65 protein-coding genes and 2 pseudogenes (1 of these 67 running past the window's edge) are annotated in these 88349 nt (G+C 50.5%); 13 read left to right on the forward strand and 54 right to left on the reverse strand.

Annotation, left to right across the window (positions count from 1 at the left end; genetic code table 11):
* Together JET16_RS03395 and JET16_RS03400 are read left to right on the forward strand one after the other, a co-directional pair.
* A protein-coding gene (locus JET16_RS03395) for a TrkH family potassium uptake protein (RefSeq protein ID WP_456093977.1) crosses the window boundary here: on the forward strand, positions 1–561 show its 3' end. Its footprint begins 777 nt before the window's first position; the window shows 561 of its 1338 coding nt (coding positions 778–1338); its start codon lies off the left edge, out of view; it ends in the stop codon at positions 559–561.
* Between the two features lie 227 nt (positions 562–788).
* Positions 789–1976 carry an RNA-guided endonuclease InsQ/TnpB family protein gene (locus tag JET16_RS03400; protein ID WP_199614162.1) on the forward strand — a complete coding sequence of 396 codons (1188 nt, stop codon included), beginning with the start codon at positions 789–791 and terminating at the stop codon, positions 1974–1976.
* Positions 1977–2170: 194 nt separating this feature from the next.
* Here the strand turns inward: JET16_RS03400 and JET16_RS03405 are convergent, their stop codons facing one another.
* From JET16_RS03405 to JET16_RS03420, 5 genes and pseudogenes are all read right to left on the reverse strand, one after another.
* Entirely contained in the window at positions 2171–3064 is an 894-nt protein-coding gene (locus JET16_RS03405; protein ID WP_199614163.1) for a M23 family metallopeptidase, read from the reverse strand.
* A 195-nt stretch (positions 3065–3259) separates the two neighbouring features.
* The gene (locus JET16_RS03410; RefSeq protein WP_199614164.1) at positions 3260–4615 is read right to left on the reverse strand and encodes an SMP-30/gluconolactonase/LRE family protein; all 1356 of its coding nucleotides are present in this window, start codon (positions 4613–4615) and stop codon (positions 3260–3262) included.
* Between the two features lie 153 nt (positions 4616–4768).
* Positions 4769–5848 (reverse strand): GNAT family N-acetyltransferase, encoded by a 1080-nt coding sequence (locus JET16_RS03415; RefSeq protein WP_199614165.1) that lies wholly within the window; start codon positions 5846–5848, stop codon positions 4769–4771.
* Positions 5849–5883: 35 nt separating this feature from the next.
* Positions 5884–5994, reverse strand: a pseudogene (locus JET16_RS31040) (dihydrodipicolinate synthase family protein); the annotation flags it as partial.
* A gap of 298 nt (positions 5995–6292) precedes the next feature.
* Positions 6293–7303, reverse strand: a complete 1011-nt coding sequence (locus JET16_RS03420; protein WP_199614166.1) for a metallophosphoesterase — start codon at positions 7301–7303, stop codon at positions 6293–6295.
* Between the two features lie 487 nt (positions 7304–7790).
* Here JET16_RS03420 and JET16_RS03425 point away from each other — a divergent pair, with 487 nt between their 5' ends.
* On the forward strand, positions 7791–9659 hold the full coding sequence (locus JET16_RS03425) for an alkaline phosphatase D family protein (protein WP_199614167.1): 1869 nt from the start codon (positions 7791–7793) through the stop codon (positions 9657–9659).
* A 134-nt stretch (positions 9660–9793) separates the two neighbouring features.
* On the opposite strand, the gene gucD is transcribed toward JET16_RS03425, so the two are convergent.
* From gucD to JET16_RS03510, 18 genes are all read right to left on the reverse strand, one after another.
* Positions 9794–11260 (reverse strand): alpha-ketoglutaric semialdehyde dehydrogenase GucD, encoded by a 1467-nt coding sequence (gucD, locus tag JET16_RS03430; RefSeq protein WP_199614168.1) that lies wholly within the window; start codon positions 11258–11260, stop codon positions 9794–9796.
* 13 nt (positions 11261–11273) lie between these two features.
* Positions 11274–12440 carry a UxaA family hydrolase gene (locus JET16_RS03435; RefSeq protein WP_199614293.1) on the reverse strand — a complete coding sequence of 389 codons (1167 nt, stop codon included), beginning with the start codon at positions 12438–12440 and terminating at the stop codon, positions 11274–11276.
* A complete protein-coding gene (locus JET16_RS03440; RefSeq protein WP_199614169.1) occupies positions 12433–12741 on the reverse strand; it encodes a UxaA family hydrolase in 309 nt (102 codons plus the stop codon). The genes JET16_RS03435 and JET16_RS03440 overlap by 8 nt, the downstream gene beginning before the upstream one ends.
* Positions 12738–13637: a fumarylacetoacetate hydrolase family protein gene (locus tag JET16_RS03445; RefSeq protein WP_199614170.1), complete on the reverse strand. Its 900-nt coding sequence runs from the start codon at positions 13635–13637 to the stop codon at positions 12738–12740. The genes JET16_RS03440 and JET16_RS03445 overlap by 4 nt, the downstream gene beginning before the upstream one ends.
* A gap of 80 nt (positions 13638–13717) precedes the next feature.
* Positions 13718–14491, reverse strand: a complete 774-nt coding sequence (locus JET16_RS03450; RefSeq protein WP_199614171.1) for an IclR family transcriptional regulator — start codon at positions 14489–14491, stop codon at positions 13718–13720.
* Positions 14492–14523: 32 nt separating this feature from the next.
* Positions 14524–15450, reverse strand: coding sequence for a U32 family peptidase (locus JET16_RS03455; protein WP_199614172.1), 927 nt, complete (start codon positions 15448–15450; stop codon positions 14524–14526).
* 21 nt (positions 15451–15471) lie between these two features.
* Complete coding sequence (locus tag JET16_RS03460; RefSeq protein ID WP_199614173.1) at positions 15472–17670, reverse strand: dihydroxy-acid dehydratase domain-containing protein; 2199 nt, start codon at positions 17668–17670, stop codon at positions 15472–15474.
* Positions 17671–17763: 93 nt separating this feature from the next.
* Positions 17764–18816, reverse strand: coding sequence for a TRAP transporter substrate-binding protein (locus JET16_RS03465; RefSeq protein WP_199614174.1), 1053 nt, complete (start codon positions 18814–18816; stop codon positions 17764–17766).
* A gap of 44 nt (positions 18817–18860) precedes the next feature.
* On the reverse strand, positions 18861–19886 hold the full coding sequence (locus tag JET16_RS03470) for a C-terminal binding protein (RefSeq protein WP_199614175.1): 1026 nt from the start codon (positions 19884–19886) through the stop codon (positions 18861–18863).
* Between the two features lie 13 nt (positions 19887–19899).
* Entirely contained in the window at positions 19900–21177 is a 1278-nt protein-coding gene (locus JET16_RS03475) for a TRAP transporter large permease (protein ID WP_199614176.1), read from the reverse strand.
* Positions 21178–21732 (reverse strand): TRAP transporter small permease, encoded by a 555-nt coding sequence (locus JET16_RS03480; protein ID WP_325176599.1) that lies wholly within the window; start codon positions 21730–21732, stop codon positions 21178–21180.
* Between the two features lie 32 nt (positions 21733–21764).
* The gene (locus tag JET16_RS03485) at positions 21765–22814 is read right to left on the reverse strand and encodes a TRAP transporter substrate-binding protein (RefSeq protein WP_199614177.1); all 1050 of its coding nucleotides are present in this window, start codon (positions 22812–22814) and stop codon (positions 21765–21767) included.
* 838 nt (positions 22815–23652) lie between these two features.
* Entirely contained in the window at positions 23653–25506 is a 1854-nt protein-coding gene (locus JET16_RS03490; RefSeq protein ID WP_199614178.1) for a TolB family protein, read from the reverse strand.
* A complete protein-coding gene (locus JET16_RS03495; RefSeq protein WP_199614179.1) occupies positions 25499–26008 on the reverse strand; it encodes an RNA polymerase sigma factor in 510 nt (169 codons plus the stop codon). The genes JET16_RS03490 and JET16_RS03495 overlap by 8 nt, the downstream gene beginning before the upstream one ends.
* A gap of 383 nt (positions 26009–26391) precedes the next feature.
* Complete coding sequence (locus JET16_RS30485; RefSeq protein WP_267908647.1) at positions 26392–26517, reverse strand: hypothetical protein; 126 nt, start codon at positions 26515–26517, stop codon at positions 26392–26394.
* 608 nt (positions 26518–27125) lie between these two features.
* Positions 27126–29447 carry a golvesin C-terminal-like domain-containing protein gene (locus tag JET16_RS03500; RefSeq protein ID WP_199614180.1) on the reverse strand — a complete coding sequence of 774 codons (2322 nt, stop codon included), beginning with the start codon at positions 29445–29447 and terminating at the stop codon, positions 27126–27128.
* A gap of 345 nt (positions 29448–29792) precedes the next feature.
* Positions 29793–32228 (reverse strand): golvesin C-terminal-like domain-containing protein, encoded by a 2436-nt coding sequence (locus tag JET16_RS03505; RefSeq protein WP_199614181.1) that lies wholly within the window; start codon positions 32226–32228, stop codon positions 29793–29795.
* Between the two features lie 367 nt (positions 32229–32595).
* Positions 32596–34272 carry an endonuclease/exonuclease/phosphatase family protein gene (locus JET16_RS03510; protein ID WP_199614182.1) on the reverse strand — a complete coding sequence of 559 codons (1677 nt, stop codon included), beginning with the start codon at positions 34270–34272 and terminating at the stop codon, positions 32596–32598.
* 269 nt (positions 34273–34541) lie between these two features.
* Here JET16_RS03510 and JET16_RS03515 point away from each other — a divergent pair, with 269 nt between their 5' ends.
* The gene (locus JET16_RS03515; protein WP_199614183.1) at positions 34542–36812 is read left to right on the forward strand and encodes a lamin tail domain-containing protein; all 2271 of its coding nucleotides are present in this window, start codon (positions 34542–34544) and stop codon (positions 36810–36812) included.
* A 72-nt stretch (positions 36813–36884) separates the two neighbouring features.
* Here JET16_RS03515 and JET16_RS03520 read toward each other — a convergent pair whose 3' ends face one another.
* From JET16_RS03520 to JET16_RS03530, 3 genes are all read right to left on the reverse strand, one after another.
* Positions 36885–39065: a S8 family peptidase gene (locus JET16_RS03520; protein WP_199614184.1), complete on the reverse strand. Its 2181-nt coding sequence runs from the start codon at positions 39063–39065 to the stop codon at positions 36885–36887.
* A 219-nt stretch (positions 39066–39284) separates the two neighbouring features.
* On the reverse strand, positions 39285–40568 hold the full coding sequence (locus JET16_RS03525) for an MDR family MFS transporter (protein WP_199614185.1): 1284 nt from the start codon (positions 40566–40568) through the stop codon (positions 39285–39287).
* Between the two features lie 239 nt (positions 40569–40807).
* Complete coding sequence (locus JET16_RS03530; RefSeq protein WP_199614186.1) at positions 40808–43114, reverse strand: esterase-like activity of phytase family protein; 2307 nt, start codon at positions 43112–43114, stop codon at positions 40808–40810.
* 234 nt (positions 43115–43348) lie between these two features.
* Here JET16_RS03530 and JET16_RS03535 point away from each other — a divergent pair, with 234 nt between their 5' ends.
* A complete protein-coding gene (locus JET16_RS03535) occupies positions 43349–44335 on the forward strand; it encodes a serine hydrolase domain-containing protein (protein ID WP_199614187.1) in 987 nt (328 codons plus the stop codon).
* A gap of 16 nt (positions 44336–44351) precedes the next feature.
* Here the strand turns inward: JET16_RS03535 and JET16_RS03540 are convergent, their stop codons facing one another.
* The 8 genes from JET16_RS03540 to JET16_RS03575 form a co-directional block, all read right to left on the reverse strand.
* Positions 44352–45512, reverse strand: a complete 1161-nt coding sequence (locus tag JET16_RS03540) for a DUF2264 domain-containing protein (protein WP_199614188.1) — start codon at positions 45510–45512, stop codon at positions 44352–44354.
* Between the two features lie 28 nt (positions 45513–45540).
* Positions 45541–47901 (reverse strand): glycoside hydrolase family 95 protein, encoded by a 2361-nt coding sequence (locus JET16_RS03545; protein ID WP_325176600.1) that lies wholly within the window; start codon positions 47899–47901, stop codon positions 45541–45543.
* Positions 47902–47976: 75 nt separating this feature from the next.
* A complete protein-coding gene (locus JET16_RS03550; RefSeq protein ID WP_199614189.1) occupies positions 47977–49710 on the reverse strand; it encodes an ABC transporter substrate-binding protein in 1734 nt (577 codons plus the stop codon).
* A 67-nt stretch (positions 49711–49777) separates the two neighbouring features.
* On the reverse strand, positions 49778–50689 hold the full coding sequence (locus tag JET16_RS03555) for a carbohydrate ABC transporter permease (protein ID WP_199614190.1): 912 nt from the start codon (positions 50687–50689) through the stop codon (positions 49778–49780).
* A gap of 16 nt (positions 50690–50705) precedes the next feature.
* Positions 50706–51665: an ABC transporter permease gene (locus JET16_RS03560; RefSeq protein ID WP_199614191.1), complete on the reverse strand. Its 960-nt coding sequence runs from the start codon at positions 51663–51665 to the stop codon at positions 50706–50708.
* Positions 51666–51813: 148 nt separating this feature from the next.
* Complete coding sequence (locus tag JET16_RS03565) at positions 51814–53355, reverse strand: response regulator transcription factor (RefSeq protein ID WP_199614192.1); 1542 nt, start codon at positions 53353–53355, stop codon at positions 51814–51816.
* Positions 53348–55138, reverse strand: a complete 1791-nt coding sequence (locus JET16_RS03570) for a sensor histidine kinase (RefSeq protein WP_199614193.1) — start codon at positions 55136–55138, stop codon at positions 53348–53350. Before JET16_RS03570 ends, JET16_RS03565 begins: the two co-directional genes overlap by 8 nt.
* 290 nt (positions 55139–55428) lie before the next feature.
* Entirely contained in the window at positions 55429–57453 is a 2025-nt protein-coding gene (locus JET16_RS03575; RefSeq protein ID WP_199614194.1) for a beta-galactosidase, read from the reverse strand.
* A 104-nt stretch (positions 57454–57557) separates the two neighbouring features.
* Here JET16_RS03575 and JET16_RS03580 point away from each other — a divergent pair, with 104 nt between their 5' ends.
* Both JET16_RS03580 and JET16_RS03585 read left to right on the forward strand, forming a co-directional pair.
* Positions 57558–58412, forward strand: coding sequence for an AraC family transcriptional regulator (locus JET16_RS03580; RefSeq protein ID WP_233530960.1), 855 nt, complete (start codon positions 57558–57560; stop codon positions 58410–58412).
* Positions 58413–58516: 104 nt separating this feature from the next.
* Positions 58517–61345, forward strand: coding sequence for a glycoside hydrolase family 3 protein (locus JET16_RS03585; protein ID WP_199614196.1), 2829 nt, complete (start codon positions 58517–58519; stop codon positions 61343–61345).
* Positions 61346–62082: 737 nt separating this feature from the next.
* Here JET16_RS03585 and JET16_RS03590 read toward each other — a convergent pair.
* The 3 genes from JET16_RS03590 to yicI form a co-directional block, all read right to left on the reverse strand.
* A complete protein-coding gene (locus tag JET16_RS03590; protein ID WP_199614197.1) occupies positions 62083–63168 on the reverse strand; it encodes an ABC transporter permease in 1086 nt (361 codons plus the stop codon).
* Positions 63165–64112: an ABC transporter ATP-binding protein gene (locus JET16_RS03595; RefSeq protein ID WP_199614198.1), complete on the reverse strand. Its 948-nt coding sequence runs from the start codon at positions 64110–64112 to the stop codon at positions 63165–63167. Before JET16_RS03595 ends, JET16_RS03590 begins: the two co-directional genes overlap by 4 nt.
* 287 nt (positions 64113–64399) lie before the next feature.
* The gene (gene yicI, locus JET16_RS03600) at positions 64400–66721 is read right to left on the reverse strand and encodes an alpha-xylosidase (protein ID WP_199614199.1); all 2322 of its coding nucleotides are present in this window, start codon (positions 66719–66721) and stop codon (positions 64400–64402) included.
* A 128-nt stretch (positions 66722–66849) separates the two neighbouring features.
* On the opposite strand from yicI, the gene JET16_RS03605 reads away from it, so the two are divergent.
* Together JET16_RS03605 and JET16_RS30740 are read left to right on the forward strand one after the other, a co-directional pair.
* Positions 66850–67734, forward strand: a complete 885-nt coding sequence (locus JET16_RS03605; RefSeq protein WP_199614200.1) for an AraC family transcriptional regulator — start codon at positions 66850–66852, stop codon at positions 67732–67734.
* 149 nt (positions 67735–67883) lie between these two features.
* Positions 67884–69029, forward strand: a complete 1146-nt coding sequence (locus JET16_RS30740; protein WP_325176601.1) for a two-component system sensor histidine kinase NtrB — start codon at positions 67884–67886, stop codon at positions 69027–69029.
* A 134-nt stretch (positions 69030–69163) separates the two neighbouring features.
* Here the strand turns inward: JET16_RS30740 and JET16_RS03615 are convergent, their stop codons facing one another.
* Together JET16_RS03615 and JET16_RS03620 are read right to left on the reverse strand one after the other, a co-directional pair.
* Complete coding sequence (locus tag JET16_RS03615; protein WP_199614201.1) at positions 69164–70120, reverse strand: acetylxylan esterase; 957 nt, start codon at positions 70118–70120, stop codon at positions 69164–69166.
* A 9-nt stretch (positions 70121–70129) separates the two neighbouring features.
* Positions 70130–70237, reverse strand: a pseudogene (locus tag JET16_RS03620) (SDR family oxidoreductase); the annotation flags it as partial.
* 312 nt (positions 70238–70549) lie between these two features.
* Here JET16_RS03620 and JET16_RS03625 point away from each other — a divergent pair.
* Together JET16_RS03625 and JET16_RS03630 are read left to right on the forward strand one after the other, a co-directional pair.
* Positions 70550–72436, forward strand: coding sequence for an ABC transporter ATP-binding protein (locus JET16_RS03625; RefSeq protein ID WP_233530961.1), 1887 nt, complete (start codon positions 70550–70552; stop codon positions 72434–72436).
* Between the two features lie 100 nt (positions 72437–72536).
* The gene (locus JET16_RS03630) at positions 72537–73187 is read left to right on the forward strand and encodes an SGNH/GDSL hydrolase family protein (protein WP_199614202.1); all 651 of its coding nucleotides are present in this window, start codon (positions 72537–72539) and stop codon (positions 73185–73187) included.
* A 43-nt stretch (positions 73188–73230) separates the two neighbouring features.
* On the opposite strand, the gene JET16_RS03635 is transcribed toward JET16_RS03630, so the two are convergent.
* The 6 genes from JET16_RS03635 to JET16_RS03660 form a co-directional block, all read right to left on the reverse strand.
* Positions 73231–74007 (reverse strand): thermonuclease family protein, encoded by a 777-nt coding sequence (locus JET16_RS03635; RefSeq protein WP_325176602.1) that lies wholly within the window; start codon positions 74005–74007, stop codon positions 73231–73233.
* Positions 73932–74435, reverse strand: a complete 504-nt coding sequence (locus JET16_RS03640) for a VOC family protein (RefSeq protein ID WP_325176603.1) — start codon at positions 74433–74435, stop codon at positions 73932–73934. The genes JET16_RS03635 and JET16_RS03640 overlap by 76 nt, the downstream gene beginning before the upstream one ends.
* Before the next feature lie 139 nt (positions 74436–74574).
* The gene (locus JET16_RS03645) at positions 74575–74811 is read right to left on the reverse strand and encodes a hypothetical protein (protein WP_199614204.1); all 237 of its coding nucleotides are present in this window, start codon (positions 74809–74811) and stop codon (positions 74575–74577) included.
* Between the two features lie 301 nt (positions 74812–75112).
* Positions 75113–76525 (reverse strand): sensor histidine kinase, encoded by a 1413-nt coding sequence (locus JET16_RS03650; RefSeq protein ID WP_199614205.1) that lies wholly within the window; start codon positions 76523–76525, stop codon positions 75113–75115.
* A complete protein-coding gene (locus JET16_RS03655; protein WP_199614206.1) occupies positions 76522–77220 on the reverse strand; it encodes a response regulator transcription factor in 699 nt (232 codons plus the stop codon). The genes JET16_RS03650 and JET16_RS03655 overlap by 4 nt, the downstream gene beginning before the upstream one ends.
* 94 nt (positions 77221–77314) lie before the next feature.
* Complete coding sequence (locus tag JET16_RS03660) at positions 77315–78712, reverse strand: MDR family MFS transporter (RefSeq protein WP_199614207.1); 1398 nt, start codon at positions 78710–78712, stop codon at positions 77315–77317.
* Between the two features lie 220 nt (positions 78713–78932).
* Between JET16_RS03660 and JET16_RS03665 the strand changes: the two genes are divergently transcribed.
* Positions 78933–79775 carry a cell wall hydrolase gene (locus JET16_RS03665; RefSeq protein WP_199614208.1) on the forward strand — a complete coding sequence of 281 codons (843 nt, stop codon included), beginning with the start codon at positions 78933–78935 and terminating at the stop codon, positions 79773–79775.
* Between the two features lie 155 nt (positions 79776–79930).
* Positions 79931–80914, forward strand: a complete 984-nt coding sequence (locus tag JET16_RS03670; RefSeq protein ID WP_199614209.1) for an aldo/keto reductase — start codon at positions 79931–79933, stop codon at positions 80912–80914.
* A gap of 69 nt (positions 80915–80983) precedes the next feature.
* On the opposite strand, the gene JET16_RS03675 is transcribed toward JET16_RS03670, so the two are convergent.
* The 9 genes from JET16_RS03675 to panD all read right to left on the reverse strand — a co-directional run bounded on the left by JET16_RS03675 (position 80984) and on the right by panD (position 88212).
* Positions 80984–81676 (reverse strand): YwaF family protein, encoded by a 693-nt coding sequence (locus tag JET16_RS03675; protein WP_199614210.1) that lies wholly within the window; start codon positions 81674–81676, stop codon positions 80984–80986.
* Between the two features lie 22 nt (positions 81677–81698).
* The gene (locus JET16_RS03680; RefSeq protein ID WP_407673074.1) at positions 81699–82652 is read right to left on the reverse strand and encodes a D-2-hydroxyacid dehydrogenase; all 954 of its coding nucleotides are present in this window, start codon (positions 82650–82652) and stop codon (positions 81699–81701) included.
* 263 nt (positions 82653–82915) lie between these two features.
* Positions 82916–83086, reverse strand: a complete 171-nt coding sequence (locus JET16_RS03685; RefSeq protein ID WP_233530962.1) for a hypothetical protein — start codon at positions 83084–83086, stop codon at positions 82916–82918.
* Positions 83087–83231: 145 nt separating this feature from the next.
* Positions 83232–83423 (reverse strand): hypothetical protein, encoded by a 192-nt coding sequence (locus tag JET16_RS03690; RefSeq protein ID WP_199614213.1) that lies wholly within the window; start codon positions 83421–83423, stop codon positions 83232–83234.
* A 363-nt stretch (positions 83424–83786) separates the two neighbouring features.
* Positions 83787–84500 carry a DUF421 domain-containing protein gene (locus tag JET16_RS03695; protein WP_199614214.1) on the reverse strand — a complete coding sequence of 238 codons (714 nt, stop codon included), beginning with the start codon at positions 84498–84500 and terminating at the stop codon, positions 83787–83789.
* A gap of 33 nt (positions 84501–84533) precedes the next feature.
* Complete coding sequence (sat, locus tag JET16_RS03700; protein WP_199614215.1) at positions 84534–85694, reverse strand: sulfate adenylyltransferase; 1161 nt, start codon at positions 85692–85694, stop codon at positions 84534–84536.
* Between the two features lie 14 nt (positions 85695–85708).
* On the reverse strand, positions 85709–86926 hold the full coding sequence (locus JET16_RS03705; RefSeq protein WP_199614216.1) for a threonine synthase: 1218 nt from the start codon (positions 86924–86926) through the stop codon (positions 85709–85711).
* 153 nt (positions 86927–87079) lie between these two features.
* Positions 87080–87823 carry a YheC/YheD family protein gene (locus tag JET16_RS03710; protein WP_199614217.1) on the reverse strand — a complete coding sequence of 248 codons (744 nt, stop codon included), beginning with the start codon at positions 87821–87823 and terminating at the stop codon, positions 87080–87082.
* Entirely contained in the window at positions 87823–88212 is a 390-nt protein-coding gene (gene panD, locus JET16_RS03715) for an aspartate 1-decarboxylase (RefSeq protein ID WP_199614218.1), read from the reverse strand. The genes JET16_RS03710 and panD overlap by 1 nt, the downstream gene beginning before the upstream one ends.
* Positions 88213–88349 lie beyond the last annotated feature (137 nt).

The following is an 88349-nucleotide window of genomic DNA, read 5'->3' on the forward strand; positions in this document are numbered from 1 at the left end:
TTCATAGACAAAATAATCGCGTCCTTCTTTCATGCGACAACACCGAGAACCGCCGGTTTCAATACGTTGGATGTAACGCAAATGGGCAACGGCTCCATTCTCCTTACGATGGCGTTAATGTTTATCGGAGGGTCTACCGGAGGAACAGCCGGCGGAATCAAAATAACGACTTTCTTGCTCTTGATTTTGGTTGTGTGGAGTTTTATCGCCCGGAAAGAGGACATCAACGTTTGGAAGAAAAGAATTCCGAACGATTTGGTGTTTCGGGCACTGTCCATTTTCATGATTGGTGTAATTGTAGTGTTTGGCGGCGTGTTTTTATTGGAAATGTCCGAAAAAAGCCTTCCTTTGATGATGCTGGCTTTCGAAGCGGTGTCGGCCTTCGGAACGGTCGGTTTAAGTTTGGGCGCAACTCCGGAATTAAGTCCGTTCGGAAAAATCGTCATAATTATATTAATGTTTGTGGGCCGGCTAGGTCCCCTGACGATCGCCTTCGCAATAGCGAAAAATCAACCACAGCCACATTTCCGCTATCCGGAAGAAAAAATTCTTATCGGCTGACGCAATTGCAAATACAAAAGCTTGGCAGGAGCTGTTCCCGCCAAGCTTTTGACTTTATCATAATAGCCGAGAAGACCCCTTCCTCAATGAAGTAGGGAGGGATGAATCGGCTTCGGACAATGGAGGGCAGATGTCCTCCTTTTTTGTCCGACAATCCTATTGGTATGGGATAAAGTGGTGGATATGGAACATTTGTTCGTATATAATGGTTTTATGGGGGTGGGGAAATGAATACGATCACGATTAAGTTGCCTTTGTATGAACCAACTAACATAAAAATCGAAATGTACAAGAAAATGCGGTCAAACTTCTCTAGAGCTTGCAATCAGGTGCTTGCCTACAAGAAGGAACATCCGACGGTAAAAGCATCGGAGCTTGATCGGCATATCCATTCTATCCCGTTACCTTCTACTCTTCATCAAGAAGCAAGAAAGCTGGCAGTAAGCCGATTCAATGATTGGAAGAAGAACGCAAAGACTAAGGGATTTCCGTTATTTCGCGAAAAGATTTCGATATTGTTCAATAATCAGAATTGGCGGCTCCGATTCGACAAGGGGCATTTGAATGTGGGGTTGCCTACCCTTGAAGACGGGAATCTAACCATCGAAAAGTATGTCCCGTTGCAGGTGAATGCGTATACGCTCTTTTGGGTGAACTACTTGCTTACGGGAAAGATGGACCCGCAGAGCAAATACTGCCAATCTTCCTTTGAGGGGGTATCCGTCCCTAAGAAAGGAAACGCTCAACTATTCGAGAAGAAGGGCAAATGGTATTTTTCTTTTGCCATCTCTTTTGAAACGAATGCAAGTTCCAAAACCTCTAAAGCGATTGGAGTCGATCGCGGCCTTCGGCTTATAGCGGTTGCCGGAGATGCGGAAAGCGGGAAGTATATGACGTTTAACGGCAGACAGATCGGCCATATTCGCCGAACCTACTCGCGTTTGAGAAGGACGTTCATGAAGGCTAAGAATATGAAAGCGCTGAAACGACTGGAGGATAAAGAACAACGTGTCATCCGGTATTGGAATCATGTGATATCGAAGAAGATAGTGAAGTTTGGCATCGAATGCGGGGCTTCGATCATAAATCTGGAAGATTTGAGCAATATCCGGTCAATGAAGAAATATTGGAAGCGCGCGGATCGCAATATCAATAGTTGGGCGTTCTATGACCTGGAGAAGAAGCTGACATACAAGTCACGATTAGCCGAGCTAAGAGTGGAAAAAGTCAGTCCGTTCAAGACTTCGCAGGAATGCTCCAAGTGCGGGCGAATCAACAAGTCAAACCGGAGAAAAGCGAACTACACATGCTCTTGCGGATATAAAGATCATGCGGATGTGAACGCATCATTCACGATATCCAAAAGATCATCCATCGGAAGTAATGACCAAACTGCGGCTTGCGCCGCTGTGTAGGGCTAGATACCTTACATAAGGCACCTGACTGTGCTGTACACCTGGCCGAAGACGTTCTATCCGTCACATGCGATCAGTCAGCTTGGACGGAACTGAACCGAGGTAACGGTAACCATCCTTTGGTACGAACTCGCAAATGCGGACTTGGGAGTCACTAGAGGAATCCCCCACCTCTTGCAAGGTGGGGGAGGATGTCAATGCACGATTCCGTAGCTTTGCCAATACACCAATGCGCTATAAGGGTTGACAGCATGCCATTCCGGAGTCGTCTTATACATGCCGATGTGCAGATGCGGTACGAATGCCCCGCTCGTGCCTTCCGGGCCGTAACCGGTATTGCCTACATACCCGATTAATTGCCCTTTCTTCACTTGAGCTCCTGTGCCCAAGCCTGCGGCGTACTTGCTTAAATGCGCATAATACAAAACCGTGGTTTGATCTTCGGCAGTACGGATCGTAATTCTCCAACCGCCGTATGTATTCCAGCCGTAATTGATTATGGTGCCGTCGGTTATGCTGTATACGGGAGTTCCGATCGGAGCCTCGATATCGACGCCTTCGTGCGATCTTATTACATTGTTCGTGCTGAAATCTCTCACAACGCCATAGTCGTCGTCGAACGGCTTGTACGATCCTTTCGCCAACGGAAAGACGCCTTCCACGACGCCGGCCGGCTTTTGCACGACGGACGGTACGGCAGGCTGCGAGACAGGTGCCGACGAAGGAATATTAATGATTATTCCGGTATACACGTTAAGCGGATTGACGGCCGGGTTTGCTTTGAGGAGACTGTCCAATGAAATGCCGAACTTCTTCGAGATGATCCACATCGTATCCCCGTCCTGTACCGTATACTTCCGTTCGGGAATTTGAATGACAAGACCTTTATAAAGATTAAGTGGATTTACGTCGGGGTTCGCATTTTGGAGATCGGTTACGGAAACCTTGGTTGCTTGTGAAATCTTCCAAAACGTATCCCCCTCCTGCACGGCATAAGAGGATGCCAGAGCGGTAGAGGCAAATGCGGCGAGAGACAATGCGGAAGTAACGACTGCGCCCATGACTTTCGTTTTGAAATTGTACATCATTTTCTTCCCTTCTCTAAGATGTCATTTCCATTGTGCAACATTGGTACTGAATCGTATATCCCCGGTGCAGCCCATTTTAGGGCATGGACTTTATACCTATTAATCCCGATTAGTAGGAATATATAACTATATTATTCGTGAAAAAAGAGCCCATACTTGATGAGCTCATTTGCCGGAATGCTATTATTTCTGAATCTATTTCATAGAACCGAAATCGATTGTTGCAATCGACGCTCCGATTCCAGGCTCGTTCGGTGCGTTGTCGCCGCGCGGCAGATCGAAGTTGCTGATGTACAGCATATTTCCGACAAAATAGAGGCTCGCCGGAAACTCAAGCGGTCCTTCATTATCGTTACGCGCGATTTCCTTTACTTTCCCGTCGAGAGTAACGCGCACAATCGCATTACGCTCGTTGGCCGCTACATATATTGCGCCGTCCGGCCCGAAGTTAAGGCCGTCCGCTCCATATAACAGCGGACTTTTCGCCAGCTGTTCCGGAGCGCCGAGCGAACCGTCCTCTTCCACCGTGAAGCGGTTCACTTCGCCGGAGCTGGTATTGCTCACATACAGATTACCGTCTTGTCCGAAGGCAATCCCATTGACGACGATCAGCTGTTCCTGCCTTTCCGGAGTGATTCCGCTCTCGTAGGTGCTCAGTTCTCCACCCGGAGTCACCTTATAGATATTTCCGGTAGCCCCGCCGGTGACATACAGATTGCCTTTGTCGTCGAAAGCCAGTCCGTTGGCACCTTTTACTCCGCTTATATATGTTTCTATCTTGGAAGTATCGAACGGTTCGCCTTCGAGATCCTGAGCATCGATTTTATAAATTAGACCTTCTTCTCCCCCGCTTGCGATGTACAAGTTTCCGTCTTTATCGAATGCCATGCCTGTTCCCGTACGAGGAAGCTCGGTAAGCACGTCCGTCTCCCCGCTGTCGGCAGAAATCCGGTAAAGCTTTTTCGAATCCATTTCAACGGTAAACACCCGGTTTTTCTCATCCGCAATGATGCCCTCGATTCGAAGCCCCGTTGCCTTCTCCGGGTCCAAGTCCTTCAAGATGGTAACCTGCGGTTTGTTCACGCCCTTATCTTTCTCTTTCTCTTCCGGTTTCGACATCAAGCTGACCGAGCGGGTCTGCTCGTCATATACGACCTTATATTCGAATATTTCGAAAACTGCGCGGACAGGTACCATCACAGCGCCATCTGCAATATACAGCGGTGCGGTTGATGGCTCTTCCATGTTGCCGGCCTTGTTATTATTTGCTCCCTCGGTCAGTTCAATGGTTACGCCTTCTCTGCTCAATGATAGCGACTTGGCTTCCTCGTTCCATTTCGCTTCCGCACTCAGCTGCTCAGCGACAATTTCATATGGAGCATATAGATGATGACTCACCAAACTGCTTTCCATGACAACTTCTTTCCCGTTAATCACCAGCTTCATGTCCGATTTGACCGTTTGGACCGATTCGGCCGCCCATCCCGCAGATGAGAGCGCCAGACAACCAAGCGCTGTAATAGCAGCAATCAACGGTTTCTTTCTCCTCATTAATTCTCCTCCTTGAGTTTATTTAGGCGTACTAGGCGAATGAAAGTCTAATACAAATTTATCCATTCGCCTGAAGGGTTAATATTCCTTCTTTTATAAATCGTTTACATAGAAAAAAAGACCCGCGAGGGTCATACTTCAGCTGACTTGCCGCTATATGAAGAATACCCCTCCGGTGAACGGCAGCGGGACGGGCTTCCAGTTGTTGCGTGCTTGCTCGGGCAGCTCGACGCCGCCGGATGCCCGGTCAAATATGAACGCAACGAGCTGTTCGGGCGTGAGGCTCTTTGCAATGTCGGCAACGGGTACGGTTGCGTTCTCCGCCGAGAGCCATGGCTTCAGCTGTTTCAGCAATGCATCCATGTTTACGATCTTAACCGTCCCTTCATTGTCTTCCTCTTCATATCCGACGCCGCTCATGAGCTGATGGATCGCCGTTTCATGCCAACCGACGCGCATTACAAGCGTGTCCGTTCCGCCGAGCAGCGAGTGGCATTTCCCGGCTAGACCCGCAACCAGTTCAGCTTTGCCCGCCCATTCGTATACGACGGCACGTTGATCTTTCGCTCCTACGACGGCAAAAGCTTGCACACCGCCTTCCGCCGTCTCTGCGACGAACACCTTTTGCCTTGCTTTCTCGATGCCGGCCACTGCTTCCGCCTTGATGAGTGCCGCCAAACCGTTCACGTCCGATTCGAAGCGAACATTTTGCGAGTGGGATAGTTCATGCAATGCGAAGATGTCGGATACATCAGCCTCCCTAACCGTGACGGCATCGGCGGAAGCGTGCTCCGCCGATAACGCTGCCGCGGCTTGGCCGTCGACCGTGTACTTTCTGACACGGCCGAACCGGCAGCAATCCACTCTCGTGTATAAGGAGCGCGTTCCCGATACAAACAACAGCGATGCCTCCGTACGATTCAGGTATGCAAAAATCTCCTCCAGCACCTGAGAAGCGATCCCGTGCCCCCGGTACGCGGGATCGGTGCATACCGAGCCGATGGAGAACGCCCTAAGTCGGGCTTCTCCTACGCAAACCGTCCAAGGGACCAACCCGAAGAAGGAAGCCAGCTTGCCTTGATCGAACGCTCCGAAAGACAAGTGCTTCACCCCACCGGAAAATATGTAGGGAAAAGCAACGGCCATCGACGTTTGTTCCGCGTCTCGGAACGTCCGGTCGGACAGCTTCGCCGCCTCTTCCATCTCTTTATCACTCAGCATTCGAATTTCCATGTAGGCATCATCTCCTTTTTATATATTCAAATTCTTTATCCGTTCAGCCATTCCTTCAAGTATGAGCGGACAAATTCGTCATCGTGCAAATGTAGGTAGTCGCGGTACACCCGGTCAATCTCCTCCGCTTGGCCGGGGGATAACGTTCTGATCCGGCAAATTGATGCGCGGGTTTTTCGAAATTACTTTTATTTTCGAGATTGATCCGATGTCTTCTGGCCGAATGCGCGAAAAATCGTTGCATTTGAATGAATCTCGCTCGATGGTGTCTTCGACGCCAATCCTTGGTATTTCAGCAAGTGGTATTTGCCGTACCATAGTGAAGCACGCGCAGCGTGCATCAGGTAGACCATTGAAGGTGCACCGCCCTCTTGTTGGGCGGTGCACCTATTTTCCCCAGAAACAAAAAAGAGGAACCGCCGTCAAGCGAGTTCCTCCGGTTTATCAAGCGATTGAATCTTCTTTGGCGTTCGTCTTCTTGCCGATCATTAGCACTCGATCCGGCTCCCGGCCGTAGCCTTTGATCACCAGCCCTTCGGGGTAAACCCGAACGATGGAGTACGCATTGGTATCGGCCGTTTCGACCATACCTTTGAAGTTTAAATAGTGTATCCCGTTCTTCTCCGCATAGTTTCCGGCATGATTATGACCGTTGAAATAAGCTACCACATTGCCGGCGGACTCGAACGCCTTGATCAGAGCATCATCGTTCCACGTGTTATGCATGTTTTCCGGAGCAAGCGGCATGTGTCCCATTACAATAACCTTCTCCCCCGCCAGGACGGACTTTGCGAGAACATTTTGCAGCCAAACCATCTGCTCCGAGCCGACGCCTCCGTTCCACGTCTGTGCATTGTCGACTCCGCTCCATTTCAACACCTCATAGATGTTCCGGGCTTCATTGTATTTCTCCGAACCGACGGGATACGCGTAAGTGCTGATGTCATTCGTATCCAGTACGATAAAGCGCCATCCTTGATAGCCGAAATCATAGTATAAGCCGGGCATGCCAAGCAGTCTCGCAACTTTCTCGCCTTCCATCGCAAAGTCGTGGTTACCCAGCAAATGATACTTCGGCACGTTCACTTGATTGAATACGGGGAGAATCTTCGAGAAACTGGCGGCATCCCGGTCGATAAAATCGCCAAGGTGGACGGCGAAGGCAAGATCGTTCTTATTGAATGTGTCTACGGCTTCCGCAAGCTTCTCCAGAGAAGCGCGATAATAACGGGTTCCTTTCGGATCGACATCTGCATATTGCGCGTCAGCCACAAGGCCGAACTGGAAGCTCATCTCCCCAAATTTATGGGAAGGAGCTTCAGATGCAGCCTTGGCAGCTGGAATGCCGGTTAAGGGGCTAAGCAATGACAATCCTAACGTCACTCCGGCCAACTTTGTCGTCTTCTCCAGGAAAGTGCGCCGATCCATCTCTTTGTCGAAGAAGTCTCTTTTCATTGTTATTTTCCTCCTTTTACTATGAATCTAGTAAAAAGGTAAAGGAAAAATATTAATGGAATGTTTGGGCAACGTTGATGTTTTGTAAAAATGAATTTATAAATACTTCATTTGAGTTTTACACTTCCTTGACAAACGCCGCGTATTCTTATCTAAATCTAAAAATATATATTTTCTCAGGTTAATTGGAGGTGAATTGATGTCATGACGTTCCAAAACATTGCCGGAGTTATTCAGAAACTTCGCAAGAACATTAAGCGTATTCAAAAGCGCCACCCGAGTCTTGTTGGGATTGGATGAAGATGCAGGTTTTCTATGAATCTTGTTTTTTTACCGATAGGGAGTTCGATATGATGAGAGACCGTACAATAAAATGGACTGCTCGAAATGCCGTAACTTGAACCCCAATCTTTCAACGAAACAAAAACGGTTTAAACTCTCGTTTGCTAGATTTAACTGTATAGTCAAATAAAGCAGGAGGTTGAACATGGATAAAACTCGCAGAATTTTTCTAAAGTCCCTTCTTGCCGGCTCAGCTCTTCTTGTGGCTGAAAGCTTGAGCGGAAACAGTCTCGTCAACATGGTCAAGGCAGCAGATAACGAAAAGCCGTCAAATCTGCCGATTTTTACCCCGGTTTATAGTCCGGGTGCAGGTTTTCCGCAGTCGGTTGCTTCCGGAGACCCGACTCCGTCTGGGGTGATTCTTTGGACGAGAGTGGATCCTTCTATCATCCAAGGGGTCAGCGGAAATGAGTATAATCCCGGTTTGATGGAATGGATTCAGGATTCTTCGAAATCCAAGGTCAATTCCTCTGTTGTGGAAGCGATTAATAACGGGCAATTTATTATGTTCGAGATCAGTACCGAGCCGGATTTCAGTTCAACTGTATTGCGGGGATACGCGCCAATCTATAGTGATTTTGACAATGTTGTGAAGATTGACTTGGATGGATACCTTTCTCCACGAACCACCTATTACTATCGCTTTGTAACTAAACCGGGTTATGTGAGCAAAGCAGGAAAATTTAAAACCCTGCCGGAATCTGACGCATATTTGTCCTCTGCTCGGTTTGCTTATATTTCTTGCGGTGATTATACGAACGGCTACTTTAATGTTTTACGCTTTATTGCCGAGGAGGAACTGGACTTTGTCGTACATCTCGGTGATTACGTTTATGAATCTGTCGGTGATCCCACTTATCAAAATCCGCTCCCTGACCGGCAAATCACTTTGCCAAGCAACACGTCAAAAGCATTTACGATTGATGACTACAGAACACTTTACCATACGTATCGTTCCGACCCCGATATGCAGAAAATGCATGAAAACCATGCGATAATTGCGATCTGGGACGACCATGAGTTTGCTAATGATACGTACTATCCGGCGGTGGCACCGGATGACAGCCTTGAATCATCCCCCGCCCGCAGATTGACTGCCAACCAGGTATGGTTTGAATACATGCCGGCCCGGGTGACATTCGATCCGACTCTCGGTTTCAAAGATTCTCTAAAAATCTATCGTTCGATGAAACTTGGAAATCTGGCCGAGCTGATCCTGACAGATGAAAGACTGTACCGCAGCTCTCACCCTTGCGGGGAAGGAGAAATCGGTGAGAGATATCTGGCTGACGGATGCGACAAGATTCATGACCCGAATCAATCAATGCTCGGTGTAACAACGAGCGATCAGAGAAACTGGTTTTTAAACCGGGTGAAAACCTCGACGGCCGTTTGGAAGATCTGGGGGAATGAAGTACAATTCGTACCTCTGAAGCTGCTGGGGAAGTACGTGAATCTTGATGCTTGGGATGGATTTGCAGGAGAACGCAAGTTGATTTCACAAGAATTAAAAGATGCGGGAGTTCAGAATTTTATTGTCATAACCGGGGATTTTCATACATTTGAAGCCAACGTCATGAAAGTTGACTATGAAAATGATCCGGATTCGAGTGCGATCGGTATCGAGCTGATGGTGGGTTCGGTCACTTCCTCCAATCTGAAAGAATTGATCGAACAAGCTGTTTATGGACGAATTACCAACTCGAATCCGCTTCCCCTGCCGGTGATGAAAGAAATAATAGAGCGATTTATGGGGCCAATTACCGTTATAAGTGATGCGATTGTCAGTGAGGCGATAAATAAATTAACAAGCCTCCTTCGAATCGAAAATCCATGGATTAAGCTGTTTGACAGCACAACTCATGGGTACTGCATTCTGGAACTGACAATGAATAAGGCAACTTGGACGGCCTATTCGGTGGATACGGTGAAATCCCGAAATGCAAGCAAACGATTGTTGTGGCAATGCGAAGTGCCGCAGGGAAGAACGACCCTCAACGTGATTGCCGGGTAAAAAAATACCAGTGTGCCGTGAGGAATAATGTCTCAAAGCACACTGTTATTTATTGTATCGATATCGCATCGATTAACCGTAGATTCTGCAGTAAAACCGCCCGTGGAACAAGTGCAGATAATAATATATCCTGATCATGGTTTGACAAATACTGTTTTGATTGATGTATAGAATTCAATGGCTGCTTGCCCCTGCTCGCGTGAATGAGAGCTGGATTGCTTCATGCCGCCAAACGGGGCCTGCAGTTCCACACCGGCAGATTCTGCGTTGATTCGCACGAGGCCGGCCTCGATTTCGTTTATGAATGAAAGCATGCTGCCGATGTTTTTGGTAAAGATGGACGCGCTTAACCCAAATTTGACGTCGTTGGCGATGTCAAATGCTTGTTCAAGCGTGTCCACTTTGATCAAGGCGAGAACGGGTCCAAATATCTCTTCTTGAGCGATGGTCATGTCGGATGTGACGTTTTCAAAAACGGTCGGCTCCACGTAAAAACCTTGCTCCAGTCCGTTCTCTGTCAGCCTGCGGCCGCCGTAAACGAGCGTGGCACCTTCCGCGATGCCTTTTTCAATATAAGACAGCACGGTGGTTAATTGGCTTTCACTTGCGCAGGGGCCCATCCAGGTGGTGTCATGCAGCCCGTCACCGATTTGTAACTGCTGTACCTTCGCCAGCAATTTTTCTTTAAACGCGTCATACACCTCGCTCTGAACGATTACCCGGCTGGTCGCCGTACACTTTTGCCCTGTGGAGCGAAGCCCGCCGCTGACCGTCGCCTCTACCGCGAGATCAAGATCTGCATCAGCGGCTACAATCACCGGATTTTTGCCGCCCATCTCCAGCTGGTATTTCGCGCCCCGCGCCAGCGCACCCAGCCCCACGCGTTTACCTACTTCATCGGAGCCGGTAAAGGTAATACCATTGATGCCAGGGTGATCGATGATGCCTTGGCCGATGACGGAACCGGGGCCGGTCACCAAGTTGACGACACCTGAAGGCAACCCTGCTTCAGCAAAACACTCGATCACTTTTGCAGCTGTCACAGCGGTCTCCTGGGCCGGCTTGAATACGACCGTATTTCCGTAAACGAGTGCGGGCGCGATTTTCCAGATAGGAATGGCTACGGGGAAATTCCACGGTGTAATCACACCGACTACGCCGAGCGGCACTCGCGTGGTAAACATGAAGGCTTCGCTGTCAGTCGATGGAATCACGTCCCCTACCTTGCGCATTCCTTCTCCGGCGTAATAGCGCAGAATGGCAATACCACGGGCGGTTTCACCCTTCGCTTCCGGATAGGTTTTGCCCATTTCCCTGGTCATCGTCTCGGCGATCTCATCCAGCCGCTTTTCCAGTGCGTTTGCCACCTTGTACAGGTACTCTCCACGTGCGGGCGCGGAAAGTTTGCGCCATGTTTGCTGTGCCTGTTTAGCTGCAGCTACCGCCTGATCGAGGTCATCCCGGCCGGATTTTTGTACATACCCGACAATTTCTCGTTTGTTAGCCGGATTCATACTAGGATCTACCTGGTTGGTCGAAGCGGGGATCCAACTGCCGTTCACGTAGTTCAGATACGTTTTGACTTCCGTTTTCACTATCATTTGTTCCACTCCTTTAAAAGGTAGGTCCGATCCGCCAGATGCCAAAATCGTGCTGTTTGAGGATTTCCGATTTGGTCAGCTTTCCCGATGCGACCAGCGACACTTCATCAAAGATCCGCTGTCCGACAGCTTCAATCGATTCCTGTCCGTCGATGATCGAGCCAGAATTAATGTCAATGTTGTCAGCCATTTTTTCAAAGATTGCGGTATTGGTGGCAATTTTGATCACAGGTGCGATCGGCGAACCGGTTGGCGTTCCCCTCCCGGTGGTAAACAGAACGACTTGCGCTCCACCCGCCACCATTCCAGTGAGTTGCTCAATGTCATGTCCAGGCGTATCCATCCAGACCAACCCTTTTTTGCTTGGTGTTTGCGCGTAGTCAATCAGTTCTTGTAAAGGTCGGCTGCCCGCTTTGTTAGCTGCTCCCAATGACTTTTCCTCGAGGGAGCTTAACCCGCCTTTGATGTTACCCGGGCTCGGATTACCTGTGCGGATGTCCACTCCCATCATGAAGGCGCGGTCCTCCATCGCTTTGATCACTTCATACACCCGCTTCGCCACTTTTTCATCCACTGCCCGGTTCGCCAGCAGATGCTCGGCACCGATCAATTCGGTCGTTTCCGCAAGAATTGAGGTGCCGCCGCGATCGACAATCATATCACTGACGACGCCCACCGCCGGATTCGCCGAGAGGCCCGAGCAGGCATCGGAGCCTCCGCACTCCGTCCCGACGATTATTTCGCTGAAATCGCACAAATCTCTCATTTGCGCCGATGCATCCTGAACGATCTTGGCGGCGATTTTCGCTCCATGCGCAATTGCCGTCAACGTCCCACCGTGATCCTGGATGGAAACGACCTCTACCGGCTTGCCCGTCTTGGCGATTTCCCCTGCCACGCTTCTTGCCTGGTGAGTCTCGCAGCCGAGTCCGAGAACGACAACGCCGTATACGTTGGGATTAGCTCCCATCCCTGCGTAGGTGCGAAAGGTTTGCTCGTAATCGACTCCGACTTGAGCACATCCGTGCTGATGGATGAACGATACGGTCCCCTGTACCAGTTCGGTAATCTGCTTGGCCGCCTGCGTGGCACAGGTAATGGTCGGCAGGATCAGCACATGATTGCGCACCCCCACTTTGCCATCCGGCCGCCTGTACCCCCAAAACTTCCCGTTAACCAGCGTCGACAATGCGATCACCTCTTCCCCGTTTGCCTTCCAGATTGTGAACGTGTACGTGTTCTCCCGCCCTGATATCTTTGGTTGCCACGCCAATCACTTCGCCGTACTTGAGTATGTCTTCACCCTGTTTCATCGGGACAACGGCAAATTTGTGCCCGAATTCGATCGGATCCTGCAGCGTAACCTCGAAGGTTTTATCCTGGCACGTTACAATGACCAACTCACCGGCGGCAATGGACTCCAATGCAACCGCCACTTTATCCTGCGACTTCATCATCACCGTATTGTAAATTTTCGTCATACAGAAAGACTTCTTTCCATCTGGCTTTTTACCGGATTGCTTAATACACCAATGCCTGATATCTCAATTTCGATGTGATCTCCGTCTGCCAACGTAAACTCATCCGGAGGAACGATACATGTGCCGGTCAACAGCACGGTGCCGTCAAAAATTTGGTTATCCCGCAAAAGATACGCTACCAGATCGTGCAATTTCCGCTTCAGCTGCGCTGTGCTTGCCGTGCCTTCCGCCACTTTTTCTGCGTTGCGGTAAATGCGGCATGCGATTTGGAATGCGTACGGATCTTCTATCGTTTCTGCCAAACGTATCGCCGGGCCGATCGAGCATGAGCGATTCCACATCTTTGCCTGCGGCAGATAGAGCGGGTTCTCACCTTCGATATCGCGGCAGCTCATATCATTGCCGACCGTATATCCTACGATTCTTCCATCTCTCGCAAGCACCAGGCCCAGTTCCGGCTCGGGAATCTGCCAGTTTGAATCGCTGCGCAAATACAAATCCTGATTGGGACCGACGGTGCGGGCCGCGGTCGATTTAAAGAAGATTTCCGGCCGCTCCGCTTCATACACTTTGTCGTAGAAAGTTGTGCCGTCCAGCTTCCCGCCTGTCGCCTCGTAGTTTCTCGCATTCCTGCTTCTTTCGTAGGTGACTCCGCACGCCCAGACTTCCGGCGCTTCCAACGGTGCCAACAGCTGAAGTTCTCCCACTTTTTGCGGTATTGGCTGAGAGGTTGCGATCACTTCCTTGACCAAGTCAAGCGGGGTAATCTCTCGCTGGTCAGCCTCGTTGACCAGCTCCATAAAGTCTGTTTGCGGCAGCAGATGCACCCGGGAATCATCGGTAACGGCTGCAAGCGCGGGAACTGAGTCTCCCTGCACAAATCGAATGATTCGCATATGGTTCCCTCCAAATGTTTTGTAATATAAAACGCAGTTTTAAATTTGTGACAAATGACACCCGAAGGTGCATTCCATGTTCATTGATTTCGTGAGGCAATACCATAACCCATCTGCGCTGACATCTCATCCGCTGCAGGTTTTAACATCTCAAGAAAACGCATCAACTTTTCATCGTCTACGCGTGACACCAACGTGGAGAGGCTGACAGCGGCGACAACATGCCCTTTGTGATTTCGGATCGGAACGGCAATGCAGCGAACACCCGGCTCGTTCTCTTGATTGTCGACAGCGTATCCCGCCTGACGCACTTTCTCCAGTTCCTTCCGAAAATCCTGTTCATTTGTAATGGTATTCGGCGTTCGAGGGATATAATGATAGCCGTTCAAAATTATTCGCAGTTCATCTTCGCTCTTCCATGCGATCAGTGCCTTGCCCACCCCTGTCGAATGAACGGGGGCTCTCCTGCCGATGCGAGAGTACAAAATAGTTGCCAGTGGTCCTTCCACTTTGTCAATATACACACCCTCTTTGTCATCCAGGATGACAAGATGAAGAGTTTGACCCGTTTTCTCCGACAAGTCAACGAGATACCTTTTCACAACTTTCCGAACATCTAAACCATGGATGACAAAATTTCCTCGTTCAAATAGCTTCATTCCCAGCCGATACTTCCCGTTTTCCGGGTTTTGGTCAATATAGCCATGCACAAGCAGTGTCCTTAACAGGGAATGAACGGTGCTTTTGTGCAACTGCATACGCTCGCTGATATCGGTGATTTTTAATTCGGTTTCATGTTCGTCAAAGAGATCGAGAATTTTCAGCGCACGTTCCACAGCTTGAATAATCGGCATGCTATCCATCCTTTAACCATTTGATTACGGAGTTATTTTGGAACCGCTAATCCGGCGGCCCCTTTTTGCGAGGTTTTCAAATCGGGCGCATACCGTTGAATCATGTCCAGACCGATGCGAGCGCGGCGTACCCGCTCTTTGCACAAGCTGATTGACGTTTGTTCCAAATGAGTGCCGGAAGGGTAGATGTTGGGCGAATTGCGCAGGCCGAATTTGATGTAGACTGGAGCGGCGACCCTGATGATTTCCGGTATTTCATAGTGACGGATAAACCCGCCGATATCGTCAGGCGCTTCCACGTAAATATCAATCGGGATATCCACAGCTTGGCGGATTGCCGCCAGGCGCGGCAGCGTAAGATCGGTGGGGACATTGTACGTGCCTGCGCCGATTTGTTCCATGATCCGGATCGATACGGGGTTTGCCTGGGCCATCTGAACGGAGATCTTCACGAGCAAGTCGTCAGGAAGCTCGCCTATTTTTTTGAACTCGTTGACCAGCCACAAAAGCCCCTCGTCCGCCACCAAAATACTGCGGATTCCTGCACTGCACGCTCGTTTGATGTCTTCGATCGAATATACCAGCTGGTCCATCCCCTGTACCCGCAGACCGGCTATCTTTCCCGCGCTGGCCCATGGCATCGGTGTAATATCCCACGTGCCGCGCGGTCCGACAAACAGGCTGACCTCAAGATTTTCCCGACGGCCGATAGCAGCCATTTGTTCAAGCTCCCCATCGGTCAGGAGCATGATTCCGCTCCCCTGCGATACGCGGTGAATCGTCACATCGTGCGTTTCACATGCGTCAAGCACCGCTTCAAAAGAGGCTGGGCCTTCCACACTGGGAATTTCCACGCGGTATTGGGCTCCGTCAGGAAATGTTTTGGAAGAGTTGGGCAAATCGTGACAATCGCTTGCCGGAAAACCCAATTTCTCGATAACCTCACGAGTATGTTTCAACTTTCTCCCATCCTTTCTCCCCTATTTTATTGTTATTGATGTGTAAAAAGTGACGTCTGCTCGGTAGTCAAGCATGGCTTCCTCGTACACACTGATTGGAACCACACCGTGTGCAGCGTCGGTATGGCCTGTCATCCGATTGCTGGCAGCCACCTGCCTTTGGCGCGTGCGAATGGTGGCAAGCCGGCTTTCCGCCAGCTCCGCTCTTTCCGCTTTGATGTCCTCGAAGGACCATTCCAGTCTGCCGCTGCGAAATGCCGCTTCGTCCACAAATTGGATCTGCCGTTCGCGAAGATTCAAGTACAACAAATCGCCCGTTTGCAAGTAAAGAATACCGCCGCCCTGGCCGGCCTCCGGCGTCATATGCCCAATCGCTGCACCATAAGTTACCCCTGAATAACGTCCGTCGCTGATTAGCGTGGCGAGCCGCTTCAGATTTCGATTGGCATTGATATGCTGCATCGGGGTGAACATCTCGGGCATCCCAAACGCCACCGGTCCTTGCCCGGAGATGACAACGGCGATTTTCAACACGCCATGTTCCACCATCCTCTCAAACAGCGCATCGTAGTCGAGAGCATGCAAGTCTTCATAGAGATGCAGCGCATTATGTCTGAGCACGGCCAACAGGTTTTCCCGTGTGAAACTTTGCGCTTGTTTTAGCTTCTTCAGCAAAAGCGTGTCCAACAGGCCGCGGTTGGCGTCATCTTCGTTCTCGTAGTAGAGGACAAACGCCGCTTTCTTATCAAACTCATCCAGTTGGCTCGTCGTCATTCCGCTGATTTTCACAACCGCCGATTCAAAAAAGTTGCCGGTTAGCACATCCACTCCGCTGAACGGTCGGCGCGGACGGGACAGAATAATCGGATTTTCCTTCACATACTCAGCCGATAAGCGGTCCTGTTTGGCCAGCCGTTCACGCCACGTCGTGCCCGTTACCGTAGGCGCATCCACGTCCATCGGCACGCCGTTTTGCATCAGCTCGTAGAACAGCGTTTCCATCCCTCTGCTGCTGCCGCTGCAGCACTGCATCGCGAGAGCGAAGATGTCGCGCCCCTGGGTCAAACTGTAATCAAACAGATCGGGTACGGGATGCTCGTGATGGATCCGGTCCAGATCCTGCAGGCTGAATCGGTAGCCGCCGTACAGCATGGCCGCTACCAAATGCATCATTAAGTTGGTCGAACCGCCAGACGCGCTGTGGATACGAATCGCATTTTTAATGTTGGCCGCCACCACATTGGCGGCGCCAAATACCGGATTGTTAATCATCCCTGCCAGGCTGTCGACGGCCTGGTTTACCTGTTCCTGACTGGGTGGATCCGTTAACAGCTCAACGGCGGGATGCACCAATCCCAGACCGGCGACGAGATGGCGGGAGCTGTTTCCTGTACCGTTAAAGGCACAAACGCCGCCTTTCCCGTCACACGTAGCGACTGCCAACCGCTTTTCGTAATCCTTGTGCACTGCTTTACTGATGATCCCCCTGTCAACTGCGCGTTCAAGAACGCCTTGAAACGCGGTATTGGAAGAACACTGTAAAATGAAAGCCATCGCGTCGCGCAAATCGGCGGCAATGTCAGGCGCTCCCTGCTGTTCCGCCGTCTTTGCCACCTGCTCCAGTTCCGCATACAGCTCAGCCGGGATCGTTCCCCCTTGCAGGACGTGGGCAGGAGCGAAGGTAGCAAAGAACGGCGCCTCGCCACGGTATTGGCGAATCCGGTCAAGATGGGCCATCGCACTGACTACGCCAAGCGGTTGTTTATCACAGCCCTGAATGACAAACGCGCCGTGGTAGCTGTGCGATTCTATCTGATTAACTACCATTTGGGCGACCGCGTTGCGGCTTTGCAGCGAATAGCTCATGCCTTGATTGCTTTGCGCCGTACCGTCACACATTACCGGAGTGGAAAAGTAGAACGGCACGCCGCCGTTTTGCCAGATACGGATGGCTGCGCGGGCAGACGTTTGAAAATCCATGATATGTGCCGGATGGTCTGAGGAACCGCCGATAATCGCGATGCGAGGCGCGTTTTCCTCCAAGCGGTTGTAGATTTCCTCCAGTGTCCAGTCCGGCGTTTGCCCTTGATAGGATGAACCGAGGATTTGTTTCGAGCGATCCAGCAGACCGGCTACGCAAATCGGTTCGTTTGCTTTGCCTTGAACATTTTCCCGATAAGGATTGGTTTCATTTTGGATCGGCGGAAATGGAAAAGACATAGGATTTAACTCCTCCTCACGATTTCAAGTATCGTTCTACCATTCGGCCACAAGCGAAGCAATTCTTCGATGATTCCCATGGTCACGCCGCCTTTACTTTCTTGCCTTCTCTACCTCAGCGTAAAGCTCTTTCACAAGATCCTCGCCGATTTCTTTCGAGAACTTGTCGATCACCGGCTTGATGATTTCCTGCATCTTCGCCATTTCTTCCTTGGTTACCTCATTCACCTGCATGCCTGCTGCCTTCAAATCGTCCAATGCTTTCTTGTTTTCCGCGATGTTCAATTCGCGCTGGTATGTTCCCGCCTCGACAGCCGCTTCCTGCAAAATCTTTTGTTCCTCGGGAGATAGCTTATCCCAGAACTTCTTGCTGACTAGGAAGACGAAGGGTGTATACACGTGCTTTGTTACGCTTAAATAGCCCTGTACTTCATTAAATTTGTTCGATTTGATCGTAGCCAGTGGATTTTCCTGACCGTCTACCGTCTTGCTTTCCAATGCGCTGAATACTTCAGAGAATGCCATTGGCGTGGGATTAGCGCCTAACACCTGAAATGCTTCCAGGTGAACCTGGTTCTGCATCGTGCGAATTTTCAGGCCTTTGAAGTCCTCGGCTTTCGCAACCGGATGTTTGCTGTTGGTCAGATTGCGGAATCCATTTTCCCAATAGCCCAATCCGATCAGGTTGTGGGCAGGCAGTTTCTCCAGCAGTTTTTGGCCGAGCGGACCGTCCAGCACTGCATGTGCTTCCTTCTCGTCGTTAAACACGAACGGGAAGTCAAAGATGCCGTATTCCTTGATCATGCCTACCAACGGCGATGTGGAGGGAATCGTGATTTCCTGCATACCGGCTTGCAGCGCTTCCGTCATTTTTTTGTCGTCACCCAGTTGAGCGGAATAGTAAGGCTGCACCTTTAGCTTTCCGCCGCTCTTTTGGCTGACAAGCTCGGCAAATTTCTTCAAGCCCTGCCCCTCCGGATGATCCTCATTCAATCCGATCCCCGCTTTGATCGTCCGCTCCTGAATCCCGCTGGCAGCCGGCTGTGAAGATGTCGCGGAACTGCCTCCTCCTCCGCCGCACCCTGCCAACAGCAGCAGCGCTGGAACTGTACAACTGATGACTACGTGTTTCATCCACTTTTTCATACTAGATTCCCCCCATGATTTTGATTTACAATTGCATCTACTACTCATATAAGTGCCGCATAGCGGTTCTCCGGCGTGCTCTCTTTTAACCGGACATACTCTTTCACTTGCGTGTTGACCAAATACTTCGGATACTCGCCGTGCAGCAGTACATCGGCAACGCCCATTGCCGCCTTTGCCCTCATCTCCGCGGCAGCTTCTTCTGAATACCAGGCCACATGCGGAGTGAGGATCACATTTCCCATCCGCAGTAACGGATTGTCCGGCGGAATCGGCTCTTGCTCGACTACATCGAGCGCGGCTCCGGCGATCCTTCCCGTCTGCAGCGCTTCAATCAGCTCCGATTCGTCGATCACAGGACCGCGCGACGTGTTAATCACAATCGCGCTCCGCTTCATTAAGGCCAACTGCCCTCTGCCGATCATTCCTTCCGTTGCCTTGGACAAAGGCGCATGAACGGAGAGGATGTCGGCACTGCTGCACAGCTCGTTGAGTGAAACGAGCTGCACTCCCTTTTCCTCTGCCAGCGATACCGGTGCAAACGGATCGTATGCCATGACCCGCAAACCGAGCGGCTTGACTTTCTCCGCCAATACCTGAGGGATTTTCCCGAACCCGACCAAACCAAGCACCTTGCCGCGCAGTCTGGCAATCGGCTGCGTCACTTTGAAATCCCATTCGCCGCTTTTTACAGCTTGATTGGCTATGACAACCTTGCGCGTCCAGGCGAGCAGTAAAGCAAGCGCGTGATCCGCCACTTCATCCATGCAGTAATCGGGTACGTTTGCCACACAAATTCCTTTTTCCGTTGCCGCTTGCAAATCAACCGTGTTTACGCCCACTCCGTAGCGAGCTATCACCTTGCATTTCTCCAAGCGCTCGATTACGTTTCTGCTGATCGGAGCGTACTGGTTAATCAGCGCGTCGGCATCGAAACAGGCAGCGATCACCTCTTCTTCCGTGCGGCATTGCGCCGGAACCAATTGGATGAGCTCGTGGTTCAGAACGCGTTCTTCATACCGCAAGTCAGCGTACTCCCAATCGGTAACGACGACTTTCCACTTGTGCATGCTCTCTCCCCCTTTAGGTCAACCAGTCTAACGGAACGGTAACGATTGAAGGGAATAATATCAGCAGGATGAGAATCAAAACCTCTACCAACAAGAACGGCCAGATCCCTTTCATGATGTCTTCCATACCGATCTTCCCGACTCCGCAAGCTACGTTGAGCACGGTGCCGACAGGAGGGGTGAGCAAACCGATACAGTTATTCAGGATAAACAGCACACCAAAGTAGATTGGGTCGATTCCGGCCTGTTCAATCACAGGCATCAGCACCGGTGTCAGGATCAAAATCGTCGGCGTTAAATCCATCGCTGTGCCTACCAGCAGGACGATCACATTGATCACAATCAGCAACAACAGCGGGCTTTCAATCAGAGGGCCCAACATATCGGTTAACAACGTGGGGATATTGGCCACCGTGATCAACCAGGCGGACACCATCGCGGCACCAACGAGGAACATCACGATGCTGGTGGTCTTGGCGGATGCGACCAAAATATGATAGAGTTGAGAAATTTTCAACTGCCGGTAGACGACAAATCCGACGAACAGGGCGTAAAAGGCGGCTACGACCGCAGCTTCAGTCGGTGTAAACACACCTCCGCGCAGCCCGCCGACGATAATCAGCGGCAAAAGCAGTGCCCAGATCGCTCCTTTGGTCGCGGCCAGCATTTCTTTCGACGACCTGCGCGGGTACACCTCAAACTTGCCTTTTCTGGCCATTGCCCACCAGGTGATCATAACTCCGACACCGATCAGCAGCCCCGGCACAATTCCCGCCATAAATAATTTGGTGATGGAAACGCCGCTGGTCACGCCGAAGATGATCATCGGAATGCTCGGCGGAACGACCGGAGCGATAATCCCTCCGGCGGCAATTAAACCGGTGGAACGGTTCCGGTCGTAACCCGCCTTCACCATCATCGGGATCAAAATAGCCCCCAGTGCCGCAGTGTCCGCCACAGCGGAACCGGATAACCCGGCGAATAGGATGCTTGCCAGGATCGCAACGTAGCCCAATCCGCCGCGGATGTGACCGACAAGCGCCATGGCAAAATCGACAATTCGCTTTGAGATTCCGCCGGCATTCATCAGCTCCCCGGCGAGAATGAAAAACGGAATCGCCATCAGCGGGAAGTTGTCCGCCCCGCTAATCAGGTTTTGAGCCACGATTTGACTGTCAAAAATGTCAAGGTAAAACATCAGGGCAACGCCGCTGAAGAGCAGGGCAAAAGCAATCGGCATGCCAAGAGCCATTACACCTAATAGAGAGCCAAGAAATACTCCTAACGTCATTTATCTCCCACCACCTTGCGCCACTTGTTGCTGACCCGATGCCAGTAATTCTTCTTCCGATTCCCGCGCACGGACAAATTCGTCGACGGAACGCTTGCCGAACAACACGCGATACAAATTGAACACGATGATGATCGCCATACAAATACTCATGACAATCCCGATGCCGTACACGTAAGCGAGCGGCAATCCCGTTGCCGGGGCCATACTCTCCATGTTGATTAGGGTCATTTTCCAGCTGCCGTCCAGCACTAGCCAGAGCACGTACAGCACGAGCCCATTCGTGACCACAAAAACTACTTTTTTCAATACGGGCGAAAGCTTTTTGACAAACATGTCGACCCCTAAATGCTCGTTGTCTTTCAACGCGCCGATGGCTCCCAAAAATGTCATCCAGACAAACAAGAAACGGGACATCTCTTCCGACCAGGTAATCCCCGAGTTAAACAGATACCGCAAAACGACATTGCCGAAAACGAGGATCGCCATAAATGCTAAGGAGAAGGCGATGGCAACATTCAACACGCTGTTGAGAATTTTTTGGGTCTTCCCCACAAAAACCCCTCCCTCTTTTCTTGTCTTGTTCACTACTTTGCCTCCGCTTTGATTTTTTCTACCATTTCCTTGGCCCACGGGTACTTCTGAAAGATTTCATCATAGAGTGGCTGGACTGCCGCTTCCATCGACTGTCTGAACGAATCGTCTGGCGTGGTAAATTTGATGCCTTTCTCCTGCAAAAATTTCTTGTCATCCTCATAGCTCTTTTCCAGCAACTCCCACTCGTAGTCGGCGGATACTTTCGCCGCTTCCTCGATGATTTGCTGCTGCTCGGCAGTAAGCTGATTCCAGAGCTTTGCGTTGATGATATACAGGTTAGGACTGAACATATGACGGGACTCCAAGACATCAGACTGGACTTCATACCAGCCCGATGCCTTCAGCGTTGCAATCGGGTTGTCCTGCCCGTCGACAACTTTTTGCTCAAGTGCCGTGAACACTTCCGAGATCGGCATGGGAGTAACATTGGCCCCGAGCAACTTCCCTAATGTTATGTAGTTGGGAATATTGGGCATTCTCAGACGCAGACCTTTGAATTCTTCAAGACTGGCGATGGTTTTATTTGTTGAGAACATACGGAAACCGTTTGCGCTCCATGCCAGCGGATGAACGCCATGCTTGCTTTCCAATTCTTCTGTCATCTCTTTGCCGACCGGACCATTAAAGACTTTTTTGGCATGCGCGAAATCTTTGAACAGGAATGGCCACTCTCCAACAGCCATCTTGGGAATGTCGGCCTGCATGATCAGCCCCGGAATTCCCATCTCGATCGTACCGTTGCGCACCCCGTCGTAAAACTCCTTTTCCGCACCTAGTTTGCTGTTATCGTAGATTTGTACCTGCAGCGTGCCGCCTGATTTTTCTTCCACGATCTTTTTAAACTTTTCCCGCAGAGCGACGTTCTGCGGGTGCTCAGTCGCGAAGTAGTTGGCTACTTTCAACGTGTGCTTCTTGGCAGTTGATGCAATGCCTCCCTCACCTGGCGAGCCGCTGCCCGCCGTTTGCTGGCCACCGCACCCGGAGAGGAAAATCACTGCCGAAAGAATGAGACAGGATAGGATTGACATGCTTTTTTTCATTTTTGTACCCCCTTTTATTTGTTTTATATTATAAAACTTAGTTTTATCATTTCTGTGTGAATTGGCCTCTGCTTGTCACCAGATTGGGGGGGCTTCCGCTTCCTTCGGTACCGGCGTGGCGATATACACATTCGGCTTCATTTCCAACCTCCTCATTGAGAGAAATGAATCGTTTTATATTATAGAACTGAGTTTTATATTAATGAAATACATGAGACTTTGACCCTTCCTTTTGAAAGCGATATCTTTTTTTGAAAACGCTGTCATAAAAACGGAAAAAGAGAGGTTCGCGTATATGGTCAATTTGTTATGTACTATATTATAAAACTAAGTTTTCGAAACATTCGATCTTTTCTGTTAATTAATATACTATCTTCGTCTGAAAATCATGTCAATGTATTTTAAAAAAATATCTCTGCGGTTACAGGTGCAGGCGTATTGCTGGGCAGTGTATTTGTACTCTGGGCTTCTCTTACAGGGAGAACAGGCATCCAAACCCTTACGCCAGATTATATGGCCAAAGGACTGATTCGTCTGTTAATTTAGCTAAAAAACAAAATACCGAAAGGCCACAAGTGCCTTCCGGTATTCTGCGGATACGTTATGAATTTCCTTGCTTTGCGGCCAATCCGATGATCATTACAATGAGCATGAGTAAATGAATGAGCAGCTCGACACTCATACAGTGTTCCTCCCGCCTTATTGTAATGCTCCTTCGATTTGGCTTCTCCTCTCGAGATGGGCCATTACGTCTCCCGATAACATATATATTTGCCGATCCTGATTTTATGACTAAATCAACGCGGCGTGACTATGTTCGGTACAATTAAACGTTCATTTACGGACGGTCCATCTTTTTATTTATCGCATCCCACTTGTAGTACATCGTCTCCCCGCCGCTTGTCAGCGTGAAGTGCAGGTTGCCTTCATCCCAGTAATAAGAGTGTGTGGATACTTCACCCGTTTCAGAGGACATCTGTTCCTCGATCCATACCCTCTCCTTATTCTTCAAATCAAGCACAAGCAGATGGCTTGCAAAAGTCTTGTCGTCGTCTGAAAACAGGTCCAATGCGGCATAGTCCCCGGTAGAGGAAACGATCATGTTTGCCACTCCGACGTTTTCCATTCCGTTCACCGAAGTAATGTGTTCCAGCGGTTGGAACGTTTTCGTGCCGGTATCGTAACTTACGATCATGACGGATGATTTTTGACCGAAATTCGGATCCTGAAGCGCTTGAACGGTGAAGATCAGCGTATTCCGGCTCTCGATGAACGCAAGCGATGAGAATCGGTATTCGCCTTTTGGCAAAAGCTCCTTCGGAATATCTTCTATCGTAAATAACGTTTGTTTGCCGCCGCCTTGGCCCTCCTCCTGCACCTGTATGGAGCCGTCCGGCGCTTCGGAAACGGCAAGCCAGCCGGTCTTCTTCATTTCATCGATCAAATAGCCGTTCGGCGACTCGGACAAGAAATATCTTACCCGTTGAATCGAGTAACTCGGGTTCGCCGTGTACGACCAATGTTCTTCGACGTCAACATATTCCCTCTCCCCCTCCTGGCCGGAGCCGAGAATGGAATAGCTGACTTGACGCGGATTGGTCACGGTCAAGAAGTCCGGGTCGTTTCTCAACAAGCTGCGCGCAAAATCGTCATCGCGCCGGATGACCGCCTGATTAAACGCTTTTACCGTTTCTATCGCCTCGAGAGTCTTCTCTGAAAAGTCGATCCGCATGATTCTAGTCTGCGAACCTTCCCGGTGATCCTTCTTTAACACGTACAAGCTTTCCGAGCCGGATCCCCATACCGGATTGTAGTAGCTGTAAAGCTCCGGAACGTTCTGTGTGACGGCCCGCTTCGTACGTCCGCTGACGTCCGCGATCCATACCTGATCGGCGTTATCTTTGGATTTCACATAAGCGACATAATCACCGTCACGGGACACGGAAGGAAAGCGTCCCTCGTCAATGACCGTTACGTTGCCGCTGGCCGACTCTATCTTCACCACTTGATCATCTCTTTGAAAAACGACCGCACGTTCACTCTCCGAATATGAAGGGTGTGTTCCTTCACCGATTTCGGCCGGTTTGCCGCCGTCGATGTCCATTTCGTAGATGACTTGAGATGTCTGAGGCTGCGTAACCTTTTTCACGTAAAGTATCGTATGCTCGTCCTTCCAGGAAGGCTGCTCGTAAAACTCGGTTTTCCCGTCCCCCCGCAGCAGTTCGGTGTAGGTTTTGTTTTGCAAATCGTATACTCCGATCGTCCCCTCGTTCGACAGGAGCAGCCTGCTCCCGGCAGGGTCGACGTCCACTTCACTCGCCTCTTGATCCGTTATCCTCCGGAACCCTTGCGGATCGTATACGAACACACCTTTGCCCGCTGCCGGAATGTAGACGGAGCCGTTGTATTCCGACACGCCGAGCGGATTTCCCGAACCGATGTCGACGAACGATACTTGGTTTTGAATTTTCAACGATGCGGCTTCAACCTTCTCCACCTCGCCGGGCAATTGGAAGGTGAACGCGAACAACAGAGCGACCGCCGCAACCGCGCTGATGAAAGCTCTCCTTCGGATCATGCGCCTACGCTTCCATCCCAGGATCGCCGTTCTTAAATTTTGCTTTAGTTGCTCGTTTATCTTTATCTTGTTCTTCAGACGCATCAAGTACTCTTCTACTTGTCTTTCATCCATGTTTGTTTGCTCCTTCCAAGCACTTTGTTACAAGGACGCTCAACTTTTTGAGCAATCGAAATACTTTCGTCTTTATCGCTTCCTCGGATTTTTTCAGGACTTCGCCGATCTCCCGGTTCTTTAAGTCCGCAAAATATCTCAAGTTCACGATTTCCCGGTCCTCCGGCGAAAGATTGGCAAGCGAGCTTTTCACGCATTCCAGATTGTCGTCCAATTCGAATTGCTCCTCGAACGCGCCCGGCTCCTCCAAATTGTGCAGCTGCTCGATAGACACGGTGGATTTCTTTTTCCGGTAAAAATCGACCACGGTATTATGAGCGATCGTGATGAGCCAAGCTTTGGAGTTCGAGTTTTCCCGAAGCGTGGAATGCCGTTCGAACGCTTTGCGGAACACTTCGCTGACGAGATCGTCCGCATCCCACTTGCTGCCTACCTTATAGTAAACGTACCGGTAAACGTCGTCGAAATATTGATCGTATAAATCGATAAAAGGTTCTTTCATAACAGGGGCCCCACCTTTCACAACAAATAACGCGGAAACAAGAAAAAGGTAACACACGATTTAGTAAAAAAGAAAAAGCCGCCGTACTCGGCAGCTTCACATTACATTTATAATTTAAGCAATGCCCGGCGTTCGGCAATTACTCTGCACTTGTCGCATACTCCAATGGCTTTGCCGTATTCGTTTGCATAAAATGTAAGTCGTTTGGATTTTTTCCGGCACATACCGCACTTTTGTCTATCGGCAAACTTTTTGTCGCCTCTGTTCAAGGATAGTTTTATGACGTTTCGTGCTTCTATTTTGTCCTTGATACCTTGTAAGCAATAAAAAGAAACACAATTACACAAAATAAAATTACAATATATTTCATTCCGTCCGTCTCCTTACCGAAATAGTCTCCACAATACCGAAGGCCGGAAGAACCGCTCGGAGGCATCCGCCACGGCGTCGATCACAGGTTGCTCTATTGTGTTTTTATAGATACGTTTGGAAAAATAGGCTGCCAGCATGTGGGTTGCCTCCTTTGCGGTTAAGTGTTAAAAAAGTTTGAAAAAAGCATTTCTTTGGTTCATCTTCCGTTTAGATATTCAAACGGCCGCTTTCACGTTCTCAATGATTCCATTATACGCGAACATTTGTTTGCAATCAACCTACTCGTTTCATATGGAAGCTGGATCTTGTCAGACAAAAATAGGAGGGCAGCGCCCTCCTTTGTCCGAAGCCGATTCATCCCCGACTTATTGAAGGCGGGGTCTTCTCGGCTATGTAGATAAATCGATATTTACGGCTTCCATTGAACTTTTCTCCACATTTAACCATTTAAGCATCCGGGAACCTGCCCCGCCGACGTCAACGACCAAATCTGCCGCAATCTCTTCTTCTATAAGAGAAGACCCGTCCTGTATCTTTACACACTCGATCGTTTTTTGATCAGCGGAAAAAATGAATCCGTCAACACGGGAATGATACTGAAAAGTTACATTATGAATACAACTCACTCGGTTCCGAATATGCCATCCAAGGGACGGACGAGTTTGCTGCACGCCTCGTATTCCATTGTATGTCAATGCGAAAAACCCCTAAAATGCTCGTTAAGCATTCTAGGGGATTTTCCATGTCATTTCGTAGTAACTATGACATTATCGAAAACAACTGTTTGACCGGAGGTTCTCAGGCCGATATAACCGTCGGTCAAGCTCGAATCGTCTGCGCTGATTTTTTGCACCCCGTTGACATAACCTTTAATCGAGCTGCCTTTCAGCTCCAGCCGAAGTAAATACCACGTGCCCGGACTGGCCTCGATGTGAGCTTCTCCAAGATTGGCCCAACTGCCTTTCACTTTCTTGTAAAGCTGGACCTTGTTCGCATCGTAATTGATGTGCATCGTGTACATGCTCGATAAATCGGCATTTGCACGGGCGACCAATCCGGAAGAAGCGTTAGACTTTGTGTTGTTATACGCTTTAACTGCCGCAGTAACCGCTGCATCGGAATAAATTGCCCCTGTTACCGTTTCCGCAGTGCCGTTTCCTGATTGTTTCAATACTTTGGTGCCGTCATCCTCCACGCTCCAATTGCCGCTTAATACCTTCCAATTAAGAGTGCCGCCGCTTTGGAAATGGTCCCCGAAGCTAACCGGTTCGAACATGACCGCATCAGCTCTGGTGTTGGAGCCGGAACTCGCCGTCAATCTCACATAGCCGCCCGTTCCCGCTTCGAAATATGCCGTATCGATCAGCCGCCATCGGCCTCTGCCCATTGTGGTTTGATCGACGGTAACGGTATTTGTTGTGCCATTATGGTAAATCGTGTATTGGGCGTACTCGTTCGACTTCAGATGAGAAGGATATGTGACATATACGTTATAGTATCCCGCTGTCGGAAGGTTTGGCGTCCATTTCGCCGTGCTTCCGCTGTTGCTGCTGTAGCGGGAGCTTCCGCCGTAACTGTCGGGAAGAGAACTGTCGCCCCATGTCCCCGACTCGGTATAACCGCTGCCTACGTTGTCGATGATGACGGCGCCGTTGGACGCAACCGGTCCGATCACGTTGGAATACGGGGAATACAAACCGTCCGCATTTTTTGCCCTGACCCGATAATAATAACTGTTGCCCTTCACGGCCGTCGTATCGCTGAAAATCGGTACGATTAAATTGTAATGACGCGGCGTGGTGATATCGTCGGTCACTTCGGTGCCTATGACGTCCCAAGGACCGGACGGATCGGTCGAGCGTTCGATCTCAAATGCGCCTGCTCCTGAAGCCCCCAGCCAGGAGAGAGTGTTTACTGAGTCCGCAGGAAACATGACCGGTGCATCCGGCGCCGGCCATGCCGGAACGGTTAAACCTTTGATCGAGTAGGAATAACTTCGCAATTTGCCTATGATAACCGATTCGTTCGCCCAATCTCCGGTTGCGAAGCCGGGGTAACGCAAATACACCCAATTTCCAACCGGCTGCCAGTGCCATCCTCCCATCTTGTGATGGGGCATTGTTGCCCAGAACATCGCACCCGAAGTTCCGTTGCTCTGTACGGTGCTGAGCAGCTGCTCGGTTATTTCTGGCGAGAAGTCCCCGAACTCCCCGATAATCAATGGTTTCTTCCCTTTGGTCGTGTTCCTCCATTCGTTGATTTTGGCAATCGGATCGGAGTAGTTGTGATATCTGTAAATATGCGGATCAATGAAATCAATATTGGGGTCATCCAGCGCATTTTGTCTTATTCCCTGAGCGCGTACATATCCTCCGTCCCCTACAAGATGATTGGAATCGAGACTTTTGAAATAAGCGGCCATCTCGCTGACCCAGCTATCGGTGGAATGAAGCTCATTGCCGAGCTGCCAGGCCATTATCGCTTTGTCGTCCTTATACTGCACGTTCGTATAAGTATTGGTCCGGTTAACGACATAATTAATAAAATCTTTGAAATCCTGCTTGATTCTCGGATCGCTCCAGAATTCATCGGCGCTTTTGTTGCGGAATGCCGCCCAGTCGGCAACTCCGCCGACGTAATTGTATTTGTCCACGAACGGAATAATGAGCCGCACATTGTACTGATTCGCCAATTGAAGAACTTTGTCAAACAGCTTAAAGGCGCTCTCGTTATAGTTTCCGGGACCCATCACATGGCGGTAGATGCCTTCGGGATCAGTATTCATTTTCACTTCAAAAGGATACAGGCGAATGACGTCAATTCCCGATATGCTGGCACCCCGAATCAAGTCCTCGATCTCGGTCGGATCCATCCATGCTCTTCCGAGAAACGGGACGTTCGATCCGATAAAGCGAAACTCGGTCGTACCGTCCATGAATTTATCCGCGTCTCGCGTAATAAAATTCGTGAATCCGGCCTGCGCCCGTCCCGGACTAAAGGAAAATAAGGCGGAAACAAGCAATATGAAAGCGCAGAACATGCTTGCATATCTCATCTGATGTCTCATAGCTCTACCTCCTTGTCTTGGAAACGCTTTCAACAAGACGAATCGGCGGTGAAAATAAACATGTGCATCCCCCTTCCATTCACCATAATCCGATTGCACGTGTAACTGCATTCAATAACGAGGTTAAAATAACATGATCTGCGCTTGTTTAAATAGAAACAATTTTAGGGAAGTTATAGAACTATTTTTGGAAAAATAGGACGCTTGGACTCCTGCTTATGGTAGCGCTTGTGATAAAATTCTATTCATGATGTCCAAGAACGGATAGACTAAATAAAAATAAATAGCTCTGGCCGAAAGGCCAGAGCCAAAGCAGAATTTGTGACGCTTGTTCTCACGTGTTCATTATTTCTGCGTAACTACAAAATTATCGAAAACAGCTGTTTGATCGAAGGTTCTCAGGCCGAAATATCCGTTCGTCAAGCTCGAATCGTTTGCGTTGATTTTTTGCACCCCGTTGACAAAACCTTTGATGGAGCTGCCTTTCAACTCCAGCCGCAGTAAATACCACGTGCCCGGATTGGCCTCGATGTGTGCTTCCCCAAGGTTGGTCCAGCTGCCGTTCACTTTTTTGTAAAGCTGAACTTTGTTCGAATCGTAATTGATTCGCAGCGTGTACATGCTGGAAAAATCGGCGCTTGCACGGGCGACCAGTCCGGAAGAAGCATTCGGCCTAGTCTTGTCATACGCTTTGACAGCCGCAGTGACCGTTATATCGGAATGAACCGAACCTGCTCTAGCTTCCGCAATGCCGCCGCCGGTTTGCTTGAATACCTTGCTGCCGTCATCCGCCACGGTCCAATTGCCGCTTAATACCGTCCAATTCGAAACTCTGCCGCTTTGGAAAAGATCCCCGAAGCTTACCTGTTCGAACATGACCGCATCAGCCCTGGAGTTGGAACCGGAACTCGCCGTCAACCTCACATAGCCGCCCGTTCCGGCACCGAAATAGGCCGTATCGATCAGCTGCCACCGGCCTCTACCCATTGCGGTCTGATCGATGGTAACCGTATTTGTCGTACCGTTATGGTAAATCGTGAATTGGGCGTTCTGGTTCGACTTCAGATGAGTAGGATAAGTCACATATACGTTATAGTATCCTGATGAGGCAATGGTTGGCGTCCATTTCGCAGTGCTTCCGCTAGTACTGCTGTAACGAGAGGTTCCGCCGTAGCTGTCGGGAAGAGAACTGTCACCCCATGTCCCCGACTCCGAATAACCGCTGCCGCCGTTGTCGATGATGATGGAGCCGTTCGACTTTACAGGTCCGATCACGTTGGAATAAGGGGAGTACAATCCGTCCGCATTTTTTGCCCTTATCCGATAATAATATTCGGTGCCGTTGACGGTCGACGTGTCGCTGAATATCGGTACGGTAAAATTATAGTGGCGACTGGTAGAGACCGACGGGCGCGCTACCGGTGTTGTGATATCGTCCGTCACTCCGGCGCCTACGATGTCCCAGGGTCCGGACGGATTGCTTGAGCGTTCGACGTCATATGAGCCGGCCCCCGAAACTCCCAGCCAGGAGAGGGTGTTTACGGAGTCTGCCGGAAACATGACCGGCGCGTCCGGGGCGGGCCATGGCGGGACGGTTAGTCCTTTGATCGAATAGGCGTAGTTTCGCAACTTGCCGATAATAACCGATTCGTTCGCCCAATCGCCGCTTGTAAATCCCGGATAACGCAAATATGCCCAATTTCCAACCGGAGGCCAATACCAACCTCCCATCTTATGGTGGGGCATCGTGCCCCAGAACATGGCGCCCGAAGTTCCGTTGCTCTGTACCGTATTGAGCAGCTCCTCGGTTGTTTCGGGCGAGAAATCCCCGAACTCCCCTATAATCAACGGTTTTTTTCCTTTGGTGGTGTTCCGCCATTCGTTGATCTTGGCGATCGGATCGGAATAATTGTGATATCTGTATATATGCGGATCAATAAAATCAACATTCGGGTCGGTCAGCGCATTTTGTCTTATTCCCTGAGCGCGTACATATCCTCCGTCGCCGACGAGATGATTCGCATCGACACTTTTGAAATAAGCGGCCATTTCGCTGACCCAACTGTCGGTGGATGGAAGCTCATTGCCGANGCCGACGAGATGATTCGCATCGACACTTTTGAAATAAGCGGCCATTTCGCTGACCCAACTGTCGGTGGATGGAAGCTCATTGCCGAGCTGCCAAGCCATTATCGCTTTATCGTTCTTATACTGCACGTTCGTATAGGTATTGGTGCGGTTAACGACATAATTGATAAAGTCTTTGAAATCCTGCTTGATTACCGGATCGCTCCAGAAATCGCTGGCGCTCTTGCCGCGGAAAGCCGCCCAATCGGCTATACCGCCAACGTAGTTGTACTGGTCCACGAAAGGAACGATCAACCGCACATTGTATTGATTCGCCAATTGAAGAACCTTGTCAATCAGCTTAAAGGCGCTTTCGTTGTAGTTTCCGGGTCCCATCACATGACGATAAGTGCCTTCGGGGTCGCTGCTCATCTTCACCTCGAAAGGATACAAGCGGATAACGTTAATACCCGACACGCTGGCAGCCCGAATCGCATCCTCGATCTCCGTCGGATCCATCCATGCCCTGCCAAGATAAGGAACGTTCGTACCGATAAAGCGAAACTCTGACGTACCATCCATGAATTTGTCCACATTACGCGTAATAAAATTCGTGAATCCAGCCTGCGCCTGTCCCGGACTGAAGGACAAAAAAACGGAAACGAGCATCAAGACAACGCAGAACATGCTTGCAAATCTCATCTGTTCTCTCATAGGTGTACCTCCCTATATATCGAAAACGCTTTCAAAAGACGCGTTTTCACGGTGAAAATCTTGTCCCTCCTTCCTTCACCATTTTACGACCCCCGACATGAAAGCGCATTCATTAACGATGTTAAATATAACACGATGCCCGCATTTAAAATAGAAACATTTTTAGGGAGTTTATAGAACGATTTTTGGAAAAATCGAAGGCTCGGACTCCTCCTTAATGGAAGCGCTTGCAATATTATTCTATTCAGTAAAAATAAATACAGTTCTTGATTTCCAATTTTTTTCTTACCACTTGTCCGTCACACTTTTAAATTGCAATAGGCCCCAGGATAGTATCCTGAGGCCTTCTTTGTCAAGTCCGTATAGTTTAGAAATCTGCACGAATCGGATCGTGGTCGGAAACATGAAGCGGGGTAGAGGCGTCAGTTTCCAGCGAATAAGGATGATCCGGATTGATCTTCGCCGAATCTGTCCCGGTTGCTTGAGTCTTCAACGCGCCTCCAACCAGCAGATGGTCAAGGAATTGAGCTCGGCCGGTATAGATGTAACTGAATGCCCGGTCGGACGGAATGTTCTGTACGAGATTTGTCAAGTTGGCGTTCGTTTGCAGAATGGCAAGGACGTTTTCTTCCGGGAAAGAATTCAGGTCGCCGAGAACGATGACATCGTAACCATTGGACGCTTCGGCATTCGCAACATTCGCAACATATTCAGCCTGCGCTTCCCGGCACGATTGGAACTCTTTATTTTCCGGATCGTCCCCGCCGCGGGATTTAAAGTGATTGTTGATTAATGCGATCTTCTGTCCGGCCGCGGTTTGCACGCGCAGCACAAGTGGCGGACGGCTGAATAACAGATTGGTGTTGGAGGGTCCGCAGCCTTCAAGCGTCGTTGTGGCATCCTTGCCTTTCTGTTCGACGCTGAGCACAGTCGTGCCCTCTTTTACCAAATAGGCGTTATCGATACCGCGCTCGTCACTGCCTTCAATCAGATAAGCTGTGTAATTCGGTCCTCCGTCACTTGCAATCTTCGATGCCAACGCGTTAAGCACTTCGATTTTTTCCACTTCCTGCACTGCCGCAACATCGGGTGAACCGATGGAATTGCGGATGGCCAAAGAAAGCTTCGCCGTTTTCGTATCAAACTGCTGCTGCGTCACTTTCGTGCCCGGGTCGCCGGGAGACACTTCGGAACCGACGGCAAAGTAGTTTTCCACGTTGAAGGTGGCGGTCGTAAACTGGCTGCTGCTATCGGCGGAAAGCGAGTTTTGCGTGTTTCCGGTGTCCGATACGGAAGCCGTGCCCGTATTCATCAGAAGTCCGTATGCCCCGAAGCTGTAAGTAAGCGGTCCCGCAGGATCTCCGCTGATCGTGTCGAACGTGGAAGCGTCAGTGAATACGTTGCCGAACACATCGTCGAACTTGAACAGCGGCGTCTTCGTATCGGTTCGGGCGACACGGGATGCCGTGCTGCCGGGAACGACGAACGTCTCATTGTACTTGTTGGTTCCGGCCACAACCGTTGCCGATTTGACGAATACGCGCATTCCTTCGAGGGATTCCAGATTGCTGTAAGTCATGGATGCCGTAATTTCCGCAGCCGCGGGCACTGTTCCTGTTCCAAGCTTAGTAATCTCGGCTTTTGCGTTGATTTCCGTCAGCCCGTAGTATTCTTGAACATAACCTTTCTGCCTGACGATATCTCCGATTTTTATATTTCCTACACCATTGCTTTTATAAACGAAAATACCTTCCGAAGTGGCGGGGTCGCTGTCGGGGGTGGTGTCCTGAATCCAATATCCCTTTGCCTCAACAGCGTACACCGTACCGCAAGTCGTTACCGATTTTCCGACCAGCGGCGATTCGGCGCCGCTTCCTTGAATTTGATTAATTTCATGTGTGACCTGGGAATCGTTGATACCGGAACATTTTCCCGTTGAAGCTTCAGCGTTGGGCAAATGTGCGGCAGAAAGGGCGACACCAGCCGATATTGCCAAAATAAGAGAAACATTCGCGGCTTTTTTGCTCAGCAGACGAAATCTCATACTTATAAATTACCTCCTCTATAAGAAGAAATTTTTTTGCAGATTTCCTGACAGCCAGCTTGTCAATACATTTATATCAATAATAGCGTAGTGCTTTGGTTATCCCGATGTAAAAACTGGATTGAGATTTTGTGAAAACTTCCGCTATTGCCGTCTTAAATGAAAGTATTCTTCCATAAAACTTAACTTGCATTTAACTGCCTTCTTACATTCAAACCTCATGATTAATCTTTGTGCAGCCATCATTAATATTCGAGGAGGAATCATGAATGAAGAAGTTTATAAATATCATGCTATCACTGTTCATCGCATTATCCGTCGTCATGCCGTCAAGCTACCAACCGGCAGAGGCGGCGGCGGACCACGTTCTGATTACGGAAGTGTACTACGATACGAATCTGTCCTATGAACCTGAAGAGTACATAGCCATAACGAATCCGACCGGTGCCGCAGTTGATATTTCTGGTTGGGTCATTACTAACCTCGGCGACTCCATGTCGTTCCCAAGCAGGACCTCTATTGCTGCCGGAGAGACGATGTATATCACCAAGGACGCTTGCAGATTTAAGGAACAAATCGTGGCCATTACACCGAATTTCGAATACGGCGCGGACTGTGACGCGAATGTTCCGCAAATGGCCGGAAGCGTAAGTGCCTTTTCGAATACGGGAGATGAGGTCCTTCTAAAGAACGGCAATAACGTTGTTGATTCGGTTATTTATGGAAGCTCCACGCACTCCGGCAGCGGCTGGTCCGGTTCCCCTGTTGCGGACGTATCTGAAGGTGTCATTCTTGTGAGGGACCGTACGGAATCGGCGGGCGCTTGGGAAGATACGGATTCGGCAGCGGATTTTAACGATTTAAGAGTATATCAGGCGGGCCAGTCGCGGTTCCCCGCTCCCAGCTTCACGTTCAACGGTAATGTCACCGCTTATACCTCTCCCGATTCCAGCTACTCCGAGCTCACCGATTTAATGAACAATGCTGTAACTTCCATCGATTTGAACCTGTATGAATTCCACAATACTTATTTGCTGGATACCCTATTGAATGCAATCGGTCGGGGAGTCAAAGTGCGCGCATTTTTCGAAGGGCAGCCTGTCGGCGGACTGACGGATCAATCCAAATATGTTTCGAAAAAAATCGTCGATGCCGGCGGACAAGTGCGCTATATTATCAATAACGAAACGGAAGAACGTTTTAAGCGCTATCGCTTCGACCATGCCAAGTATGCGATCGTGGATGGAATGAAAGTGTTTTTGCAAAGCGAAAACTGGAAAAGCACCGGAGTTCCCACAACGAATACGTACGGAAACCGCGGATGGGGAATTATTATCGATAACGCGGACTTCGCCAATTATGTAAAAAATGTGTTTGACGGCGATTGGAACACAGGCTTCAGAGACAGTTTCCCGTATACTCCGGGCACGGCATGGGGAGAACCGGTCAGCGGATTCGTCCCGGATGCCGCAAATCCCAGCGGTTCATATCCGGTGCCTTTCACCAATCAGACGTATACCGGCACCTTTACAATCACGCCTGTCTTTGCGCCAGATTCCGCTTTCCTGAAAGAAAAAGCGATTATCGGCATGATCCGCGGCGCACAGAGCGAACTGCTGGTGGAACAGTTATATATCCATAAACATTGGGGTTCTTCTGCGAGCGGCTCTCCGGAAACCGATCCGAACATCTATTTGGAAGAAGTGATCGACGCCGGACGGCGCGGGGTGAAAGTACGCGTTCTGCTCGATTCCGCTTTCCTTGATCCGAACGATAGCCGCGACAATCAATACACGGTCGATTATATCAATGGTATTGCTGCCAACGAAGGTCTGGATATGGAAGCAAAGCTGGCCGATCTGAGCGTGCTCAAATTGGAGAAAATCCATAACAAAGGGATGATCGCCGACAATAAAGTGCTCGTTTCCAGCATCAACTGGTCCGAAAACAGCCCTACCAACAACCGGGAAGCCGGTGTCGTCGTGGAAAATACCGATGTCGCCAATTACTATAAGCAAGTATTCTGGTGGGATTATACGGGCGGAACTTCAACACAGGACCCGCAAGGCGGCTCGGGCGAGGGAACTTCCGGCAAGCTTCTGCTTTCGGAAGTGTACTACGATACTGCAGGAGATGACAACGTTGAAGAGTATGTGGAAATCTATAACGGTACCGGCTCGACCGTCGACCTGAGCGGATATAAGTTGAGCGACAATGCGGGAACATTCACTCTTCCGTCAGGAACGTCGATTGCAGCCGGACAACGTCTGGTGGTCGCAAGAGATACGGAAGGATTCAAAGCTCTGTTCGGATTCGAACCCGATGTTAGCGGAATGACGCTTGCCCTCAGCAACAGCGGGGATCAGGTCATCTTGAAAGATTCAACCGAAACGGAACTTGATTTTGCTGCCTACGAAGGATATGTGAGCGGATGGACGCTCAGCGCCTCTACTGGCAAAGTCATTTATCGCGCGGATGTTGCGACGGACAGCGACACGGTGAATGACTGGTCGGTCGGCAACCCTAGTCCGAAGCAATAATCGACAACAAATGGGGCTATCCCTTCAGTCACCTTCCGATGACTTTCGGGACAGCCCCTTCGTTAGAACTGCTTATCGATTGTAATCAATCACGTACAAATACGGAATGCGGATATCACCGGCTTCGGAAGTTACGGTGATGTACCCCCGCACAAGCTCGGGTGTCCCGGTTTGTGCGTTTCGGTTCGCCACTGTTACGATAATGTCGGAGCTCGCGCCCGGTTCAAGCATGATGCTCTCTTCGCTTACTTGCACATTGGAGTCGCCTTGAATTTGATAAACCTGCGCCTCATCGGTCGGATTGGTCAAGGTAACTACCATTTCATACGTAAAGTTGCCCACCGGCCTGACCAATCCGAAGCTGAGCGACGAGGGGAAAGCCATCGCCGCAGGATTCGTCGCGCGTTCGAGATCGATGATGCCCGCCCCCACCTTCAAAGGATCGATTGCATCTACGCCAAGCACGCTGCCGGTTGCATCAACCGCCGTGCCCATCAGCGCCGCTTTCACTTCGTCAGGTCCCCATTCGAAATTGTGCTTCCTGCTGTTGGCAAGAAGCAGAGCTGCGGAACCTGCAACGTGAGGCGCCGCCATGGAAGTGCCTTGATACATCTCGTAACCGCCGCCTACCACGGATGAATATATATTTACCCCTGGTGCGGCAACATCGGGCTTCAGCGTATAATTCGGCGTCGGTCCCCAAGAAGTAAAGTCTGCGACCAAGTTGGGCTCAACGTTCTCTTCGCTTGGAGGATAAGTAATGGTAACCGTATGGTCTTGCGCGTCGCTCAATTCGCTTAATAATGCGCCGGCATCCTTGCCGATCATGACGGCGGGAATCGTCGCCCCGTCGCTGGACATCGGGATCGGAGCGGCATTGACGTTCTGATAAATAACGACTGCGGTTGCGCCCGCGGCCGCCGCATTATTAATCTTGGTTGTAAAAGTGCAAGATCCTCGTTGAATAAGTGCGATTTTGCCGGCAAGCGGCGTATCCGAAATCGGAGTACAAGCCAAGCTGTCACCGCCTGCGTACTTGGACCATACATCCAATTCGCCGGTTATCGGTTCCGTTACTTTGCCGCCGTCGGTTCCCGTAGTGGCTAACGTGCGGCCTCCTTCCAATGCGGCATTCTCCAGGAACATTGCAAATGTATGGCTGTTTGTCGTAGCGGCTACGGTAATGACCTTGTCCGCCGTACCGGGAGATCCGACGGTGTAGTTGCCCGGTCCTTCGTTCCCCGCCGATATGACGACAACAACGCCGGCTTCCGTCGCCGCGTTAACCGTCATATCAAGCAGATCGGCGCCTTTGTGCGGAGTACCTCCGAGGCTCAAGTTCAGCACGTCCATTCCGTCGGCCACCGCTTCTTCTACCGCTTTAGCAATAAAGAGGCTCTTGGCGCTGTCTACATCGCCGGGGAATACGTTATAATTGCCCAAATACGCCCCCGGAGCGACACCGCTTAACGGAGAGTTGCCCAGCGTCGGCATCGTTCCGGCTTTACCGGCCACCGTCCCGGCTACATGCGTGCCGTGGCTCTCGACGGCTTGCGCGGTTTGCCAAGGGTCTTGATGAAACACTTTCGCTACAATTACTTTATTCGATGTGAATCTTTCATCGCCTTTAGGGAATCCTTCCGGCATTTCCATTCCGGCATTCGGCTGAAGGAATGGGTGAGCTTGATCGATACCGCTGTCGATGACCCCCACTTTGATTCCGGCCCCGGCATCGGCTTGCCCGCCGAGAGCTTCCCACAGCGGAGGCGCGTCAATCAAGCCCGTACTTCTGCTCATTGTCTTGCGGTATGTCTTGCTGTACCCGGTTTCCACCGCGCCCGGTCCCGCTTTGATGTCGTTGAGCGAAGCTCCGTTCAGCTTCAAGCCGAGACCGTTATAAGTAACGCTATACTCGGTTACCACCTGAACTTGCGGAAGATGCTTCGCAAGCCACTTCTTGTAATTGTCCCTCTGTGCCTCCAATCGGTTCCCGTATTTCTTGGCAGCCGGAGACGTTAAGTTTATCTTTTGCCCTTTGCTCGGTTTTGTTTTCTCATAGCCGTTAACTGTTCCATCATAGGATGCGATAGGAGGATCGGAAAAACGGACATAAGCGTACTCGGCATCTTGTTGGCCGGCCGGCTGCGGTTCGTCTGTTACGTTGACCATTCCTAATGCAGGATTAACAGCCGTCAGAAGGAGCAGCATGGCAACAATAATGCCAATAATGCTCCTATACCTGCGCAGATTCATAATACATCCCTCCGTTGATCGAAAATATGATGAGAAGATTCATTCTCTCCTTTCGACCAACGGTAATTTAAATCCTGCCCGCATTGTGGCATTCGACAAAGGTTCTTATAAATCGTCTGTAATTGACAAAATTCGCAGTTTGGCTAGGTATTTTCGGTCATCCTGATAAGCCGCTCCTCATTCATTGGTCACGGTTTCCAAGACGGGAGGTTCACTTTTTTACAGCGCATTATTAACCTTTGCGGAGTTTGCCGGGGTATTTCCCTGATCGATTGCAGGCATGATTTGAAACAACCGGACATAAAGAACGGCGCTGATCACCGTACAAAGCAATATGAAGCCAAACACCAAGATCGGCGGCATCCAGGCGGAAAGAACAACGGTGACCGGGGCGATAAGCCGCCCGATGGAAAATTGAAGATTTGAAGCTGCCATGTACCGGCCTCTGGCATCCGCCGGCGCATACTTGCTGACGAAGCTTTGCATTACCGGCGAACGCATGAACTCGCCGACCGTTAAAATGATCATAAATGCAAATAGCAGCCACACGTTCGTCGTTAGTCCCACCATAAACATGCCTGATCCAAAAAGTACAGCCGATAGGATCAAAATATTTCGTTCGCTCCAATGCTCAAGCCATTTCGTAACCGGCAATACGAACAACACGAACAAGAGACCGTTTAACCCCATCATCCACCCGAACACTTCAACGCTGCTTAAATTGAACGACCACTCCTTCCATGAGAGCAGCGTTTGTGCGGGAACGTAATCACTCACATAAACGGCCAAATAGAGGTCCAACTGCATGAATGCGATCATGACGAAGATGCCGGCCGCGATATAGAGGGCAAATACTTTGTCGCGGAAAATGAGCGCGTAACTATTCCATTGATCCTTAATTGCCGGGAGTATGGCGTTTGTTTGTTCCGTTCCGTCAGCCGGTCTCGGTCTTGTTTCCCGAATAATGAAATAGATTGCGCTGGAATAGAACAACATGACGAGCGTACAGGTCCAAAGCAGTCCGGTCCGGTAATGAAAGAAAAACACCGATCCCAATGCCGGCCCCAATACCGCCCCGACATTCATTGCCGTAACGAAAGTGGCGAATACTTTCCGCCGATCCTTCTCCGGAGTAAGATCGGCGACCATCGCGGAACTCGCCGGCCCGTAAATCGATCCCGCAAGACCGATGCCGATAAACGCGAGATAGTCGAACCAATGGGAGTTAGAGAATGCGAATACCGCAAACATTCCTGTTTTCAGGAACGCTCCGAACAGCATAGCGGGGCGCCTGCCGAACCGGTCGGATACATAACCGCCAAGCATGCCGCCGATCATGCCGATGAGCGGCGGCACGCTCATCAGTATCCCGGCCGTTTCTTTGCCCATCGCATCGCTGAAGTAGAGTGCAATGAAGGGAAAATACATCCAGAACAATAAGTTGAAGAGCGTCTCTCCGATCAGCCTGATTTTTAAGTTCATATCCCAGGAAATCCACTGCAAAGAGGGTTCCCTCCTAATCGAAATACATAATTTCCCGGCCGGGTATACCCACTTTAAATGATCTTTCGAAAAAGATATAGACTTATAATGAACCATGTTTTATACTAATATCATAAGGGCTAAGAATACAGCCTCCTGCTTAAGATACGTCATTTTTCGGGAGCGGCACGATATGTGACGCTTTTTTATTGCGAAAAAAGAGAGCTGTCCCGCAATTTTTATGGGATAGCTCTCTTCTATTATTTCAGCAAATTATTTAATTCCCCGGCTTTGAAGAATACGGATTTTACTTCGCCGCCGTCGTTGTCGAGTCCCGTCCAGACCGAGCCGTCCGGCGTTACGGTCATCCCTTCGATCTTCTCGAATGGTGCGAAAGCATCGCGCAAGTCGAGCACACGCTTCTTCGTTACGACCGATTTCGAAATATCCGACGACGCGGTGACCAATCCTTCGAACGGCTCGACTCCGTCAAGCGTAAACGTATATACGGCTTTTAACGTTACCGCACCGCCGACTTGCTTGTCGCGTTCGATAACCGCATATACGTCGCCGCCCAAGTTCACTATCTCGGAAAGCCCGATCCAGTCGTCTTCCACCATTGCCGCTTCAAGCGGATATAAGAAAAATTCCCAAGTTTTGTTCGTCAAATCATACCGGACGATTCTCGTATACAGCTTGCCGCCGATCGCTTCGTCGGCTTTATACTCGCGTTGAATCGCGCCAAGAATGTAGTTGCCGTCGGAAGAAATCGCCACGCCTTCGAAACCGTTGTTCCGAATCCAGCCGCCTGATGATGAATCCACTTCCGCAGGAAGCACGATTTTCTGCAGCACGTTCCCTTTCATATCGACTTGGATGAGCTGATTTTGCATATAGTCGTGTTTGCCGAATTTCGCGTTCCCTTCGTTGGCCAGCCAGAAGCCTCCGGTCGCCGGCGCCGCGGCGGAAGTGTCGCGAACGATGCCTTCCATGTCGAGATCGGCTGTTTTGCTTCCGTCCGTTATTTTCGCCATATGCTCGAAATTTCCCACGCCGTTTTTCAAAGTAATTTTATAAATATAAGGCTCCATAGCATTATCGGGCACCGCGTAAACGACATCGTTCCTTTTCTCGTCGGATGCCAACCCGGAAATGGCCGACCAATAAACCTTGGAAGAATGCAGTACCGGTTGATCCGCAGGCGCCTCGTATTTGCCTGTGATGCCCTCGAACACCGTAATCGTTCCGGAATCTTCATCCGATGTCAGGAACAAATTGTTTTGCGGAATCGCCAACAATCCTTCCGGTTCCATGCCCGTGGAGAGCAGCTGCACGAATTTCGGATGCTTGTTGTTTGTAATGTCGTAGACGCCAACGAACGAACCTTTTTCCGATCCGACGAACGCAAACTCTTTCTTGCCGAACACCGCCGTTTCCAAGCCTTCGACTTCGATGCCGCCGGCTTCCGAGCGCCCTTCCGGGTAATGACCGTATTGCGCCGCGATCCGTTCCAATGATCCGTTATCCTTCCATATTTGTGCACCGGTGACACTCCAAGCGCTCCAGCCGCGTCCTCCGGTCAAATCCATCTCGCCCTCGTCGGCCGTATACAGAATAGTCCCGCGCGCGTTCCATGCAACCGCATCCGGCATTCGAGCGCCTATGTACGAAGCTTCCGATGCAAATTTCTCCGGATACGATTCCGTAAAGCTGATTTTGCCGTCCTCGGTCAAGTCGTGCATTTGCCGTTTCGGTTTGCCCAAAGAAAACAAGTCGAAGGAACCTGTCTTCAAATCAATAAGAGCGACGCCGTTATTTTCTTGGAGCGTGACGGCGGCTTTCCCGTTCTTGATGTCAACAAATTCAGGCTGCGGATCCGCTGGAAACAGCAGGCCCTTCGCCTCGAGACGCTCTTCAGGGAATTTGATCGTCTTCACCGGGGATGCTTTCGGATTCGAGAAATTGATGGCGACGATTTGTACATACCCGGGACCGCTGATATCGCCCTCGAGTCCCGGTTCCTCCGCGTCGGTCAAATTGCCTTTCGCATCCACGACAACCGGTTCGTTCTCGATCGCGACAACGGCGAGCGTCGTGCCGCCAAGCTTCGTCAGCGACACGGAGTCAGGGCCTTCGCCGACATTGACGCCGCCAATAATCTTGAGAGACTTCATATCGATGACTACGAGCTTGCCCGGAGTCAACACAGGCTTTTCGCCTTCTTCCTTATGCGAAGAGTTGACTGCGGCCACCGCATATTTCCCGTCTGCCGTGATCGAAACGCTGGTGGGCTCCCCAGGAACCGCGATTTCTTTCAACAGTTTTGGTTGACGCGGGTTGTTGAAATCCACTATGCCGACGTTGTCGTCTCCCGAATTCGTGTAAGCAATCGTTCTGCCGTCCGGGGTGGCCGAGATAATTTCGGCGACGCCGCCGTTCGGTACGACGAACGTGCCGATGTGGCGGAACGAATCGATCTGCTTCGGAGCCGACAGCGCGCTTCCGCCTGCCGACAGCGTTGCGGCTGCAAGGCAGCACGATAGAGCGGTCAAAAGCTGCTTCTTCATAAGGATTAACCCTCCGTTTATAGTTTTCCGCTCTATTATTTATTAATAGTATTAAGTTGATATATTCGAGATGTTAAGATTTTGTAAATTAATAAAAGCTAGATCGTTAAATCTGACATGATTTTTGTTCAAAAGTACAAGTTTCCCGGCATCTAATCTCATAGGGGAGAAGAACGAGATTTTCCCGGTTACAAGATCATGAAGATATTATATGTGAGGAAAGCAGGAGAAACTATGATCTCAAAAGAAAAACTGGAGTCAGTGTTTGGCAAACTGGAGCAGGAGCACTATTTGAGCGGGACAATTCTGGTCGCGCAAAGCGGGGAAGTGTTATTCGAGAAAGCATACGGAAAAGCAAGCATGCAGCTGAACGTATCCAACTCACTGGACACTAAGTTCCAAATCGCATCATTGACAAAAATGTTTATCGCTATGTCCGCATTGATCATTTACGAAGAAGGCCTGATCGACCTGCATGAGAAACCGGGTAAATATATGCCTGAAATGTCCCGGTTGGATGAAAACATTACGATTCATCATTTGCTGTCGCATTCATCCGGATTGCACGATGTATACGAAGTGCCGGATGTAAGGTTTGAAATGAGCAAATTGAAGAGAGAAAACGGTGATTTCCTGTCTTATCTGATCAATCAACAGCAGTTATTTATCCCAGGGCAAAAATGGAGCTATAGCTCGACAGGATACATTCTGACGGGCTATATACTAGAGAAAGTTACAGGCTTATCGTTCGCCGATATTTTGGAGCAATACATCCTCACTCCCCTTAACATGAAGAGCAGCGGTGTCGACAATCCTCGGAAAGTGAATCCCGGCCGCGCATATGGGCATACGACTGAAAACGGCGTATTTATCAATACGGATAACGACAAACTAAGCGAGATAGATGCTCCCGGCGAGCTTTATTCCACAGTACGGGATTTGAAAAAGTGGTGCGACGCGTTATTCGAATACCCGCTTATTTCTCCTGCCGCATTGAAGCTGATGTTTACGCCGCATGCGCGAGTCGGTGATAAGCTTAATTACGGGTATGGTTGGTTTCTCACAGATAATAGCAGGATGCATGGCGGGGGTACTCCCGGATTTAGATCCGAGATCAAACAGTACCCCGGCCAAGAAGCAAGCGTAATCATGCTCTTTAATTATGAGAGAGCGGATGTTTCCAAACTGCTGGGCGCCATTGAACCCGTCATTTTGGGATGAAGATTGTAATTCTTGTTCACCCGTAAAGCGCCCGGTCGGCGGGAAGATCGTGACCCGACCACACTTTTACGGACGTCCAAGGTTCGTCGGGCTCGCACCAGAACGGATCTTCCGGAGGAAGCCCGAGAGGCAAATATACGAGAGTACAGAGATATAAGCTGCCGGTGTTGATATAAAACTCACCCAAGCTCGGCTGGCTGCCATAGAGCCCGATCTTCAGCCAGCCTTGCGGGTCGAATGTGCCTTCAGCGTGAAGGCACCGCCTAATGACCGACGTTAACGCGCACCTCACTTGCGCCGGCGAAAGACGGTCCGGAAGCTCCCGGCGCAATGCCGATTGAGCCAGTAGATGAAACGCGCCCATCCGGTAGCAGATGGACCGGCCGATCGGCGGAAAAGATCCGTCTGGCGAAATCATCAGTTCCTGTACCTCGGCATACCGCAGAGCCCGCCGCTTGACAGCTTCCTCAATGTTGGATTTCATTCGCGGATCCCCATCGTAAATATGCCCGACGGTGCGCAGCAAGTCGATCAGCATCGGATGAATGACATAGCTGTTGTAGTAATCCCAATGAAAGTCCGGACCGTCGCCGTATGCGCCGTCCCCCGCGTACCATTGCATGTGCTGTTTCACCGCGTAATCGACTCTTACCACGTCAAAAGGTTCCCCCATAACGAAGAGAGCCGCTTCCACCATGGCCGAGAACAATATCCAATTGTTATCGCAAGGACGAATGTTTCTGGTTTTCTGTAATGCGTCAATCACATTCGCTTTCACGCGTTCGTCGAGCGATTGCCACAGCCGGTTCGGCGCCCGCACGATGGCGCTTGCAAGAAATGCCGCATCGACTACCGTTTGAATATACGAGCCCGACCTGTCGAAATCGGCGCGGTCCGGAGACTCGGGGTCCGTAATCGCATCGATCGCTTTGCGGGACAAATCCGCATAATACTGTCGCAGCTCCTGTTCCTCGTGCGAGCCGCCCTCCGATTCCAACCAAGGCGCTATGCCGCACAGCGACCGAGCCAACGCCTCCAAGTAGGCATATTTCACCCGGTCGTCCGATTTGGCTTCAACCGGCATGACGGCTTTGAGTCTGCGCTCCGACAAGTTCAACAGAACCGGATGCACGGTCCGCAGCATCGTGTCCAGCCAGTAAGCCCTTGTATTCTGCAATTTATCCGTCTCCTTCCTCTAATCCATCTTAGCGACCGACGAGTGCCGTTCGCACAATATAAGATTCGTCGGCTTTCGACTCGAATCCTCCGCCGGTTAATACTATGGCCTCGCCGCCGCCGGAAGGAGCGACCGTTACGGCATCGGCGTACCGGATTCGGCACATACCGCCGTGCAATGACTTCACAACCGCTTTGTCCAGCTTCCCGTCTTTCCAGTGAATATCGACGATAAACCCGCCTCTTGCCTTCAATCCGCCGACGTACCCTTCCGGCCATGCGTCGGGCAGAGCAGGCAGCAAGTCGATGCCGCCCAAGTGGCTCTGCAGCAGCATTTCCGCCATACCCGCCGTTCCTCCGAAGTTGCCGTCGATTTGGAACGGAGGATGATCGTCGAACAAGTTCGGGTACGTCGACCGGGCGAGCAGCGTCTGCACGAAATGATGCGCTTGTCCGGCATCCTTCAACCGGGCGAACAGGTTGATGAGCCATGCGCAGCTCCAGCCTGTGTGCCCGCCGCCGTTCGCAAGCCTTCGTTCCAACGACTTGCGGCTTGCTTCCAGCAGCTCCGGCGTTCCTTCATGGATCTGATCGCCCGGAAACAGCCCGTACAAGTGGGAAACATGGCGGTGACCGGGTTCATGCTCCTCGAAGTCCTCGTACCATTCTTGCAGCTGCCCGAATCGGCCGATCTTGTATTCCGGCAGCTTGGTCAGCGCATGCTCCAATTCCTCGCGAAACGATTCGTCGCCGCGGACAATCCGCCCCGCCTCCAAACAGTGCGTAATTAATTCCCGAATGATGCCGATATCCATCGTTGAAGCCATGGATACGCTGCACTTCTCGCCTTCCGCCGTTACAAACATGTTCTCCGGAGATGTGGACGGATTCGTCACGAGATCGCCGTTCGGACCCTCGATCAGCCAATCCAGGCAAAACAGCGCGGCGCCCTTCATCAGAGGATATGCGCGTTCCTTCAAGAACGATGCATCCTGACCGTACAAGTAGTGCTCCCACAGGTGGCGCGCCATCCAAGCTCCGGCCAGCGGCCAGAACGCCCAGCTTGCGCTGCCGTCCGTCGGCGTCGACATGCGCCATAGATCGACGTTGTGGTGCGCCGTCCAGCCGCGGCAGCCGTAATGGATGTAGGCGGTTCGCCGGCCGCTGACGCTCAAATCCTCGAGCATCGCGAACAACGGCTCATGGCATTCGCTTAAATTGCACACCTCCGCCGCCCAATAGTTCATCTCGGTATTGATATTAGTCGTATAATCGCTGTTCCACGGCGGCTGCACATGCGGATTCCAGATTCCTTGAAGATTGGCGGGCTGCGTTCCCGGACGCGAGCTGCACATAAGCAAATATCTGCCGAATTGGAAATACAGCGCCTCAAGCTGCGGGTCGTTTCTCCGCTCCTTGTAAGCCTCCAATCTCCGGTCTGTCGGCAGCACCGCCAACTCCTCCGATTCGGTTCCGCCAAGCCGCAGGTCGACCCGACCGAACAACGACCGGTGATCCGAGATATGGCGCTCTTTCAGCACATTGAAGCCCGCTTTCCCGGCATCATCCAGCTGCTTCATACACCGCTCGGAATGAGTCCGATCGCCGGCATCAGGAGGCGTATCGAACCCTGCGAAATTGGTCGCAGCCGCCAAGTACACCGTCAATGTTCTCGCGCCGCGCACTTCAAGCTTGCCGTCATCGCTTGCGCTCACTGCGCCGTCTGTCTCCACCCGAAGCCGCGTCTCGAATTTCAAACCGAGTGCGTCCTCATACAACACGGAGGCCGGATGGTCGTTACGGTAATTGCCCGCCACATGGCTCGGAGCTTGTCCGCGAAGCACGATATCGCGGCTGCCGATTCCGTCGGACTCCACCCGGTGCAGAAGCTTGGAATTCAGCGCCACTCTTACGCTCAAATCGCCTCCTTCGGCCGAATACCGGACAACGATCAACTGATCGGGAGCGCTGGCAAAATACTCACATCGGTAACGAGTTTGTCCGCATATGTAGCCTGTAGATGCAACGCCGTGGTTTAAGTTTAGTTCCCGCCGATAACCCGTAACGGATCCCGCTCCGTCCAACCGTTCGATCGACAGGCTGCCGAGCGGCAAATACGGCTCGCAGCTGCGGCCGATCATCTGCGCCTCGACAAGCCGCTCCGCTTCCGCATACCGTCCGGCAAATACGAGCTCTCTCGCTTTGTTTAAATGCCGGCGAACCTCGTAATTGATCGTATCGCGCGGAAACCCCGCCCATAACGTATCTTCGTTCAACTCGATGAGGTCCGTATCCGTCCCGCCGAAAATCATGCCGCCGAGCCGGCCGTTGCCGATAGGCAGCGCCTCTTCCCATCTCGAAGCCGGCTGCTCATACCATAGACGCCACACTTGATCTCCCCCTCCAATACAACAAAAGCCCGGAGAACTCCGGGCTTTTGCGGTTTATTCCTTGTGACTTAAATATTACTCGTTCCACAATTTTACGCGAGCTTTGACAAGCTCCTCGTATTGATCTTCCGCCTTCTCCACGCCGGCTTTGTCAAGTTCGGCCATGTAAGCATCCCAAATTTTATCAAAGTCTTCCGGTTTTGCCAAGATTGCTTCCGGAATTCGCTTCCACGTAATTTCTTTCAACTTTTCACTCAATACTTTAAATTCGCTATCGCCGGGAACAGGGAGGTTCCATGCCGCGCCCCACGGTCTGACCGGGAACTCGTCTTCTTGCGGGAACAGGTCCTTCCAAGTCGTTGCGCCGTAAGCTTTCAGCGTTTCTTTCGCTGCATCGCTATAGCCTGCGACAATTTGTTCCGGGAATTTGGTGGTGTAGTAATTGCCTGTCGAGTCCACTTCTCCGTCGCCGTAATGCAGGCCCATGTTTGTATAGAAATCTATGCCGCTTTCTTTCTGGAAGTTTGTCGTATCTTCGCTTTTACGCTTTTGAACGTCCGCCGGGATGACGCGCTTGCCATTTTCAACATTGTAGTGTTTCCCTTCGATTCCCCAGTTGATGAGAACTTGGCCTTCTTCGGAAGCGAGGAAGTCAAGGAATTTAATGGCGCGAACCGGATCTTCACAATCCGTCGTAATGCCTACGCCCCAACCTGCCATAAAGCCTGTCGGCCAGAAGGACGTTTCTTTGTACTCTTCAGTCAAAGTAACCGGATAATGGCCGTAAGTGTATTCGAACTTGCCTGCCGATTTCAGCGCATTTTCGGCTTCACCGTAATCCCACTGCTGGTCGATCAAGCCGAGAACGCGACCGGAAGCGACCTTCGCTTTATACTGGTCGTACTTTTGCACGAAGCTTTCCTTGTCGAGCAAACCTTCCGCGTTCATGTGGTTCAACCAACGGAAATACTCTTTCTCCGCCGGACGGCGGAAGTGGTACGTAACTTCCTGCGTATCGATATCGATGTTAAACTCGCCGTCGTCAGGCGCGCCCGTCGTGTAGAACGCAGGGTTCGTAACGGAGATGTACATGCGCCAGTCGTCCGCGTTTAGCGATACGCCGATGTTCGGGTTGCCGTTTTCATCGGTAGGGTGCTTCTCAAGGTAGGCTTTAAGTGCGTTTTCGAAGTCTTTCACCGTGCGGATTTTCGGATAGCCGAGTTCTTTGACGACGCGGTGCTGAAGCGAGAAGCCGCCGCCTGCTTCAAACGACTTTCCGCCAACCTTCGAATACGTAGGAATGACATAGATGGACTGATCTTCTTCGCTGTAACGCAGGCGCTTCATTTGATCGCCGAGCATTTTCTTAATATTCGGCGCATGCTGCTCGATCAAGTCGGTCAAATCGATCATGGCTCCGGCATCGACCAGACTGCTCAACCCGCCCTTCGGGCTGATCAAATCCGGATAATCGCCGCTCGCCGCGATGAGTGCGATCTTCTGAGAAGAGTCGCCGACCGCAAATTCGGCGTCAAGCGTTACGCCTGTTTTTTCGGTAATCGCTTTACCTACCTCGTCCTGCATCTTTTGCCAGTTCGGGTGTTCGTCGGCGCCATAGAACGTGAACGTGACCGGCGACGTGTCGTTTGCCGTATCTGTTTCTTTACCACCGGCATTTTCCGTCGGAGTGTTGCCTTCGTTCCCCCCGGCCTGTTCATTATTGCCCGGTTGTCCGCCGCAGCCCGCCAGCAAGCCGGCCAGCATAACGGCCGACAGCAATATGCCGGACCATTTTCTCTTTGCTTTCATGTTGTACCCTCCCGTGAGTTTAAATCTATATTGTATAAACAGGTTGCCCTGCAAATACCGTAATGAATCAGCTTTTTACCGCGCCTAACGTCATGCCCCTCACAAAATATCTCTGAAGGAACGGATATACGACCAGGATCGGAACCGTCACGACCATCGTGATCGCCATCTTAACGGACTCCGGCGACACTTGCGCCATGACGTCGGACATATTTTTCGTCCGATAGTCGCCGCCGCTGCTCTGGGTGGTGCTTTGCAGCACTTTCATCAATTCGTACTGAAGTGTGGTTAACGATTCGTTGGACGAATTGTACAAATACGTATCGAACCAAGAATTCCACTGTCCTACCGCAAGAAACAGCGCGATCGTCGCAAGCGCAGGCGTCGTAAGCGGAAGAATGACCCGCCAATAAATTGTAAAGTCGTTGGCGCCGTCCAGCTTGGCCGATTCTTGAAGAGCGTAAGGAAGCCCGTCGATAAAAGAACGGATGACGAATACGTTAAACGCGCTTACCAACCCGGGAAGAATATATACGGCGAACGTGTTCATCATTCCGAGGTCCCGGATCAACATAAAGGACGGAATCAATCCGCCGGATACGTACATCGTCAAGGCCAAAAACACGGAAATGAATCTGCGGCCTTGAAAGTCGGGTCTGCTAAGCGTGTAGGCAAGCATCGAAGCGCTGGCAAGACCCAGTAACGTACCAAGTACCGTCCGAAGCACCGAGTTTTTAAACCCGACTAACAGTCCTTCGTACGCGAAGATCAGCTCGTAGTTCTCAAGTGTGAATGCCCGCGGGAATATCGTAATGCCTCCGCGCACACTGTCAACGGAATCGTTGAATGAGAGCGCAAGCACGTTCAAGAACGGGTACAGCGTCGCAACGGTGACGATTATCGCAGTCGCATAGACGGCCGTATCGAATATTTTGTCCGATAAAGGTTTGTGTGTAAGACTTGTTGTCTTCGCTGACATTTTCGCCGGTTCCTCCTCACATGATGCTTTCTTTCGTTATCCGCTTGAACAAGCCGTTCGCAATGAATAACAGAATGATGCTGACGACCGAATTGAAAATATTGATCGCCGTACCGAAGGAGAAGCGTCCCATACCAAGCCCGTAGTTAAGCGCGTACAGGTCAAGCACCTGTGAGTAATCGCGAACCAAATTGTTGCCGAGCAAAAACTGCTTCTCGAAACCGATGCTTATCAAATGCCCGATGGACATAATGAGCAAAATTATGATCGTTGACCGGATACCCGGCAGCGTGATGTGCCATATTTGACGCAGCCGGCTCGCGCCGTCCACTCTTGCCGCCTCATAAAGCTCGGGGCTGATGCCCGCAATAGCGGCCAAGTAGATGATCGCGTTCCAACCGGTTTCTTTCCAAATATCCGAAACGGTCACGATTCCCCAGAACAATTCGCCTTTCGCCATGAATTGAACCGGTTCGTCAATGGCTCCGATCCATATGAGAAACTCGTTCAAAGCGCCGTTTTCCGTGGACAGCATCTTCGTAATGATTCCGGCCACGACGACCCACGACACAAAGTGCGGTAAATACGAAACCGTTTGCACGAACCGTTTAATCGCCATTTGCCGCACTTCGTTCAGAAGAACCGCGAAGATGATCGGCACCGTAAATCCGGCAATGAGTCCCATAAAACTCATCGCGAGCGTATTGCGCATGACCAGATAGAACGTGTCATCCTGAAACAGCGTCCGAAAATTGTCGAATCCTACCCACTGCTGCTCGAAGAACGATTTGCCGGGCTTGAACTTTTGAAACGCCATCGTCCAACCCCAAAGCGGCAAATAACTGAAAACGAACACCCACACGACAAAAGGCAGCGACATCATGTACAAGTATTTGTTTTGGAGAAACGTCCTCCAGAAACTCTTGCCCTTTCGGGGTTTCGCTTGTGTCTGCATGTTGTTTGTTACCGCTTCCATGGTACCCCTCCTATATCTATAGATCCATCATAAAGCAATGAAACCGCATACATCTACCCGAAGGATTTGGCACAAAATCATATAAAAATTAGTGTAAGCGCGAACAAAGAAAGAGAAGCGCACAACTGTGCGCCCCTCAAGTAACGCTTTATTTTTTCCTGTACGCGGACGGAGAAGTACCGACATATTTCCGGAATTTGCTGTGAAAATAATCGACGTTCGCATAGCCGACTTTTTCCGCCACTTGGTATACCTTGATTCCTTGTTGCAGAAATTCTTTCGCATGCTCTATCCTTACTTTGTCCAAATACGTGTTGAAGTACTCGCCCGTCGCGTTTTTAAACAGCTTTCCCAAATACGCGCTGTTGTAATTGAACACTTCCGCGAGCGTTTCCAGCTTCAAATTCTCATGGTAGTTGCGGTGAATCAAGTCGATCATCCTCTTTATCTGTTTGTCCGTTCCGTCAACTTCCAAGGTGTCCGCCAAACTTTGAAAAATGTTCACCGCATGGCGCAGCAGATCGCGGTAACGGTACTCCTTATACATCTCAAGCATGCCGCTTGAAAACCGGGGGCTGATCTCTTGGATTTCGGCATGCTGCTGCGACAGCTTGCCTAGAACTCCCGTCGCAAGCTGCACGAAAACGGTCTTGAATTCTTCCTCGGACAATCCCGTCATTCGCTTTCCCGCGTCCTCGACTAATTGCTCAATCAATTCGCGGTTGCCGACCTCGACGGCGAGAAACAGCTTTTCGGACAAGGCAGCAATGTCAACCAGCTCTTCCGCCGTGTCTTCTGCATCCGGTTCCCGGGACGAAGGATTGACTTCTCGTTTACGTACGATCTGTTCGCCGTCAAGGAAGAAGCGGTCCTTCATTAATTGTAACGCATTCGAATATGAACGTTCGATCTCCCGCCAGTTTGGAACCGGACCGCCTGACATTGCGATGAAATCGACATTGTGTTCTTTGCAAGCAGAAGAAATATCTTTGTATATTGACTTCAGGATGTGCTCGTCGTTCGATGCGTCTTTCAACAGCAATCCGAGGTACGGTTCCATCGAGAAGACGGCGCATCTCCCCGTATCTTCGATTCTTTCCGCCAGAGTACGCTTGATTTGCGCGGCGGACGCCGAGTCGATATCTCCCCGGGACAGCAGCTTGATCAATATTACTTCATAAGCGTGCCAGCCCAATCCTGCATCCTCAACCGCATCGCCTGAAACTTCATTGTTACCGCCGGTCAATTGCGCTCGGATTCGATCCTCTCTGTTATGCATGCCGCCGGAGGAGGATGAACTCCTCAATTGTTCCTCGCGCGCGATGGATGCTTTAATCTTTTCCAAATACTCGATCAATTCATCCTCATCGATAGGCTTCAGCAAATAACCGTCAATTTTGTGCGTTATCGCCTTCTTGGCATAATCGAAATCCGCATAGCCGCTCAAGATAAGCAAATGAGGGGAGTTTTCCGCTTTCCGAAGCTCCTGGATCAGCTCCAGGCCGTCCATCCCCGGCATCCGAATGTCCACAATCATCAAATCCGGTTTATGGAGATCGTATTTCAGTAACGCTTCTTTTCCATTAGCCGCCGTATCGACAACCCGGTATCCCATATCCTCCCACGTTATAAGCGTTCGGAGCCCTTCGCGAATCGTAGGCTCATCATCCACAAGCAAAACTTTATACAAGAGGTTCGCCTCCGATCGGAATCGTAAAATGAATGCGAGTGCCGACGTTTGTCTCGCTCTCTATAACAAGGCCGTATTCGCTGCCGTAAGAAAGCTGAAGCCTCAAGTGAACGTTTCGTAAGCCGATCCGGTTTTTCTCGTCGTCTTCGCTGTCTTTTAATGAATCGTACAACTCCCGGATTTTTTGCTCGCTCATGCCCACTCCGTCGTCGGTAACCAGCACGTGCACTTCGCTTCCGGACACGCCCGCTTTCACTCTAACCGTGCCGCCGTGTTCCTTGTTTTCCAAACCGTGTATGACCGCATTTTCCACCAACGGCTGAATGATCAGAGGGGGAATCGGCGTCTGCTCGGCGTTCGGATCGATATCAAGCTCGTAATGCAGCCGATCCTCATAGCGGAATTTCTGGATATCCAAATAGCACCGGACCATATCGATTTCATCTTTCAGTTTCGTCTTTCTTTGGCTGGCCTCCAAATTTTTTCTCATCATCTTCCCCAGCAGCCTCACCACGTGGGATATTTCCTTCTCCCCTTTCAAGTGCGCTTTCATTCGAATCGATTCCAGCGCGTTAAATAAGAAGTGAGGGTTGATTTGACTGGCCATCATTTTAAATTTGATTTCGTTCTGCTTCGATTCGAGCAATCTCTTCTGATCGTTCGATTTCTGCACCTCGGCCACCAGGTTGTTAATGCTGGCCACCATCGAGTTGAACTGCCGAGACAGCTGGCCGATTTCGTCCTTGCCGTCGATTTCAAGCGAGATGTCCAAGTTGCCGGTCGCCACCTTCGAGATATGCTTGCTCAACCGCAGCATTCTGTTGGACAGCACAGTCGAAAACCCGTAAATCATAAAGATGGCCAGGATGAGGCTGACGGTGATGACGGTCAGCGCCAACTGGTTGATCCGGTTTGCGTCTTTGACGATCTGATCGATCGAGAACACGGAAATAATCCGAAGCGTATTCATACTGGATACCGGAATCAGCGGCTCGATCCGGATTTGCGAAGCGGTGCCGTTCACGTCCGCTTCGAACACGCCGCTTTGCCGGTCCATCAGATCTTGATCGAAATCGATATCTTGCAGCGTCTTTCCGATCAACTCCGTCCGGTTGGCCGCAACGATATGATTCGTGGCATCGACGATTAACGTTTCGAACGTTTCCTGGCTTAAGATCTTGTTCAGCATGTTGGCATTGACGTTGATGACAAGGACTCCGCTTGAATTTGAGCTTAGGAATTTGACTTTACGCACCAAACTCAAATATTTGCGGTGATCCCGCTCGTCCTCGATGTAATACCATCCGATCAAACCGCCGCTTTCCATCGCTTCGCGGTACCAGAACGATTCCAGAATACGATCGCCCGGCTGAATGATTTGCCAGTTGTTCAAGAGCGTCGGGTTGTTCATATAGAAACGGATGTTGGAAATCTCGTCGTATAATTCAAGCAAAAGATCGATATCCTGATAATCCCTGTATGATCTTACCACATCGTAAACCGACTCGTACTGACGGTTGGCCACCCGCTCGAGCCTTTCGTCGTTCGCAAGCCTGTAGGCGCTGTCGTAGGCGACGTTGATTACTTCGGACGTCCGTTTTTTGACCCGTTCCACGTTCATCGACGTCTGCTCTGTGGCGTTGTTCAACGCCATGTCGCGCAGCTCGCCCGTCAAGAAGATGCCGACGATCAAGACGGGGACGAAGACTACGATGATGAAGGACAAAAACAGCTTGGTCCGGAGCTTAAGATCGTTAATTGTGCGAATCAACTTATGAATCACGCCCGGCTTCACCTCTATCTTGTCCTGGATTGGGGTATTGGGGTAATGGCGTACATTGCGGAATTAGCGTATTGAAATGTATTTCTTCCGTAATGTGGAAAACGCTTTCACTTCCCAACTTTCATTTTATCCGACACCACAGGCCTAGGTCAAAGTGCGCAATGAGCCCAGTATTGGGAGTTTTCCCCGTTACGGCGCACAATCGGCGGGGCAAAAACACACGCAACGAACAGCAAAAGTCCCGATACAGCGGTTTGATCGCTGTACCGGGACCGCAACGGGCTCAGCCCTTAATCGGACAAAATAACGACGCCTCTGCCCGGCACCGACGCCGAACCGGAAACCGATTTCCCTGTCAGAAGGTCGGTGTAACGGCTTCCGTCCAATTCTACCGTCACCGCCTCCGGATTGTGGTTTAGTAGAAACAGCATCGAATTCCCGTCCTTCGTACGGCGGGAAACTTCCAGGCCGGCAGGCGCGTTCAACAGCGGTTTCACGCCTTTCGACTCGCAAAGGTTGGCCAAAAATCCGCCAAGAAATTCAGCATCCGGACTCGTGGCGACATACCAGGCTTGGCCTTGCCCGAAGCGGTTCACCGTTACGGCCGGCATCCCTTTGTAGAAATCTGAGCCGTATTCGGCGACCGGTTCCGCACCCTCCAGATGGATCAAGTCGCACAGCAGACCGCATTCGTACGAACCGTTCAAGCTTCCAAGCGGCTGCTTCATGACTACTTGGTTTTTCTGATCCGGGAACAACGCGTCGATCTCTTCCGCCCAAATCCCCAGCACCTTCCGCAGCTCGCCCGGGTACCCGCCCACAGTGACAAGGTCGTTCTCGTTCACGATGCCGCTGAAGAACGTCGTTACGAACGTTCCGCCGTTGCGAACGAACTCTTCGATCTTCTGCGCGTATCCCGGCTTAACCATATACAATACTGGAGCGATGACGATATCGTATTTGCTCAAATCTTCCTCGACGCCGATCATATCGGTTTGAATGTTCATGCCGAACAACGCGTCGTAATACTTGTGCACTTCATCCACATATTTAAGCGCGATCGTCGGTCCGCTTGACAGTTCAACCGCCCACCGGTTTTCCCAGTCGAATACGATCGCGACCTTCGCTTCCACGCGCGCATCCAGCACCTTGTCGGACAGCTTCTGCAGCTCTCCGCCAAGCTCCGCGCATTCCCGGAACACCCGCGTATTCTCATGTCCGACGTGCTCGATGACGGCGCCGTGGTATTTCTCGCATGCCCCGATCGAACGGCGCAGCTGGAAAAACATGACCGTATCCGCACCCCGTGCGACCGCCTGATAGCTCCAGAGCCGCATTACGCCAGGACGTTTCAAAGAATTGTAAGGCTGCCAATTTTGTTGACTAGGCGTCTGCTCCATCAGCATGAACGGCTGGCCGCCCTTTAATCCGCGCATCAAATCGTGCACCATCGCAGTGTAGCTTACAGGTGTCGTTAAAGACGGATAATTGTCCCACGACACGACGTCCATATACTTCGCCCATTCGAAATAATCCAACACAGGATACGTTCCCATCAAGTTCGTTGTAACCGGAATGTGCGGCGTGTGCTTTTTCAATTCGTCATATTCAATTTTGTAGCATTCCAGAAGGCTGTGCGACATAAAACGGCGGTAGTCGAGCGATATTCCCTGGAAATTCGTCCGGTTGCCGCCCCACTCCTCGCTCAACTCGTTCGGAGGAACGATTTCGTCCCAATCGTAAAAAGTATGCCCCCAAAACCGCGTATTCCACGCTTTGTTCAGCTTGTCCAACGTGCCGTAACGGCCGCGCAGCCATTCGCGGAAGCCTTCCGCGCAGCGCTCGCAATAACAGTATCCGCCGTACTCGTTGGAAACGTGCCATATCAGCAAGCCGGGATGGTCCTTGTACCTCTCCGCCAGCTTGCCGGCGATCAACCGGGAATATTTGCGGTACGTCGGACTGTTCGGGCAGGAGTTGTGTCGTCCGCCGAACGCGCGCTTGCGTCCTTGGTAGTCTACGCGAAGCACGTCAGGGTACTTCTTCGCCATCCAAGCTGGATGAGCTCCGGTGCTCGTGGCCAGACAAGTATAGATTCCGTTGTTGTATAATCTGTCTATCGTCTCATCGAGCCAAGCGAAATCGTAGGTGTCCTCATTCGGTTGGCTCAACGCCCAAGAGAACACATTCAGCGTCGCGACATCTATGCCCGCCAGCTTGAACATGCGAATGTCTTCATCCCATACGTCCGATTCCCATTGCTCCGGATTATAGTCTCCCCCGTACCAGATTTTCGGCAGCTTTTCGTTTATCACGTGAAACGCACATCCTTTTGTAATATAAATATATAACCATTGTAAATGTTCGCAAATCGCCGATAAATATAATAATATGGTTGGTGGCTATAATTATATGGAACATGAAGAAAGGAATTCAAGCCATGATTTCCCTGCCTCACCGCAGATTCGTCCTCACGCCTTCAGACGCTCAGCAGCTGCCGATCATCGTCGAAAGCTTGGGTCATAATCCGAACCAAGAAAAAATATGGCGTCAAGACGGTTATCCGTATTACCACTGGATTCAGACCGCGAAAGGTGAAGGAACAATCACAATCGGAGGCAAGACGACAAACATCCCTCCACATACCGGCGTCCTGTTGTTTCCTCGTATCCCTCATTCGTACGAGACGGTTTCCGACATATGGGAAACGCAATATTTGACGTTCGGCGGACCGGCCGTGGAAGGCATTCTCGCTTCCATCGGCATCCGCGAGCCGGCCGTCTTCCGGTGGCAGCCGGAAGCGCCGTTATCGTCTTTTATCGAGAAGCTGTTGGACCGGCTGGAGTCTGAGACCGATGTGCTCGGTCTCGCCGTATCGTCGGAGACGTACCGTTTTCTGATTACCTTGAGCCGTTACGCCTTATACGGCAATCGTACGGCAAGCGCCGGCAACCTTGATAAAATCCGCACGATCGTCGAATGGATGGAATCTCATTACGAAGACCCGGGCATCGGACTGAAGGACATCGCTTCCGTCCTTCCGGTATCCGGCCGCCGCCTTAACGCGGTATTTCAGGAAACGTTCGGCTTGTCACCCTATGCGTACTTTATCCATCTACGCATCCGAAAGGCGAAGGAAATGCTTATCGCTTCATCGTCAGTCACCGTGAAGGAAGTCGCGCAAAAAGTCGGTTTCCGAGATACGAGCCATTTCGTCGCAACGTTCCGCAAACATGTCGGCATGCCGCCCGAACAGTTCCGAAAGCTTCATTAAGCTAATTTTCATCGGATTTTTCAACCAATTTTCCGGGTATGACGACGATTCACTTAGTGATAAAATGAACACGCGATGAAAGCGCATTCGAGGAGTTGAACGCATTGACACAAAAATATGATTTTCCATTCCAAAACCCTGACTTGCCTCTTGAAACAAGGGTGAACGACCTTGTTTCCCGGTTTACGCCCGACGAAAAAATCAACCTGATGTGCCAGTACCAAGACGAGATCGCCCGATTGGGCGTGAAACCGTATAAGCACGGAACGGAAGCGGCTCACGGCATGGCTTGGCTCGGAGAAGCGACGACGTTCCCCCAACCGATCGGGCTCGCTTGCACGTGGGACACGGACTTGCTGAAGCGGGTCGGCAGCGCCATCGGGGACGAAGCGCGCGGCTTCTTCAAGCGGAATCCGGCCGTTAACGGATTGACGCTATGGGCGCCGACGGTCGATATGGAACGCGACCCTCGCTGGGGCCGCACGGAGGAAGCGTACGGCGAAGACCCGCATTTGACGGGCAAGCTTGCGACAGCTCTCATCCGCGGCATTCAAGGAGACGATCCGAACTATTTGAAGGCCGTAGCATCGTTGAAACATTTCCTCGGCAACAATAATGAAATCGACCGGGGCAGCTGTTCCGTCAGCATCGATCCGCGCAACATGCGGGAATATTATTTGAAAGCGTTCGAAATACCGTTCAAGGAAGGCGGCGCGCAGTCGATGATGACGGCGTACAACTCCGTCAACGGAGTGCCGGCCAACGTAAACCCTGATGTCGTCAAAATCGTGAAACAGGAATGGGGCATGGACGGCTTCGTCGTCAGCGATGCCGGCGACGTGCTCGGAACGGTCAATGACCATCGTTATTACGAGACGTACAAAGAAGCGGTCGCGCAAACGATCAAATGCGGCATCGACAGTATCACCGACGATCATCCGGTTTCCAAACAAGCGATCCGCGATGCTCTTGCCGAAGGATTGCTGACGGAGAACGACCTGGACATTGCGCTGCGAAACACGTTCCGAGTCCGGTTCCGCCTCGGCGAATTCGATCCGGACGAGCGCAATCCTTATGCGTCCATCGATGAAACGATCATTCTGCATCCGGAGCATGCGAAGCTGTCGCTGGAAGCGGCGCGCAAAAACATCGTCCTGCTCAAGAATGACGGAGGGACTTTGCCTCTTGACGCCGGGAAACTGAACAAGGTCGCGGTCATCGGGCCGTTTGGAGGCATTGTGTACCGCGATTGGTACAGCGGCACACTTCCCTACGCGGTAACACCGCTTCAGGGCATCCAAGAGAAATTGGCGGGCAAAGCCCTCAGCTTCAACAACGGCTGCGATCTCATTAAGCTGAAATCGCAATCGAACGGCCGGTATGTGCGTTTGTCGGACAAGGATAAGAGTCCTCTTGCCGCCGACTGCGCCGATGCCGCTCAAGCGTCTGTGTTCGAATCGACCGATTGGGGCTGGGACAGCCATACGCTTATTGCGCAATCCAACGGAAAATATGTCACTACCGACGACAAGGAAGTCACTGCATCTTCGGATCATATTTGGGAATGGTTCACGAAAGAGGTTTTCCACGTCCGGCCGCAGGACGGAAGCTCCAAAGTGAAGATTTCCACCTGGAACAATCGTCCCGTGACCGTCGACGCGGGCACGGGAGCGTTGACCGTGACGGACGGAACGGCAGCAGATGCGGAGAGCTTTATCGCCGAGAAAGTGACTGACGGCTTACGGGACGCGGTAGAGGCTGCAAAAGCCGCCGACGCGGCCATCGTCTTCGTCGGCAACCATCCGCTCATTAACGGCAAAGAAACGATGGACCGTCCGGACATTACGCTTGCGCAATCGCAGGAACGGCTCATCCAGGAAGTATTCCGGGCGAACCCCAATACGATCGTGGTCATCGTCGGCAGCTATCCGTACGCTATCAACTGGGTGGACGCGAACATTCCTGCCGTATTGTACACTTCGCATGCAGGGCAAGAGCTCGGACGCGCCGTCGCGGACGTGTTGTTCGGCGAATATAATCCGGCCGGGCGCTTGAACATGACATGGTTTAAATCCGTTGAACAGCTTCCGGATTTTATGGATTACGATATTATCAAGGGCAATCGCACGTACCAGTATTTCGACGGAGATCCGTTGTACCCGTTCGGTCACGGCCTTTCCTACGCGAGCTTCCAGTACGACGGCTTGAAACTGAGCGCTAATAATATCGATGCCGGCGGATCCGTTACGGTAAGCTGCAGGATTACGAATGCGGGATCCGTTCCGGGCGAGGAAGTAGTACAGCTGTATGTCCGCGCGGAGCAATCCCGGGTGAAACGTCCTCTGAAGCAGCTGCAAGGATTCCGGAGACTGCACCTTGCTCCAGGCGACTCCGCTGAAGTCCAATTCGTGCTTCCGGCCTCGGAGTTCGCTTTCTGGGACGTGACTCGCGAACGTTACTGCGTGGAGAGCGGCGATTACACGATCATGATCGGTTCGTCATCCTCGGATATTAAGCTGAACGGGACGCTGTCCGTGAACGGTGAGTCGGTTCCGCCGCGTGACCTGAAGCAAGTGACCAAGGCCGTTAACTATGACGACTATGCTAACGTAACGATCGGTGAATGTAAGGAAGGCGGCAGCAGTGTTGCGGCGTCCGTGGAGGGCGCATGGGTGCGGTTTGACGATGCGGAATTCGGCGCAGGCGTCAGTTCATTCGAGACGAGGGCTGCAAGCGTTGAGGGGGCAACCGTCGAGATTCGTCTGAACGGACCCGACGGTCCGTTGGCAGGCACGTGCACGATTAGCGCTTCGGGCAGCGGACAAGCTTGGCAAACGGCCACCTGTGCGGTGACGGGCGTCAACGGAAGACACGGCGTATATTTAGTTTTCCGCGGAGCAGTAAATATAAGCTGGTTCAGGTTCATCGGTTAGCCCCGGCTTGCGCAAACAGGTCAGACGTGTGGCTGAAGTAGATAGGGTCATTTTTTGAGCTTATTTATAAATATAGGATCAATTTTTAACCTTATTTCACCCGGTCCACTCGTGGAGAATCAGAGAAGTAGCACGCTGTAAGTGTATAGGGTCAATTTTTGAGTTTATTCATAAAAATAGGGTCATTTTTTGAGCTTATCTTACCTAGATCACTCGTGGAGAGTCGTAGAAGTAGCACGCTGCGAGTGTATAGGGTCATTTTTTGAGCTTATTCATAAAAATAGGGTCAATTTTGAGATTGTCAATTAATTGCCGGCACGAACATGCAGCCGAAATTTATTCGCTCGCAGCGTTTTAAGTCAGTTGAATTTATCGACAGTCTCATTTTTGACCTTATTTTACTCGGATCACTCGTGGAGAATCGTAGAAGTAACAGGCTGCGTGTACATAGGGTAAGTTTTCAACCTTCTCTACCGCTACCGGGATTAGCCGCAGTTTGGATTATCCATCGGGACGATGGATAAAAAAGTTGTTTTGTTTCGTTGGAGGATGCAGCCCAAGCGGAGGCGCGGGAGGGGTTTTCCTTAAAAACTGCTTTTCGGCAACAAGTTACGATTACTCCTGAACGTGTACCGTTTATAATAGAAAAGCAGCATCGATTGAACGCACTATTACGCGTATCATCGATGCTGCTTTTTCTATTATTCGCCTAATCCCGAGTTCTCCCCTAATCCCGACTACTCCCACCGGAACGTAAGGCTCGCCGCAACGAACGAGACAAGCAGCCAACCAAGCATAATCAACGTTTCGACCCATAATCCCGTCATCCCGATGCCGACGTTCATCACTTCCCTCAGGCTTTCCGACAGATGGGTAATCGGCAGCGCGTTCACGAACGGCTGCATAATCTCCGGCATGTTGCGAACCGGGAAAAACACGTTCCCCAAAAACATCAAAGGGAACGAGATTAATCCCGCAATCGGACCGGCGCTCTCCGGGTTTTTCGCAAGTCCCGCGATAATGAAGCCGATGGACATAAAGACAAGCGTGCCAAGTACGACGTAAAACAGAAGAAGCAGCCACGAACCTCTCACCTGCGTGCCGAACACAGCGGAAGCGATCAGCAGCACGATCATCGCTTGCGCAGCGTTCAGCAGCAACCGAGCAGTTATTTGCGCCGAAATGAACGTGCGCGCCTTCAGCGTCGTGCTCTGCATCCGGCGAAGCACGCCGCGTTCGCGCCAAGAGGCGATTTGTCCGGCAACCCCGTTCAAGTTGGTGGACATGATCATCATCGCAACGATCCCAGGGACAAGAAAATCAATGTATTTCAAACCTAACGATTGAATAGGTTTCGCGTCTACCGTAACTACAGGCTTATAACCGGTAATCTGTTTGCTTAATCCATCCGCCACCCCGTTGACGAACGTAACGCCGAGTTGGGATGCCGCCATATTTTTCTCGTCGAAGTACGTCTCCAGCGCTGCGCCGTTTCCGGCTCCAAGCCGCTCGCCGTATCCCGCCGGCACAACGACAACAACTTGCATGTCTCCCCGCTTCAACATGTCGAGCGCCGATTCCCGATCATCATCCTGCTCCGTTGGAACCGCCGACTGCAGCAAAAACGCCGCAACGACCGCTTCGGAAGCTTCCGTCCCGTCCTCATCCACAACAACCGCGGCAAAATTAACGCCGCCGTTTCCGGAAAACGATCCGAGAGCCACCATCAATAAAATCGGAAAAAATAGCGTGAAAAACAATACTTGCCGATTGCGTGCAAATAGCCGCAATTGCGCCAATGTCAGCTGCCAATATCCTCTCATGACTCTCTGAGGCTCCTTCCGGTCATCTGAATGAACACATCTTCCAGCGTTGCGGATCGCGTGCTTAAATCCGTCAACTCCAGACCGTACTCATCCGCCTTCGGAATCAAATCCGTAAGCGATGCCTGCAAGTCGTCCGTATAAAGAACAAATTGATCCTTCCGTTCCTCCACACGGCTGACGCGATAAATTCCCCTGAGTATATCTTCGAGCCGCTGCAATTGTTCCTCAGTGTGTTTCTCTCTGTTCGGAATGTGGAATTCGATCGTCCTGTCGGCTCCGAGCGAGTTGATTAAACTTTGCGGCGTATCGAGCGCGATCACTTTCCCTTGATCCATTAAACAAATACGGTCGCACAATATGTATGCTTCATCCATGTAGTGTGTGGACAGGACGACCGTCTTGCCCTGTTCCTTCATCCGCAAAATAATGTCCCACAGCGTACGGCGCGCTTGCGGATCCAGTCCCGTCGTCGGCTCGTCAAGGAACACAACGAGCGGATCGTTCACGAGCGCGAGCGCAATCGCCAACCGCTGCTTCTGCCCGCCGGAGAGATGCTTGACGCGACCGTTGAGCTTATCTTTCAGTATCATGCTTTCAAGCAGCGGATCGACAGGGACGGGATTTTTATAAAAGGAGGCGTACATCTGAGTAATCTCTCTCACCGTAAGCAGTTCAAACAAGGAAGTCGATTGAAGCTGAACGCCGATGACGGCTTTCACTTGATCCAGATGCGTGCGTGTATCATAGCCGCCGACCCGCGCGACTCCGCCGTCGGGCTTGCGCAGCCCTTCGATCATCTCCATCGTCGTAGTTTTGCCTGCGCCGTTCGGTCCCAGTAGCCCGAACACTTCCCCTTGGCGCACTTCGAAGCTCACGCCGGCAACCGCCGTGAAATCCCCATACTTCTTCACCAGGTTATCAACCTCGATGACGTGCTGCACCCTCTCCGCCTCGCTTCCATTTTTTTCATTTAACCTTCACTGACTTTTATATTACACAAAGCGGTGTGCAAAGGCAAAAGCACTATGACAAGAGATATTGCATAGCCGCGATTCAAACACATTGACAAGGAAGTATGGCGTTCCCAAAATATAATACAAATTGCCTTTATAGGAATATTCCTATTATGGTATATATAAAACTACAGATGCATAGTACCATCATGAATTTTTCGCATCTCAATCCCAGTGAAAAACCATCGCGAATATCGCGATGGTTTTCGGTTATATTACAGTCTGATTGTAATCTTGGACGCACCGGCATGCGGTGTGAGCTTGACGCCTTCGCTGGTGCTTTCGAACGCTGCGCCTTCAGCGGAAACGATGCTTTCAATGCCGCGCAGTACTGCGTGCCAAGGCTTCCGTGCGCCTTCGGCCGCGATTTCGAGCGTTCCTCCGCTGCGGAACGCGCTCGCTTTCAACTCAGCCGCTCCGTTCAAATCGTACACCGCGGTCGAAGCAGAAGCGCCATCCTCAAGCTCGAACAGATGGAAAGTCACATTATCGGCAAAATCATAATCCGGCCTTTGATCGTTGCTGCCGATCGCGATCAGGCTGTTCGGTCTGACAAGAAGCGGGACGGTCATATATCCGTGCTTCTCTTTTACCCACTTGCCGCCTTCGACTTTATCGCCGGTAATCATATTCGTCCATCGGCCTTCCGGCACATAATATTGGACGGTGCCTTCCGAATTGAAGATCGGCGCCACAAGCAGCCTCTCGCCCAACATATACTGCCTGTCCAGGTAGTGGCAGGTCGGATCCTCCGGGAACTCCAGAACCATGGCACGCATCATCGGCAAGCCTTTCTCGGTCGCTTCGACGGCGTATCCGAACAGATGCGGCATCAGGCGGCTCTTCAGTTCCGTAAAGTAACGGAGCACATCGACCGATTCTTCGTCAAACAGCCACGGCACCCGGTACGATTCGTTACCATGGAGTCGGCTGTGGGACGAAAGCAGCCCGAAAGCGACCCAACGCTTGTAGATGTCCGCCGGTGCCGTCCGTTCAAAGCCGCTGATATCGTGGCTCCAGAAGCCGAAGCCCGACAAGCCGAGCGACAGGCCGCCGCGAAGGGTCTCGGCCATCGAGTCGTAGTTCGCCGAACAGTCTCCGCCCCAATGAACGGGGAACTGTTGGCCGCCGGCCGTCGCGGAGCGCGCGAACAGCATCGCTTCGTTCTTGCCGCGGTGCTGCTCGAGCACCTCAAATACGGCTTTATTATAAAGCTGTGTGTAATAGTTATGCATCTTCATCGGATCGGACCCGTCGTAATAAACGACATCCGTCGGAATGCGCTCGCCGAAGTCCGTCTTGAAGCAATCGACGCCCATGTCCATCAACCGCTTAAGCTTGCTTTGATACCATTTTACGGCGTCCGGATTCGTGAAATCGACAAGCCCCATACCCGCCTGCCATTTGTCCCATTGCCATACATCGCCGTCTTTTGTTTTGACGAGGTAGCCTTTTTCCGCGCCTTCCTTGAACAGAGGCGATTTTTGCGCAATGTACGAGTTGATCCATACGCAGATGCGCAGTCCCCGGTCTTTCAAGCGGCGGAGCATGCCTTCCGGATCCGGGAACATGTCCGGATCCCATTCGAAATCGCACCATTGGTACTCTTTCATCCAGAAACAATCGAAATGGAATACATGCAGCGGAATGTTCCGTTCGGCCATTCCTTCGATGAAGCTGTTGACCGTCGCTTCGTCGTAATTCGTTGTGAAGGAAGTCGTCAGCCAAAGCCCGAACGACCATGCCGGCGGAAGAGCCGGTTTTCCTGTCAGCTTCGTGTAATTGTCCAACACGTCCTTCAACGTTTCGCCGCCGACGATGAAATACTCCAACGTCTCGCCCGGCACGCTAAAGCCTACTTTGGAGACGACCTCCGACGCAACCTCGAACGAGACCCGCTCCGGATGGTTGACGAACACGCCGTATCCGCCGCTGGATAAATAGAACGGAACGTTCTTATACGCCTGCTCGCTGCTGGTGCCTCCGTCTTCGTTCCAAATATCGACGGCTTGTCCGTTTTTTACGAACGGCGTAAATCTTTCTCCCAACCCGTATACTTGCTCGCCGATACCGAGGTCGAGCATTTCACGGAAATATGGGCTGCCGTCTCGATCGACAATGTAAGCGGCCCCTTTGTTCGCCGTTCCGGTTAGTCTCTTGCCTTCAAAATCGAACTCCAAACCCCAAGCCGGCGATTTGCGGATTGTCGCCGTCAGCCCGCCGCTTTGCAGCTTCACGAACTGTTCCGTTTGGTCTATCGCAATCTTTGTTTGCGGATCTTGATGAATTTCAAAATCAGGTCCCAAATGCCGCCTTCCCGCATGATGCGTCCACCGCACGCGGATCACGTCGGGGATCGGCGAACTGAATTCGGTCGTCAGCAGCGCCGCGTTCAACGTGTCGCCTTTCGTTCGGACATATTTGGTTGCCGAATGTACCGTTACCTCGTTACCGATTACACGAACGTCCCGAACTTCCGTCGGATACTGAATATCGACGCCTTCCTTAACTTGCCAATAACCGTCGGTAAACTTCAATTGAAATCCCTCCGTTTCTATAACTATAATGATATTGACTAAATAAAAATATTTCTCTATCAATTTTGTCTAGTTTTATCACTATTTTGACCTATGATCACCTAGTAAGAAGTACCGGGGGGATATACATGAACAAAGCGACGTTGAAAGAGAATCGAATACACGGAGACCCGGTTTACCCGGTCAGCGTATACCCGATTACATGCCCGCCTGAAGAGCCTCTGCTCGACCTCCATTGGCACGATGAATTGGAGTTTCTTCTGGTGACCGAAGGAAAAGCCTTATTCCGCGTCGATGTGAGCAATTATGAGGTGCAAGCGGGGGAAGCGATCTTCGTCAATGCGGGAGAGCTTCACTCCGGTTACGTCGTTGGGGAGAAACCGTGTTCGTTTCTTGCGGTCGTGTTTCACCCGGATTTGCTCGGAGCCGGATCGGTCGATATCGTTCAAGACCGTTACATTCAACCGCTCGTTCAACATAAGTATAACGTCCCTGTGCACATTACGCGCAATACCGAACCGGAAAGAGACGTCCTATCCATGCTGTACCAGTTGTTCGATGCGAATCAAAACAAACAGAACGCTCATGAGCTTACAACCAAGGGCTTGCTTTATCTTTCCTTGTCCAAGCTGCTGATGCTGGGCAAGCCTGTGCAGCGCGAAAGCAAGCTTGGCGCCGGCAACCACAATATCGACCGGTTGAAGACGATCGTCGAATACATCGAGAACCGCTACAGCGAACAAATCCAACTGCAGGATTTGGCAGGACTCGCATCGATGAGCGAATCGTATTTTTGCCGGTTCTTTAAGAAAATCACGACAAAAAGCCCGATCGAATACATCAACCAATATCGGGTTCAACAAGCGGCTTTCATGCTGAAGAAATCGGATAAAAAAATTATGGAGATCGCCCTGGATGTCGGCTTTAACAATGTAAGCTATTTCAACACCGTATTCAAGCAGCGGTTCGGATGCACTCCCGCCGCTTACCGGAAGCGCGACTTGGGGGCATGATCCCAACACCTATGTTCCCCCCACACATTTTATCGATATTGTATGCCGCTCCGGACAAATTTTTCCAAAGACGCAGGACTTCCGGACTGTTCCGGCTAAATGATATATGACCTTTGTATTCGATCATTTATCTGGGGGCCGCGACACCCGTGTTCAAAACTCTTTACAATGTGTTAGTTCCCTTGTACGTCATATTTATCATAACGTCATCCTTTATCCTTCAAAAAGCGGCCTCCGAGATCAACCTTCTGTTATTCGGACTGCTGTTTCTTCTCGGCGTTATCACCGAACGCAACGATGCTTATGTGAGATTCACGCAAATATTGCTGTTATCTTTGTTTCATTGGTACAGTCAATTGAACTGGTGCTACGGTCTGTATTTGGCATTAAGCGTGAAAGACGCCGCAAGGACGGAAAATTCTCTTCATACGTACATATATACCATTGTCGGTTTCTCCGTTTATTCCGTTATCCGCATCGCCTATGCCGGAATTAGTCCGTATAATCTGCTGGTTATCGTTACGGACGTTCTCGGTTCACTCGGATTGATCGTTCTTGTAAGATCATTTATCGAGACGGATCGGATAAATCGGGAATGGAAGCGGCAAAAGCTGGAAGACGAACTGTATTACCGCTCCGAGAAGCTTAGACTTATCGGCGAATTGGCGGCCGGAATGGCGCATGAAATCCGGAACCCGCTCACTACCGTCAAAGGATTTCTGCAGCTGGCAAAATCCAACAACGACCTTGATAAGTGGTATAAATTGATCATGGACGAAATTAACCGGATGAACGATCTGACGGCGGAATTTTTACTTTTCTCCAGACCGTCCCAATCGAGCATGAAAATTTTGCCGATCCAAGCTTGTATAGAGCGGGTAATCCAGTTGACCGTGTCCGAAGCTTCGAAGCTTGGACATCAGCTGTATAGCGAAATGGAAGTTGGCGAATTGTATATGTTGATGGATCGCGATAAGATTGTGCAGTTGTTTTTAAATCTTATAAAAAACGCATTCGAGGCGATGGAAGTAAGCGGCACTGTGGCGATCAAGGTAACGAGAGACAAACAGTCCGCCGTCGTTGAAGTCCGCGACACGGGTAAAGGTATCCCTGCGTCGCAGATGAACAAGCTGTTCGATCCGTTCTACACAACGAAAGAATACGGTACCGGACTTGGGCTTTCGATTTGCCACAAGATCGTCCAAGACCATCAAGGGACGATCGACGTGCAAAGCGTTGTCAACTCCGGTACCGTATTTACGATTACTTTCCCCTTAGCGGACATTGCAGAGTAAGAAGTAAGAAAAACTTCTATCGAAGTACCTTCAAGGATGAGCGACCGCGAGTTAGAGGAAGTTTTTCTTGGTATAGAATTTACTCGTTTCATGTTGTGGCAGGAAACTTATAAATTCTGGCGTTAAGAAACCGGCTAACTGCGTTTCCACTCATCCAAATATTGCATGTGCAGCCTCAACTGATGCTCGCTCACTTCATGCCCGGAAAACGGGTGAATATCGATATGCTTGTTGCCTTCAATCCGATTATAAGCGGCAAAGACCGTCTCCGGCCAACAAACCGTATCTTTTAACGCGACTGACACTCGTGAGGGAATTTGAATGCGGTGAGCAAGGTTCATGATGTCGAAATGAGCCAGCGTGAGCAGCACAGCCTCGAGACGATCCGGGTGACGCTTGATGTAAGTGGCGGCCTCTGTTAAGGACCCGGTGGAATGCATTACGCCGAAATCCATGTGGCACAAGTTGGGAATATCGGCGATGACGAGCGATGCTTTCTTGTTGAGAGCAGATGCGATAAGAGCCGTTCCACCGCCTTGACTGCCGCCCATGACCGCAATTTTATCGGGAAGTATTTCCGGACGCCGGGAAACCCAATCGACCGCCTTTATGGAATCGATCGTCAACGCCATATAATAGCAGCGTTCCTTATGAAGTATATTTTGGGTGATCCAGCCTTTGCTTGCGCCGAAATCGTAATTCAAGCGGTTGCCCGTTTCTCCGCCTTGCCCCCTCATGTCAACCGCAAACACCGCGTAACCGAGCAGCAGCCACGCGGCATACCTCTCGGGCAGACCCTTATCGCCGCTATATCCTTGATATATGACGATGCATGGGTAACGGTCTTGCTTTAAGAAAGCGGGAACTAGATACCAAGCGTGAACCGGCGTATCGTCGAAGCCTTCGTAAGAAACATGATAAGCTTCGACTTCTTTGAGCGGGCTTTCCACTTTTTTCATCTCGTCGAGCATCGGTTTATCCGCAAATGCGGCCAACGTTTCGTCCCAGAACCGGTCTGCCTCGGACGGTTCCAACGTCAGCGGCGGTTTGTAGTTATGCAAATCCTGAATCCGTTTATGTATTGCGTTCATTTGTCCTCCTCAAATTGCAGGCATTACATTCCCGCCGGTAACCGGAATGTATGCGCCTGAAATAAAGCTGGCCAGATCGGACGCCAAGAATGTAACGGCATTCGCAATTTCTTGGTTCGATATTCATACACCAAAACTCCCTTCATATGAAAAATGTTCCCACGTATTACTTCTGAATGATTGCTGTCATTCCTCCAGCTCAAATAAACAATTAAACCTCATTGACCTATTTTTGTAAAACAAAAAATTCAACATAATATGGATTATCCGGTGAAAATATCCGCAGCATGACCTTCCATGGCGTTTATAGCGCCGTTGCGGGAAAATCCGCCCGTTTCCTTCATATACGTACCCGTCCCAAAAATTGTAATGTGCTATCCCCTGCTCTATGATTAACAAGAATTTCAAATGAAGGTGTTGATTTCACGGATGAGTCCCGTTCAAAGGTATTTGGTGTGGGCCAAACCTTACTGGTGGATGATTGCAGTCGTAATCGGATTAGGCGTGCTGCAATTCGCGTCTCCGCTAAGCCAGCCGATTTTTACGCAAATTCTGCTGGATGAAACGCTCGCCGGCAAGGGCGATTGGAGTTTAACGCAAGTGATCGTCGCGATGGCCGCCATCTTCGCGTTCGGTGTCGCAATCAACTTCGCGAGAGGGTACGTAACGGCGGTTCTCGGAAACAAAATGATGATGGACTTACGAGGGCAATTGTACGATCACCTGCAGAAGATGCCGGTCAGCTTCTACGATCAACGGCAAGTCGGCGGCATCTCCTCAAGAGTCATCCACGATATCGGCGGCGCGCAAAACTTGATCGGCGGCGGCATCATCAACCTTGTGCTTGATTTGCTCTTGGTTTTGTTTTCCGGTTTTCTATTGTTCAGGATGGATTCCGTACTGGCGGCGATATCCTTGTGCATACTCCCGCTGTACTATCTCTCTTTCACGAACATGAACGTGCGCATCCGCCTCGCCTGGAGAGCGGTGCACCGCCAGATGGAGCGCATCTCCGGGACTTTGGTGGAACGAATGGCGGGCATACGCATCGTTCAAGCGTTTAATGGTGAAAGACAGGAGAAGCAGCGGTTCAGCAAACAAACGAAGCAGCATTTCCACCACACGGTGTCCGCGCACATATTTTCCAATTTGCTGGGCCGTATGAGCGAGACTCTCGCCCATACGGGGGTCGTAATCATATGGCTCGTTGGCGGAGCATTCGTACTTAACGGTAAGATGACGGCGGGGGAAATTATTGCCTTCCAGCTGTTGTTGGGAAATTTGTACGGTCCCATCCAGCGGTTCGCCGACGTTAACGTCACGATCCAAAATTCGATTACCAACATCGAGCGCATCTTTGAAATGTTCGACGAAAAGCCGGACGTGACCGATTCACCGGACGCGCTGCCCATGCCCGAATGCCGCGGCGATATAAAGTTTGACAATGTAACTTACACGTATCTTTCGCGCAATCTCATTTTCCGAAAAGACAACGGCCGCAGCGATCCCGACTTGATCGAGCGGGAGAAACCTCCGAAGCGGTTCTTTTGGATTCCTGCGAATATCGCGCCTAACCTCCCCGATATCGAATGGGAGGAGCGGACCGGCATCCGTAACATCACCTTCGAGGCGAAAGCCGGCGAAGTCATTGCATTGGTCGGCCCGAGCGGCGCCGGAAAATCGACGCTGATCAACTTGATTCCGCGGTTTTACGATGCCGGGACCGGTTCGGTGTATATCGACGGGCAAGATGTTCGTAATTACAAGATGGAAGATTTACGCCGGCATATCGCGCTTGTCCTGCAGGATAACGTGCTGTTTTCGGGCACGATCAGAGAAAATTTAATATACGGTCGTCCGGATGCCACAATGGAACAAATCGTGGAAGCCGCCCGCGCGGCGAACGCCCACGACTTCATCACCTCGTTTAAAGACGGCTACGACACGATCATCGGCGAGCGGGGCATGAGATTGTCCGGCGGCCAGAAGCAGCGGCTGGCCATCGCCAGAGCATTGTTGAAGGATCCGAAAATATTGATTTTGGACGAAGCGACTTCGGCGTTGGATTCGGAATCGGAAGCGATGGTGACGGAAGCGTTGGAGCGGTTGATGGTCGGCCGGACGACGTTCGTCATCGCGCACCGGTTAGCCACCGTCGTTCGCGCGAATCAAATATTGGTCATCGACGAAGGCCGGATCGTGCAGCAAGGAAGCCACCGCCAACTGCTTCAGGAAGGCGGATTGTACCGAAAATTATATGAACAACAGCTCAAAGCGATGCGCCCGGAGGAAATGAAAATGTTGGCTTCCTCGTAAAAAACGATTTTCCTCGCCTCCGGTCGAAAGGTATTTTAGCTATCGTCTAGAATTCAGTAAATGGTATGACAATACATTATAGTTGGAGGGAATGAAGGCCATGAGACTGGAAACCAATGACAAGCTGTTATTCATCGGAGACTCCATCACGGATTGCGAGAGAAAAAGACCTGTCGGCGAAGGTTTGTTTCAAGCTCTGGGCCACGGATACGTTTCGATCGTTGATGCAATGCTGCATGCGGTCTATCCGGAGCTTGGCATTCGGACGGTGAATATGGGAATCGGCGGAAATACGGTACGCGATTTGAAACACCGTTGGAAATCCGACGTCATAGACTTGAAGCCGGATTGGTTGTCCGTCATGATCGGAATTAACGATGTTTGGCGCCAATACGACCAACCGCAAATAACCGAGTCGCACGTTTATTTGGACGAATACGAAAGTACGTTGCGCTTGCTCGTGCAGCAGGCTCAATCTTTAGTGAAAGGCGTCGTGTTGATGACCCCGTTCTACATCGAAAGCAACCGGGACGATGCGATGAGGGCTACAATGGATCTGTACGGAGAAGCGGTCAAACGAATCTCGGAAGAGTACGGCGCCGTGTTTGTCGACACGCAAGCGGCTTTCAACGAAGTTATGACCTACATTTACCCGGCGACGCTTGCATGGGACCGCGTTCATCCGAATATGACCGGACACATGGTGCTTGCGCGCGCATTCTTGAAAGCAATAGGGATGGAGTGGAAATGACGCTCCATCCCGCTTTTCTTTTCTCGCAAGCGAAAGCGTTGTTCTACTCTTTTATCATCCTGTATCCCGCCGCTGCAGCTTCTTCTTCGGTGCAAAACATTTCTTCGGCTTTTGTTTGATCATAATAACGGCCGCCTGGCATATGGTAAATCTTTTCATTTTTTGAATTAATGTTTCCTTTGATTTTCGGTTCGCCGCATTTGTCGCTTTTAAAATTATTTTCTTGCGGCTCTTCCCATAAACCTTTTTTCTTTTCTCTCGCTTCGCGCTCAACTTCAATAAATTTTTCAGAGAACATTACGTTGGGCGGCACGGTCATCGTATTGGCGTACCCCTCCACAAGAAGCGTCTCGTTATACATTGTATTTTCATTCTCAATGAATATATATCGCAATAACCTTCCGAATCTGTCCTTGTCTCCGGTATCTTGAAACATATACACCTTTTTACCGGATAATCGCTCCCGGCTGAAATTACTCGCTTCTTTTCCGTAATATTCCGCTTTCCCAATGCTTTCCGGGCTGTTTACGCCGATTAGTCTAACCTTATGTCCGGAATCCGTCTCGAAAGTGTCGCCGTCTACGGTTCGCTTAACGGTCGCTATCTCATACTTTTTATCTTTCAATTCAGGATATTTGAAATAAATCCGAGCTGCGAATGCATCCGCATCCATGCCCTGATCGCCAAGTTGTGAACAACCCGTCAATAGGATGGAAACGAATAAGCTGATTAGAAAATATTGTTTCATCTCCGCCTGTCTATCTCCGCATTCAATTCGATAACGTTCCCGTCGGGATCCGTAACGAACACTTGATGCCATCCCGTGATGCTTTTCGGACGGTCGTCATACGCCCAGCCGCAATCGTTCAACCTCTTCAATACCGTATTCATATCTTTGACACGGATCGCGAAATGCCCGTCCATCGAGTCGATCCGCGCCGTTCCGCGCACCGTTCTCGCCTCCGGATGCACGATCAAGTGCAGTTGATTTCCGCCTATCCGGTACCAGGCTCCTGGGAATGGAAAGTTTGGCCGTTCGCCGCTTTCTTGCAGTCCTAAGATTTCACCGTAAAAATGTTTCGCCTTCTCCAAATCGGTAACCGCTACCGCCACGTGATGCAATCCGTCGTACATTTTCACTCCACCCCTTCGCTTTATGCAGGCCTGGGCGTTGATAACGCCGTCTTGCTCCATCGCCATGGAGTTTTGCCGCAATCGTTCCGAAAATTGGTCGTTAAATAAGCTCAACAGAGTCACCTGCTTTTAGTTTGCTATTCCGCTCACTTCATCATAAATTACAACCTGCCCTCATGTCGAACCGTAAGAATAATAAAGAGCTTTGCCGGATATTATCCGGCAAAGCTCTTTATCGGTCGTTCCGATTAAATTATGGACTTGTAGTCTCTGTCGATTCGGTGCTTTCGCCCTCGGGAGCGGTTTCGGTCTCGGTGGAACCTTCTGCACCGCCCTCGGTTCCCGCGTCCGGACTTTCCACGGCCGGCTCGCCGCCAGCTGCAGGATCCTCCAACATAGTATCCTCAGCAGGCTGTCCACCCGAGCAACCCGCCATCAATCCGATCGCCAACAACACACACGACAATACCAAGAACCACTTTTTCCCCACTTGTAACCTCTCCTCTCAAATCTTTGTTTGACTTGCACACTCTTAATGTAAAGCATAAATGTGACCTAACTATGTTCGAAATAAGATTTTTTTTTACCCTAAAATGAAATAATTATGATCATGAAGTCGCGGGAGAAAACCTCACGAATTGTAAAGCTTGTTACCTATTTACAGCATAAACTTTGCCGATCATCGTTCGGCGAACCGTCCTGTTCAACCGCTCAACGGCAGAACGGTTGCAACCGAATAACGAAGAAAAGCCGCGCAACCGCGCGGCTTCTTGCAATATTCCAGATAAGCGTTATCGCCAAGGGATCCGTATATGCACGGTAGTGCCCCGGTTTATTTCGCTTTCCAACGAGATTGTACCGCCGTGCAGCTCGATCAATTCCTTTACGATGGCAAGACCGAGGCCGGTACCAATATTTTCCTTCGAACGCCCGCGGTCAACTTTGAAGAACCGCTCCCATATAAGCTCCTGGTCGCTTTCCGATATGCCGATGCCCGTATCCGACACGGCAAGATGTATCATATCCCTATCCTTGTACGCAGATATTTCGATCTTTCCCTTTTCCGTAAATTTAACCGCGTTCTTGACAATGTTGTTCAAGATTTGCTCGATGCGGATCGGGTCCGCATGAACATTCGGCAGTTCGTCGGCTGTATGAAGCTCGATCGAGACGCCTTTCTCCGACGCTTCGCGTTCAAACTTGAAAGCGATTTTATGCAGCAGCGAAGAGATATCCATCTGCTGCTTCGTCAACACGATCTCGTTATTTTCGAGCCTCGTCAAATCCATAATATCTTCGACGAGCCGCCTCATGTGGATGCACTCGTTATAGATGATTTTATAATATTTTTGGCGTGCCTCCCCATCGATCAAGCCGTCCTGCAGCGCCTCAAGAAATCCTTGTACCGCCGTAAGGGGCGTCCGCAGCTCGTGGGAGACGTTGGCAAGGAAATCCTTGCGGATCTTCTCTTGCTTATCCCGTTCGTAATCGATCGTTTCGAGCTTCTCCGCCATGTTGTTGATCGTCGCCGCCAGCTCGCCGATCTCATTTTTGGCTTCTACGTGGATTCGTTCCTTATAGTCCCCCATTCCTATTTTCGAAACGACTTTATGAATGTTTTGCAGCGGCCGTGAAATCGACCAAGAAATATAATATACCATCACCGCGACCAAGATCATGCCAAGCAAGGTAACCCATAGGATCATCTCCCTGATACGGCTTACCGTCTCGTCGATGTCCTTCACCGATGCATGCAGTACGATGCCGCCGTACATCTCGTTATCGACGCCCCACGGAACGACAGCGGAAAGCGTCGGCTCCGTCAGCCCGTCGAACTTGAGATTTTTAACAACTTCTTCCCCCTGCTTTACCTTGAGGCGAATCGACTGGTCCACGGTTTTCCCGACGTTCACTTCATCTGCCGCTGAAGTCGCAACAATGGTTCCGGTAAGGTCGAATACCCAAATCCTTGCATCAAATGATTGATCGAGAAATATAAGCGTAGCTTTCTCGACTTCGCCGAATTTCTTCACGCCCTGTATCGTCAAGTTCACTTTTTTTGCTTTCCGCAGCAGTTCTTGCTTTTTGGAATCAACAATATAGTCCCTCGTAAAATACGACATGAACAAACCGACAGCGCATAAAGCGAACAAAAAGACAAGAATATAGCTGATGAGCATACCGCGGAAGATGCTTTGATTCATTTGTCCACCTCAAGCTTATAGCCTACTCCCCATACAGTCTTTATGCATTCTCCCTCACGGCCGTTTAATTTCGTCCGGATTTTCTTCACATGCACATCGACCGTTCGAATGTCGCCGATAAAATCGTATCCCCACACTTGCTCAAGCAGCTGCTCCCGGGTGAACACATGGCCAGGCGATTTGGCCAAGAACACCAAAAGATCGAATTCCTTCGGGCGCAAGCTGATCGTTTGTTCGTCGACAATCACTTCCCGGCGGTTTATATTTATCTTTATCCCTTCGAAGCTGAGTTCGTCCGCCGCTTCTTCGCCGGCGTCTTCTTTCTTCGGCTGCATTCTGCGGAAAATCGCCTTGATTCGCGCTGTAAGCTCCCTTGGGCTGAAAGGTTTCGTAACATAGTCGTCGGCACCGAGCTCGAGGCCTAGCACTCTATCGAATTCCTCTCCGCGCGCGGTCAGCATAATAATCGGAATGTCGCATTTCTTTTGAATCTGTCTGCACGCCTCGAAGCCGTCCATTCTAGGCATCATTACATCTAATATAACGATATCGGGTGAGTCCCTTTCCACCGTTTCAACCGCCTCTTGTCCGTCTTTCGCTTCAAACAGCTCGTAGTTTTGTTTATCGAAATAAAGGCGGATGATTTCTCTTACGTTCGGATCATCGTCGGCAATCAATACCTTTAATCGATTCATTACATCACCTCGCAAGTATACGGCTATCATACTATTTTAACATACTGTCCATTTTTGCTATTGGTCCCATTTTACTATTCGTACTTTTCTCCTATCATGAAACAAGATTTCCGCCCGCTTTCCGATTCGGAATCCGGAAGGCTGCGGCGAAGCTGATAACGGCCAGAACAGCTAAGCTGACAAACACGGCGTGCAGCCCGGAGGCAAGAACGTCGGGCGGCACCGCTTCATTAGCCGTGCTTGTGCCCAACCGATGGTTTAGCAGCGTACCGAGAAAAGCGATTCCCAACGTTTGTCCCAGGGTGCGCAAGAACGTATTCGCCGATGTGGCGGCTCCCCGCATATTCCAATCGACGGAGGACTGAACGATCACCGTTATTACCGTTATGGATAATCCAAAGCCGAGGCCGACGGTAAACATGATGAAGACAAGCGCCAAGTTTGGCGTCGACATGCCGATCGTGCTCAAAGCAGCCGCGCCGATACAAACAAACAATAACCCTATTAAGGAAGTCGTTCTCGTGCCGATTCGCGTCATGATTCTGCCGCTGACAATGGCGCCTAACGGCCAACCGATCGACATCGGCGTCAACGTTAATCCGGATGACGATGCGCCAAGGAGAAGGACGCCTTGTATCCACATCGGCAAATATGCCGTCAAACCGATGAGTATGCCGCTTGTCGTAAAGCTGACCGTATTCGAAACGGCCAAATCCGGGATGCGAAACAGCTTTAAAGGCACCATCGGTTCGGGATGGCGCATCTGGATCAACACAAACACGGCAAGAAATAGGAATGCAACGCCAGCAAACCCAAGGATGATTGGAGAGCTCCAAGGCAATTCATGGCCTCCGGTTAATAGTACGTAGAGCAGCGCAGTCATACCGACTGCGAATGTTATCGCACCGCCATAGTCGATCCGGCGGCGTTTCTTCTCCAGGTTTTCCTTGAAATAAACAGAAATAATGAAGATGGACACGATGCCGAACGGCACATTAATGAAGAAGATCCAATGCCAGGACAAATAATCCGTGAAAAATCCGCCGACAAGCGGGCCGAATATTCCGGCGATTCCCCATACGGAGCTCAGCATGCCTTGCACTTTGGCGCGCTGTTCGAAAGTAAACAGGTCGCCGATAATGGTAAACGTAACGGGAATGACGGCACCGGCGCCGAGGCCTTGCAGCGCGCGAAAGGCGATCAGCTGATGCATGTTTTGCGAGAAACCGCACAGGACGGAGCCGGCGACAAACAATGAAGTGCCGACGATGAACACGATTTTCCTTCCGAACAGATCGGACAGCTTGCCGAAAATCGGCGTCATGATGGCGGAGGTGAGCAAATAGACCGCGAACACCCAGCTCATCAGCTCAAAACCGCCTAACTTGTCGACAATAGCCGGCATTGCCGTACTGACTATCGTCACTTCAATCGCCGAAAGAAATGTGGCGATCAGCAGAGCCATCGTGACCATGCTTTTTCTCTTTTCCATAGTGCGCCTTCTTTCCTATCGGGTATGACCTCTGCATTTCCCGTGTAAAGTCTCCAATAACAGTAACATGAAATGTCAATTAGTTCTATTTAAAAAATTCATTTGTTTCATATGCCAAGTTTTGGAGGGTTCAATCCGAACGGTTTAGCGTTTATTATTTATAAGAGTAGTTTATAAGCTGCTGATTAAGAAAGATTATGTTGTGGAAGGAGCCGTTGTATTGAATAGAGTTTTTTGTAAGCTGCTGCCTTTATTACTTTCTCTAATAATGATCATTGGAGTTATCGCACCACCGTCTGCCGCTGCGGCGGGAATCATTTTTTCGATTAATGGAATCAATTCACCTACGTCTTACATTATGAAGGACGGAAGATTGACGGTGCCCGCGGCATACTTTCGGGAAATGGGAGTTTCCGTGAATTGGAACGAGGAAAATCAAGCCGTTGTTCTAAAGCGCGGGGAAGTCGCTATATCATTGCCGACAGGAACCAAATATGCTTATTATTTAAGCGGTTCGCAGTGGGTAAAGGAAACGCTGGATACCGCAACAAAGGATAAGACGAACGGCACCTACATACCGCTCCGGTACGCGGTTGAAAAGTTAGGGATGAAAATTACGTATTTGCCTCAATCATCAAAGATTTTTATTAAGACGGAGAACTTTGCCACACTTGCGGCTCTTTCCGACGAGGGCATCCGATGGCTGTACAAATTGACGGAAGCGGAAGCCGGCGGTGAAAGCCGTAAAGGAAAAATCGCAGTTGCTGCGACAGTGCTGAACCGTATGGAAAGTCCCGAATATCCGAATAATATGAAGGACGTTATATTTCATATCGTAGAAGTTAACGGTAAGCAATATTACCAATATTCTCCCGTGTTGGACGGAAGAATTTACGACGCCGATCCGAGCCAAGATACGATTGATGCGGTTAACGAGGCATTGGAAGGGAAAGATCCGACCGGCGGAGCGTTAACGTTCTTCAATCCCGACAAAACGGACAATCAATGGGTGCGCAGCCGCCCCGTCAGCACAACCATAGGAAACCACGTTTTTGCAAATTAATAAAAAGGAGTGCGAGAACCGTTGCCGGATCGCACTCCTTTTCACTTTCACCATCTTTACGAGTATATGCCAGCACAGCTCTGTCATCGAACAATAACCTATACCAACGATTCGTTATGATATACAATAATAGCATCTTGAAAGGAGGAATCGAATTGAAGTACACAAATCTTGGTCGTACCGGCTTGAAAGTGAGCAGGCTTTGTTTGGGAACGATGAACTTCGGCGTGGACACCGATGAACAAGAAGCGTTCCGCATTATGGACGCCGCGATAGATGCGGGCATCAATTTCTTTGACACCGCCAATATTTACGGCTGGGGAAAAAATTCCGGACGGACGGAGGAAATCATCGGCCGCTGGTTCAAACTCGGTGGCGGAAGACGCGAAAAGACCGTTCTGGCAACCAAAGTATACGGGGAAATGCACAATCCGGTAGACGGACCCAACGATGTTCGCGGCTTATCCGCTTACAAGATACGCCGGCACTTGGACGACTCGCTCCGCCGCATGCAGACGGATTACATAGAACTGTACCAAATGCATCATGTCGACCGTTCCGTCAGTTGGGACGAATTGTGGGAAGCGTTCGAAGTTGCCGTCCATCAAGGCAAGATCGGTTATGTGGGCTCCAGCAACTTCGCCGGTTGGGACTTGGTGAAAGCTCAATATGAAGCGAAGAAACGGAATTTTTTCGGGCTCGTATCCGAACAACATAAATACAGCTTGCTTTGCCGGCTTCCGGAACTCGAAGTGCTGCCTGCCGCCGAACACTTGGGTATCGGCGTCGTAGCATGGAGTCCTCTTGACGGCGGAGTGCTCGGAGGTTCCGCGTTAAGCTCCAAGCCCGGCAGCCGCACCGCGAAGCAAGGAGCCGAACGGATAGAACGCTTGCGCCCTACTCTTGAAGCGTTCTCCGCTTTGTGCACAGAACTCGGCGAATCCGAAGCCAACGTCGCGTTGGCCTGGACGCTGACGCATCCGGCCATGACGGCGCCGATTATCGGGCCGCGTACGCTGGAGCAGTTGGAGCAGGCGCTGTGCGCCACTGAAATCACCTTGGACGAACCTACATTGAAACGGTTGGACGAACTGTTCCCGGGTCCGGGCGGCGCCGCACCGAAAGCATACGCTTGGTAATAGCATATCGATAGAAACAAGGGATGTCTCGAATGTCACCGATGATGGCTGAGAAACATCCCTTGTTTCTTATCCCCGGCGGAACATCCGGTAACAATAATCGACACCTTTAACTGTCCCGAGCAAAAGGAAGCATAACGCAAGCGCTACGATTTCCAATTGTACGATATACCATGGCCAAGGAGCCAGAAAGTCCAATAGCGATGCCGTCGGCGGCTTGCGTGCAAGAAACATGAAATTATACCCGGTGACGGTGTTGGCTGTAGCCGCTGGTATAGCCAACACATTTAACCATAACATCGCGCGAAACACGGATTTAGCTGTGGGGCGAAATCCTTCGGCCGCAGTCATGTAAACACTGGCGGCAATGATGGCAATGTGTGCGCCGAAGAAATGGAAATATCGAAAACTCGGGAACGATTCCGTCAAATACGGGGTGAGCAGCGCCTGAAAAGCTCCAAGAATGCCGAGAAAGAACGTCACCTCGTACAATGTGCGGTTTCTTGTAATCAGAACGGCCGCCGACAGCCACAATGTCACGGTACAGAGCTGGAACGGCAGCGCAAACCATCCCCATTGATCGGTTATCGTGTACCAAACGTACAGGGATGCCTCGGAAGCAACCAACAGGCCGGCAAGCCCGTACCTGAACTTCTTGCTTTTCAATGAAGTCCGGAATAACGCGATTAAGACGACGGAAACCACAGCAACCGTCAAACCGGCGAGATGGGGTGAGGAAAAGAAAACAAACCGTTCCGGCATGCCGATCACCAATTGTTCGGTGTTAATAATTTTTATCTTTCTCCACCCGGTTGAGGGAAGGCTGTTTTCCTGAAGTATAATCCGCAAGATTCGTTATAAAGATGTCCATGGCGCGATCATGATAATGCTCCGTCGATCCGGAAGTATGCGGTGTAACAATAACGTTCTCCATTTCCCACAGCGGGTGCTCCGCAGGAAGAGGTTCCTCCTCGAATACATCCAACCCTGCCCCAGCCAGTTGACCGCTCCTTAAAGCGTTCACGAGCGCATTCGTGTCCACGGTGCCGCCTCTCCCGATATTGATAAAGAATGCCGTCCGTTTCATCGCTTCGAACTCCCGGGACCCGAACATGTGCCGGGTTTGTTCGGTCAGCGGTATCGTGACGACGATATAATCGCACTGCGGCAGCATCTCAAGCAGCTGATCGATCGTGTACATGACGTCTACGTCGGAAACCGGTTCGCCTGAGCGCCGTACTCCCAACACTCTCATGCCGAACGCTTTAGCGATCCGCGCCGTTTCCTTGCCGATGGAACCGACACCGACAATGCCGACCGTTTTTCCGTGCATCTCCAGTTTTAAGCCGGAATGATCCCACTTCTTTTGCATCTGGTTTCGGATGTAGATATGGATTTGCCTCGTCAAAGACAACATCATTCCGAATATCGTTTCGGAAATCGGATACGGATGTACTCCGCTTGCGCCTGTTATGATAACCTCTTTCTCGTGAAGCTTCTGTAACGGAAGATGATCCACGCCCGCACCCCAGTTTTGCAGCCACTTCATCTTCGCCTGCGGAGAAAGCAGCGCATCTTCCGCGTCCGCTCGCCAGCCGACTACTATCTCAGCTTCTTGCAGCGATTGTTCCCATTGTGCGCGGTCTTTCCCGTAAATCACATGCCAACCCGGCGCTGTCTCTCGAATACGGTCTATGTAGCTGTCTTTCAAATTCATTAGTATGACGATCTTAGACATCATGGCGCTCTCCTCTCAATCCCGACTATTTGAATCACTGCGTTCTTTCGCGTCGCATTCCAAACATATTACTCCTCCATCGCTAAGTGCGACGCCTTCGAGAAACCCATTGTCACAGTATACGGTTTTGCCGCATCGACGGCACGAATCTACCGGTTCTTTCATTCTACCAAATCCTTGTTCTAAAATTCCGGACTTAAGAAAAATACGGGAAACGTCTTGACGTTTCCCGGCAAACATACGCCTTGCCATTTGTAATTATTCTATTGCGGTTGTTCATCTTCTTCACGCTCATCGTATTTATTAATATGCGCCGTAATGGCTTCTACAGCCTCGTCGACGTCGGTGCTTGCAGCAACCGTCTTCACTTCGTCTTCCGTTTTATCCAGAAAATTTTGTTGATCCGCGCGAATGGCATCCAAACTGTTGCTCAATGACAAGCCTCCTTTCCATCGCATAACCGGCGGTTACGATTTTTGCAGCCACGCATGTAGCATTCGCCGTGCTGACGGAAAGTATTCCATAAAATGTATCTCGCATTAGAAAAAGGACATGTCGGCCGGACATGTCCTTTGAGCGTTAGTTAACCTGTTTGCGAACGGATGAAACAGTGATTTCAAACTTCCATAAAGTGATCGCAAACATTTTGCAGCGGATTGATTTTTTCATCTTATTAACTGCTTGCAGCTGCGCCGTCCGAAGCACCGCCGCGTTCAATTCGGCTTGTTGTTCGGCGGACAGCTTCTCCGCCACATAACTGATTAATTCCATCGATATTCACCTTCGTTTTCTTGTTTTATTAAAGAACTTTACGAGCATATTGGACAACGTCATAACATTCATATTAGGTTTCAAAGTAATTGTGCGCATAGTTTGGCGAATCGCTCCCTTCCGTATAAAAAATAGAAAAGCCACGGCGAACGAAGTTCACCGTGGCTTGGTACCATGCGTAATTATGAACGCGCAATTACAACATCGGCGCTCCTGGGTACGATGGAACCGGATGAACAGAAGAAAGTGTGTTCAATTGTGTAGTGAGTACGAATTGTTTCAACATGTTCCATCACCCCTTTCAATAAATTTTGGTATTCCTTGGGATCCCTCAATAACTATATTCCATGAACAGGTTTGTTGTCAACCATTATTTGCATTCGATCCCGGTTGCTCTACTACGAATACGGTGTCTCCTTCCGTCCATTCGGCGTAGAGCACTTCTTCAGGTGTTTTATAACCTTGTTTATTTAACTCGTTAAATAGCCATGCCGTGTTTTTATTGTATTCCTTCAACGAGTTCTCCATAATTTTTCCGTCCAGAATGAATACAATTGGCGGCGGAGCTTTCTTCGGAGTGATTTCCGCATCCCGGAGCGTAACGTTGGAATACTGAGCCTTCTTTAGTACGCTGATGCTTCCGTTCGGTTCAAGCATGGCGTACTCAACTTCTTTGAGCGAAAATACGTCTTTTTGCCTTAGCAAGCTTAACAGTTCGTTCAAATCCAAATTGTTCTTCTTGAGTACCTGCATGTCGATTTTACTTTGTTTAATAATAATTTGCCCAAGGCCGTCCAACGCTTTTCTGGCCTTATACCACCTTATTGTCACTTTATCGACAACGACAATAAACGCCGCCCACACCGCGATCGTATAAATCATTCGAAGCGAATTTGCTTCCTTCTCGTACAAGGTGTTTCCTACAAGCTCGGACAAGACGATCGCGGAAATGAAATCAAAAGTAGTCAGTTTTTTTATTTGTCTGCGCCCGATGAGTTTCGTAATTACGAAAAGCGAAATGAAACCGACGGCAAGTTTGACGGCCAGATGAAAATAAATTTCGTACAGTGAGATCACGTCCTTGTTGAAACATCGAACTTTAGTATGCCCTCAGCCGTACTTTTTCACTCCATCGATGAGGATCTTGGCAACTTCCGGACGCGTAAATTCAGGGGGCGGACTTTTTCCTTCTTTCAGCAGCTGTCTCACCTTCGTTCCGGACAAGTGAAGGTGATCCGATATATCGTGCGGACATGTTTTCCTCGAGGCCATATTGCCGCACTTCTTGCAGTAAAAGGCGTGCTCGAAAAACAGCGTCGTTATTCCGATTTCTTCATAAGAAAATTGACTGAAAATATGCTGCGACTCGTACGTCCCGTAATAATTTCCAACTCCGGCATGGTCTCTGCCTACAATGAAATGGGTGCACCCGTAATTTTTGCGCACGATTGCGTGAAAGATGGCTTCCCTCGGCCCCGCATAGCGCATTGCGGCGGGAAAGACCGCCAGTAGCACCCGATCTTTGGGATAATAATGATCAAGAATGGCCGAATAGCTTGCCATCCGGACTTCCGCCGGAATGTCGTCAGATTTGGTTTCACCGACAAGCGGATGAAGCAGCAGTGCGTCGACAATTTCGAGAGCGCATTTTTGAATATATTCATGCGCGCGGTGGATCGGATTTCTTGTTTGGAATGCGCAGACGCTTCTCCAGCCCTTCTCTTCGAACAAATCCCTCGTTTCCTTGGGGTCCAAATAATATTGCGCGAACCGCTTATCCATTGCACGGTTAACAACCTGAACGGGACCGCCAATATAAGTGGAAGGGCGTTGAAATAATTTTCGGACTCCCGGATGGTTCATGTCGGTTGTTTTATAAACCTGTTGGGCTTCTTTGCGCGGATCGGCTTTATAGATGCATTCAATATCAATAATTGCGTATATGATTCCGTCATCATCCCCGACAAGAGCGGCCTGCCGTCCGACCGTCAACGATCCGGCATCCGATTCGTTAACCGGAAGGGTGACCGGAATGCTCCAAACAACTCCGTCCGCTAACCTCATATCGTTCATTACGGTTACATAATCGCTTTCATTTAAAAAGCCGGTTAGAGGCGAATACGCTCCGACTCCGATCAGATGAATATCGGATATCGTCCATGCATCGACTTTAATTTTCGGCAGCGAGTTTGCCAGCATCAGCAATTGCTCTCTTGTCTCTCCAACGGCTAAACGGTTCACCAAAGCCCCGCCGTGCGGCAATACGGACATCTCGTTACACCTACTTAATGTACAATTTGTTGGCGACAGCCTACCCATTCCCGATACGACTTGACGATCGGCAAGCTGTTGCTGTTCCAAGGCAAATATTTTATGGAATGGGATGTGTTAAACAGAACGACTTCGTCTGTCGGAAGAATGAATTTCCAGTCGATCAACCGGAGCAAAGCGGCCCATGTCGCCGCTCCCTCCGGCGAAGCCGATATTCCCCTCTTTCCGAGCGACCGCTGCGCCTGCACAATTTCTTCGCTTGAAACGGCAACCGCGGTTCCCCCGGACTCCAGCAAAATGGAAACCACCAATTGACCGTCCGGCGGATTAGGCACTCTCATCCCGGTGGGGCACGAGTTCACAGCTCCATTTTGCGGCATAAAATTGCCGCTGTTCTCTATTGCATCGACAAGCGGCTGACAGCCTTGTTCCTGAACGCTGACCATCCGCGGTAGCTTACCGTGGATAAAACCTAATTCCTTTAATTGCAAAAAGGCGTTCCACATCCCGATAATTCCCGAACCGCCGCCCGTCGGATAAATAATCACGTCCGGCATTTTCCAACGAAGCTGCTCCGCAATTTCCAAGCCCATCGTCTTCTTGCCCTCGACTCTCCCAGGCTCTTGCAGCGTACCGACATTGTACCAGCCTTGCTCATTCTCTCCTTCCTTGACGATCCGGCCGGCGTCGTGAATGTATCCGTCCACCAAGAACGTGTTCGCTCCGTAATCTACGCATTCCTTGACGATCAGCCCGGGACAATCTCGCGGAACAAATACATACGCCTCCATCCCGGCATACGCGGCATATGCGGCTAAGGCGGATGCGGCATTGCCGTTGGAATTTACCGCAACCTTACGGATGCCGAATTCGTTGGCAACGGATATCGCCGCGGAAAATCCCCTGGACTTAAAGCTTCCCGTCGGATTTTGCTCTTCTCTTTTGACCCACACCTTCCCCTTTGGCAATATTCCCTTCGTGTCTTTTAACGGAATTAGCGGGGTCCAGCCTTCTCCCAAGGAGATAATGCAATCCTTATTCTGTACCGGCAAAAGCTCGGCATATCGCCACATCGTAGTCTGTCGATACATTAGATTTTCTTTATTCAAGGTACGTCCAATCCGCTCCAAGTCGTACGTAACCAAGAGGGTTCCTCCACACTTGCACGAGTTCGCCTTTAAGTCGAAAGGAATCTGTTTCCCGCAGCTTTTACATGTTAATAAGAATCTCATGCGCCACCCTCCTGTCGTTGCTTTTCCTTCTTCAAGTTATACACTCGTGATAAAAACGGAAACGGTATCCGTCCAAATCGTCGACAATTGGATGCGGGAAACATGAAAAAAAGCACCTCCTATCAGGAAGCGCTTGGGTTGATGCAATGCGTGTTATCGGTTTTTTCTTTTGTATGACATAATGGTGCGGTACATCGATTTATTTTTCAGCTTAAGGAACAATGATACAGCCGGGGCGAAATTCGGTTCGATAATCCACACTTTCCCGTCCCGATCTATACCGACATCCAAACCCACAATGCGGAACCGGTAAAAATTGCCCAATCGATTTGCTGCCGATAAAGCGATACGATCAATTTGCGGTAAAAGTACGGAATTGTTTCTCTTTGTTATATTGGATAATCTCAGAGCGGTTTCAACCGGGAGCACCTTGCCGCGGCTGCGCGCGACATTGGTGATGATGTATCCTTTACCCGCGACCTTAGCAAGCTTCCCTGTCACTTTCCACGGCGAGCCGGTTCTCTTTTGCACCATGACCCTTAGGTCAAAAGGACGGCCGTTTATTGTGGCCAGGGGGATGCGGCGTTGAATGATATAGGAGGCGCGCTTCATCTTGCTCTTCAAATAATCATTCGCACGTTGTTCGCCGACAAATGTTTTTTGGCTGCTTCCGTAATGTATTTTGTATATGTTGTCTTCAACTCTGGATACTTGAATAACGCCGGCTCCTCCGTAACCGTTGACCGGTTTTACGATTACTTTGCCGTACCTATGGACATATTCCCACAAATTATCGCGTGAAAAGGTTCGGGTTGGGGGCAATGCGGAAGAAAGTTCGGAGGACCCTCGCAAAATTTTATGTTTCTTCCACTTGCTTCCAGACAACTTGGAGGTCACTATTCCTCATCCTCTTTTTGAAATATGCGGTAAACCTCGACCCGGGTGATTCGATTTTCGGCATCGACGAACACAACTCTTGGCTCCAGCCGTTTGATTTCATCCTCCGAATGCGATCCCATGCTGAGAATAATGACCAGATCCCCCGGTTGAAACAGATGGGCGGGCGGACCGTTCAAACATATTTTTCCGGAGCCTTCGGGACCGGGAAGCGCATAGGTTTTCCATCTCGCAGCATTTCTGAGGCTCGTGATCTGAACCATTTCATACGGAAGGATGTTTGCTTCACGCATGAGAAGAGAATCGATTGTAATGCTGCCTACATAGTTTAAATCCGCCTCCGTTACGGTGGCTCTATGGATTTTGCCCTTACACATCAATCTTTCCATTTACGAACCTCACTCTAAGCGATAGTAATTAACATCAATGTATGTTTCCGTCCCGAGTTTCGCTTCCGCTAGTACCCACGAATGAAAAAAGCGCCCTTGGCATATAACCAAAGGCGCTTTCTCGTTGTTGGCTTGGC

The sequence above is a fragment of the Paenibacillus alkalitolerans genome (assembly GCF_016482785.1).
Classification (GTDB): Bacteria; Bacillota; Bacilli; order Paenibacillales; family YIM-B00363; genus Paenibacillus_AE; species Paenibacillus_AE alkalitolerans.

Excerpts from the sequence above, each read along its gene's own strand:
- JET16_RS03400 (WP_199614162.1), top strand. The coding sequence starts at position 789 with ATGAATACGATCACGATTAAGTTGCCTTTGTATGAACCAACTAACATA.
- JET16_RS03405 (WP_199614163.1), bottom strand. The coding sequence starts at position 3,064 with ATGATGTACAATTTCAAAACGAAAGTCATGGGCGCAGTCGTTACTTCC.
- JET16_RS03410 (WP_199614164.1), bottom strand. The coding sequence starts at position 4,615 with ATGAGGAGAAAGAAACCGTTGATTGCTGCTATTACAGCGCTTGGTTGT.
- JET16_RS03415 (WP_199614165.1), bottom strand. The coding sequence starts at position 5,848 with ATGGAAATTCGAATGCTGAGTGATAAAGAGATGGAAGAGGCGGCGAAG.
- JET16_RS03420 (WP_199614166.1), bottom strand. The coding sequence starts at position 7,303 with ATGAAAAGAGACTTCTTCGACAAAGAGATGGATCGGCGCACTTTCCTG.
- JET16_RS03425 (WP_199614167.1), top strand. The coding sequence starts at position 7,791 with ATGGATAAAACTCGCAGAATTTTTCTAAAGTCCCTTCTTGCCGGCTCA.
- gucD (WP_199614168.1), bottom strand. The coding sequence starts at position 11,260 with ATGATAGTGAAAACGGAAGTCAAAACGTATCTGAACTACGTGAACGGC.
- JET16_RS03440 (WP_199614169.1), bottom strand. The coding sequence starts at position 12,741 with ATGACGAAAATTTACAATACGGTGATGATGAAGTCGCAGGATAAAGTG.
- JET16_RS03445 (WP_199614170.1), bottom strand. The coding sequence starts at position 13,637 with ATGCGAATCATTCGATTTGTGCAGGGAGACTCAGTTCCCGCGCTTGCA.
- JET16_RS03450 (WP_199614171.1), bottom strand. The coding sequence starts at position 14,491 with ATGCCGATTATTCAAGCTGTGGAACGTGCGCTGAAAATTCTCGATCTC.
- JET16_RS03460 (WP_199614173.1), bottom strand. The coding sequence starts at position 17,670 with ATGTCTTTTCCATTTCCGCCGATCCAAAATGAAACCAATCCTTATCGG.
- JET16_RS03465 (WP_199614174.1), bottom strand. The coding sequence starts at position 18,816 with ATGAAAAAGTGGATGAAACACGTAGTCATCAGTTGTACAGTTCCAGCG.
- JET16_RS03470 (WP_199614175.1), bottom strand. The coding sequence starts at position 19,886 with ATGCACAAGTGGAAAGTCGTCGTTACCGATTGGGAGTACGCTGACTTG.
- JET16_RS03475 (WP_199614176.1), bottom strand. The coding sequence starts at position 21,177 with ATGACGTTAGGAGTATTTCTTGGCTCTCTATTAGGTGTAATGGCTCTT.
- JET16_RS03485 (WP_199614177.1), bottom strand. The coding sequence starts at position 22,814 with ATGAAAAAAAGCATGTCAATCCTATCCTGTCTCATTCTTTCGGCAGTG.
- JET16_RS03490 (WP_199614178.1), bottom strand. The coding sequence starts at position 25,506 with ATGGATGAAAGACAAGTAGAAGAGTACTTGATGCGTCTGAAGAACAAG.
- JET16_RS03495 (WP_199614179.1), bottom strand. The coding sequence starts at position 26,008 with ATGAAAGAACCTTTTATCGATTTATACGATCAATATTTCGACGACGTT.
- JET16_RS30485 (WP_267908647.1), bottom strand. The coding sequence starts at position 26,517 with ATGCTGGCAGCCTATTTTTCCAAACGTATCTATAAAAACACAATAGAG.
- JET16_RS03500 (WP_199614180.1), bottom strand. The coding sequence starts at position 29,447 with ATGAGACATCAGATGAGATATGCAAGCATGTTCTGCGCTTTCATATTG.
- JET16_RS03510 (WP_199614182.1), bottom strand. The coding sequence starts at position 34,272 with ATGAGATTTCGTCTGCTGAGCAAAAAAGCCGCGAATGTTTCTCTTATT.
- JET16_RS03515 (WP_199614183.1), top strand. The coding sequence starts at position 34,542 with ATGAAGAAGTTTATAAATATCATGCTATCACTGTTCATCGCATTATCC.
- JET16_RS03520 (WP_199614184.1), bottom strand. The coding sequence starts at position 39,065 with ATGAATCTGCGCAGGTATAGGAGCATTATTGGCATTATTGTTGCCATG.
- JET16_RS03530 (WP_199614186.1), bottom strand. The coding sequence starts at position 43,114 with ATGAAGAAGCAGCTTTTGACCGCTCTATCGTGCTGCCTTGCAGCCGCA.
- JET16_RS03535 (WP_199614187.1), top strand. The coding sequence starts at position 43,349 with ATGATCTCAAAAGAAAAACTGGAGTCAGTGTTTGGCAAACTGGAGCAG.
- JET16_RS03550 (WP_199614189.1), bottom strand. The coding sequence starts at position 49,710 with ATGAAAGCAAAGAGAAAATGGTCCGGCATATTGCTGTCGGCCGTTATG.
- JET16_RS03555 (WP_199614190.1), bottom strand. The coding sequence starts at position 50,689 with ATGTCAGCGAAGACAACAAGTCTTACACACAAACCTTTATCGGACAAA.
- JET16_RS03560 (WP_199614191.1), bottom strand. The coding sequence starts at position 51,665 with ATGGAAGCGGTAACAAACAACATGCAGACACAAGCGAAACCCCGAAAG.
- JET16_RS03580 (WP_233530960.1), top strand. The coding sequence starts at position 57,558 with ATGAAGAAAGGAATTCAAGCCATGATTTCCCTGCCTCACCGCAGATTC.
- JET16_RS03590 (WP_199614197.1), bottom strand. The coding sequence starts at position 63,168 with ATGAGAGGATATTGGCAGCTGACATTGGCGCAATTGCGGCTATTTGCA.
- JET16_RS03605 (WP_199614200.1), top strand. The coding sequence starts at position 66,850 with ATGAACAAAGCGACGTTGAAAGAGAATCGAATACACGGAGACCCGGTT.
- JET16_RS03615 (WP_199614201.1), bottom strand. The coding sequence starts at position 70,120 with ATGAACGCAATACATAAACGGATTCAGGATTTGCATAACTACAAACCG.
- JET16_RS03625 (WP_233530961.1), top strand. The coding sequence starts at position 70,550 with ATGAGTCCCGTTCAAAGGTATTTGGTGTGGGCCAAACCTTACTGGTGG.
- JET16_RS03630 (WP_199614202.1), top strand. The coding sequence starts at position 72,537 with ATGAGACTGGAAACCAATGACAAGCTGTTATTCATCGGAGACTCCATC.
- JET16_RS03635 (WP_325176602.1), bottom strand. The coding sequence starts at position 74,007 with ATGGCATCAAGTGTTCGTTACGGATCCCGACGGGAACGTTATCGAATT.
- JET16_RS03650 (WP_199614205.1), bottom strand. The coding sequence starts at position 76,525 with ATGAATCAAAGCATCTTCCGCGGTATGCTCATCAGCTATATTCTTGTC.
- JET16_RS03655 (WP_199614206.1), bottom strand. The coding sequence starts at position 77,220 with ATGAATCGATTAAAGGTATTGATTGCCGACGATGATCCGAACGTAAGA.
- JET16_RS03660 (WP_199614207.1), bottom strand. The coding sequence starts at position 78,712 with ATGGAAAAGAGAAAAAGCATGGTCACGATGGCTCTGCTGATCGCCACA.
- JET16_RS03675 (WP_199614210.1), bottom strand. The coding sequence starts at position 81,676 with ATGCCGGAACGGTTTGTTTTCTTTTCCTCACCCCATCTCGCCGGTTTG.
- JET16_RS03680 (WP_407673074.1), bottom strand. The coding sequence starts at position 82,652 with ATGTCTAAGATCGTCATACTAATGAATTTGAAAGACAGCTACATAGAC.
- JET16_RS03690 (WP_199614213.1), bottom strand. The coding sequence starts at position 83,423 with ATGGAATTAATCAGTTATGTGGCGGAGAAGCTGTCCGCCGAACAACAA.
- sat (WP_199614215.1), bottom strand. The coding sequence starts at position 85,694 with ATGTCCGTATTGCCGCACGGCGGGGCTTTGGTGAACCGTTTAGCCGTT.
- JET16_RS03705 (WP_199614216.1), bottom strand. The coding sequence starts at position 86,926 with ATGAGATTCTTATTAACATGTAAAAGCTGCGGGAAACAGATTCCTTTC.
- panD (WP_199614218.1), bottom strand. The coding sequence starts at position 88,212 with ATGGAAAGATTGATGTGTAAGGGCAAAATCCATAGAGCCACCGTAACG.